This window comes from Psychrobacter sp. CX18, from assembly GCF_057396215.1.
Map to the genome: position 1 here is coordinate 172,184 of NZ_JBXYJH010000003.1, position 115,343 is coordinate 287,526.

At 41.7% G+C, this 115,343-nt stretch carries 83 protein-coding genes, 3 tRNA genes and 1 other RNA gene (1 of these 87 cut by a window edge); 27 read left to right on the forward strand and 60 right to left on the reverse strand.

Annotation, left to right across the window (positions count from 1 at the left end; all coding sequences use genetic code 11):
* Positions 1-2,116 carry the 5' portion of a 1-deoxy-D-xylulose-5-phosphate synthase gene (locus AC2SLT_RS02925; RefSeq protein ID WP_486546032.1) on the reverse strand. 188 nt of this gene lie to the left of the window's left edge, so 2,116 of the gene's 2,304 nt are visible here — the first part of the coding sequence; it begins with the start codon at positions 2,114-2,116; its stop codon lies beyond the left edge, outside the window.
* A 995-nt stretch (positions 2,117-3,111) separates the two neighbouring features.
* Between AC2SLT_RS02925 and ribA the strand changes: the two genes are divergently transcribed.
* From ribA to AC2SLT_RS02940, 3 genes are all read left to right on the forward strand, one after another.
* Positions 3,112-3,846 carry a GTP cyclohydrolase II gene (ribA, locus tag AC2SLT_RS02930; protein ID WP_486546033.1) on the forward strand — a complete coding sequence of 245 codons (735 nt, stop codon included), beginning with the start codon at positions 3,112-3,114 and terminating at the stop codon, positions 3,844-3,846.
* Positions 3,847-3,862: 16 nt separating this feature from the next.
* Positions 3,863-4,822: an oxygen-dependent coproporphyrinogen oxidase gene (gene hemF, locus AC2SLT_RS02935; RefSeq protein WP_486546034.1), complete on the forward strand. Its 960-nt coding sequence runs from the start codon at positions 3,863-3,865 to the stop codon at positions 4,820-4,822.
* Between the two features lie 249 nt (positions 4,823-5,071).
* On the forward strand, positions 5,072-5,530 hold the full coding sequence (locus AC2SLT_RS02940; protein WP_486546036.1) for a c-type cytochrome: 459 nt from the start codon (positions 5,072-5,074) through the stop codon (positions 5,528-5,530).
* 326 nt (positions 5,531-5,856) lie between these two features.
* Here the strand turns inward: AC2SLT_RS02940 and AC2SLT_RS02945 are convergent, their stop codons facing one another.
* The 13 genes from AC2SLT_RS02945 to pilM form a co-directional block, all read right to left on the reverse strand.
* A complete protein-coding gene (locus AC2SLT_RS02945; protein WP_486546038.1) occupies positions 5,857-6,831 on the reverse strand; it encodes a mechanosensitive ion channel family protein in 975 nt (324 codons plus the stop codon).
* 320 nt (positions 6,832-7,151) lie between these two features.
* The gene (gloA, locus tag AC2SLT_RS02950; RefSeq protein ID WP_486546039.1) at positions 7,152-7,697 is read right to left on the reverse strand and encodes a lactoylglutathione lyase; all 546 of its coding nucleotides are present in this window, start codon (positions 7,695-7,697) and stop codon (positions 7,152-7,154) included.
* A gap of 212 nt (positions 7,698-7,909) precedes the next feature.
* On the reverse strand, positions 7,910-8,557 hold the full coding sequence (locus AC2SLT_RS02955; RefSeq protein WP_486546041.1) for a carbonic anhydrase: 648 nt from the start codon (positions 8,555-8,557) through the stop codon (positions 7,910-7,912).
* A gap of 563 nt (positions 8,558-9,120) precedes the next feature.
* Positions 9,121-10,539 carry an FAD-dependent oxidoreductase gene (locus tag AC2SLT_RS02960; protein WP_486546043.1) on the reverse strand — a complete coding sequence of 473 codons (1,419 nt, stop codon included), beginning with the start codon at positions 10,537-10,539 and terminating at the stop codon, positions 9,121-9,123.
* A gap of 375 nt (positions 10,540-10,914) precedes the next feature.
* Complete coding sequence (gene gltB, locus AC2SLT_RS02965; protein ID WP_486546044.1) at positions 10,915-15,438, reverse strand: glutamate synthase large subunit; 4,524 nt, start codon at positions 15,436-15,438, stop codon at positions 10,915-10,917.
* A 946-nt stretch (positions 15,439-16,384) separates the two neighbouring features.
* Positions 16,385-17,470 carry a hypothetical protein gene (locus AC2SLT_RS02970; protein ID WP_486546045.1) on the reverse strand — a complete coding sequence of 362 codons (1,086 nt, stop codon included), beginning with the start codon at positions 17,468-17,470 and terminating at the stop codon, positions 16,385-16,387.
* A gap of 63 nt (positions 17,471-17,533) precedes the next feature.
* Positions 17,534-18,610, reverse strand: a complete 1,077-nt coding sequence (gene aroB, locus AC2SLT_RS02975; protein WP_486546046.1) for a 3-dehydroquinate synthase — start codon at positions 18,608-18,610, stop codon at positions 17,534-17,536.
* 98 nt (positions 18,611-18,708) lie between these two features.
* Complete coding sequence (aroK, locus tag AC2SLT_RS02980) at positions 18,709-19,254, reverse strand: shikimate kinase AroK (protein ID WP_486546047.1); 546 nt, start codon at positions 19,252-19,254, stop codon at positions 18,709-18,711.
* A 189-nt stretch (positions 19,255-19,443) separates the two neighbouring features.
* Positions 19,444-21,579 carry a type IV pilus secretin PilQ gene (locus AC2SLT_RS02985; protein WP_486546049.1) on the reverse strand — a complete coding sequence of 712 codons (2,136 nt, stop codon included), beginning with the start codon at positions 21,577-21,579 and terminating at the stop codon, positions 19,444-19,446.
* Between the two features lie 93 nt (positions 21,580-21,672).
* The gene (locus AC2SLT_RS02990; RefSeq protein WP_486546050.1) at positions 21,673-22,440 is read right to left on the reverse strand and encodes a pilus assembly protein PilP; all 768 of its coding nucleotides are present in this window, start codon (positions 22,438-22,440) and stop codon (positions 21,673-21,675) included.
* A gap of 14 nt (positions 22,441-22,454) precedes the next feature.
* Positions 22,455-23,390, reverse strand: coding sequence for a type IV pilus inner membrane component PilO (locus AC2SLT_RS02995; protein ID WP_486546051.1), 936 nt, complete (start codon positions 23,388-23,390; stop codon positions 22,455-22,457).
* Positions 23,390-24,193 (reverse strand): PilN domain-containing protein, encoded by an 804-nt coding sequence (locus tag AC2SLT_RS03000; protein ID WP_486546053.1) that lies wholly within the window; start codon positions 24,191-24,193, stop codon positions 23,390-23,392. Before AC2SLT_RS03000 ends, AC2SLT_RS02995 begins: the two co-directional genes overlap by 1 nt.
* Positions 24,193-25,518, reverse strand: coding sequence for a type IV pilus assembly protein PilM (gene pilM / locus AC2SLT_RS03005; RefSeq protein ID WP_486546055.1), 1,326 nt, complete (start codon positions 25,516-25,518; stop codon positions 24,193-24,195). Before pilM ends, AC2SLT_RS03000 begins: the two co-directional genes overlap by 1 nt.
* 677 nt (positions 25,519-26,195) lie before the next feature.
* Between pilM and AC2SLT_RS03010 the strand changes: the two genes are divergently transcribed.
* Positions 26,196-28,934 (forward strand): penicillin-binding protein 1A, encoded by a 2,739-nt coding sequence (locus AC2SLT_RS03010; RefSeq protein WP_486546056.1) that lies wholly within the window; start codon positions 26,196-26,198, stop codon positions 28,932-28,934.
* A 192-nt stretch (positions 28,935-29,126) separates the two neighbouring features.
* On the forward strand, positions 29,127-30,146 hold the full coding sequence (trhO, locus tag AC2SLT_RS03015) for an oxygen-dependent tRNA uridine(34) hydroxylase TrhO (RefSeq protein WP_486546057.1): 1,020 nt from the start codon (positions 29,127-29,129) through the stop codon (positions 30,144-30,146).
* A gap of 322 nt (positions 30,147-30,468) precedes the next feature.
* On the opposite strand, the gene topA is transcribed toward trhO, so the two are convergent.
* The 3 genes from topA to AC2SLT_RS03030 form a co-directional block, all read right to left on the reverse strand.
* A complete protein-coding gene (gene topA, locus AC2SLT_RS03020; protein ID WP_486546059.1) occupies positions 30,469-33,123 on the reverse strand; it encodes a type I DNA topoisomerase in 2,655 nt (884 codons plus the stop codon).
* A gap of 202 nt (positions 33,124-33,325) precedes the next feature.
* Complete coding sequence (locus AC2SLT_RS03025) at positions 33,326-34,072, reverse strand: hypothetical protein (RefSeq protein WP_486546061.1); 747 nt, start codon at positions 34,070-34,072, stop codon at positions 33,326-33,328.
* 299 nt (positions 34,073-34,371) lie between these two features.
* Positions 34,372-35,136 carry a ParA family protein gene (locus tag AC2SLT_RS03030; RefSeq protein WP_486546062.1) on the reverse strand — a complete coding sequence of 255 codons (765 nt, stop codon included), beginning with the start codon at positions 35,134-35,136 and terminating at the stop codon, positions 34,372-34,374.
* 191 nt (positions 35,137-35,327) lie between these two features.
* Between AC2SLT_RS03030 and AC2SLT_RS03035 the strand changes: the two genes are divergently transcribed.
* Positions 35,328-35,816, forward strand: a complete 489-nt coding sequence (locus AC2SLT_RS03035) for a DUF2799 domain-containing protein (protein ID WP_486546064.1) — start codon at positions 35,328-35,330, stop codon at positions 35,814-35,816.
* Between the two features lie 203 nt (positions 35,817-36,019).
* Here AC2SLT_RS03035 and AC2SLT_RS03040 read toward each other — a convergent pair whose 3' ends face one another.
* From AC2SLT_RS03040 to AC2SLT_RS03050, 3 genes are all read right to left on the reverse strand, one after another.
* A complete protein-coding gene (locus AC2SLT_RS03040; protein WP_486546066.1) occupies positions 36,020-37,249 on the reverse strand; it encodes a multidrug effflux MFS transporter in 1,230 nt (409 codons plus the stop codon).
* A 234-nt stretch (positions 37,250-37,483) separates the two neighbouring features.
* A complete protein-coding gene (locus AC2SLT_RS03045) occupies positions 37,484-38,299 on the reverse strand; it encodes a crotonase/enoyl-CoA hydratase family protein (RefSeq protein ID WP_486546068.1) in 816 nt (271 codons plus the stop codon).
* A gap of 160 nt (positions 38,300-38,459) precedes the next feature.
* Positions 38,460-42,053, reverse strand: a complete 3,594-nt coding sequence (locus tag AC2SLT_RS03050) for a histidine kinase dimerization/phospho-acceptor domain-containing protein (RefSeq protein WP_486546070.1) — start codon at positions 42,051-42,053, stop codon at positions 38,460-38,462.
* Positions 42,054-42,324: 271 nt separating this feature from the next.
* Here AC2SLT_RS03050 and cysM point away from each other — a divergent pair, with 271 nt between their 5' ends.
* The 5 genes from cysM to mutM all read left to right on the forward strand — a co-directional run bounded on the left by cysM (position 42,325) and on the right by mutM (position 49,764).
* Positions 42,325-43,269: a cysteine synthase CysM gene (gene cysM, locus AC2SLT_RS03055; protein WP_486546071.1), complete on the forward strand. Its 945-nt coding sequence runs from the start codon at positions 42,325-42,327 to the stop codon at positions 43,267-43,269.
* 117 nt (positions 43,270-43,386) lie between these two features.
* Positions 43,387-44,193, forward strand: coding sequence for a 3'-5' exonuclease (locus tag AC2SLT_RS03060; RefSeq protein WP_486546073.1), 807 nt, complete (start codon positions 43,387-43,389; stop codon positions 44,191-44,193).
* A 211-nt stretch (positions 44,194-44,404) separates the two neighbouring features.
* The gene (gene rlmD / locus AC2SLT_RS03065; RefSeq protein ID WP_486546075.1) at positions 44,405-45,979 is read left to right on the forward strand and encodes a 23S rRNA (uracil(1939)-C(5))-methyltransferase RlmD; all 1,575 of its coding nucleotides are present in this window, start codon (positions 44,405-44,407) and stop codon (positions 45,977-45,979) included.
* Positions 45,980-46,243: 264 nt separating this feature from the next.
* Positions 46,244-48,871 (forward strand): RelA/SpoT family protein, encoded by a 2,628-nt coding sequence (locus tag AC2SLT_RS03070; protein WP_486546076.1) that lies wholly within the window; start codon positions 46,244-46,246, stop codon positions 48,869-48,871.
* A gap of 2 nt (positions 48,872-48,873) precedes the next feature.
* Positions 48,874-49,764 (forward strand): bifunctional DNA-formamidopyrimidine glycosylase/DNA-(apurinic or apyrimidinic site) lyase, encoded by an 891-nt coding sequence (gene mutM / locus AC2SLT_RS03075; RefSeq protein WP_486546078.1) that lies wholly within the window; start codon positions 48,874-48,876, stop codon positions 49,762-49,764.
* 287 nt (positions 49,765-50,051) lie between these two features.
* Here the strand turns inward: mutM and mscL are convergent, their stop codons facing one another.
* The 3 genes from mscL to AC2SLT_RS03090 form a co-directional block, all read right to left on the reverse strand.
* Positions 50,052-50,480: a large conductance mechanosensitive channel protein MscL gene (gene mscL, locus AC2SLT_RS03080; protein WP_486546079.1), complete on the reverse strand. Its 429-nt coding sequence runs from the start codon at positions 50,478-50,480 to the stop codon at positions 50,052-50,054.
* Between the two features lie 537 nt (positions 50,481-51,017).
* A complete protein-coding gene (typA, locus tag AC2SLT_RS03085; protein ID WP_486546081.1) occupies positions 51,018-52,865 on the reverse strand; it encodes a translational GTPase TypA in 1,848 nt (615 codons plus the stop codon).
* Between the two features lie 196 nt (positions 52,866-53,061).
* The gene (locus AC2SLT_RS03090; RefSeq protein ID WP_486546083.1) at positions 53,062-54,282 is read right to left on the reverse strand and encodes an OmpA family protein; all 1,221 of its coding nucleotides are present in this window, start codon (positions 54,280-54,282) and stop codon (positions 53,062-53,064) included.
* A 782-nt stretch (positions 54,283-55,064) separates the two neighbouring features.
* On the opposite strand from AC2SLT_RS03090, the gene AC2SLT_RS03095 reads away from it, so the two are divergent.
* Positions 55,065-55,664 (forward strand): pilus assembly FimT family protein, encoded by a 600-nt coding sequence (locus AC2SLT_RS03095; protein WP_486546085.1) that lies wholly within the window; start codon positions 55,065-55,067, stop codon positions 55,662-55,664.
* Between the two features lie 143 nt (positions 55,665-55,807).
* Here the strand turns inward: AC2SLT_RS03095 and AC2SLT_RS03100 are convergent, their stop codons facing one another.
* From AC2SLT_RS03100 to nhaA, 10 genes are all read right to left on the reverse strand, one after another.
* A complete protein-coding gene (locus AC2SLT_RS03100) occupies positions 55,808-56,566 on the reverse strand; it encodes a pyridoxine 5'-phosphate synthase (RefSeq protein WP_486546087.1) in 759 nt (252 codons plus the stop codon).
* Positions 56,567-56,745: 179 nt separating this feature from the next.
* On the reverse strand, positions 56,746-57,516 hold the full coding sequence (recO, locus tag AC2SLT_RS03105; RefSeq protein ID WP_486546326.1) for a DNA repair protein RecO: 771 nt from the start codon (positions 57,514-57,516) through the stop codon (positions 56,746-56,748).
* A 145-nt stretch (positions 57,517-57,661) separates the two neighbouring features.
* Positions 57,662-58,699 carry a GTPase Era gene (gene era, locus AC2SLT_RS03110; protein ID WP_486546088.1) on the reverse strand — a complete coding sequence of 346 codons (1,038 nt, stop codon included), beginning with the start codon at positions 58,697-58,699 and terminating at the stop codon, positions 57,662-57,664.
* A 206-nt stretch (positions 58,700-58,905) separates the two neighbouring features.
* Positions 58,906-59,652 (reverse strand): ribonuclease III, encoded by a 747-nt coding sequence (gene rnc / locus AC2SLT_RS03115; RefSeq protein ID WP_486546327.1) that lies wholly within the window; start codon positions 59,650-59,652, stop codon positions 58,906-58,908.
* A 256-nt stretch (positions 59,653-59,908) separates the two neighbouring features.
* Complete coding sequence (gene lepB, locus AC2SLT_RS03120; protein WP_486546328.1) at positions 59,909-60,730, reverse strand: signal peptidase I; 822 nt, start codon at positions 60,728-60,730, stop codon at positions 59,909-59,911.
* A 463-nt stretch (positions 60,731-61,193) separates the two neighbouring features.
* The gene (gene lepA, locus AC2SLT_RS03125; RefSeq protein ID WP_486546090.1) at positions 61,194-62,996 is read right to left on the reverse strand and encodes a translation elongation factor 4; all 1,803 of its coding nucleotides are present in this window, start codon (positions 62,994-62,996) and stop codon (positions 61,194-61,196) included.
* 457 nt (positions 62,997-63,453) lie between these two features.
* A tRNA-Met gene (locus tag AC2SLT_RS03130) sits at positions 63,454-63,530 on the reverse strand.
* 174 nt (positions 63,531-63,704) lie between these two features.
* Positions 63,705-64,073, reverse strand: an RNA gene (gene rnpB / locus AC2SLT_RS03135) — RNase P RNA component class A.
* A gap of 161 nt (positions 64,074-64,234) precedes the next feature.
* Positions 64,235-64,627 (reverse strand): MliC family protein, encoded by a 393-nt coding sequence (locus AC2SLT_RS03140; RefSeq protein WP_486546092.1) that lies wholly within the window; start codon positions 64,625-64,627, stop codon positions 64,235-64,237.
* A 635-nt stretch (positions 64,628-65,262) separates the two neighbouring features.
* A complete protein-coding gene (gene nhaA, locus AC2SLT_RS03145; protein ID WP_486546093.1) occupies positions 65,263-66,474 on the reverse strand; it encodes a Na+/H+ antiporter NhaA in 1,212 nt (403 codons plus the stop codon).
* Positions 66,475-67,024: 550 nt separating this feature from the next.
* Between nhaA and AC2SLT_RS03150 the strand changes: the two genes are divergently transcribed.
* Both AC2SLT_RS03150 and AC2SLT_RS03155 read left to right on the forward strand, forming a co-directional pair.
* Positions 67,025-67,780 carry a TSUP family transporter gene (locus tag AC2SLT_RS03150; RefSeq protein WP_486546095.1) on the forward strand — a complete coding sequence of 252 codons (756 nt, stop codon included), beginning with the start codon at positions 67,025-67,027 and terminating at the stop codon, positions 67,778-67,780.
* A gap of 304 nt (positions 67,781-68,084) precedes the next feature.
* The gene (locus AC2SLT_RS03155) at positions 68,085-69,071 is read left to right on the forward strand and encodes a LysR family transcriptional regulator (protein ID WP_486546096.1); all 987 of its coding nucleotides are present in this window, start codon (positions 68,085-68,087) and stop codon (positions 69,069-69,071) included.
* Between the two features lie 207 nt (positions 69,072-69,278).
* On the opposite strand, the gene crcB is transcribed toward AC2SLT_RS03155, so the two are convergent.
* From crcB to AC2SLT_RS03175, 4 genes are all read right to left on the reverse strand, one after another.
* Positions 69,279-69,650, reverse strand: coding sequence for a fluoride efflux transporter CrcB (gene crcB / locus AC2SLT_RS03160; protein ID WP_486546098.1), 372 nt, complete (start codon positions 69,648-69,650; stop codon positions 69,279-69,281).
* Between the two features lie 265 nt (positions 69,651-69,915).
* Entirely contained in the window at positions 69,916-70,956 is a 1,041-nt protein-coding gene (tsaD, locus tag AC2SLT_RS03165; protein WP_486546099.1) for a tRNA (adenosine(37)-N6)-threonylcarbamoyltransferase complex transferase subunit TsaD, read from the reverse strand.
* A 279-nt stretch (positions 70,957-71,235) separates the two neighbouring features.
* Positions 71,236-71,823, reverse strand: a complete 588-nt coding sequence (locus tag AC2SLT_RS03170; RefSeq protein WP_486546101.1) for a c-type cytochrome — start codon at positions 71,821-71,823, stop codon at positions 71,236-71,238.
* 99 nt (positions 71,824-71,922) lie between these two features.
* Positions 71,923-72,366 carry a hypothetical protein gene (locus AC2SLT_RS03175; protein WP_486546102.1) on the reverse strand — a complete coding sequence of 148 codons (444 nt, stop codon included), beginning with the start codon at positions 72,364-72,366 and terminating at the stop codon, positions 71,923-71,925.
* A 484-nt stretch (positions 72,367-72,850) separates the two neighbouring features.
* Here AC2SLT_RS03175 and rpsU point away from each other — a divergent pair, with 484 nt between their 5' ends.
* Both rpsU and AC2SLT_RS03185 read left to right on the forward strand, forming a co-directional pair.
* Positions 72,851-73,066, forward strand: a complete 216-nt coding sequence (gene rpsU / locus AC2SLT_RS03180; RefSeq protein ID WP_007394316.1) for a 30S ribosomal protein S21 — start codon at positions 72,851-72,853, stop codon at positions 73,064-73,066.
* 235 nt (positions 73,067-73,301) lie between these two features.
* Complete coding sequence (locus AC2SLT_RS03185; protein WP_486546103.1) at positions 73,302-73,751, forward strand: GatB/YqeY domain-containing protein; 450 nt, start codon at positions 73,302-73,304, stop codon at positions 73,749-73,751.
* 62 nt (positions 73,752-73,813) lie between these two features.
* Here AC2SLT_RS03185 and AC2SLT_RS03190 read toward each other — a convergent pair whose 3' ends face one another.
* A complete protein-coding gene (locus AC2SLT_RS03190; protein WP_486546105.1) occupies positions 73,814-75,487 on the reverse strand; it encodes a M48 family metalloprotease in 1,674 nt (557 codons plus the stop codon).
* Positions 75,488-75,874: 387 nt separating this feature from the next.
* Between AC2SLT_RS03190 and AC2SLT_RS03195 the strand changes: the two genes are divergently transcribed.
* From AC2SLT_RS03195 to thiS, 4 genes are all read left to right on the forward strand, one after another.
* Positions 75,875-76,252: a sulfurtransferase TusA family protein gene (locus tag AC2SLT_RS03195; protein WP_486546106.1), complete on the forward strand. Its 378-nt coding sequence runs from the start codon at positions 75,875-75,877 to the stop codon at positions 76,250-76,252.
* 336 nt (positions 76,253-76,588) lie between these two features.
* Positions 76,589-77,455, forward strand: a complete 867-nt coding sequence (gene rpoH / locus AC2SLT_RS03200) for an RNA polymerase sigma factor RpoH (protein WP_486546329.1) — start codon at positions 76,589-76,591, stop codon at positions 77,453-77,455.
* Between the two features lie 44 nt (positions 77,456-77,499).
* Entirely contained in the window at positions 77,500-77,865 is a 366-nt protein-coding gene (locus AC2SLT_RS03205) for a DUF423 domain-containing protein (RefSeq protein ID WP_486546107.1), read from the forward strand.
* A gap of 141 nt (positions 77,866-78,006) precedes the next feature.
* Positions 78,007-78,207: a sulfur carrier protein ThiS gene (gene thiS / locus AC2SLT_RS03210; protein WP_486546108.1), complete on the forward strand. Its 201-nt coding sequence runs from the start codon at positions 78,007-78,009 to the stop codon at positions 78,205-78,207.
* A 226-nt stretch (positions 78,208-78,433) separates the two neighbouring features.
* On the opposite strand, the gene hpf is transcribed toward thiS, so the two are convergent.
* A complete protein-coding gene (hpf, locus tag AC2SLT_RS03215) occupies positions 78,434-78,820 on the reverse strand; it encodes a ribosome hibernation-promoting factor, HPF/YfiA family (RefSeq protein ID WP_486546110.1) in 387 nt (128 codons plus the stop codon).
* A 419-nt stretch (positions 78,821-79,239) separates the two neighbouring features.
* Complete coding sequence (gene rpoN, locus AC2SLT_RS03220; protein ID WP_486546330.1) at positions 79,240-81,069, reverse strand: RNA polymerase factor sigma-54; 1,830 nt, start codon at positions 81,067-81,069, stop codon at positions 79,240-79,242.
* Positions 81,070-81,537: 468 nt separating this feature from the next.
* On the opposite strand from rpoN, the gene AC2SLT_RS03225 reads away from it, so the two are divergent.
* Positions 81,538-82,449, forward strand: coding sequence for a nitrilase-related carbon-nitrogen hydrolase (locus AC2SLT_RS03225; RefSeq protein WP_486546111.1), 912 nt, complete (start codon positions 81,538-81,540; stop codon positions 82,447-82,449).
* 405 nt (positions 82,450-82,854) lie between these two features.
* Here AC2SLT_RS03225 and AC2SLT_RS03230 read toward each other — a convergent pair whose 3' ends face one another.
* The 4 genes from AC2SLT_RS03230 to lptM all read right to left on the reverse strand — a co-directional run bounded on the left by AC2SLT_RS03230 (position 82,855) and on the right by lptM (position 87,241).
* Positions 82,855-83,940: a tyrosine recombinase XerC gene (locus AC2SLT_RS03230; protein ID WP_486546113.1), complete on the reverse strand. Its 1,086-nt coding sequence runs from the start codon at positions 83,938-83,940 to the stop codon at positions 82,855-82,857.
* 80 nt (positions 83,941-84,020) lie between these two features.
* Positions 84,021-84,905, reverse strand: a complete 885-nt coding sequence (gene dapF, locus AC2SLT_RS03235; protein WP_486546114.1) for a diaminopimelate epimerase — start codon at positions 84,903-84,905, stop codon at positions 84,021-84,023.
* A gap of 416 nt (positions 84,906-85,321) precedes the next feature.
* Positions 85,322-86,662 carry a diaminopimelate decarboxylase gene (gene lysA / locus AC2SLT_RS03240; RefSeq protein WP_486546115.1) on the reverse strand — a complete coding sequence of 447 codons (1,341 nt, stop codon included), beginning with the start codon at positions 86,660-86,662 and terminating at the stop codon, positions 85,322-85,324.
* 216 nt (positions 86,663-86,878) lie between these two features.
* Positions 86,879-87,241: an LPS translocon maturation chaperone LptM gene (gene lptM, locus AC2SLT_RS03245; RefSeq protein WP_486546116.1), complete on the reverse strand. Its 363-nt coding sequence runs from the start codon at positions 87,239-87,241 to the stop codon at positions 86,879-86,881.
* Between the two features lie 466 nt (positions 87,242-87,707).
* Here lptM and AC2SLT_RS03250 point away from each other — a divergent pair, with 466 nt between their 5' ends.
* The 4 genes from AC2SLT_RS03250 (at position 87,708) to rsfS (ending at position 93,454) form a co-directional block, all read left to right on the forward strand.
* The gene (locus AC2SLT_RS03250; RefSeq protein WP_486546117.1) at positions 87,708-88,910 is read left to right on the forward strand and encodes an acetate/propionate family kinase; all 1,203 of its coding nucleotides are present in this window, start codon (positions 87,708-87,710) and stop codon (positions 88,908-88,910) included.
* A gap of 107 nt (positions 88,911-89,017) precedes the next feature.
* Positions 89,018-91,168 carry a phosphate acetyltransferase gene (gene pta, locus AC2SLT_RS03255; protein ID WP_486546118.1) on the forward strand — a complete coding sequence of 717 codons (2,151 nt, stop codon included), beginning with the start codon at positions 89,018-89,020 and terminating at the stop codon, positions 91,166-91,168.
* A 462-nt stretch (positions 91,169-91,630) separates the two neighbouring features.
* Positions 91,631-92,713 (forward strand): nicotinate-nicotinamide nucleotide adenylyltransferase, encoded by a 1,083-nt coding sequence (locus AC2SLT_RS03260; RefSeq protein ID WP_486546119.1) that lies wholly within the window; start codon positions 91,631-91,633, stop codon positions 92,711-92,713.
* A 336-nt stretch (positions 92,714-93,049) separates the two neighbouring features.
* On the forward strand, positions 93,050-93,454 hold the full coding sequence (gene rsfS / locus AC2SLT_RS03265; protein ID WP_486546120.1) for a ribosome silencing factor: 405 nt from the start codon (positions 93,050-93,052) through the stop codon (positions 93,452-93,454).
* 200 nt (positions 93,455-93,654) lie between these two features.
* On the opposite strand, the gene AC2SLT_RS03270 is transcribed toward rsfS, so the two are convergent.
* Positions 93,655-94,062 (reverse strand): tetratricopeptide repeat protein, encoded by a 408-nt coding sequence (locus tag AC2SLT_RS03270; RefSeq protein ID WP_486546121.1) that lies wholly within the window; start codon positions 94,060-94,062, stop codon positions 93,655-93,657.
* Positions 94,063-94,403: 341 nt separating this feature from the next.
* Between AC2SLT_RS03270 and AC2SLT_RS03275 the strand changes: the two genes are divergently transcribed.
* Positions 94,404-95,141, forward strand: a complete 738-nt coding sequence (locus AC2SLT_RS03275; protein WP_486546122.1) for a pantothenate kinase — start codon at positions 94,404-94,406, stop codon at positions 95,139-95,141.
* Positions 95,142-95,349: 208 nt separating this feature from the next.
* Here the strand turns inward: AC2SLT_RS03275 and nemA are convergent, their stop codons facing one another.
* From nemA to AC2SLT_RS03350, 15 genes are all read right to left on the reverse strand, one after another.
* Entirely contained in the window at positions 95,350-96,450 is a 1,101-nt protein-coding gene (gene nemA, locus AC2SLT_RS03280; RefSeq protein WP_486546123.1) for an N-ethylmaleimide reductase, read from the reverse strand.
* Positions 96,451-96,858: 408 nt separating this feature from the next.
* Positions 96,859-97,338 (reverse strand): hemerythrin domain-containing protein, encoded by a 480-nt coding sequence (locus AC2SLT_RS03285; RefSeq protein WP_486546124.1) that lies wholly within the window; start codon positions 97,336-97,338, stop codon positions 96,859-96,861.
* Between the two features lie 328 nt (positions 97,339-97,666).
* Positions 97,667-98,350 (reverse strand): RDD family protein, encoded by a 684-nt coding sequence (locus tag AC2SLT_RS03290; RefSeq protein WP_486546125.1) that lies wholly within the window; start codon positions 98,348-98,350, stop codon positions 97,667-97,669.
* 304 nt (positions 98,351-98,654) lie between these two features.
* A tRNA-Arg gene (locus AC2SLT_RS03295) sits at positions 98,655-98,731 on the reverse strand.
* Positions 98,732-98,941: 210 nt separating this feature from the next.
* Positions 98,942-99,031, reverse strand: a tRNA-Ser gene (locus tag AC2SLT_RS03300).
* 130 nt (positions 99,032-99,161) lie between these two features.
* The gene (locus AC2SLT_RS03305) at positions 99,162-99,731 is read right to left on the reverse strand and encodes a YggT family protein (RefSeq protein ID WP_486546126.1); all 570 of its coding nucleotides are present in this window, start codon (positions 99,729-99,731) and stop codon (positions 99,162-99,164) included.
* Between the two features lie 310 nt (positions 99,732-100,041).
* Positions 100,042-100,890 carry a pyrroline-5-carboxylate reductase gene (gene proC / locus AC2SLT_RS03310; RefSeq protein WP_486546127.1) on the reverse strand — a complete coding sequence of 283 codons (849 nt, stop codon included), beginning with the start codon at positions 100,888-100,890 and terminating at the stop codon, positions 100,042-100,044.
* Between the two features lie 366 nt (positions 100,891-101,256).
* Positions 101,257-103,062 (reverse strand): tRNA lysidine(34) synthetase TilS, encoded by a 1,806-nt coding sequence (gene tilS, locus AC2SLT_RS03315; RefSeq protein ID WP_486546128.1) that lies wholly within the window; start codon positions 103,060-103,062, stop codon positions 101,257-101,259.
* A 193-nt stretch (positions 103,063-103,255) separates the two neighbouring features.
* Positions 103,256-104,362, reverse strand: coding sequence for a formate dehydrogenase accessory sulfurtransferase FdhD (gene fdhD, locus AC2SLT_RS03320; protein WP_486546129.1), 1,107 nt, complete (start codon positions 104,360-104,362; stop codon positions 103,256-103,258).
* 88 nt (positions 104,363-104,450) lie between these two features.
* Positions 104,451-106,796 (reverse strand): FdhF/YdeP family oxidoreductase, encoded by a 2,346-nt coding sequence (locus AC2SLT_RS03325; protein WP_486546130.1) that lies wholly within the window; start codon positions 106,794-106,796, stop codon positions 104,451-104,453.
* Positions 106,797-107,413: 617 nt separating this feature from the next.
* Complete coding sequence (locus tag AC2SLT_RS03330; protein ID WP_486546131.1) at positions 107,414-108,214, reverse strand: acetyl-CoA carboxylase carboxyltransferase subunit alpha; 801 nt, start codon at positions 108,212-108,214, stop codon at positions 107,414-107,416.
* Between the two features lie 88 nt (positions 108,215-108,302).
* A complete protein-coding gene (gene ppx, locus AC2SLT_RS03335; protein WP_486546132.1) occupies positions 108,303-109,817 on the reverse strand; it encodes an exopolyphosphatase in 1,515 nt (504 codons plus the stop codon).
* Positions 109,818-110,335: 518 nt separating this feature from the next.
* Positions 110,336-111,634, reverse strand: a complete 1,299-nt coding sequence (hemL, locus tag AC2SLT_RS03340; RefSeq protein ID WP_486546133.1) for a glutamate-1-semialdehyde 2,1-aminomutase — start codon at positions 111,632-111,634, stop codon at positions 110,336-110,338.
* Positions 111,635-111,925: 291 nt separating this feature from the next.
* Entirely contained in the window at positions 111,926-113,038 is a 1,113-nt protein-coding gene (ppk2, locus tag AC2SLT_RS03345; RefSeq protein WP_486546134.1) for a polyphosphate kinase 2, read from the reverse strand.
* Positions 113,039-113,466: 428 nt separating this feature from the next.
* On the reverse strand, positions 113,467-113,820 hold the full coding sequence (locus tag AC2SLT_RS03350; protein ID WP_486546135.1) for a zinc ribbon domain-containing protein YjdM: 354 nt from the start codon (positions 113,818-113,820) through the stop codon (positions 113,467-113,469).
* Positions 113,821-113,975: 155 nt separating this feature from the next.
* Here AC2SLT_RS03350 and ygfZ point away from each other — a divergent pair, with 155 nt between their 5' ends.
* Complete coding sequence (gene ygfZ / locus AC2SLT_RS03355; RefSeq protein ID WP_486546136.1) at positions 113,976-114,749, forward strand: CAF17-like 4Fe-4S cluster assembly/insertion protein YgfZ; 774 nt, start codon at positions 113,976-113,978, stop codon at positions 114,747-114,749.
* Positions 114,750-115,343: the final 594 nt, after the last annotated feature.

The window sequence follows — 115,343 nt, forward strand, 5'->3', positions numbered from 1 at the left end:
CGGCACCACCCATCACTACATGCTCTTCCAAGGTAACGATATAGTGATAACCTTCAGCAACCAAATTATTTAATAGCTCGCTATCCAGCGGTTTCACCCAGCGCATATTCATCACTGTGATTTCAAGTGAGCTATCGAATTTAGTAGCATTATCAGTGATCTTTTCGACAAGTGCTTTCGCTGCTTTATTTGCAGTAGCGACTATCGGCCCAAAGGCCAGTAACGCTACTTTTCTAGGAGCAACATTTTTAGCCACTGATTTATCATCTACTTCGTTAATATTGAGCTTTGATGATTTATAAACCGCCTCAACGATCGCCTTACCGACCTCATACGTCTCAAAAGGCTTAGTGATTTGAGCCCCTGGTCCTGTTCCTCGTGGATAGCGTACTGCCGTCGTGCCTTTATGTTCATAACAAGTATTTAATAAGTGGTAGCACTCATTTTCATCTTTTGGCGTAGCAATCACTATATTTGGTACGCAGCGCATATATGCCAAATCAAAGACGCCAGCGTGAGTAGCACCATCTTCACCCACTAAGCCTGCCCGATCGATGGCAAACATAACGTCTAAGTCTTGCAAAGCGATATCATGAATAAGCTGATCATAACCGCGCTGAAGAAAGGTGGAATAAATAGCCACAATAGGTTTGACACCAAGGGTTGCCATACCACCCGCTAATGTGACAGCATGCTGCTCAGCGATAGCGACGTCAAAAAAACGTTCAGGAAATAGCTGGGCAAACTCCGTCATGCCTGACCCTTCTTCCATCGCAGGCGTGATTGCCATCAAGTTAGCGTCGGTAGCCGCTTTATCACAAATAAACTCACCAAATACTTGGGAATATTTCTTTTTGTGAATGGGCTCAGCAGATGCCTTATCGGCTTTTTCATATTCTACAGTTGCTTCTGACTGTTTGGGGACTTTACTAATGGCATGGTAGCCAACAGGGTCAGCTTCTGCAGGTACAAAGCCTTTACCTTTGACGGTATGCACATGTACCAGTACCGCGCCTCTCAAGTTTTTGGCGCGCTCCAATACTTGTGTGAGCTTAACCACATCATGCCCATCAAAAGGACCAAAATATTTAAAGCCAATTGCTTTGAATAAGTTGTCTGCAAATAAATCATCTACGATTTTATTAGCAATTTTATCAGGCAGCCCTTCAAGATCGCTTGGGCGTGGTATGGTGCCCTCAGCAAACTGCTTGGCAATTTTCGTAATGATTTTGTTAGGAATGCGCGCTGACCAATCGTTAATAGCACCATTTGCCATATGCACATAATGACGGAAACGCTTGTCTGCACTGTCAATGGTACGCTTAGTTAAAACAGGATTACCTGACTTATCAATATCAATTGCCAGACCGCGCTGCCATAAGACAGCTAGATGCTTCGAGAACCCACCCGTGGCTTGAGAGATTGACATATCATTGTCGTTCAATACGACCATGATATCGGCATCTTGTTGCACCGCATCATTCATGGCTTCAAAGGCCATCCCGCCGGTCATCGCACCATCGCCGATCACACAGGCGACTTTTGCTTGCTTGCCTAAATGACGCAGGGCAAGACTCATGCCCAAGCCGGCTGAAATAGAAGTAGAAGAATGTCCAACACCAAAGGTGTCATATTCTGACTCTTGACGTTCTGGAAAAGCAGTTAATCCATCTTTCGAGCGAATGGTCGATATACGATCACGGCGACCGGTTAACACCTTATGTGCGTAGGCTTGATGTCCCACGTCCCAGACCAGCTTGTCATCGGGTGCATTTAATACATAATGCAGAGCAATGGTCAATTCAACCACACCCAAATTTGCACCAAAATGCCCACCGCTTTGACCGGCTGAATACAGTAAGTACTCACGCAGTTCATCTGCTAATGTCAGCAGTTGTTGTTGATTCAGACCCTTTAAATCAGCGGGAGACTCTATCTTATCCAATGTTGGGGTGGCAGGGCGCGATGTTGGAATTTCAGAAAAGTGACGCATGGCTAGGGGTTTAAAAGTTTTGGTAGTTGCATTAGGCACATCAATACCACTGTCTTCAGTGGATGAATCCACGTGTTGCGTGGGCGCAGGCTTGGGCGTAGTTGAGTTTGAAAATTGCTGCATAGACCTTACAAAACCTACTAATCTTAGTGTATAGATGCTGCTCATCGGGTTGCAAAACCAACTCGATAGTCTGAGGGCTTATTCTTTTTGTAACCCATATATAAAATCTAAAAACCATCCTATCGAAAAGATCATTGCAAAGGCTACTATTAGTAGGATATGCAAGTCTGTCAAAGAAAAGATGTTTTAAGAAAAAGGGTTTACCTAAAACCTTAAACTTAGCATCAATATGAGTGAATATAGATGAAAATAATTTGTCTGTACCTTTAAAACAACCGCTAACTGTCATCATTATTAAATAACTATGTTAAATGACTATAGTAAATGGCTATTTATCTATAAGATATCAGACCTGTGCATCTTCTGCACCAGAATAAAGCATTTTTTGAGTATTTTTAATGTTTGACAGTTATTATAAGACTAACGCAAATAACGGTATTTAAGCTCTTAAAGGCAATTGTCTATTAAGTTTCTGACGCCTTCATTTAGATAGTGCAAATAAATAATGCTCAGTGACTGTTCATTTTAATTCTGCGTCCGTTCTGTAATAGCCCTATGATGACTTAATATACTTGATATTTAACTATTTGCCGTCATTAATCTATCAGTGATAGGGTATACTTATAATGCTATAAAACCTAACTATAACTAATAAAATTTCGATAATGCACGGTCTGACAGTCGGTTGTACCTTTGTCACACACGAATCATGCTCGGTTAATAACGGTGTGATTTTTATCAACTTTATCTCAGGCTAAGCCAACACTGTATCGGTATTAAGAATATGGCATAATAGCATTTTTTTTCATTTAACGCTTTATTCATACTTCACCGTATGTGAATTTTCTATGTTTTTAACTCAATCTAATAATATTTAAGGTCATTTGAACCTGATTAGCTTGGTTGTTATAAATTTTGGTTATTATCGATTAAACATATACCCGCTCTATTTATTTACGTATCTTTATTCACGAATATGACTATTTAGGTCTGCAATGTCTCAACTCACAAATAAAAATACTTCTCAATCGCCATATCGCTTCATCAGTAAAGCAAAACTTCCCACCGCTCATGGCGACTTTGATATCCATGTTTTCGAAAACGATGACGGACAGGAGCATGTGATGCTGACCTGTGGTTTACCAATCGTTGACGACACTAATAGGGTTGCGGAGATAGAAGGCAGAGAAACGGATAACAAACTGACAAAAGCGCCTTTGGTTCGCATTCACTCCGAGTGCCTGACTGGTGATGCTTTTTCATCGCTTAAATGCGACTGCGGACCCCAATTAAACGCCACGATGCAAGCGATACAGGCCGAAGGATGTGGCGCTATTTTATATTTACGTCAAGAAGGACGCGGAATTGGATTGACCAATAAAATTCGCGCCTATGCCCTGCAGGATCAAGGTCATGACACTTTGGATGCAAACCTATTATTAGGCTTGCCTGCCGACGCTCGCACCTATGAGATGTGTAAGCCTATGCTTGAACATGTCGGTATTACGAAGCTGCGATTAATGACCAATAATCCAAACAAGCTCAACTACCTTGAAGAGTTAGGCTTTGACATTGTAGAGCGCATACCTTTAGTGGTTGGTTTAAACCCCTTTAATGCCGATTATCTAGCCACTAAAAGAGAACGAATGGGCCATCATTTGGCGACAGATCTGACGTCCCAAACCTACCTACCAACACATGACTTAGACTATGACAAGCATAAACAGTAATTCAACCGCGAGTGATATGACTCAAACTAGACATCCTGACGTGCAAGACATCCATCGAGTTCGTGAATGGTTATTGCAGTTGCAAGCAAATATATGCCAAGCGCTAGAACAGCAAGAGGCCGACGGTGGTGGCTCTGCAACCTTTACCCCTGATGACTGGAATCGTCCTGAAGGTGGTGGTGGTCGCTCCTGTGTGATGGCTGACGGTGAGGTTATCGAAAAAGCGGGAGTGATGTTTAGTCATATTCATATCAACAACTTACCGGCGACTGCTACCGCCCGCCATCCAGATATTGCAGGTAGAAAAGCACAAGCATTGGGCGTCTCATTGGTGGTTCATCCTCGCAATCCTCATGTGCCAACCAGTCACGCCAATGTCCGATTGTTCGTCGCTGAAAAAGAAGGTGAAGCCCCTATTTGGTGGTTCGGCGGAGGCTTTGATTTGACGCCCTTCTACCCTGTTTTAGAAGACTGTGTCCATTGGCACCAAGTGTGTCATGACTTATGTGCGCCCTTTGGCGATACGGTCTATCCAGATTTCAAAAAATGGTGTGATGATTACTTCTATCTTCGCCACCGTAATGAACAGCGCGGCGTTGGCGGATTATTTTATGATGATGTGAACACCGAAAGTCGAGGCTGGGACTTTGAAACCTGTTTTAAATTTATGCAGGCAGTTGGTCAAGGCTATTTGGAGGGGATAATTCCAATTTTTGAAAAGCGTAAACATACACCAGTCACTGAGCAACAACGCGATTTTCAATTATATCGCCGTGGTCGCTATGTTGAGTATAATTTAGTGTATGACCGAGGTACCTTGTTTGGTTTGCAGAGTAATGGACGTATTGAGTCGATCTTGGTTAGCCTACCGCCATTAACCGGTTGGCAATATCGCTATGAGCCAGAAATAGGTACGCCAGAGTATAAGCTTACGGACTTTTATTTAAAGCCACAAGACTGGCTAAACTTGGGATAAGTCTAAAAAACGTTTAAATTATGCGCTCTTCCTTTTTTGATTACTATTTACCTTTTTGATGACTATTTCCCTTTTTGATGACTATTTGGATACTATTTACAACCTTTTCGATATGTGACATCAAAAAGGATATGCTAGAATTATTTAAGAGTACTACTAGGGCGTGTCCTTATTTTTATCACCATTTACAAAATGAGGACACGCCCTAGACTTTTATAAATCCCCATTAAAATGTAAAAGGAATTAGCCATGCAACTAAAATCATTATTGCTAGCCACTATCTTGCCATTAAGTCTTACTCTTGCTGCCTGTAATGGTGGCACAGCGACTCAAAGCGATGCTGTCAAGGCACGTACTGACTCGATGAAAAACTGGAAAGACGCCACCGGTGTGATGAAGAAAATGGTTGAAGCGCCAGAGACTTTTGATGCTGAAAAATTCAAAGAAGAAGCCAATTTTTTAGCAGAAGATGCTACGAAACCTTGGCAGCATTTTAGTGATGAAAACGATGTTGGTGGTGCAAAACCTGACGTTTGGTCTAATTCAGAAGGGTTTAGAGCGGCGGCTGAAGATTTTGAGCAAGCAACTGCTGAGCTCCAAGCGGCTGCCCAAAATGCAACCTCTGCCGATGACGTGATGCCTGCATTCGCACAGGTCGGTGAAAGCTGTAAGTCTTGTCACAAAGAATTTAAAGCGCCAAATGATTAATACAGTCAGCGAACTACTAAACGGTTACAGTGTTAACCTCGTTAAGCCTACTCCAGTAGCACTTGCACTCGGTTGCCTTGTAACCATTTTAGACTTCTCTGACTTTATTCTTGATAGTTGATGAATTAAGTATTGAATTCATTAATGATTAAATCCATATCCTTGTTTTCACAACATAAAAGCCCTCAACCGATTAAAAATGGTTTAGGGCTTTTTTAAACCTGTCTAATCCGTTCTAATCCGTTTGTTTAGATGACTGATTCATAAACTTGGACGATTTAATCAAAAGATTCTTTAATAAAAATGAGTCTTAAATCAACATCTGGTTAGCTGTTGTTATTTCTTAATGGAGAACTGTCATCCAGAATCTCATCTTTTTTAGCGGTTTGATTTTTCATAATGTGATCGGCAAGTACTTGAGCCGAGCCATCACTAAAGTCGAGCGTGCGTATTGGGAATGGAATATTGATATCAGCTGCGTCAAGATGATCTTTGACCTCAACGATTACTTCGTGAATCGAGGCCACCTTATTTGCTTGAGTCCCGTTGTCAATATACCACCGAACTTTTAAATCAATACTAGAGCTTCCAAATTCAGAAGCCACTACTGAGGGTTCTGCCAGCTTGGATACCGTTTCCGCACTCTTTAATGCTTTGAGTATCGCTTCTTTGGCTCCCCGTATATCATCGTTATACCCTATCCCAACCGTAATCTCTAAGCGGCGACGTTTATAAGCCGTGTTAACGGTCAATGCGCCAGTATAAAGCTGGGAGTTTGGAATAACTACCTGACGACCATCATAAGTACGAATTGTGGTTGCCCGTACCTTAATATCTTCTACCGTGCCTTCATAATCTCCTGAGATAATTTGATCGCCAATACGAAATGGCTCCGACAATAACAACAGAATACCTGACAATAGATTTTGAAAAATATCCTTGAAGGCAAAGCCTATGGCCACAGAGCCTATCCCAAGCGCCCCAACCAATTTTGCGGGCGTAAAACCAGGAATGGCAATAACCATAGCGATCATAAAGCCGACAAATAAGATTAAGGCGCCGCCTATTCGCTCAAACACTCGAACCAAATTGCGATGGGTATGACTCTTGACCAGTACTTTCCCAATAATCCCTTTAAAGACTTTGGACAATAACCAGAAAACCAAAAGCACCACCAGAGCAACGACAAAGTAAGGCACTCTCGCCATAAAGTCTCCAAACATCCCGTTTGCAGACGACGCTATGGTTTGATATTCGACTATCTTCTCGCTTACTTTTTCTGACACATCGACTTCTGGCATTCCCACATCCTTTTAAACTATGTTGGCTAAATTCTAACCTTTAATTTTTATAGTATCAAATTGAGCACCTAATTGTGCTGTTTAAACATCCTCTATAACGATAAATACCCTTTATAAAAAAGCACTTGGTTTGTCCTATTAGAAACCAAGTGCTAAACGCAATCACTGATAATAATGACTGATAGCCAGCTTAACAATGACGTATTAGCAATCACTCAATAACGAACCCATTTAATAAAGACTCAACAAACACTCAAGTAATCACTCAAAAAGACATTTAGGCAGTTGTCATTCAAACACAATCATTAGCTCATCAATCATTAGCTCATAAGGTCGGCTTGTACGATCTCGATCCAGTACCCATCCACATCTTTAATAAAGGCAATATTTTTCATCTTGCCGTCTTCTGGACGTTTTTGGAACTCAACTTTATTGCGATCAAACCAAGCAATCGCCTCTTCTAAGTTTGGCACACTAAAACAAATATGCCCAAAGCCTTGTGGCTCTGAATTGCCATTGTGATAGCTAAAGTCTGCGTTGTCTTCGGTACCATAGTTATGCGTTAGCTCTAAGATACCGCGTTGACGGAAGGTGTAGATAGCCAAATCCTCATCAGCTGGTAAATTTGCCCGTTCTTCATCCGTTAGTTTGGCTAAAAAATAAAGATCAAATGCCATGTCGGGAAATTTTTTGATGGTTAATAGCGTCATGCCTAAGATACCGGTATAAAACGCTAAAGACGCTTTAGGGTCTTTTATGCGTAGCATGGTATGGTTAAAGGTAAAACCAGAAGTGGCGGTAGCGATCGGCTGAACGCCCTCAACTTTTAGTGAGGATTGGGGTTGCTCAATACTATTGATAGACATAATAATTTCCTGTTGGAGTCATTGCTAGAGTCATGGGTAATTTAAAGAGCGACTTCGTTAACCTAACTAAACCTACTAGGGTAGGTCTTGCACTCGGTTACTTTGTCTCTGATTTAGTCTCTCATTAAGTTGCTGATTAGTTGTCAATGATGATACTTTATATTGGTTTACTCAAGTGAAGAGATATCTAGGGCTTATTAGATTTGATATCGTTAATCGGCTAAAAATTCAACCTTACCGGTAGTCAAGTCATATTCTGCCCCGACTATTAAAAGCTCGCCACTACGATGCATGTCTTCTAAAAGTCTTGAACCATGCTTAAGCTGACTGACTGACATACGCACATTGGCACTAATTGAACGATCTATCAGCTCTTGGGCATCAATGTCTGCGCCCGTGGCAGTCGCTAACTCGTGTAAGTTATAAACACTGGGTCGAATCCGATCGACGATAGACTGTAAATTAGGGGTGTAGTTTTGTTCTGGATTGATCAAGGCTTCTACACAAGCAGTCACTGCGCCGCAATGCGAGTGCCCCAATACCACTACCAAACGCGTACCGAACTTCTCTACTGCAAACTCTACTGAACCAATTTGGGACGGCGCTACCACATTGCCTGCGACTCGAATCACGAATAAATCGCCTAACCCTTGATCAAACACAATCTCAACTGGCACGCGGGCATCAGAACAGCCTAAGATAATGGCAAAAGGATCTTGTTCGGCCACCAACTCAGGACGATTTTGCATCATCTGCTCGGTTTCGCTTAGACTTTTGACATACCGAGCGTTTCCTTGCTCTAACAGTTTTAGGGCGTCATCGCCAGTTTTGGGACGGTTTGATTCAGATTTTGAGGTCATAGTTTGGGTCTCATCTTCAAAGGGCATTAACTTTCATGACATTAGCATTAGGGCTATATCTTTAGAACCATATCTTTAAAGTATATAGATATTAAAAGGCTATAGATCTTAAAAATCTATAGCCAGTAGATTTTATCATAACCACATGATGATGGCGCTCGCTATTAAAATTTGACTGACTATCTATAACATAATCACCACAGAGGCTAAGCTCTATACAAAAGAACGGCTGAGAACTAAACCTTTACTTTTCAGGCCTAATAGTGAGCTTTTTAACAATCATGGATTGGGCTTACGTACGGCATTTTAGCCCTGACAGGAGCGGTATACTGCCAGTTTGGGCGGGTTGCGGGGTCTAGGTTTTGAGAGGGTGTCGAGGCAACAGCAACCACTCAAACCGTGTCCCCGCCCCGCCTAGACTGGTAGATATAGCGGATGGCAGGATTGGCTCCTTAAGCTATCTTTATGTTCTGTATTTTATTTTTATCACACTTTTATCTTATAGGACTAACATCAAAAAAGCCCTCACAAAGAGGGCTTAGTCTTGATTCTAATTGAATACGCTACACGTCAAGGAAGTCTAGAATACCTTTGGCGGCTTCACGTCCTTCCCAAATAGCAGTCACCACTAAGTCAGAACCACGCACCATATCGCCACCGGCGAACACTTTAGGATTGCTGGTTTGGAACTTATATGGTTGCTCTTCTGGCGCAAGCACACGGCCAGACTCATCCATGCTAATTTGGCTATCGCCGAACCAGTTTGCCGGACTTGGACGGAAACCAAAAGCCATAATGACCGCATCACAGTCGATAATCTCTTCTGAGTTTGGAATTGGCTCAGGACGCTGGCGACCACGATTATCAGGCTTACCAAGTTGAGTAGTGACTACTTTTACGCCAGTGACTTTGCCATTTAGGCCGATAATTTCGGTAGGTTGACGGTTGAATAAAAACTCAACCCCCTCCTCTTTTGCATTTTTAACTTCGCGTAGTGAGCCGGGCATATTCAATTCATCACGGCGGTACGCACAAACCACGCGCTCTGATCCTTGACGAATGGCCGTACGGTTACAGTCCATGGCGGTATCACCACCACCGAGCACCACGACCTTTTTATCTTTTAAATTAATATACTCATCGGAATCTTGTTCCCAGTCATTACAGCGATTGACATTGGCAATTAAGTAATCAAGGGCATCATAAACTCCGTCAAGCTCTTCGCCCGGATAGCCGCCACGCATATAGGTGTATGTTCCCATTCCCATAAAGATGGCGTCATACTCCTCCATCAACTCATCGATAGTGACGTCAGTACCGACTTCAGTGTTGAGTCGAAATTCAATACCCATGCCTTCAAATACGGTACGGCGGTTACGCATCACTTCTTTTTCCATTTTAAACTCTGGAATACCAAAGGTTAGCAGACCACCAATTTCAGGGCGTTTATCAAAGACAACAGGCTTGACCCCTGCCCGAATTAAGATATCGGCACAACCAAGACCAGCAGGGCCTGCACCAATGATGGCAACTTTTTTATCAGTCCATTGCACATCACTCATATCAGGACGCCACCCTAAAGCAAAGGCGGTGTCGTTAATATACTTTTCGACATTACCAATCGTCACTGCCCCAAAACCATCGTTGAGCGTACACGCACCTTCACATAGTCTATCTTGCGGACATACTCGGCCACAGACTTCCGGTAAAGTGTTGGTACTGTGGCAGAGCTCTGCTGCTTGAAAAATCTGACCTTCTGTGGCTAGTTTGAGCCAATTGGGAATGTAGTTATGTACCGGGCATTTCCATTCGCAATAAGGGTTACCACACTCTAAACACCGGTGCGCCTGATGAGCGGCGTGCTGAGAGTCAAAGGGCTTATAAATTTCAACAAACTCAGTTGACCGAGTGACCATGTCTTTTTTCTCAGGCTCACTACGCGGTACATCTAAAAACTGGAAATTGTTATTGATACGCTTCATTAGGGTTTTGTCTCCTTAAGTTGGTATTACACTTGAACACAGGGCACTTAAATAGGGTTAGCCTGTTGGTTTCTATCAAGTCGTAAAACCTGCCGCAAGAGGGAATATCCCTCAGTTGGACAAAATATTCTGGGTGTTTTATCAAGTCGCTTATCATTAAAGTCAATGAGTATGACTCATTTAATCAGTATCGTTGAGCTTTTTGTTTGATAGCAGTCGTTTACCTTACTCGTTCAACAGTACTTATTTAACCTTACGGGCTTATCTTGGCAAGCTTATGAAAACTGGCTAAAGATAATCGTGCTTGCTTAAGCCTCTATACCAAATTCTATATAAAGTGAGGTATAAGGGCTTAAGTCTATCCTAACGAAAAGCTTACTGTGGATCTGCTGTCGTACTGTGTAGTAGTGACGCCATATTGGCAGCTTTTGGCTTCACTAAGAACACTTTACGGACATAGTGCTCGAAGTCTGCCAAGATTTGAAGCGCCCACGCACTGCCCGTTTTTTCAACGTGATTTTCGATAATTTGTTTTAAGTAAATACGATGCTCTTCGGTTTGCTCGCTAGAAATACGATGCAAGTCAATCAACTCATGGTTACAGCGATCAAAGAAAGTATTGTCTAAGTCCAGTACAAACGCAAATCCTCCTGTCATACCAGCGCCAAAGTTTAGCCCTGTTTTACCCAGTACGGTCACCACACCACCAGTCATATACTCACAGCAGTGATCACCGACACCTTCGACTACCGCATGAGCGCCTGAGTTACGAACCGCAAAGCGCTCGCCTGCGGTACCTGCCGCATAAAGCTTACCACCGGTTGCACCATATAAGCAGGTGTTCCCTATAATGGCGGTTTCTTGTGACGCAAAGGTAGAGCCTTTGGGCGGATAAATCACAACTTCACCTCCTGCCATACCTTTACCAACATAGTCGTTGGCATCGCCTTCCAGCTCAATATTTAAGCCGCCTGCGTTCCAAACGCCTAAGCTTTGACCTGCGGTACCGACCAGATGCAACTTGATAGGACTATCTGACATACCTAAGTTGCCCCACACTTGCGCAATCTCACCTGATAGACGTCCACCAATAGAGCGGTCACAGTTACCCACTTGATAGCTATAGGTGCCGCCCTGACCTTGACGGATGGCAAGTATCATATCTTCTACCATCTTCTCAGCCAGCAAGCCTTTATCAAAGGGCTCATTGCGCTCGACTTGACAGGTCTGCGGCTTACCTTCAGCGGCAGGATGACTGCGTAATAATGGCGATAAATCAAGATTGCGCTGCTTCTCTGTAATGCCCTCTAACAGCTCTAGTAAATCCGTACGACCTACCAGCTCTTCCATGCTGCGTACGCCTAGGAAGGCCAGCCATTCACGGGTTTCAGTCGCGACAAACTTAAAGAAGTTAATCAGCATCTCAGCTTCGCCGATGAAGTGCTCATCACGTAAACGGGCTTGCTGGGTGGCAACGCCAGTCGGACAGTTATTAAGATGACAAATTCTTAAGTACTTACAGCCGACTGCGATCATTGGTGTGGTACCAAAGCCGAAGCTTTCTGCCCCTAGTATGGCTGCTTTTACCACATCAAGTCCTGTTTTTAAGCCGCCATCAGTCTGTACGCGCACTTTGTCACGTAACCCATTCACTCTTAAGGATTGATGCGCTTCTGCCAAGCCAAGCTCCCATGGAGAGCCTGCATGATGGATGGAGGATAAGGGTGACGCCGCTGTACCGCCGTCATATCCTGAAATGGTAATCAAGTCAGCGTAGGCTTTCGCCACACCAGTGGCAATAGTACCAACACCTGGACGAGAGACCAACTTCACAGACACCAAGGCTTCTGGATTCACTTGTTTTAAATCAAAAATCAGCTGTGCTAAATCTTCAATAGAATAAATATCATGATGTGGTGGCGGTGAAATCAAGGTCACGCCCGGTACCGAATACCTTAAACGAGCAATCAGTGAGTTCACTTTACCGCCTGGCAACTGTCCGCCTTCACCAGGTTTTGCGCCTTGCGCCACTTTAATCTGCATCACTTGTGCAGAGCGTAAGTAAGCCGGTGTTACCCCGAAACGGCCTGACGCCACCTGTTTGATTTTTGAGTTACGCATCGTACCGTAACGTACAGGATCTTCACCACCTTCTCCTGAGTTGGAACGACCGCCGATAGTATTCATTGCCATCGCAATGGCTTCATGAGCTTCTGGTGATAATGCGCCTAGTGACATACCTGCTGAATCAAAACGGGGTAAAATGGATTCTATACCTTCTACGTCATCAATGTCGATGCTGTTGCCTTCTTTGAGTTTTAACAAGTCACGCAAGGTTGCCACTGGACGATTATTGACCAATGCAGCATACGCACGGTAGTTTTCATAGTCACCGGTACGCACAGCCGTATGAAGGGTATTGATCACATCAGGGTTGAAGGCATGATACTCTTTATTGAAGACAAATTTGAGCATACCGCCTTGGTCTAATGGCGTGCGACGGCTAAAGGCATTTTTCGCCAACAGTGCTTGGTCTTTGGCTAAGTCAGCAAAGGTCGCCCCTTTAATACGACTTTGGACGCCTTTAAAGCACATCTCCACAATCTCTTCAGACAGACCAACCGCTTCAAATAGCTGAGCACCACGGTAGGACACAATGGTTGAGATACCCATTTTTGATAAGATTTTGAGTAACCCTTTATCCAAGCCTTTACGGAAATTGGCACGGGCATGAAGTGGATCACCTAATAGCTCACCTGACGCCACCAGATCGGCAATAACATCATAGGCCAAATAGGGGTAGACACACGTCGCACCAAATCCGATCAGTACCGCTACTTGGTGCGAATCACGTGCCACACCTGTCTCAATAATGAGATTGGCATCGGTACGTAGACCCTTAGCAATTAAATAGTGATGCACCGCACCTGTTACCAATACGGCATTGGCAGGCAGTTTACCTTTCTCGATCCCTTTATCGGATAAGATAATGAGCGTCTTGTTGTTTAATACCGCACGCTCAACTTCTTCGCATATCTGTTGAATGGCCGTCTGTAAAGGAAGCGTCTCGTCATAGTTGATATCGATGCGCTGACTGTAGAAGGCAGGGTCATCAAGTGCTTCAAGCTGCTCCATTTTACTTGGAGACAACACAGGCGATGACAAAATAATACGATGGGCATCTCGCGGTGTTGGGTTAAATATGTTGGTTTCAGCGCCCAAACAAGTCTGTAATGACATAACAATCGACTCGCGCAATGGGTCGATTGGAGGGTTAGTCACCTGCGCAAACTGTTGACGGAAGAAGTCAGCGACATTGCGTACTTGCTTAGACAGTACGGCGACTGGCGTATCATCCCCCATTGAGCCGACCGGTTCTTGACCGTTTTCAGCATTTGGGCGGATAATTTCTGTACGCTCTTCATTGGTAATATTGAACATTTTTTGTAAGGCTTTTAAAGGCTCTCCACGCACGCCTTGTTCAAGCAATTTTTCTTCAAGTTGCTCACTATCACGCACTCGCGTCGCCTCTTCACGTAACCATTTGCGATAAGGATGCGCTTTTTTGAGACGATTACTAATGACTTGGTCATCTAACACTTCACCATTTAAGGTATCGATCACTAGCATCTGCCCTGGTCCGACACGACCTTTGGCAATCACATCATTAGGATCATAATCCCAAACACCAATCTCAGAGGCCACCGTAATATAGCCATTCTTCGTCGTCACCCAGCGTGAAGGACGTAAGCCATTACGATCTAGCATACACACCGCATAGCGACCGTCCTGAATAACAAGACCGGCAGGACCGTCCCACGGCTCCATGTGCTGTGAGTAAAACTCATAAAACGCCCGCAGATCCATGTCCATACTGTCTACGTTCTGCCACGCCGGTGGTACTAATATTGACATGGCATGAAATAATGACATGCCCCCTGATATAAGGACTTCTAGCATATTGTCTAAGCTTGAAGAGTCTGAACCTGTACGGTTAACAAGCGGATGTAGCTCTGCTATTTCGGGTAATTTATCCGTTTCAAGCTTCGGTGTACGCGCCACTGACCAGTTACGGTTAGCCGTGATCGTATTCAACTCACCGTTATGCGCCAAATAGCGGAATGGCTGCGCCAATGGCCAGCGCGGCAAGGTATTGGTTGAGAAGCGTTGGTGGAATACCACAATATGCGAGTGCAACCGGCTGTCTTGCAAATCACTATAAAAAGCAGGTAAATCGGAAGGCATTACCAGCCCTTTATAAATCACAGTTTGGCAATTTAAAGAGGTGACATAAAACAGAGGATCTTCAGTCAAAGCCAGCTCAGCTTTTTTACGAGCCACATATAGCTTACGGTTGAAGTCTTCTGGATTTAAGTCATCTGCTGCATTAACAAACACTTGCTTAAACTGAGGCAAAGTCTCACGGGCAATCTCACCGACGATTGATAAATCTACTGGGACATCACGCCAGCCAGCAACTGTCAATCCTTGAGCGGCAATCTCTTTGTTTAGAACTTCTTGGCTATGAGCGGCAAGACTGTCGTCTAGGTTTAAAAACACCATACCCACAGCAAAATTTTCGCTCAGCTCAAAGCCTAGCTCTTTGGCAACCGTTTGAAAGAAATCAACAGGTTTTGCCAATAATAACCCACAGCCATCCCCTGTTTTTCCATCGGCAGCGACACCACCGCGGTGCGTCATGCAGCTTAAACTATGTATAGCAGTCTTGACTAATTTATGACTGGGCTTACCCTCAATATGGGCCACAAGACCGAAACCACAGTTATCGGTAAAATCATCAGGTGATGCAAGGTAGGTCAGCTCATCTGTTGGTGAGTTATAGGAGTGGCTATCGCCATAATTTGGTGTACTAGGATTGGCTGTGTAAGTCTGGGTCATGGCATGTCCTTTATTTAAGCGGTGTTAAATACACACCTCTAAATGGGGTTCTATATAAGTACAGTTATAGGGATAGGTGACGCAACTGTATTGTGAAATGAGTCAACATGGAGCGCACACGTAATGCTCACTATTCATTATTGACTATATTTATAGTAGCTTAACTTATAGTTAGTAGCTTGATTTATAGCACCTTAATCTCAAGTAACTAAATTTGTTTCTGATTATATCTTAAGGAATGAATTGCTACTGGCTATCATATATATAGTTATTAACTTACTAAAGTTATTTTACTACGCAATCTTGCGCATTAGACATATAAAATATTTCGAGCATTAGCCTTCTTAAAATACGTTAAAAAAAGTATTTAAGATATATACCCCTAATATTAAAGGTAAAAACAATACAGTGAAACATTAATATAGTCACTATAAATATATTAAATACCTGCAATAACCTTGCTAAACGTCATATAAACCATACTAGAGAATCATAACTATAAAATCCAGTAAAATTTAAAGATACCATAAACTTTGACGTCACATTTTATTACTGTACTGTAAGGATAACCTTTTAATAGCCAATGGCTTTTTAAGCTCTATGATGTTAACAAATATACCTTATATTTATTCGATCCTTCTTGCTGCCTATAGATGTCGATAGCTGATTTAGCGAGTCTAATACCTTCTCTATAAAATAACTTATCTTTGTTAGGCTGCCTAAATTTAATAAATGTAGCGTATGATTTAGTGCATTCGCAATTGCCTTCCTCGACAGGTGAGTGAGTAGATTTAGGATAACAAGAATAAATATAGATGAGTTATAAGATTTAGAACGATATAAAAAGGAGGCACTCTTTTCAAGAGTGCCTCCTTTTTATAACATTGAAACATTGCAACATGACCTGACGTCTGAATACCGTCAATATTTTACGACCGTAATAAAGCTACTGAGTCTTTTCGTTAATCAACTCTTTAATCTTATCGACGTCGCTACCATTGTTCGCAGGTGGCGGTTTGGTCGTACCGCTTGCATTCCTATTGCTCTGAGGTTTAGTCGTCTCAGGCTCGCTTGTCTTAGGTTTAGTACTGGTCTGATTTGAAGAAGCTGCTGAACTAGAAGGTTTATCCCCTCCGTTGTTCTCAGGGGCAACGACCTTACGTTCTTCTGTTACTGATAAGGTATCATTGGTATTGTTTGACCCCTTAATATTAGTATTGGTAGAAGAAGGCGCCACACGTTGCTCCTCAGCGCTTGTCGTTGGGTTCGGACTTGTACTACTTTCATTACCTGTGCTTTGTCTGTCTTGACTAGTATCCTGAGCGGCTTTAGCACGTTGTCTAGCAGCTAACTCACGCTTAGTAGGCTGAAGTTTAACTTGTCTAGTACGATTACTAGATAAGTCTTTGATTGGCGCAGATAGCTCGTAGTTTTCAATAACATCAAGGTAACTGGCAAATTGTTTTGGCGCAACTTCAACATTTGAAGGTAAACCAAATTCCATACTACTGGCAGTGCCTGTCGCTGAAGACTCACTATTCATTGAACCATAAGTCAGTATGTAATGGGGTTGATCACTCTCATCCCGATAGCGAAAATAAGCAAATTTGTTTCTATCTTTACGCGAACTTAAATAATCAGTGATGATTTCATGCTCAGACACATCCATGACTTGCAGCGTCCATTTGCCCTTATTCTTCTTCAAATATCTTGAATCTTTAAATTCAGGCGGATAGTCACGCAAGTCTTTTACTAAGTTATCAAAGGAGATAGGTTGCACATCTTGATCAAGCTCATGCAAATTATCTATTTGCGTAACTTGAGCTATATTGAAGGCGGCCACTTCTGCCGGTTGCTCTTGCTCTTTTTCAGACTCCTCTTCAAATACTGGGGCTGAGCTAAACATCCATATCGCTAAAGCCGCCGCACCCGTTAATAACGCCATAATCAACCAGACGCTGGCAAGGGCGCGACGTTTCTTTTTTTGTGGTTTAATGCTTTTATCAGGAGAAGAGCTTTGTGTGATTGCCATAGAGCAAATCCAGTAAACAGATAAATAATGGAATGGTTAAACAAAATAAAAGGGTAATACTCGTTATTCCGTACCGCGCAACACTGCTTTGAGTAACGCTGGGTCAAACTCAGCAGTAACGACTGCGTGTCCTAACGATTTTAACAAAATCAAACGCACTTGTCCTGACTTAACTTTTTTATCATGCTGCATCATTGCTAAGGCAGTGTCAGCATCAATATTAGGTGGGTCAACAGGCAGATTAGCTGATTGTAATATAGCACGAATACGATCAACCTCTATCTGAGTCAGCCAACCCATTTTTTGTGACAGCCTTGCTGCCTGTACCATCCCAGCGGCTACCGCTTCACCGTGTAACCACTGACCGTAGCCTTGGTGGGTTTCGATAACATGACCAAAGGTATGGCCAAAATTCAGTAATGCCCGCTTGCCCGCCTCTCTTTCATCTTGTGCGACCACATCAGCCTTATATTGACAGCATCTGGCAACCGCTTCTGCCAATACCGCCTTATCCAGCGCCATTAATGCGGTCATATTATCTTCTAACCAATCAAGAAAGTCAGCATCCATAATCAGCGCATATTTAATCACCTCAGCCATACCTGCTGAAAGCTCACGTGGTGGCAGTGTAGTCAACGTATGCATATCTGCTAGTACCATCTGTGGCTGCCAAAAGGCGCCAATCATGTTTTTACCTTTGGGATGATTGATACCTGTTTTACCACCAACACTAGAGTCCACTTGGGATAACAAGGTGGTCGGAATTTGGATAAAATCTACCCCGCGCATAAAAGACGCGGCGGCAAACCCGGTCATATCACCAATCACCCCACCACCTAGTGCCACCAAAGTGACATCACGATTACAATGATTGTCCATGAGCGCATCGTATATCAAGTCAATATGCTTCTGGTTTTTATACTGCTCTCCATCTGGCAATATGACGGACATAACCTTAAACTGAGATTGAAGACCCTTAACAAGAGGCTGTAGATATAATGGCGCTACGGTATCATTGGTCACTATCATCACCTGATTACCCTTAATATAAGGCATTATTTCAGCGGCCATATGACTTTGACTGGTGATCTCTATAGGATAATCATGGCTTTGGGTATGTACGGTTAAACTTGCTTTCATAGGACTCTCAAACTCTACATTAAATCAAACTTTGTCATAGATAGGACACTCTACTTCACCGAACATTAGGGCGTATGGAACACACCCTATCCTCTGACTCATAATACTGCTGCATATTCAGGGTAGTGCTGCTTTAAGGTTTCAATGATTTTTCTAAGCATATACTTAGGATATCCATCACCCGTCTCAACGACAATGTGCGCTACTTCCTTATATAAAGGGTCACGTGCTTCAAATAAAGAGGTTAAAACGGCCCTTGGATTGGGAGTATTTAATAAAGGGCGAGATTTATCTTTAGAGGTGCGTTTTAACTGTATGTCGACACTGGCACGCAAATAAATCGTAATACCACGATTGTTTAAATGGTCGCGGTTTTGTGATTGGGTGACGACACCACCACCTGTTGCTAACACGATATCTGGCAAGGCTGTTAACTCATCAATAGCACGAGCTTCTCGCTCTCTAAAGCCAGCTTCGCCTTCTTTTTCAAAGATCCAGGGTATATCTGCCCCCGTTTGTTCACAGATATAATGATCACTGTCAATAAACTCACGCCCTAAGTGCCTAGCCAATAGCTTACCAACCGTGGTTTTCCCTGCTCCCATAGGGCCAACAATAAATAATGACGGTAATACTGATTGCATTATTTTCTCTCACATAAATTCACTGATTATACAGATATTTGTGTCGTTAGTTCTATAATCGTTGGTGCTGATTCGTGCTTTCTAGTTCTAAAATTACTCACAATATCTATTAGGCATAAACCCTATATTAAACCATAAGCTAAATTTTAAAAACGTTAAAATACACTTAACGAGATTAAACCTACTCAATTATAAGGCTTGATGAATGAGTTTCGGGGTAATAAAAATCAGCAGCTCTTGCTTGTCATTTCTTTGAAAATCTTTTTTAAATAACCTGCCTAGATAAGGTATATCCCCAAAAAAGGGCACCTTCTCCACATTGTTAAATACTTGATTACGATATATCCCGCCCAAAACAATGGTTTGCCCATCATCTATGGTCACATTGGTACTTAAGGTATCAGTATCTATCAGTATCACCCCATTACCAACTGGATTTGGTCTGCCATTCTCAATATGTATTTGCAATGAAATTCTGCCTTCAGGGGTAATATTTGGGGTAACCTCCAAACTTAATACCGCCTCTTCAAACTGTGTGGTTGTCCCGCCCCCTTCAGATTCGCTCTGATAAGGTATCTTAGTACCTGAAGATACTCTGGCCTTTTGCTTGTCCAAGGTTAAAATCTTAGGTGTCGAAATGACTTCACCCCTACCCTCTGCTTGCATGGCAGATAATTCCAGATCTATCATCAAGTCAGACATACTTAGTAGGCTAAATGCGACTCGCCCTGCTGGATTGGCGACCCCCAAGTCTATATTTAAGTTATCCGGACGAGTAACGTTATAGTCTGGGTATTCAACCGACTCACCTTTATAAGTGGTTTTATTGACACTAAATTGCTTTAGATCGGCTAACGTTTGATCACTACCGCCCACCAACAAATCATTATTAGTTGCCACGCCACTAGACAAAATTCCCCACTTCGTTCCAATCTCCTGACTAAAGCTATCACTGGCGCTGACTATTCTGGCCTCAATCATGACCTGCCGTACTGGTATATCAATCTTAGCAATTAATGCTCTAATATTATCAATGCTGGCTGAGGTGTCTTTGATAATAAGGGTGTTAGTCCGAGCATCGGCAGTGATCACACCTCGATGAGACAGCAGTGTTTCATTCTTATGAGGATTATTATGGGGATAATTAAGACGGTAGTCTTGAGAGTTGGTACCATTAGACATGGTATCAGATGACTTTACTGGTGCCATTACGGATGACGCAACTGGTGCCGTCACTGCTTGTGTTACTGGTACTGTACTAGCAGAAGAGAAAGAGCCGCCTCTAGACTGACTGGCCTTGATAATTAAAGATAGGACATCGTTGGCATTGGCGTAGTTTAGGCGTATATACTCATGCTGCAAAGGCATTACAGCAATGGACTCTTGCTGAGATTGCAGTAAGCTTATATTTTGCGCAGCAATGTCACTTAATGGGGCAACTAAGAGAACATTACCTTGTCGCTGCATACCTAGTTTTTTACTACTTAGGATAATATCTAGCGCCTGGTCCCACGGTACATTGACCAGGTTGATCATGACAGTGCCCTTTACATTGTCACTGGCAACAATATTAGTGCCTGTATACTGAGAAAGTAAATGCAGAACACTACGAATCTCGACATTTTGAAAATCAACTGAAATAGGCTGCCCAGTGTAGATTTTATTGGCTACCTCTGCCGGTTTAACCGTTGTCTTTAATGGGCTTATGCTAAGGTTTACTTCTGTTCCTGTGCGGTAACTTTGATAGTCAAAATCTTTACTCATCTCCACAGTCACAATACCATTCATCCCCCTATTATAAGCCGACACTGACTGTATAAGCTGACTACTGCTGAAGTGTTGACCCGTTAAGGTCGCTGGTATCTTAGCTCCTGTCATTAACAAGGTTATTTTATTGCCCTGACGCTGAATATCTAGGGGAGCCGTTTCATTACTCAATGTCAGATCCACCATACCTCCCTCTTGAGCCCAATCTGTCACCTTAAGTTTATTTAGCCCAAAATACGGCGCTGATTGACGATTATCATAATGAGCAGGATTTAATAAAGGCGTATCTTCTGTTAAGCGGGGCGCTATCTGGGTCTGTACTTGTTTGTGTGTTTCGCTCTGTGCCAGACTCAATGATTGTGAATGTGAGTGCGACTGTAATTGAGTCTGGGCCTGAATTGAGAGCGGATTGCTTAATACAATCGAGGGTGGCTCGACATCGGCAGAGGCTTTTACACTGAACAATATGCTGGTAACCATTAAACACAGGGTTAACACCACTAAAAAATAAGGTAAACCCAACCGCACTAGATTTAGGGTTAGGGTATGGAGAGTCATGTTTTATCCCTGTAACAATGATAAGAAGTAGATAAATAGACAGTTAAATAGATACCGACAGTAATTTATCAGTCATAATTTCTGTAAAGACGGCTACCTAGGTGACACTAGAAAAACTGAGGCTTCAACTCGGTTGCCTTGCTGGTCTAGCATCACCTCAACGATATGAAGCTGGTTTGAGGCAACCTCTATGATGCGTCCATTACGACTGCCCACATAGTCACCAACTTCCACGCTAACCACCATCCCATCAGGACGCTGCACTAAACCTTGAGGGTTGTCATGTTCAAAAAACATCCGACCTCGGTAGGTAAGTTGTGAAAGCGGATAGTGCTCTAAAGGCTGCATAGGACGTCCCGTATTTGGTCTGGTCATTAACTCAAATACCGTTTTAGAGCTCGGATTGCCTTGCGTTATATACTCGTTTTGCTGTGATGCTGTTGCTACTTGCTGTTTAATCTGGTGGTGTACCTGCTCTTTTGCTGGCTCTAGTGTTTGCTCTTCTAGCTGTTCCGCGATTTTTTGTTCTACGTCAAGTTGTGTCTTATCCTTGGAAATAGACCGTTGGTTGACAGTAATGAGAGGCATATAAAAAGGAGAAGGTTTATTCGTGGCATCATACTCAATTAAGTGTGCCTGCTCTGCCTGCGCAATAAGCTGTTGAGACAATAAAGGTATATCTTCTGGTAGATTATTCTGAACCAATTCCTCTTGTATTGTCTCTTCTTTTTCTAAAACCTCCTCAAGGGTGCCATCACTGACTGTGTCGATAGAATCTTCGCAGGCTATTAGTAGCTGACCTATACCCACTACTAGGACCATTAAAAGAATGTTTGCCTGACTTTTGTCAATAAAGAGCATAAACAGTATCACTTTTAATAAATTTTCACTTCTGAGGCGGTGGCATTCGTATTCTTATCAAAGTAATCATTATCTAAGTAATTCTTATCTAAGTAATTCTTATCTAAGTGACTCTTATCTAAGTAATTCTTATCTAAGTAATAGTGCTTACCGTGTAAGGTTAGAGATAGCTGAGCTCTTCTATTCGGGTTTCTAGAAAGATCTTTTGACGTTGCAGGATTAAGGCGAGTACGTCTATCATCGACGTAAGCAACCTCAAAATCATGAAGCGTCAAGACATACGGCAAATTTGCGAGACCATTAAGAAAACGTCCAAAGTCATGATAGTCGCCGATTAACACCATACGCATCGGTTGCTCTATAAGATATTCTTCGCTATTTTTTTGTCCTGCTCTTTGACCTGCTTTCTGATTTAAGGTCTGAACAGACTTTTGATTAATTTGTTGACCTAACTCTTGATTAACGTGTTGTCTAAGCCCCTCACCTGTCGATACCTCTTGGAACACTACCCCAGCCGCCAAGCCTATTGTATTTATTGACGCCATTAGTGCCCCCTTCTGATTGGGCTGAGACAATGGTTTAAGTAAGTGATTAAGTGTCTGGTTCGCTTGTTCTATTTGAAGACTGTCTGTCGCTCTAGCAGAGGCTTTCGCACTGAACTCATGCTGAGTTTCAATCAATATGTGCTGCTGAGTTTTTAGCGCTTTAATTTGTTCAAGTTGACTGCTGATAGGTATAAAGTAACTGATAAGCATAATAAGGACTAACAGAGAAACAATAACAGCCCCCTTTATCACCAGTGGCCAACTGCCGTAGTTTTCTCTATCTAAGCTTTGCAGACTGTACCAAAATACTTTTAAACGATGCCCTCTTGTTTGCAATCCAGATGCTGAAGTGGCATGGTTACTGCGGTTAGTGAGTTGGTTGGTAAGCCGTTTAGCCAATCTCATTAGGGAGTACCCCCATCGGGTGACAGGCTTGTGTGAGTTGGCTCACTATCTAAGCTCGATGTAGACAAAGCTCTATCTGATTGATTTATCGAGGTTATATCTTCTCTATCTACCAACTTTGAGGATACCAATTGCTGTAGTTCAATTTGTTGACGGGTAATATCGACCACTTCGGCGATGACCACAAACTCAAAAGGAGTGGCTAGGTCGTTTACTGCCATAGGGGGTTGCTCCGCTACCGTTTGAGCAACTCTCGTATTCTTCTGATAAATGTTCTCCTGATAAACATCCTCCTGATCAATACTTAAATCCCCTATTTTGACCTGCTTAACAGATTGGATTTGAACTTTCTGTATTCCTTGGCTTAACGCTAAACGATTTGCCCAGTCAGAGACCGAGGCGGTACTTTCTGCCCTTCCACGAAAGGTGATTAACTCACCTTGTCTTTTTAATCCTGTCAATCTTAAGGTGTTGGGTAAAGTGTTAGCGATTTCATTCCAAATATGAACCAATAATTTACGATTATTCTTGGACTCATAAATCTTATTTATTTGCACTATTGTAGTGTGACGCTGTTGCTTCGAAGTCTTCGTCTCGACCAGCTTTTTTGCAAGCTCACTATTACGGTGCATGAGATCTGCATTGATTTGTTGTTGGCTACGCTGACTATGATTTAAGTAACCCCAAATAGCACTGACACCTAGTAATCCTAAACTCAAAGTAAGGTAAATAATCTTTAAAAACTGTTTATTCCGCTGCTGTCGTCGTTGCTCACGCCATGGCAGTAGATTAATATAAGCCACTATATTGACTGCCTTAACTGACCGTCTTGGTAGCTGTTACGTCTCAAACTAAGCCCACACGCTGTCATTAAAAGTGGCGCATCCTTATTCAACTGCACCCTGTCAATATCTGGATGGATAGTCATGTCTATAAAAGGATTAGCGATGCAAACATCAAGACCTAATTTAGACTGTAAGCTGTGTTCAATATCGGCTATCAAAGCACCTTCACCGCATAACAAAACTTTTTCTATCTTACGGTTAAAGTAATTAGGATTATTAGGATTATTGGCATTATTATCATCAATTGCGATGTCATCTACCCCCGAATCATCTTGACTGTCTGTATGAGTCTTATCGTCAGGGTTCAAGCTACTTAGAATTGACTCTTCCGTTAATGGTTCCGCATCAAAATAATACTGCAATGCTTGCTTAATATGACCAACAAGGTGTTCAACAAAGGGTTCAAAGTACAGTTTAGTATAGCTATCTGGTGTATCTGATTCGTCGTTACCCCACCTTAATTGAGCTTTGTGTGCCGCCTCAAAATCAAGATCATAACCCGTTTGGATAGCTTCACCTAACTGAGCGCCGCCAAATAATTGCTCATACTGAAAAACAAACTCACCATGTTTAGCAACGTATACTGTGGTGCGGGTATGGCCAATATCGACTAAAGCCACGCCTAATGACGCTATTGTTAGCTCACTTTTAGATAACTGACTTTTGGATGTCAGATATTTGTTTGATGGAGGTATGATTAATGGAGGTATGGATGTCGTAGGTATTGAACGAGGATACATTAACTGAAAAGCACGCTCGATAGCATGCAAATTCACTTCCACAACTTTAGTTTCAATATTTGCAAATGCTAAACTGTCCACCCGCTGTTCAATATGATCATTATGAGACACCACCAATAGCACTTGGACAAAATCACTGTCTAAGGGAGACGGTCCTATTACTTCAAAGTCAAAGCTCACTTCTGCTAAAGGATAAGGAATATACTGATCAGCATCTATTCTAATTTGTGCTTCTATTTCGATATCTATTAATTCAGCAGGCAGTTCAATAAGTTTGCTAATAGCTTGTGCATGAGGAATATCGGTTGCAGCTCGCTTTTTTCCGACGTTGAGTTGTTGAACTAAGCCTGCGATGGTCAGACCCATCTGCTCCGTGTCAACAATAGTATTATCCACCACATCACCTGGGTTTAACTTTTGAATACCATACTGTTTTAGATGATAAATGTCTTGATAATAAGTTAATTCAACGATAGTTAACCGAGTGCTTGTTACGCTGACGCCTAACAACAAAGAGTCCGTCTTGCTCGAAAATAATGTCAAAAAGTAAACCCTTTTATGCTGTGATAAACACGACTACTTTAGGGTCTATTGATAACCACTCTTAGAAACAGACTTTAATAGAGCGCTTATGAATATTAATACTGTAAGGAGTGTCATTTAGAAAATTATTGCCTGTAACCCTATTAATTTACTCGAAGTTTGTCAAGATAAATTTTATTTAAATATTATAAACGATTAATAATATCATGAATGTTTGGTATATAAGATGACTTGAATAACAATTAAGCAGCTTATTAGGATAATTATAAGATTAATTATTGGGTTACGAAGTGATACAATACGTTTAGTTAACTTTTGTCATAGTTATTCAATTTCAATGGCAAACTGACATAATAGTAATTTTGAATTGAGGTTTTGAATAAAGGTTTTGAATAAAGGTTAAGAGATAACTCTGTCCTTAATTATGTATTGATAATATTAACGTTCTAAGATATCACTCCCAAACTTTATAATTTGCTTTATAATTTACTTTGTTATTTACGTTATGTTTTGTTTTATAATTTGATTTTAAGTGCCGACATCAGCGTAATCATGAGTTCACAATCTTTAATAAAGTTAATCGGATTTACGGAAAACCTGTAAAGACCTCAGATTAAATAGGATTATTGTGAAAATAATTACGCATAATACTTCAGTTTCTAAATAATAGAGTCACCATGCCTCAGACTTCCACTGCCTCTCATCTTATCCATCATATTGTGTCTATACTACTGGCAATCATTGCGCTTGCCCTCATTTTGGTACTGGCATTTCCTATTGGGTTTTATGGGATGGCTATGTATATTGAGCCGAATCTACCCAGTATTTCTAAAATCCAAACCTCTACTTTAGAAATGCCGTTACAGATATACAGCAAAGACAATAAACTTATTGGCCAGTATGGCAATCGTATGTCCTTGCCTGTGACCTATGAGGAGATTCCTAAAAACTTCATTAATGCTTTCTTAGCGGCCGAAGACTCCTCTTTTTATGAGCACAGTGGTATCAGTATCAAAGGCTTGGGCCGTGCTGTCACCGAAATTATCACTGATGATGACGGTCAAACGGGTGGCTCAACAATTACCATGCAGGTCGCTAAAAACTACTTTTTAAGCTCAGAGCGCACCTTTAGCCGTAAGCTTACCGAATTATATTTAGCACGTAATATTGAAAATGAGCTGAGTAAACAAGAAATCCTCACCTTGTATGTCAACAAGATTTACATGGGTGAAGGAGCCTATGGTATCCGTGCAGCAGCCAAAAAATACTTTAGCAAATCACTAGATAACCTCACCATTGCTGAAATGGCGACTTTAGCAGGGCTACCTAAAGCGCCGTCTCAAAATAATCCTGTGTCTAATCCAGAAGAGGCGTTAGAGCGACGCAACTGGATTCTTGGACGTATGCTAGAGCTTGGATATATTACCCAAGCTCAATATAATGACGCCGTTGATGACCCTATAAGTGTCCATCTCTATCAAGAACGACTTGATGTGAATATGCCGTATTTGGCCGAAATGACCCGTCGCTCGTTAGTTGATAAGTATGGGGAAGAGATTATTAACTCAGGTTGGCGGGTTAAATTGACAGTAGATAGTGAGCATCAAAGTGCTGCCGATACCGCAGTCAAAAAGGGATTAATTGGCTACGATAGACGCCATGGTTGGCGTGGTGCTGAAGCGCATGGTGAGCCTTTGGATAAATTCATTACTCACTCCAACATGGTGCCTGCGAAAGTAACTGAGGTCAGTTATCGTAGCTTTAAAGCCCAATTAAAAAATGGTGATGTGGTGACAGTACCTTGGTCTGGTATGAGCTGGGCCAAACAATACTTAGATGCCAACAGAATTAAACGCTACCCCAATCAAGCGTCTGATATTGTCAAAAAAGATGACATTGTGCGCTTAATTGCTAACGAAGACCAAACGGCATGGCGACTGACTCAAATACCAAAAGTGCAAGGTAGTCTAGTCGCATTGGACCCAGAGACAGGGGCGGTAGAAGCCCTTATCGGTGGCTTTGACTATAGATACAGTAAATTTAATCGAGCCACACAAGGTTGGCGCCAACCAGGCTCTACCATCAAACCATTAAACTACGCTGCCGCCCTTGAAAAAGGCTATCGCCCTGACAGTATGGTATCTGATGGTCCTTTACGCATTGGTAGCTGGAAGCCTAAAAACTCTGATGGCCGATTTTATGGACTTATGACCTTACGCCGTGGTCTTATTCTCTCACGCAACTTAGTATCTATCCGTCTGTTACAAGCAGTCGGTACTGAAGATGCGCGTCAGTTGCTAGACCAGTTTGGCTTAGACAAAGACAAATTACCCACCACCCTATCCTTAGCGTTAGGCGCAGGTCAAGCGACACCCTTACAGATGGCCACAGCTTATGCCACTTTTGCCAATGGTGGTCATCGAATTCAGCCCTATATTATTGACCAAATATATGATTACCAAAATAATTTACTTTATTTGGCCAATCCTCAACGGGCTTGTGCTACCTGCTTTAATGAAAACTTAGACAAGATTAACGCTAAGGCGATAGAAGACTTTGATAAGCAAACGGAAGATGAGATAGCACAACGTGAAGCGACGCTCAAGGCATTAGAAGAAAATCCTGAGTTATTAACAGCCAATGACAGTGATCCGAAAAGTACGGGGGCAGATGAGGACACTGATGCGAAAAGTATGGCCTCTATTCAGACCTCCTTGGATGACTTACGTTATAACGCCTCCCCTAAATCAGACCGTTTAAAACCTGCTCCTGTGACCTATCGACCAGCAGATCAAGCGCCTCGTATTTTGACGCCTATCGTGGCATATGAAATGGCAAATATGCTACGAGATGTCGTACAACGGGGTACTGCGACTCGAGCGAAAGCCTTAGGACGTAGTGATATTGGGGGTAAAACGGGTACGACTAACGATATGAAAGATGCTTGGTTTGCAGGGTTTCAGCCCACCCAAGTCACCGTTGTATGGTTAGGTTTTGATCAGCCTTCTACTTTGGGTAGAGGCGAATATGGTGGTGTTGCTGCGTTACCTGTTTGGATGGACTATATGCGTTCGGCATTGAAATCAACACCCGTTCGGTGGGTCAAGCTTGATACAAAGGATAAATCAAAGCGGCAGCAACCTAAGGTTGTCACATTGACTAATGATAATACCTCTAATAACAAAAACACCTCTTCTAACCCAAGTAGTAATAGAAATAGCACCCGTAGTGCTACGAGCGCTGAAAGTACGACTAGCAGTGATACCGAAGTTACAACCCCGCCAAGAGCTTCGTTGAGTGAACGTAAGCCGCCTAAGCCTGTAGAGCCACCCGCCGCCGCAAATCCGCCCAAACAGACGACTAATACCACTACTAATAATGAAGCAAACCGGTCCAGTAGTGAGCAGGTGAATTAACTGCGACCTTACCCCACGACTCAACCGCGCACTGGTGAATCGGTAGCTAACTGGATTCTTGATTTTTATTAAGTGTAGAGGTGGTTGTATCCTATGAGTAAAATCGCTATCATTCATAGCGATTTTCTTTTTAGATTTAAGCTTTCCTACAACTCGCACTAGGTTTACGTCCTAGCCAGCTGGAGAATAACGATGAATACCAACACCACCACCGCGGTTGATAACCCACATTCAACGGGGCCTATTGTGGTCACTGCCCTATATAAGTTCACACGTTTTGATGACTTTGAATCTTACCGTGAGCCTTTACGTCAAACCATGCTTGATAATGCTGTCAAAGGCACGTTACTTATTGCCTCAGAAGGGATTAACGGTACCATCTCAGGCGACCGTGCAGGCGTGGATGCCGTATTAAACTATATTCAAAATATTCCAGCCATCGGTCAACTGGAATACAAAGAATCCTATGCCGACACTCAGCCCTTTTTTCGCACCAAAGTAAAACTTAAAAAAGAGATTGTCACCATGGGCGTTGAAGGGATCGACCCTCTTCAGTCCGTGGGACGCTATGTCAAGCCTAAAGAGTGGAATGATCTCATTAGTGATCCAGACGTTCTATTAATCGATACCCGTAACGATTATGAGGTTCAAATCGGTAGCTTTAAAAATGCGGTCAATCCTAAAACGGAAACGTTCCGCGAATTTCCAGACTACGTGAAAAATGAGCTGGATCCCAATAAGCATAAAAAAGTTGCTATGTTTTGTACCGGTGGCATTCGCTGTGAAAAGTCAACCGCCTACTTGCGTGAACAAGGCTTTGATGAAGTCTATCATTTAGAAGGCGGTATCTTAAAATACCTTGAAGAAGTCCCTGCCGAAGAGTCATTGTGGGAAGGTGACTGCTTTGTATTCGATAACCGTGTGGCGGTCAATCACAACCTTGAAAAAAGCAACTATGACCAATGCTATGCCTGTCGAATGCCGATTACTGAACAAGACAAGCAAGACCCTGCCTATGTCAAAGGCGAGTCATGCCCGCACTGTATCGATAAAGCAACAGAGGAGCAACGCGCCCGTTTTCGTGAGCGTCAACGTCAAGTTCAATTGGCAAAGCAGCGCGGTGAAGCTCATATTGGCTCAGAAGTCAAAGAGATCATTAAATCGCGTAAACAACAAAAATTAAAGGCCAAACTGGATAAGAAAAAAGACTAGATTTACCCTTTATTCTTGTTATTTTATTTGGTATTTAATACCGTTCAAGGCAATTACCACGATAAATAGTGGTTATGGTTTGATGTGACCGCTAGCCCCGATTGCAACGGTATCCTGCTGACGACAATGGCGTTGCGGACTGTGGTTAGGTAGAGTATCGAGATAACAGGAACCTATCTAGCCACGATAGTCCGCACGCCATTGACGAAGCAGATACAAGTGGAAAGCGGGAATAGCTCCAGAATATAGTCGTAAGCAAAAAAAGCCCAACCTTAAAAGTTGGGCTTTTTGTTATTATTTGCTAGGGCTATAAGGATGCAGCTTACTGCTCAACCCACTCGCCATTACGCCAGTAGAGCCCCCAACGCGTTGCTTTACCCGTCTTTAAGCTCTCTGAGCCGATGTACTGCTCTTTTTGCTTACGTGACCAGCGTAAAATAGTGGGATTGCCGTCTGGATCTTCGTCTGGACCATTAAACAAATACTGAAATTTGTCATCCATTTTATCTTTTATCTCACGTAATTCGGCAAGCTTTGGCGGTCTCGTTTCACGAACTTTAGGAAACTTCGACGCCGCTAAGAACAGTCCTGCCGCCCCTTCCCTCAAAATAAAATGATCCTCATGCTTGGTTGACTTGAGCTCTGGCATGTCGATGGGATCCATGCGCGGCGGTGCAGGCTCACCATTTTTAAGGACTTTACGGGTATTATCACATTTATTACACGCAAAGTAAGGACCAAATCGACCTGTTTTTAACTCCATTTGACCATCACATTTATTACAGTCAATAGTTGGTGCATCAGAGCCTGGTACTTCAAACTTACCTTCTTCAAGTAAGTAGCCGTCACAATCGGGGTTATTACCACAGATATGCAGCTTTAAGCCGCCATCAACGATATAACCATCCATTGCTGTACTGCATTTAGGACAGCGCTTTTTCTCCATGAGCTCTTTGACTTCAGCACTTTCATCTATCTCGCTGTCATCTAAGTTTGCAAATGCTTCCACGGGCATCAGGTTTTTAGTGCCTTTACAGCGCTCTTTTGGCGGTAAATTATAGCCCGTACATCCTAGAAAGACACCCGTTGAGCCATTGCGAAGTTGCATCGGTCTATCACATAAATCGCAGTGTACATCGGGCACATCGGTCGGATCATTCGGGCGCATGCCGTCTTTATCTTTCGCATGCTCAAGCTTAACTTTAAAATCACCATAGAAGTCATCTAATACCGCTTTCCAATCCTGATCGCCTTGAGCCACATGATCCAATTCACCTTCAAGCCCAGCGGTAAAGGTATAATCCATCAAATCAGGAAAGCTCTCTGTCAATCGATCGGTGACAATATCGCCCATCTTTTCAGCGTAAAGACGTTTGTTTTCTAATCTGACATAGCCTCTATCTTGAATGGTTGAGATAATCGACGCATAGGTTGAAGGGCGACCAATCCCTTTTTTCTCAAGCTCTTTGACCAAGCTTGCCTCTGTAAAGCGGGCGGGTGGCTTAGTAAAGTGTTGACTAGGATCCAGTTTGATCAGATTAAGCTCATCTCCCTTTTTGACATCAGGCAATAAGGTCTCGTCTGTTTTTGCTGGCGGCATTACTTTGGTAAAGCCATCAAAGGTCATGGTGCGACCACGGGCTTTTAGCTCGACATTCCCGGCCTCTACCAGTAGATTAACCGACTTATATTTGGCGGGTAACATCTGACACGCCACAAACTGGCGCCAAATCAGCTCATACAAACGGATGGCGTCACGCTCGACTCCTTTTAGCTGCGTGGACTTTAAGTTGGCATTGGTCGGTCGAATGGCTTCATGCGCCTCTTGCGCATTTTGCTTACTACCGTAAAAATTGGGCTTTTCAGGCAAATATTTCTTACCATAACTGTCTTCAATAAAGCCGCGAACACTGGCCAAAGCGTCCCCTGATAAGAATGTCGAGTCGGTACGCATATAGGTAATATGCCCGGCTTCATACAAGCGCTGAGCCAACATCATTGTCTTTTTGACGGGGAATCCTAAGCGCGTACTGGCTGCTTGTTGCAGGGTTGAGGTGATAAAAGGCGCACCCGGCTTCGATTGGGTTGGTTTTTCTTCCCGTTCTTTCACCACATATTTAGCAGGCTTTAAGACGTCTAATACGGCATCTGTTTGCTCTTTATTTCCAAGCTTTAACACCTTGCCATCTTGCTTCACGGCTTCTAAACGTATCGGGGTGTCCTTGGCAACCTTAGCATTGTCATTGCCCTTCATGGTGGTATCGGCGAAAATTTGCCAATACTCTTCTGGGATAAAGGCACGAATTTCACGTTCACGCTCTACTACCAGACGGGTCGCTACTGACTGCACTCGCCCTGCTGATAGACCGCGTGCTATTTTCTGCCATAATAGTGGAGAGACCATAAAGCCCACCACCCGGTCAAGAAAGCGGCGAGCCTGTTGCGCATTTACCCGATCTATATCAAGCTTACCCGGTTGTTTAAATGCATTTTGAATAGCCGTTTTAGTGATTTCGTTAAACACCACACGTTGATATTTGCTGTCATCACCGCCGATAACTTCACGCAGGTGCCACGCAATGGCCTCCCCTTCTCTATCCAAATCCGTTGCCAGATATATCTTGTCGGCATCTTTTGCTAGAGACTTAAGCTCTTTAATCACTTTGGTTTTACTGGGTAATACCTCATACACCGCTTTCCAGCCGTGCTCAGGGTCAATACCCATTCTACGAACTAGGGCTTGTTGCGCTCTTTCTTCTTTACTTAACGTATCGTCGGCTTTCGTTGCTTTTTTCTTCGCACCACTGCTGGTAGGTAGATCTCGCACATGACCAATACTTGAGCGGACAATAAAGTCATTGCCCAGATATTTATTAATCGTTTTTGCTTTAGCAGGAGATTCCACAATGACCAGTGATTTACCTTTTGCACTGGCAGGAGCTCTGCTTGTTGATTTCTTACTGGTGGTTTTTACCATTGATATTACAGTCCTAATTTAACTTTCTTATAAAATATTTTTTTAATAATATGATTTAAGCTTGATATGGGCTTATTCTGTGCAATTTACAAGACCCTGATATTTGAGTTGTCTTGAACTTACACTGCTTACCGTTGCGCTGTCAACCAAGTTTTTCAAGTTATTGCCTTTACCAACAAGCTAATTTGAAAATTTTACACGCTTAACGGGATGATTTTGTCGCGACTATTTCAGCCCAGTCCGCCATTCTATTTTTTAAAGCCAGCAAGTCAGGTTCTATCTGACGTTGGTCGTAATGTGGATTGGTATTGGGTTTGACATAGCTACTGTCATCCCAAAAGACAACCAAGCTATTGGCCTTTGTGTATACCGCTTTAACAAATGGTGCGATAGTCTCAGGTAGATTAAGGGGCTCACGATCCAAACTAAAATTAACCTTACTGTTTAAGTCAGTATTATCATACGTGTCGTTATTGTATGTAGAGTTATAAATAGTGTTTTGAGTTTTGGGTATATTTAGTTTTTGGGGTTGCCCTTGCTCAAGATAACTTAAGTTTTGAGTATTGCTATTTCCGCTACTATTATTTATACCACTTTTAAGACTCGCGTTATGTACACTGCTATTATCTAAATTGCGGAGGTTTGAATCTCTGACTCCGACATCCTGATTATTGTTAAGAGGTCTTAGTTGACCATCAATAACCTGATATCGCGTTTCCGGCAACTTCATACCGTCTACTATCAAGGCATATTGACCCATCATTCCCTTACCAAATTCATTATTGCGACCACGAATCCAATGAGGACAGGCAATGAGCTTAGGATTAAGTTCTAGACGGCGCGCTGACATACGAAGCTTATCTAAGCGCACATCTATACCACTAGGCTTTAAAGCCGTGATACTGCCCAAAACGAATAGTCCTATCGCAACTGCTACCCAGATACCCATATATATCCCATTCTTAAATACTGAAACGTTAAATTAGAACGGCATAAGTGTAGTCGGTTTTAAGGGCTATTCATAGCCACTTTTTATAGCTACTGTTTGATATAGTCGTCGATCTTATAAAGAGTCACGGCGTTAACCTCGTTAAGCCTACTCCAGTAGTACTTGCACTCGGTTGCCTTGTGACTACTTTAAAGTTCTTTGACTATAGTTACTTATTAACAGCCACTTTTTGATAGTTGCTCTTTACAGCTAATAATTAATTTGAGTGCGTGCTTTCATTTTGAGTGTGTGCTATCTAGTTACTCATACCAAGTTGAGCTATCTTCTGGTGCCTTCTCAGAGCTTGAGTTGGCTAACTTCTCTAAGCTCGCCGGTATAGTCGCATCGGCTAATACCTCCTCGTACTTACTAGCAACCTTTGGCATTAATGCATCCATTATGGGTTGCCACTGAGCTTGTATATCTCGATAGCGTTTTTGACTGTGATCAAAAATACTAAGTCCCTCTTCGGCAAGCTGTGGATATAAGCTTCTTTCACTCAACCAAGCCAAAGGCTGTTGTCCTATGTCTTCAAAAAAAGTTTGTAAGGTTTGATTGTTGCTATTTTGGGGGCGAATGCGATTGGCAATCAAATGAATATCAACTTTGCCTTTACGAATGCGCTTGATATCTTGAATAGAGTTTAAAAACTGTTTGGTGCTATCAGCATCGAATATAGATGGTAATACAGGAATTAAAATCGCTTTGGCCTCACTGATTAAAGATTCAGCACGCTTGGCACTCACCGAGCCGGGTGCATCAATAATTAACCAATCTTTTTTACCTAAGTTTTTTGCTGCTTTTTTTGGCAAATCTCCGATATCATCTTCATCACGCCAGTCGACGGCGTAGATTTTTGCCGCCGAATCAGGCCGAATCTTTAACCAACGCAAACTTGACTTCTGTGGGTCTGCATCGGCTAATGCTACCGTTTGACCTTGATTCGCTAAAGCTGAAGCCAGTGTGATCGCTACTGAACTTTTACCACAGCCCCCTTTTTGATTTGCTATTAATACTGTTTTCATGTCTATCGCCTACAAAGTTGTCATTAAAATCAATAATTTACCAGTTTAGATATCATAACCCAATAAATTTAATATAAATATCTGTCTTATCGTTTTATAAAACATTAAAATAGAGTCTAAACCCTAGTTAAAGCCGCTATTTCACTATTGTACAATCAATACTACCCTGTATTAAATAGTAGGAGCAAGCCATGAGATTGTTACCGTTCACTTTTGCCAGTAGTATCCTATCTGTCAGTATGCTGATGCTCTCAGGGTGTGTCACTACTCCATCATTAACCCCTGAACAATGCAAAGCCGCCAATTGGAAAGATATAGGCTATGCTGATGGCACAGTTGGACGCTCTGGCGCCTACTTTGGTACTCATGTTGATAATTGCGCACCACTTACTGGTAACACGCCAAACCGTGAGCTTTGGGAAGCAGGTCGGCAAGAGGGATTAAAAGAGTTTTGTACTGAGCTCAATGCCTATAAGCTTGGTAGAGAAGGCTTTGCTTGGCAACCCGTCTGCCCCATAGAAGGTGTTGAGAAGCTTGAAGAAGCTTACAATCAAGGGCGCTTTTACTATTTACGTCAACGTGATTTAGACTATCTTAGCACTCCGTATCCTTGGGGATATGGTCACTATGGGTATGGTCCACGATACTGGCACTCCCCTTTTTGGCCGCGCAGATGGTAATACTGTCTGATGGTCTGATGGTCTGAGAGTCAGCTAATATTTAACGCTCAACTTTATTAGCAGCTTGAGCATGTTCAGACTCAACATTTTCAGACTCAACATTTTCAGACTCAACATTTTCAGACTCAACATTTTAAAACTCAGCATTTTCAGACTCAGCCGTTTTGTTAATACCATTGTATTAAATACTAAGTATTAAGCCGTTAGGTGGCATGATCAAGATTTAAATCCTTATCGACTCGATAAACCAACAGTGTACCCAAACACATCAATATCGCCATAGTGGCTCCTAGCTTAAAAACTGGGTTTACAGGAAAAAGATTAAGCAGCACCCCGCCAAATATACCGACGCAAAACATTAATGACCCTTGCAACGCACTCGCCATACCAGCGCGATGCTTTTGAAATGCCAATGCAATCGCAGAAGCATTCGGTTGGGTCAATCCTAATCCTGCAATACAAAAGAAAATGCAAGCAAGCACAAAAGGTAAGTAGGCGTCAGCACCATAAATCACGCCTAACAATAACAAACAAATTGCCGATATAGCTTGCATCGCTGCACCAAAGCGTAATAGGGATATCAGCCGATATCGGTTGGTTAAATACTGGTTTAACTGAGTCAGACCAATAAATCCTGCCGCGTTTGTGCCAAACACAATACTAAATTGACTTTCGCTTAAACCATAACCGTCCATTAATAGCTCAGGAGCAGCACTAATATAAACAAACATTGACCCCATTAATAAGCCTGCTCCTATAGCCGGATAGCCAAAAGAGGGATCTTTTAAAAGGTCTATATATTGGCTGATGATGGTATTAAAGGGTCGGTGACTACGGTTTTCATCGGTCAACGTTTCTTTAAAAAAGAACTTCGTCAATACTAAATTTAGGACAGCGAACCCTGCCAAAAACCAGAAAATAGCGTGCCAGCTAAAAAAATGTAAGAAAGCGGCACCTAAAGACGGCGCTAAGATAGGGGCCAATCCCATGACCAATACCATAATTGAGAAGGCCTTTGCCATTTGTTTGGGCGGCAAGACGTCTCGAATGGCCGCGCGGGTTACCACTGCTCCCACACAAGCGCCTAACGCTTGCAGGGTGCGGGCCGCAAATAAAATATACTCGTTTTGAGTCGTGGCACATATGATTGAAGCAATAACGTAGACGATCATACCAAAATATAAGGGCTTGACACGACCAATCCTATCGCTTAATGGCCCATAGACCAGTTGACCAAATACCAAACCGACAAAATAAGCAGGTACTGAGTTTGACATTGCTGCCGTACTGATACCAAAATCATCTGCCATAGTAGGTATGGCAGGTAAATACATATCAATGGATAGCGGACCGATGGCAACAATCAGACCCAGCATCATAATCCATGCGGTGGGCATTTTAGGAGATGAGTGGTGCATATTATTATTTGACATAAAAATACGTTGACCTAATAAAGTAGGCTAAAAGGCTAAATATAACTAAAGACTCAATTACAGGTTAAATAAAACAAAATACCCAGTTAGATACTACGGATTCTAACATGAGTTTATTTGGGGTTCTGTTTATATAAGGTTCTGTTATTATAAGTTTTCTAGTAATTGGAAGGTGTCCTATTATCTAAACATGTCACCACCTTATTAACTTATCAGCAGGTCTTAATGCTTCCCTTATTTAAACTGCCGTTTTAAGAACTCAACACTGCTGTCTTTCGCTTTTTTAATAGCCTGTTTACGGTTCTTGCCACCTGTCATTAGTTTCAGTTGCCATATTTTTTCAAGATATAACGCACAAGCATTTTGTTGGGTCATACGATTTATCACCCGCTTGCTTGCTAGTACAGCATCTGGCGAACGACTGGCTATTTCCTGCGCCAATGACTGAGCACGCTCATAAGGTTGGTCATCGACATGGCTCACTAACCCTAACTGTTTAGCTTCCTCTGCCTTAACTAACCGTGCCGTCATGGTCAACTCTTTGAGCGTATCCACTGGTATAAGCTGTAAGGCGGATTGGGTTAAGCCCATATCAGGCACCAACCCCCACTTGGTCTCCATAATCGAGAACTGGCAATTAGAATCGGTAATCCGAAAATCACACGCCAGCGCAAGTTGCATACCAGCACCAATGCAATATCCGTGGGTGACAGCAATCACTGGCATGGGCACCTCGCGCCAGATCAAACATACGCGCTGGAATATACTTTGCGTTGGTTTTAACAGTTCAACCACGCCCATAACCGCATTTTTAGGATTATTTAAATCTCCCAAGTCTATACCCGCACAGAACACATCCCCTGCTCCCCTAATAATAACCGCCTGTATTTCTCTGTCTTTTTTGAGATGACTAGCGACCTCTATCAGCTCTCTCATCATCAAAAAGCTCATGGCATTTTTTTTATTAGGACGATTTAGAGTTATTGTTAGAATATTGTTGTGCTCATTTAGTTCAAGCAGTTGATAGGTTTTTGTTAGGACTGCTGACATAAAAGCCTCGCTATATATTATTTTTATAGAGTTTAAAAATGTATTAACATCATTTTAAAACGTGTGAATGACAGTGTTTATAATGACAGTGTTTATAATGATGGTGTTTATAATGGCAGTGTTCATATCGAAAGCATGACTTTACTATCAATAATAGGGACTAAATCATTTTCCAAGTCATATCGTTTTCACTTAGCATACCCTCTTCTAGCGCCTTTTTTTGCTCTGAAATATGCGCGTCTAAATCGAGAGACTCCAGAGATTGTAAGCTTGAAATTAACGCCATATAATGCTCTTCTAACATACTAAATTGGCTCGGTGTCGTGTGTTGAACATTGAGCAAACACTTGTCCTCAAGATTTTGACTGGCTTCACGGATTTGAGGAACACCCGAATAACGACTCGCCCCTAGTACTCGATGAGCGACTTGTGCTAATTGTTCTCGATCTCGTGCTTCCCATGCATGCTCTAGCGCTTTTATTTCATCTGGAACTGAATGCTGCATCATGTGTAGAAGCTGTTTGGCAAGCTCTGGCTTGTTTGCTGAGCGTACAAGGGCATCTCGCCAATCTACTATGGGTATATTGTCCTCTTTAACGTCATTTTCATTATTATTAGCAATATTAGCAATATTAGCAATATTGTCATTATTAGCATTATTAGCATTATCGGAATTCGCGTCGAGCAGTCTCAGACTGGTAGACGACTGGCTTGAGGTGTTAAAGTCCTCTGTCGTAAACTGTTTTTGAGACTCATCATAATCCCTCATTAAGGCAACAGGTGCATCACCCCCACGCCCAAGCCAACGCTGCAAAATCTGCAACAGCTGCGGTCGACTAATAGGTTTTCCAACATAATCATCGATGCCAGCGGCAATGAGCTTATCTTTGCCATCTGCTAGACCATGAGCCGTTAGCGCTATAATAGGTATTTTTTTATAGGCGTCTTGATATTTATTGGCATCTGCTTCTAGCTGACGAATTTTCTTAGCAGCTTCATCGCCGGACATGCGCGGCATTTGTACATCCATAAAGATTAAGTCAATTGTCTCATCTTTGTTGACCTTATTTTTGTCTTTATGCTTAACGTCACTTGTCGATGCAACCACGTTTGTATCAAACGCTACGTTAACTTGTTTGTCAGCCTCGCCCTGTTCATCGACACCTTGTTCATCTACCCATTGCCCATCAACCCCTTCAGTTTCGTCATTATCAGCACTCTGGAGCATTAACTGTTTACTGATAATATCCACAGCATCATAACCACTCCCCGCTGTAATAACTTTAATACCAAGCTCACTTAGTAACGCATCTAACACCAAAAGATTGGGAAGATGATCGTCAACGGCTAATATAGTCACTCCTTGCCAAGTTGGCGGTGCTACCATGGTCGAGACATTGGTCGTTCGGGTATCTAGCATTCGATAAAGCTGGCGTTTATCCAGTGGTTGGTATAAGCCAATGGCTTTATAGCGCTGTAGTAGATTGGTATCTAAAGCAACCTGATAACCATAAACCGCAAGCTTTCCTTGATAGTGTAAGCGTATTTGTTTAAGCAGCGCTACCTTGTCTTCATGCGCATCACTCTCGCCACTATCAATGACCACCCAATCCCACCGATTGCCTTCTTCTTTAAGCTTTTCAAGTGCTCCTGCTAAAGAGCGTACCATAGTGACTGTAATACCTAAGGGCCGGACTGCTGCCTGAAATACCTGCATACTTGCTGCATGGTTTATCCATACCAGCATATCAAAGGGTTTATCATCGTCATCCTGTGACTTTGCAAAAGGACGCAATATTGGCAACTGCATAGGATCATCATTATCCATTGACTCAAAATTGCTACCAAATTCAGTATCAGAGGACGCATCCACTTCAACATGCGATGGTATCGTAAACCAAAAGGTAACCCCTGATCTTACGGATGTTTTATTGACGGTAGGGTTTTGTATTGCTGACTCTGATAAGACAAGCTGACCATTAGAGTTACTATTCTCATTGTCATAAAAGCCAATTTTCCCGCCCATCAATCGAGTGAGTTGTTTACAAATCACAAGCCCCAAACCTGTGCCACCATATTGGCGAGTAATGGACGGATCACCTTGACTAAAGCTTTCAAATAATTGAGTTTTGGCTTTTTCAGATATGCCTTGCCCCGTGTCCTGAATAGCAATATGAATCATATCTATTGATGTGATTTCAGCTCTGTTATTGACATTCTGTTGAGTCACAGGGCTGTCATCAACCTCATCAATGCCCACTCGGACTACTACCTCGCCGACATCGGTGAATTTGATGGCATTTCCGACCAGATTGGTAAGAACTTGTTTGACTCGTAGCGCATCGCCAATGATCGTATCAGGCACATCGTTATAGTACAGTACTGCCATCCGCAGCCCTTTTTCGGCAGCCAAGGGTGACAACATATCCATCACATCGTAGATGGCAGAATACAAGTTAAACTCATGCTTATCCAGCACCAACTTACCGGCTTCAATTTTAGAAAAGTCCAAGACATCATTGACCAATGCCAAAAGATGCGCCGATGATTTACGTATGGTTTGGACGTATAAGTCCTGTTCCGCTGTTAGATCGCCATGACGTGCCAACAAGTTGATAAAGCCATCTATACTGTTTAGCGGTGTCCGCAGCTCATGACTAATATTGGCTAAAAAGGCAGATTTGGCTTGGCTACTAGAAATGGCTTGATCACGGGCCTCTCGAATAAAAATATTTTGCATTTCCATTTCATCGAAGGCATCGCGTAAATCTTCTTCTGTTTGATCAGAATAGTCTTTAAGCTCTTGAAACTCGCTGTATAATCGGCGCAGTGTCTTTACCAAGTCTTGTTGCAGTTGATTAAGCTCTCCACTTGAGTCGGTATTTACAGGCAAATACATATTCTCAGGGTTAATTTGCTGTAAATGCAGTCGCAAATCATAGATTGGCGCAATCCAGCGCTTCGCATAAATATTTAGACTAAGGAGTAGCACGAGTAAGGTAAATAAACCTGTGACACCCAAGCCCAACCATACTTTTAAGCGAGAAATGGTTAAGGGTTCATTATCCATATCGACAAATAGCCAATAATTGATACCTTGATACTCCCCCAGCAAGTGACCATAGGCGGTCCCTTCACTAGTCGGTATTCCCGAGATAAAACCTTGTTCTTCATCCATTTGGTGAATGTTCATCTCTATCCATGGCATAGCCGTCTGCCCCCCAGACGAGGCCAGAACCTTTCCTTGCTCATCCAAGATAGCCACTCGTTGAATATGCTGGCTATTATTCATAGAAGACAAAATATAGCTGATGCGCTTTTGTACATCATCTAAAGACTGTAGTTGCTCTTCAATGATGGGTTTATCCACTAAGACTTCAGTATTGATGAGATTGCCCGTAGTGATCATATCGGCCACATCTTCTACAGAGGCGTCGCGATGTCTTGAGGGGGTTGTGTTTGAAATTATGGGCGTTTTTATAGGCGTTTCTTCGGATGCAGACGTATTTGTGTCTTTACGCTTAGCCTCCAATACAGTTGGATCAGTTAAGATAACCGGCAGTAGCTGCTTTACCATTGGCTCATAGCGTATCAAAGCTGCTGTCGCTAAGGTACGCTGCTCAGACTCGATGGACTTACTGGACTCTTTCTCTACTAAATAGGCGCCCACAGCTGCCAGCAATACGATCGGTAAAAATACCAATAGTATTAATTGCGCATAAGCACTGTTAAAAACGAGTATTCTTTTTCTCATCGTTTATAAACTTCTTTTGAGGTAAATAATCTTAAGTATCGATTCACAAAACTTGGATAAAATGACAAGGTCACGAACTATTAACCTCTCATTCAATTAATGTGTTATTCCATTAATCTACATTGTCATTGAGTGTAACAGGTTTTCAACGTATTGCAGATAACCAGTTGCTGTTCAAAATGTTATAATTCCTAACCTTTATAACTTAACCTTTAGAATCATACAACACACTTTGGCTAAAATTTACCAATAGATGTACTGAGAAACTCCTATGTCAAATTCAACACACTCCGTCAACGTTATTGATCAAGTCACCACGTTATCTGATTGCGTTGGCAATACGCCGCTTGTCTCTTTACAACGCTTGCCTCAGCTTGAAGGCGTTAGTAACCAAGTCCAAGTGCTGGCCAAAATTGAAGGCAATAATCCGGCAAGCTCAGTTAAAGATCGTCCTGCTTTTAATATGGTTTTGCAAGCTGAAAAAAGGGGCGATATTAAACCAGGTGATACCCTAATTGAGGCAACTAGTGGCAATACAGGTATTGCATTGGCGATGGTTGCTGCCATGCGTGACTATAAAATGATTTTGATCATGCCCGCTAAGTCTACTCAAGAACGTAAGGACGCTATGGCAGCCTATGGCGCAACTTTAATTGAGGTTGAAGGAGGTATTGAAGACGCCCGTGATCTTGCTTTACAAATGCAAGCCGAAGGAAAAGGTCTGGTGCTCAACCAATTTTCAAATCCGGACAACTCCGCTGCCCATTACGCCACAACTGGCCCTGAAATATGGCGTCAAACCGGGGGACGTATTACCCACTTTGTCAGCTCAATGGGTACCACGGGTACGATATCAGGGACTGGTAAATATCTAAAAGAGCAAAATCCAGACATTCAAGTCATTGGCTTACAGCCTGATGATGAGTCCTCTATCGCAGGTATCCGCCGCTGGCCTGAAGCATATAGACCAGAAATATACGATGCCAGCGTCATCGACCGAGTGATAGATATTAACCAACATACCGCCGAAGTGTATATGCGTAAACTGGCGCGAACCGAAGGTATATTGGCTGGCGTATCCTCTGGCGCAGCAACTTGGGCAGCCATTCAGATTGCCAAAGAGATCTCTGAGAGCCAATCTGATGCTGTCATCGCCTTTATTGTCTGTGATCGTGGTGACCGTTATTTATCGACGGGTCTGTTTACTGCTGAGTAATCTGGATCACAATGTAACTCATTACCTTAAGTTCAGCACCTTAATATAATGTGCTCAGTATAATGAGCTTAGTATAAAAACTTTAGTATAATTCTTATCAGACTCAGTAGATACGCTATGACCGATTTTTCTAGTACGCCTGTTATGGTTTTTGATATCGAAACCGTGCCCGATATTGAAGGCGGCCGACGGGTGTATCCGCAACTTGCAAAGCTTAACGATGATGACACCCTAACTGCCTTAACCAGCTTGCGGGTACAAGAAGCCGGACATGACTTCATGCGTCTACCCTTACAGCGCATCGTCTGTATCTCAGTATTTTATATCAAGGATGGACAGTTCTCACTTTTTTCATTATCCAACGAAACAATGAGCGAAAAAGAAATAATAGCGACCTTTTTCCGCGCATTTAAAGACTTAGAGCACCTGCCTCAGATCGTCAGTTGGAATGGTTCTGGCTTTGATATCCCTGTGCTTATTTATCGGGCTATGCAATATGATGTAAGCGTTCCTTTACTATTTGAAGAAGGGAGTCGAATTAACAACATGCGTTATAACAATTACGTCAACCGATTCCAAGACCGTCACCTTGATTTGATGGATAGATTTAGTCAATATGGCGCCAGTCGTCGTGAAGCCATGACTATTGTCGCCAGCCTCTATGGACTGCCAGGGAAAATGGATGTTGATGGAAGTGATGTTGCAGATATGGTGGCTCAGAAACAGTGGCAAGATTTAACCCGCTACTGCGAGTCTGATGTCATCAATACGTGGCTTATTTATTTACGCTGGCTACGCTTGACCGGCACATTAACTACTGAAAACTTTGATATGTGGCAAACAGAAACTCGACGTTATTTAATGTCCAAATTTGAAAAAGATGGCAGTGTGCGTCATCAAGAGTTTTTGGAGTATTGGCATTAGAGACTTTAAACACCTGACGCTTATACTGTTATTATTTAAGCATGTCTATCCAATCACATCGTCATGAGAATAAGGCTATCCCCTACTTGCAATTCGAGACAAGGGTTTATGTGTTAAAATCCATACCCAAACTTATCCCTCATGACTTATACCTCATATTTTAGACCTTTCATCAGCCCTTTATTAACTTCTTAAATACATAGGCAGGTTTATGCAGCCCATCGATAACGTTTCACACAATAATAGTAAACCTACGAAAGCCAATGGCAATGACAATCTCAAAAATAATCATGCCTCTTTAGCCACCGCACCAAGTAAAAAACTGTCTAAACCTAGCTCACGTGTGCGCCGCCGCTTAAAAGATGCGCCGCCGATAGCATTTAAGATTGATGGTCTGTCTCATGATGGTCGCGGTGTGGCTGTGTATGGCAATGAGTTTGGCGTTGATGAGGGTCACAATGAGGACAAACATGGTAAAAAAGTCTTTGTTAGCTTTGCACTCCCTAATGAGTCCGTGAATGTCCGTCTAACTAACAGTCGTAAAAGCTTCGAGGAAGGGGACGCCGTTGAGCTTATTGCCAATGCGCATCCGGAGCGTCAAACCCCTCCCTGCCCACATTTCGGAACTTGTGGGGGCTGTAGCTTGCAGCATTGGCAACCTGAAGGTCAAATTGCTTTTAAGCAAACCGTACTTGCAGAGCTGCTAGAGCATCAAGCCAATGTGCAACCTGAGAACTGGCTTGAACCTGTGGTAGCGGATCGCCTAGGATATCGAACCAAAGCCCGAATGGGGGTACGTTATGTTGCCAAAAAAGAAACAGCGTTAGTGGGCTTTCGTGAGCGAAACAGTAACTTCTTAGCCGAACTGAACGAATGTCATATTTTAGATGAGCGTATTGGTTTTGAGCTTGAAAACTTAAAACAATTGATAAGTTCTCTAGAAGCGCGTTCACATATTGCCCAGATTGAGTTGGCTATGGGTGAATTGCTACCTGATTTTGCTGATGGGGATCAACCGGTTGCCTTAATTTTACGCCATCTTGAGCCACTCTCTGACGATGATATTGACAAACTAAAAGAATTTTTTAAAGCGCGTCATTGGCAGCTATATTTACAGTCGAAAGGTCCTGACAGCATTAAGCGTATTGCATTACATGAGGGGGACGATATCAGCGAGCAATTTGGTCGACTGTACTATCAACTGCCAGAATTTGGTTTGACCTATGAGTTTATTCCGACCGACTTTACCCAAGTTAATCTATCTGTTAACCGTAAAATGACTAAATTGGCATGTGATTTGCTAGATTTAAAGGCTGGTGAACGTGTTCTAGATTTGTTCAGTGGTTTAGGCAACTTCAGCCTGCCTTTAGCTCGTCTTGTCGGCGGAGAGGATGGTACGCAAGGTCTGGCTATTGGGGTTGAAGGTTCTGATGCTATGACAGCTCGCGCCGCTGACAATGCCAAGCGTAACGGCATTTACAATACCGAGTTTTATAATCAAGACTTGACGCAAGACTTTAGTGATCAGCCATGGGCACAACAAGGGTTTGATGCAATTTTGATTGACCCCCCACGCTCAGGGGCTTGGGAGGTTATGCAGTATTTACCTCGTTTTGATGCCAAACGCATTGTCTATGTGTCTTGTAATCCTGCCACATTAGCACGTGATACTAAGGCGCTTATTGAGCAAGGTTATCGATTAACAGATGCGGGAGTTATGGATATGTTCTGCCATACAGGTCATGTTGAGTCTATTGCCCGTTTTGAGAAAATTGAAACCATTTAGTGTCACTTGATGATTAAAGTGGTGATTAACGCTATGAGACTTTAAAGCTTGTTTTAAGTATTACCAAAATAATCGACTTCTTAGAATTTTCTATGACAGTATAGGGCTTAAGTGTTAGTTATAGTTTACAACTGTTCACAGACATTATATTGACATAAATTTTATTAAAAAGATAATACTAATAGATAGTTAAGTTATTATAATAACACTGTAACTGATTTTTTAGCGTGTCAACAGATTCATTACGGGTTAAGGGAGGAAAACGTGGTAAAAGTTCGTGAAGGGTTGCCACTTATCGATGGTCAAACAACAACTGAAGATAGTGCCTCCTTAGCAGCGCAGATGATTGCTCAACAGCAACATGGCTACTATAATCCTGCCCGTATCTCTTTTGGAATGCTTAATGCAGATTTAAAAAAACAATTGGCGACCACTAAGCTGACCACAGCAATGGATCGCTCGATACAAGCAGAATTCTTACCTCTTAACGATGTGTCTTTAGTTGAAAAAGTTCAACTCGATACGTTAACTTTTTCTGAAAGTAAGCTGGGATCAGACGGCTTAACCTCGTCTCTTCATCTTAATCATAATGAATCAGATAACAAATACTCATATAATACCGATGAGAACAATACTGCCCTAGCCGATAATACCCTTATCGACCTACCCGCTTGGTTAAAAGCTGTTGCTAATCGAGTTAATCTACCTGACTTACCCGATTTAGCTAAAGCATGTGATCTAATTGGCACTAAGTCAAGCTCGGATGAAGAAGGGAGCCGCTCAAGTGCGTTTATGACCGGTATTGGTATGGCAGATATCTTAACCTATCTCTATCAAGATGAAGACGCCTTAACCGCCGCAATGCTTTACCGTGCTGCTCGAACTAATCTTATTCCTCATGACCGTATTCTTGACGTTTTTGGTGAAGAAGTAGCTACTCTTGTTAAAGACGCTCTAGCAATGGGACAGCTTTCTGAAACGATCGAAAGTAATAAGCGACTCGAAGATCACTTTGTGAATAATCAGCGCGAGCAGCTGTCTAATATCTACAGCATGCTAATCTCTATGACCAACGATGTGCGTGTGGTGCTCATCAAGCTTGCAGAACGTACCTTTGCTATGCGTGAGCTGTCTTATGCCAGCGAGGAGCGTAGGAAACGCGTGGCTCGTGAGGTCATGACGATTTATGCGCCGCTTGCACACCGCTTGGGTATTGCCCAGATAAAATGGGAATTAGAAGATCTGGCATTCCGCTATTTGGCGCCGGATCGTTATAAAGAAATTGCTAAGCTGTTGTCTGAAAAAAGAAGCGAGCGCGAAGAGTATATAGAGCGTGTCCGTGCCCAGCTCGAAGCATGCTTAAAAGAGGCCGGTATTAAAGGCGAGGTATCTGGACGCGTCAAGCATATCTATTCTATTTATCGTAAAATGAAACTCAAAGGCCTGTCTTTTGATCAACTTTATGATATTCGTGCTTTAAGGGTATTGGTCGATACTCAACCAGAATGTTATCACACGTTAGGTCTCGTTCATGGGTTATGGCGACATATTCCTGAACAGTTTGATGATTATATAACCAATCCAAAATCTAACGGCTATCGATCTTTACACACGGCTGTTATTGCAGAAAATAAATCCTTAGAAATTCAAATTCGTACCCATCAAATGCACTTTGAAGCTGAGCTGGGTATGTGTGCCCATGTCAATTACAAAGAAGGTGGTAAGAATAAACAAGATGCTTATTTGAACCAAAAAATCAGCTCTTTACGTCAGTTACTCCTCACAGGTAGCGATACAACGAATAAAAACTTAGTGGCGACTGGATTGGTTGATGGCTTTGATCAAGAGCTTGATGAAGAAGAACAATTGGTCGACTTTGGTGAACTTGAGCACATCTATATTTTCAGCCGTGATGGCGATATCACTGAGTTACCCAAAGGGGCAACGGTTCTTGATTTTGCCTACTACGTTCATACCCAAGTTGGTAATCGCGCGCAAGCAGCAAGGGTCAATCAGCGCTATGTGCCACTTACCTATCAACTTAAAACAGGTGAGCAAGTTGAAATCATTACCAAATCTTCGCGCGAACCCAATCGTGATTGGCTCGTTCCTTCTTTAGGCTATATTCAAACTTCTCGAGCACGCTCTAAATTACGTCAATGGTTCAATAAACAAGATCGCGATAAGAACCTAGAGATTGGGAAGCAGATGCTCGCTAAAGAGTTGACTCGTTTGGCCGTTCATCCCAATAGCATCAGTCTCAAAGACTACGTGAAACACTTTAATGTAAATAGTCCTGATGATATTTTAGTGGGTCTTGTGACGGGTGATATTGGTATTCACCAATTAACTGGACACATCTCTCGTGAGCTTGATCTCGTTACCGATAAAGAAGAGCAAGAGCACGTTCCAATCGTCCATCACAAATCTACAGACAGGGTAGAGGCTCTAAAAGTTCATATTGATGGGCTTGACAACATTGAAACTCGTTTCGCAAACTGTTGTCAGCCCGTCTATGGTGAGCCTATCGCTGGGTTTATTACGCAAAGCAGTGGCGTGTCTATTCACAATCGAGGCTGCGCTGAATATGCCCGATTGATAGAACGTGAACCTGAGCGTCAAATCTCAGCATCTTGGATATCACAGCGCGCCAGTTATCAGCCAGTTGAAATAATAATCGAATCTTATGATAGAAGAGGATTGCTACGCGATTTAACCCAAGTTATAGACAAAGAAGATGTCAATATTCGCGGTGTCGATACCAATAGTGATGATGATAACGTAGCACATCTAAAGTTTCGTTTAGAGGTGACAGGGTTATCTCAGTTATCTAAGCTACTGGCTAAGCTAGAGCAGCAGCCAGGCGTAATACATGCGAGAAGAGCTGTCTAATTATGCCAGAACTACCCGAAGTAGAAACAACCAAGACCAGTCTCAAACCTTTATTAAATCGTCGAGTCCAAAAGGTCAATGTATTTCAGCCGAAATTGCGTTGGCCAGTCCCAGATGACATTAACTCTTTGAAGGGTTACGTCTTAACTGACGTTAAAAGACGGGCTAAATATCTCATATTAACGTTTAGACAGCCTGAAACTGAGGATGTTAAGTCACTCATCATTCATCTTGGTATGTCAGGTAGCCTTCAACAGTTCCCTATTGGAACTTCCAAGCGTAAGCATGATCATTTGATTATTGAGTACTTGTCCGATAAAAATAGCAGTCAATCTATCCAGCTGCACTATCATGACCCACGGCGCTTTGGTGCGATACTTTGGTATGCTGACTATGCAGATAAATTATTTAACCACTTAGGTGAAGAGCCTCTTACCGAGACTTTTTCTGGAGATTACTTGTATCACAAAATACATAGAGTCTCAGAAAATAAGCTTAAAAATAAAAATAACAAACCCGCTCTCAAATCTGTTTCACGTCCTATTAAGTCGGTCATTATGGATCAAGAGTTTGTGGTCGGGGTGGGAAATATTTATGCCACTGAAAGTTTATTTTTATCTGGTATTCATCCGATTACTCCCGCAAATAGTTTAAGTAAAAAACAACTACGTACGTTAGTCGATCATATTAAAGCGATACTTCTACGGGCGATTCAACAGGGCGGCTCTACATTACGTGACTTTACGGTGGCTAGTGGTACGACAGGTTATTTTCAACAAACCCTCTTAGTTTATGGAAAATATAAGGAGCCATGCCCTACATGTGGTACGCAGATTGAGAAAGTTACTATAAACGGCCGGGCAAGTACGTACTGTCCTGCCTGCCAACTTTAAGCGATTCAATAATAATCCCAAACCTAGCTTTACTATAAACTTAAATGTGAATAAAAAAAGAGGCTAACAGTTGTTACCCTCTTTTTTAATGCTTTCAATTAGCTTACTCTTCGTTATATTCCATACTCATCACTATATAGTCAAAGAACTTTAAAGTAGTCACAAGGCAACCGAGTGCAAGTACTACTTGAGTAGGCTTAACGAGGTTAAGGCCGTGACTCTTTATAAGTTCGCCGACTATAGTTGAGGCCGGTAAATATAACTGGCTGTACTCACTAAATAAATAATTACTTACTTAGCTTATTGCTAATCTCACGTAATAATAAAACTTCTTCTGTCGGCTCTTCGACACCTTCTTCAACCTTATTGTTACGACGTAAATTATTCATGCCTTTAACCAGCATGAAGATAATGAAGGCTAAGATTAAGAAGTTGATTAATACAGTAATAAAGCTACCATAGGCTAGAATAGGTACACCAGCCGCTTTTAAAGCATCATAATTTTGTACCACACCTTCAGGAACATCTCCTAAGATAAAGAACATATTCTTGAAATTAATTTCGCCACCGAAAATAGCGGCAACGATTGGCATGATAATATCTTCAACGAGCGAGGTGGTAATGGTAGCAAATGCGCCACCAATGATTACACCAACCGCTAAATCCATCACATTGCCTTTTAAAGCAAACTCTTTAAACTCTGACATCATACTCATGATATCACTCCTATAAAAATGTTATGCCAAATCTATAAATTAACCTATCGAGGAAGGCAAGTCCAAACACAATAATTTAAATGCTAAAAATAGAGGGTTCAGTGAGCCTGACAAAAATAGCTTATTTTAAAGAAAAGGGATTATTTAATATCGAACAGACATCCGTAAATAGATCAACCATAAAACTAATACCAATTTAAAACATAACCTATCAAGCGAGGCGAATACAAACACAATGAATGAATCAATCACTATAAATAGTAGGTTCAATGCGCCTAATAAAGAAGGGTTGTTTTAAAGAAAAGGGATAATTTTACTCATAGCCTTATAAACGAATACTACTGATACCTATTGCTTAAGATTTCATTATACTTAATGAAATAAAAGTACATAATATACACTATTTTTTTATAAAGTCACTCAAAAAAAGGTTAACATGATAATTATATGTTAACCTTTTAAAATGACTATTAACTTTAACGTTAATTTAAACAATAATTTAACGAAACTACATTACAAAAACATTAAACAAGTTAGTTATTTTTCTTTCTTACGGCCATGACGTTTACGTTCGCTTTCTGTCAAATAGCGTTTGCGTAGACGAATCGACTTCGGAGTGACTTCAACCAGTTCATCATCTTCAATGAACTCTAGTGCTTGTTCTAAAGTGAACTTAACAGCAGGCACTAAAGTTAAGGCTTCATCAGTACCGCTGGCACGGACGTTCGTTAATTGTTTGGCAGTTGTTGGGTTGACAACCATGTCATCACTGCGTGAATTAAGACCAACAATCATTCCTTCATACACTTCAAGCTGCGGCTCAGCAAATAACTTACCACGTTTTTGCAGGTTAAATAAGGCGTAGCCAAGACAAACACCGTTTGCCATTGATACTAATACACCATTCGTACGGCCGCCGACTTCACCTATTTTTTGTGGGCCATAATGCGAGAAGCTAGACGTTAAAATACCAGATCCTGATGTTAGTGTTAGAAACTCAGAACGGAAGCCAATAAGTCCACGTGCTGGCATTGTCGCTTCGATACGCATACGACCTTTACCATCAAGCTGCATATCTGTCATCTCACCTTTACGCAAGCCGACTTGTTCCATAATAGAGCCTTGATGTTCTTCTTCCACATCAAAGATAACATTTTCATAAGGCTCTTGGAGTTTGCCATCCACCTCTTTTATGATAACTTCTGGACGAGATACTGCTAACTCAAATCCTTCACGACGCATGTTTTCAATTAATACGGATAGATGGAGCTCACCACGTCCTGAAACTTTAAATTTCTCAGCAGAGTCCGTATCTTCTACGCGTAACGCAACGTTATGAATCAATTCACGCTCTAAACGCTCACGAATATTTCGCGAAGTTACGAACTTGCCTTCACGACCGGCAAAAGGAGAGTTGTTGACTTGGAACGTCATTGACACTGTCGGTTCATCGACAGTCAATGGTGGTAATGCTTCTACGTGATTAGGATCACAAATAGTATCTGAAATATTTAAGGCATCTATACCCGTAATACAAACAATATCACCAGCTTGAGCTTCTTCTACTTCAATACGATCTAATCCATGATAACCCATGATCTTAAGGATACGACCGTTGCGAGTTTTACCTTCTTTATCAATTACAGTAACGGGCGTATTGGTTGAGATACGACCACGCTCAATACGACCAATACCAATAACCCCAACGAAATTATTATAGTCAAGGCTTGAGATTTGCATACGGAAAGGAGCATCAGCATCTACTTGTGGCGGCTCTACTACATCAACAATTGTCTCAAACAACGGCACCATGTTATCTGCTAGATTATCTGCATCCAGTCCAGCAACACCATTTAACGCTGAGGCATATACAACAGGGAAATCAAGCTGCTCATCCGTTGCACCTAAATTATCAAATAAATCAAAAATTTGATCCATTACCCAGTCAGGACGTGAACCAGGACGGTCAATTTTATTAATAACGACAATCGGTTTAAGACCTTGTTCAAACGCCTTTTGAGTAACAAAACGAGTTTGTGGCATTGGTCCATCGACCGCGTCTACCACTAATAATACACAGTCAACCATCGACATCACACGCTCAACTTCACCGCCAAAATCGGCGTGACCTGGGGTGTCTACAATATTAATTCGGTATTCGATATCACGATCAGGGTGCTGCCATTTAATAGCAGTATTTTTTGCAAGAATAGTAATACCACGTTCTTGCTCAATAGCGCCTGAATCCATTGCGCGTTCGGCAATATTTGCACGGTCATCAAACGTACCAGACTGATGTAATAATTTATCAACTAAGGTGGTTTTACCATGATCTACGTGAGCGATGATAGCAATATTACGTAAGTTTTTTATTTCGTTAGACATATTTTAAAGACTCAATTTTATACGGGTAATAATTAGTAACCTAATTTTCTGGACTGCAGTATAGCATTATTATATGACACTATATAAACAGTATTTTAAGTTCGTTAAAGAAAAAAGCAAAGATTACTAGTAATAAATAAAAAAAAGCCACCAATTGGCAGCTTTTTTTGAATAACTACTAAAACATTATTAGATATTAACGTACGTTCATATCTTTAGTTTGATCAACAGTCACTGTTTTGTTACCTGTGATAACCGCATATACGCGACGGTTCATTGCACGACCTTCTTCAGTATCGTTTGGCGCGATTGGACGGTCATAACCATAGCCGATAGTGCTTAGACGATTTGGTGCAATACCGAATTCATTGGTTAATGACGTTTTAACCGCAATTGCACGGGCTTCAGATAGACGTTGGTTGTAACGAGCTGATGGACCAGTCTTAGAGGCGTGACCTTCAATGCTAGCAGTAGAGTTTGGATACTCACGCATTTTTTCAGCTACTTTAGCAATTTCTGGCTTGTACTGAGGTTTGATAACTGACTTATCGTTATCAAAGAATACACGCAATTCCATTTTTAGCTCATCCGTCATTGGAATCTGCTTCTGACAACCTCTAGCATCTACAACAGCGTTAGGTGGAGTATTTGGACATTGGTCAACGCTATCAAGAACGCCATCACCATCGCTATCTTGGTCCGCTTCAACTACGATAACTGGGGTTGGTTCTACAACTGGAGTAGGTTGTACTTGAGGTGGTGCAACTACTGCAGGTGCTAAGTGACCGCCTAGAACGACTTCTAGACCAGCAAGAGCCATACCTTCCCACCAATCGTTATCAAAGTTATGGATCGCACGCGCTTCACCACGTAGGCTTAATGCGTCATTGATACGATACATAGCACCTAGACCTAAGTTACCGATGGTATCTTTAGTCTCAGCTTCTCTTTGGCCATTTTCACTTTCATATTTAAGTTTAGATTGACCAGCACCGATCAAAGCATATGGGCGGAAAGCGCTGTCGCTATAACCACCAAATTGATCAAAACCAACTAGGAAGTTACCAGTGATCATTTCATGTTCCATATCACCGACTTTGTCATCGCCAATTTCAGCATCTGTATCAGAAATACCATATTCAACCTGGAACTGAGTTGACGGTGTTAGTTCGATACCTAGTGCTGCACCAGTGTATAAACCACTTTCTTTAGCAACGCCACCTTTAGTTTCATCTGCGTTTTCATAAACACCAGTGTTACCTTGGTTACCAAATAATTCGCCTTGCTTTTCACGAGTATCATCAGCTTCAGTGTAATGATAACCAAGTAAAAGTGGGCTGACAGTTACACCAGCTGTCGCTGCTATTGGTGCTGCAGTTGCAGCAATGATAGCTAAAGTCATTTTGTTAAGTTTCATAAACTTCCTCCAAGGGATGGTTTGTGTGCAAAAAAACACTTAATATCTTTATTTGTAATACTAAGCTCTTTCTAAATAGGAACGCATTTAAACAGTTTCTTACTTAAATAGAAACAAAGCACTTATACTTTCGCATAATAGCTTATCTATAAATTAAAAAATTTACAACATATTTTTGACATATCGTCATTAACTTCACATCAAGTGACCTATGTTTACTTTAAAGTCACACTTACTATTTAATGACAAAGTTGAACCTTAAAGACTAACTTAAAACCAAATAAAAAAACACTGTTTAAAATAAATCCTTATTAATACACATTTTTTTGTTAACTTAAACATTAATGTGATAAAAGAGCTACTAAAGGTAATTCTAATACATACGATGAAATAGTTCTATCCTTACTCTATCATTTTTCACCAAATGTAACAAAATTTGACAATAGAAAATATTATGGCATCCTTAATTCATTTCAAATCTTGAAATTACGCTATCAAGGAAGACGATTGTTAACGCTAAACCGGTAGCAGGTGATACACAGTAGGATAGGTTCAATGAGTCTAACAAAGATAAGGTATTAAGGTAAAAGGTATTGTTTATATAAAAGATATCATATTCAATGCTGTGGCTGACATTGTAATCTTTGCCTTTAACAAAATGATTAGACTCAGATATTCTCGAAAACCTTAAAACAATAAGTGGTTGGCAACTTCTAGCATTCTAAACGCTTTACTAAGCAAATAATGCTTATCTCTTACTTCATAACTTTGGTCAGCTATTTATGTTTAAAGTAGAACTAGAAACAGAGATAGAACCGCATCGTTTACACTCTATAAATACCATGATGCCTATAACTGAGAAAGGGTTTAGCCTTTTAGAAACTCTGGTCACCATCGTCATACTGACTGTAATTAGCGTTATCGCAATTCCTTCATTTTTGACAGGATTAAAAGCGTGGGAAGCTAAGCAAGTGCGCGGTCATCTTACCAATACCTTTAGAGTGTCGAGAGCTCAGAGCTTTATAAACCATCATAATACGCTCATGTGTCTAACTGATGATGACTATCATTGTCACAAAAATGCATCACGCTATCTTTTAGTATTTAGTGATAAGGATGGTAATCATCAATTTGATCCCGCGATTGATAACTTGGTGCTGAATGAGCCCTTAAATTTAGACTATGGGCGTTTATATCTTAGATTTGGGAATCGACATTATATTAAGTTTTTTGGTGATACTGGGCTACCACGCGGACACTTTGGGCATATTAAATACTGTCCTTATGATCTCAATACCGCTAATACTTATCAAATCTCCCTCAATCCACAAGGCAATCATCGTTTTAAACCCTATCGTTATATAAAAACAGGCTGCCCGTAATAAAAGCTGCCCTTAATAAAATCCAGCAAGCAAGATAAATAAAATGCTAGCCTTATTAAAGTCGTTCATTAGTAGCGTCGCTCATCAATTTATTCAATAACGCTACATTAGATAAAGTTACTCAGATATCGCTATTAGAGTTATTAACGCCCCTGCATTGCCGCTTTCATAGCTTTAACCGCATTTTCGAGTCCCATAAAGAGACTATCAGCAATTAGAGCATGTCCAATGTTCAACTCATAAATCCCAGGTATACTAGCAATAGCATAGACATTGTCCCGTGTTAAACCATGTCCTGCATTGACGATAAGTGTCTCACGCTTCGATATCGCATAGTCTACAGCTTGCTTAATTCTATCCAGCTCTTGTCGTATGGCAGCGTCATCTTGGCTCAACGTCGCCTCGGCGTACTGACCCGTATGTAGCTCAATAGCATCTGCGCCACATGCTACTGACGCATCAATTTGTGTCACTTCTGGATCGATAAATAAGGAGACTTTTATACCTGCATCATGTAGCGCGGTGATATAAGTTGTAAGATTATCGACTTGATCAGTGACGTTTAACCCACCTTCAGTGGTTAACTCCTGACGCTTTTCAGGTACCAAACACACCCATTCTGGCTGAATCTTGATAGCAATTTCCAACATCTCATGAGTCGTCGCCATCTCCAAATTCATTCGCGTTTTTAAGCGTGGCTTCATGCGAGTCACATCCGCATCTTGGATATGCCGTCTATCTTCACGTAAGTGCAATGTGATGCCATCAGCGCCTGCCTGCTCACACAGTAGTGCAGCTTCTACAGGATCAGGATATTCTACCCCGCGGGCTTGACGCAGTGTCGCAACATGATCAATATTAACGCCTAATAAGGGAGTTGACTCTATCGTCTGAGTTGTCATTATCAAAACCTATACTACCTATTTAAGAAACAGTGTTAACGGTGTTTATAGTAACTGAAGTGAGTTATAGCTCTCATTCTTCTATGCCGCTCAGCTGAATTTTCCAACCAGCCTCTTCAATTAAGCTACTCAACTAAGCTCTACAATTAAGACTCTCAACTAAGCCACGAATAATGTCATCACTGATACTGATAAAACTGCTGCCACAAAATACGGCTTTGGAGCGGTTGATAATCAAATAGATGATCAATAAGCTGACGGTGAATAAGAGACCAACTATTTAGTGTGGCTAAGGTAATGCCTTCACGCATCGCAATGATGGTCTCGCCTAATACTGGCGTTGACTGCATTAAAAATGAGGGATTTCGGTTCGACGTGGTTGCCTCATGCTGAGTTTTATTATCAGTACTCAGTGGGGTGTTAGCTATTTCGTGCTCTTTTGTTTCGTATTCCTTTAACCACCCTCTATCTGGCGCAAAACGATAGCTAGCAGACGGCTCTATTAACGCTTGTTCAGAATCTTGTTCTAAATCAATGGCAACACCCAACTCATTAAACAATATTTGTTCATACTGACGTAAAACCAGCTTTAGCTCCTCACGGTTAAGTGGACGTTGAAGCTGCTGCATCGTATGACTATATTGAGCATAGACGGACGGTATGCTGTCCTCTAAAGGCAATAGCTTTAATGTGATTTCGTTGACATATAATGCGGCATATTGCTGTTGACCGATTAAACTTGGTACCACATCTGCAATATTAACTTCCTGTAAAGTCTTAAGAGACTTCTTACCCGTTGCAAAAAGGGTTAAGGGCGCAAACTGTGGAATGCCTTTTCTACCGATACCATGTAGCACACCATACTCTTTAGTTAACAGATAATAAATAGTGCGCTTTTCTTGAAAAGGACGTTGATGCAAGCTATAGGCATGTAGTGGCTCATTTCGCACTGTCAAGATACCCCTTGCAACTATCTAATGACCTTATACCTAACTATGCACTAAAAAATTAGACCAAATCTAGAAACCAACCTATCAATTAAAGCTCATTCAAACGCGACAAATAGTAGAGTCAGTATTGAATGTTCAACAGACCCTAATATCCTAAACTGCTTAATGCACGGGCATCATCGGACCAGCCTTGTTTTACTTTCACCCAAAGGTTCAGCATTATTTTTCGATCAAACAAAGCTTCCATATCTTCACGAGCGGCAATACCCACTTGCTTAATACGAGCCCCTTTATCACCAATAACGATGGCTTTTTGACCATTTCGCTCAACAAATATTGTGGCATCAATAAAGGTAACCGCTTTACGCTTACGTCCTGTTTTAGGGTCAATGTGCGCAGGCTCATCTTTAAACTCATCGATTTGTACTGTTAAATCGTAAGGCACTTCATCGCCGGCCAGGCGCATAATTTTTTCCCGAATAATTTCACTGGCCAAAAAACGCTCGCTACGATCTGTAATTTGCTCAGTATCATAAATAGGACTACCTTCGGGTAGGTGTGAACGAATGACCTGTTGCAAGCGGTCTAAATTTTGATTCTTTAGGGCAGAAACAGGCACGATATCAGAAAAATCGAAGTTCTCGTGATACGTTTCGATTAACGGTAGAATTGAGCCTTTATCTTTAATGGTATCTGCCTTGTTAATCACTAACACAACGGGAGTTTTTGTCTCACCAATCTTCTCTAGGGTTAATAGATCGTCTTCACGCCATTGCTCGCCATCGACCACAAACAATACTAAATCAACATCCACTAAAGCTGAAAATGCCGCCTTATTCATGCGCTCATTTATCAAACGAACTTCATTGTGATGAATACCAGGAGTATCAACGAACACAGCTTGCATATCTTCACTCGATAAAATGCCATGAATGCGGTGACGCGTCGTTTGCGGCTTGCGCGAGGTGATAGAGAGCTTTTGACCCAACATATGGTTCATCAAGGTCGATTTACCCACATTAGGTCTACCCACAATGGCTACATAGCCTGTACGATAGCCTTTAGGCACTTCTGATTTACCCTCTTCGGTAAAAAAACTATCTAGCAGATTATCTGATAAAGTATCAGAATTTGAAGCGGCGTCATTGCTTAAATCAGCTGTGTTTTGTGGTTCGTTTGCCATAAATCTTTATCCGATATATTTGGAAAAACATGCGTAAAAGGTGACTTAATTAAGTAAGTGCATTCATTATGTAAGAGCTTTTATTAAGTAAGAGCTTTTATTAAGTAGGTGCTTGAAATAGCTGCTTTAAAATTGGTTTGACTTAACGTTTCAGTATTTAGTCATTGTATATTCAATATACTATTTAATTGGGTTATTATTTATTTTTAAGTTTTGACTTTTATAACACGATCATTGACCAATTTATTGAGTTGATTGATCATTTTTTCAGCCGTTTTTTGTTCCGCAATACGACGGCTTTCACCAGACTCTACGATAGCGGTACTGTGTGGTACATCGACTGCACAACGAACCACAAATACCTGGTTTGGCGCATTGCCTTGGGTTTCTAATAGATCGTAATTGGGTAAATCAAATTTATGACCTTGAAGCCATTCTTGTAAACGACTTTTGGCGTCTTTTAACACCCGCTGATCGTTCACGTTATCGATAAGCTCTACAAACCAATCAAGAACACATTTTTTTACCATATCGACACTTTGAGAGTCTAAATAGATAGCGCCAATTAATGATTCAACCGTATCAGCCAATATTGATGCACGTTCACGTCCGCCCCCTTTTCGCTCGCCCACACCCAATATCAAATGAGACGATAAGCCAAGCTTTTGAGCCACCTCAACCAATGACTCTTGACGAACAAGTGTCGCACGCATACGGGTCAGGCGACCTTCATTTTGATTGGGATATTGGTAGTATAATGCTTCGCCAATGATCATTCCTAACAACGCGTCCCCTAAAAACTCTAAGCGCTCATAATTTACCTTGCCATCAAATGAACGATGTGTCAAAGCAAGCTTAGCCAAGCTGGCATCATTGAACGTATAGCCTAGTTTAGACTGTAGATTATCCAAGCCTTGCTCAAAACTGGTATATCGCTGAGTTGGCTTTGACATCTTTTTTGAAGTGACACTTTTGATAGAGTTTACATCCTTGCTACTTTTACCATGCTCTGTTCTAAATACTTTTGGCATATTAATTAAACACATTATGACGCTATTATCAGGTCTATCATCTAGGTCCGATATAGGCACGTTTATAAAAGTTAAGGGCTAAAATTGACAGTCATTCTATGACTTAGTTTGGCAGTATTCATTTTGCTTTATCCGAACTAAGCACAAAGCTGATCAACAAAACGAATCAATAGCAAAACTAATCGATAGAACGATTGTATTTAAAGGTAGGTAGATTTAATCCAGGCTTCTTATGCATCCACACATATACTGCTTTTCCTGATAAATTCTTATCTGGAACAAAACCCCAAAACCTGCTGTCTTCACTACGATCTGAGTTATCACCCATTACAAAATAATTACCTTCTGGTACAGTGATACTCCATGGCGAATTATACGACATATTTCCTGAAAGATAGCGACGTAAATAAGTATGGTCGCCTAACTGCTCTTGGAAATACTGTGCTACTTCTTCTTCCTCTCTACCTCTTGAAACAGCTTTCTCAGGGGTCAACCCAGGCTCATTTCCTGCGGTATACAAGCGATCAGTTAGCACAGGATCCGCTACAAAATCCGAAGGTGTCGTTGGGACAGGATTACCATTCACTGACAACTGACCATTATCAAAGCTTAACGTATCACCAGGTAAACCAATCACCCGTTTAATATAATAAATTTTGGGATTTTCTGGATACCGAAAGACGGCCACATCTCCATGTTCAGGACTGCCCGTATCGATGACTTTATTATAGATGAGTGGCAGACGTATCCCGTATGCATATTTATTGACCGCCACAAAATCACCGGTATAAAGCGCTGGCACCATTGAGGACGATGGAATATTAAACGGTTCTACAATAAATGAGCGAACAATAAGCACAATCGCCAACACAGGAAAGTAATCATGAGCCCAGCGAATTAAAAAGTGTGCTTGTGAACCTTTAGGCTTTGTAGTGACCGCTGCGAGATGTAGGTGACGTTTGGCTTCACGATATTCACGCTCAGCAAGTTTAATAGGCATTGGAGCATCATCAACTTTAATGCCCTCTAATATCGCTACATCACCCACCTCTTCCTGACCAATATAGTCATGAGATAACAGCGTGCTTTCATATGCTTGGCGTTTTTTATCAAGATTTGATTGAGCGGCTTGCACCTCTGCACTGGTTGTGACTCCAGCGCCTTTACGTTTATGTTGCTTAAACCACAATTTATCAAGCAGCCATATTACCCCAAGTAACAAGGTTAATGGCACTAAAATCACATTAAAATCAAAGTCCATACTACAGCCTTAACCACTCAATTATTGTTCTTAAGCTTACGTCTTAAAACCTTAAGCCTATATTAATCGTTCCTATATTTGATACTACGTCTTACACTACTCTTTTTGTATTCATAAATTGTTATGCTAAAAACTTGTTATTCTAAAAACTTGTTAAGGTCAAACCATTGTTTAAACGACATAGGTCCAAAAGTAAAGGTTACTACTGGTTGTCGACTTGCAATACTGCAAGGAATGCCTCTTGCGGGATTTCAACACTACCGACCTGTTTCATGCGCTTTTTACCTTCTTTTTGCTTAGATAGTAGTTTTTTCTTACGCGACACATCCCCACCATAACATTTTGCAAGGACATCTTTGCGCATGGCTTTCACGGTACTTCGGGCGATAATTTGACTACCAATCGCCGCCTGAATCGCCACATCAAACATCTGTCTTGGTATTAATTCTTTCATCTTTTCAACCAGCTGATTGCCGCGATAGCGTGCTTGCTCTTGGTGACAAATCATCGCTAAAGCGTCTACTTTATCGCCATTGATTAACACATCAACTTTGACCAGCTTATCAACTTCATAACGATCAAACTCATAATCGAGTGACGCAAAACCTCGTGAAACAGACTTAAGACGATCAAAGAAGTCCATCACCACTTCACCTAATGGAATATCAAATACCAATTGGACCTGTTTACCCATAAAGCGCATATCCACCTGAACACCACGGCGCTCCATACATAAGGTCATCACGTTTCCTAAGTAGTCTTGCGGCACTAATATATGACAACGGGCGATAGGCTCACGAAACTCTTCAACAAACCCAGGATCTGGTAATTTAGAAGGGTTATCAATTAAGGAAACCTCGCCATTTTTGCGTTTAATCTCGTAGATTACAGAAGGTGCGGTGGTGATCAAATCAAGATTATATTCTCGCTCCAAACGCTCCTGTATGATCTCCATATGTAGCATACCTAAGAAGCCACAACGAAAACCAAAACCAAGTGCATCAGATGTATCCGGCTCAAAAAACAGTGCTGAATCATTGATTTGAAGCTTCTGCAATGCCTCACGAAACTTCTCAAAGTCATTTGAGTCTACTGGAAATAGACCCGCATATACCTGAGGGGTTACCTGCTTGAACCCAGGAATAAAATCAACATCAGGGGTACTCGCATGAGTAATGGTATCCCCTACAGGCGCACCGTGGATATCCTTGATACCTGCGATCACAAAACCCACCTCACCCGCTTCAAGCTTGCCTGTCTCTAAGGGTTTAGGCGTAAAGACACCAATAGAGGTGACTAAATGTGCGTCCTTAGTAGATTTAATAAAAATTTTGTCGCCTTTCGTAATGGTACCTTGGCGTACACGTACTAAAGACACAACACCTAAATAGTTATCAAACCACGAGTCGATAATCAAGGCTTGCAGTGGTGCTTCACGGTCGCCCGTGGGTGCAGGAATATGTTCTACCAAAGCCTCCAAAAGCGCATCAACACCGACACCAGACTTTGCTGAAACCCTAGGCGCATCAATCGCCTCAATACCAATGATATCTTCGATTTCTTGAATAACCCGCTCAGGCTCTACCTGTGGCAAGTCAATTTTATTTAGGACTGGTAATACCTCTAGGCCTAAATCAACTGCGGTATAGCAGTTGGCAACAGACTGTGCTTCCACGCCTTGCGCTGCGTCAACGACCAAAAGCGCACCTTCACAAGCGGCTAATGAGCGTGATACTTCATAAGAAAAATCAACGTGACCTGGCGTATCAATGAAGTTCAGCTGATAGCGCTCACCATTGGGATGGTCATAATACAGCGTTACAGACTGTGCTTTGATAGTAATCCCGCGCTCACGCTCAATATCCATCGAATCCAGTACTTGGGCTTGCATTTCACGATCTTGCAGCGCACCACAAGTCTGAATAAAACGGTCAGCCAGAGTGGATTTACCATGGTCAATATGGGCAATGATGGAGAAGTTTCGAATATTTGATAATGCGGTCACGTCTTGCGGCTACCTAGTTGTTGTGTTCAAAATTATGAATGATAAGAATAAAATAATTATTAAGACCAGCTATTCTATCAGCTTTACGCAGGCTTGTAAGTGGTAGAAATGAAATGTTAATGAATAGAGCGGTTAATCTATCTATTAACCTATCATTTTATAGTCAGTATCTTAAAAAATTTTGGACGTTGCGACATTATACCTGCACGATTGAATAATCTATCCTTATTAGACTCGGTCAGACTCATTAAACCTACTATTTTTAGTGTTTGATTTATAGAGTTTGGACTTGCATTTCTCAATAGGTTAATTTCAAGATTTGGTATTATATTACACGACTTTAGATTATCGGAACATTCAGGCATAAAAAAAGCCAACTACTTGGCTTGATATGGCAAAGTAATCGGCTACAATAAGCACTTAAGGCTGAAATAGTGGGGTGCGTTTAAACTAAATATGGTGGCGATGAAGAGACTTGAACTCTTGACCTCACGATTATGAGTCGTGCGCTCTAACCAGCTGAGCTACATCGCCTTTTGAGGGCGGTATTATCCCTAAAACAGGGTATGCCGTCAACCCCTAAAATGAAATTAATTAAAATTAATCTGAAACTTTAAGGTGACGACTACAGTGTCCGTATACTAACAAGGACGTACATGTATACTATAATGTCTCTTTGAGACATTATTGCCTCTTATAGACGCTAATAAGGTTGGTAAACCGATAAGCCGGGTTCTGTCGAGAACGATCATTCATCTAGGCGCACCGTTGCCAGTACGCTCAAGCAACCTACCCGTGTCCCTTGCAGGCGACAAGTAATGGACACCTATTTGGTCTTGCTACGCGTGGAGTTTACCTTGCCATGAACTGTTGCCAGCCATGCGGTGCGCTCTTACCGCACCCTTTCACCCTTACCCCGCTACTTAATTGACAAGCAATTTAGTAGCGGGGCGGTCTTCTCTCTGCTGCACTTGTCGTCGGGTTACCCCGCCCAGCCGTTAGCTGGCACGCTGCCTTATGTAGCCCGGACTTTCCTCCCTTCTGTATAATCAAAACGGCGATCGTCTGGTTTACCAAGCGAAGTATTATAGCAGACCTCAAAAAATAAGATAGCAAAACTTAGGCTTTACTAAACCGAGCTAACCTAATACTAAAACAGCCATTATTCAATGAATAATGGCTGTTTGATATTACTATAACACTTAAAAATGAAAATTCAGATTATCTAACCTATTGACTTATTGGCGTTCACAATTGACGATATACTCATTACCGTTTGCCCATGAAATCCCCATAAGCCCCATATCCGCCTTAGTATGCCATTCATAGGTAACATTAGGGTTATCTGAATTGACATAACGTGCGCCTGAGCCAGAAGGAGCAATATCCATGACCAAAGTTTGGTTGTTCCATTTAGCTTTTGGTAAGCTCGCAGTGACAATAGCTTGTTGACCATCTCGTGAATACTTTGGCATCACAGTAGCATTATCTTCACAAACAAAGCGCTCAGGTGCCATGCGATCATAAGCTTTATTGACTTGTTGTGCTGTAGTTGTATTAGGTTGAGTAGTATTTGAGGCACAGGCAGCGAGCATTACGCTTAAGGGTAACAAAGTAAGTAGTTTTTTCATAATATAACTCCAAGAGTTGAATCAAAAAATGAGTTTTAGATTTATACAAATATGTTATTTATTCCGAAGTTGCAAACCACAAATTATTTTTATTGTCACAACATCATCATCGATGTCATACCATACTATAAGCACAATAAGCTTTAGTTTCCAACAAATAGTATTCAATAAAATGTAGTACTATTATCTCCCTAATTAATTTTTTTAATAATTTTGAAATATATAATCATATTATAGATATCAGAACTAATAAGTCTGTTATCTCTTGTCTTCAGTTTTAATCTGAAGGTCATGTTTTTGATTAATTTATGTAACCAAATAACGTAGTTCGTCTAACTATCACTGTTTGAGCCAGAAAGTTTGATAAATTCATTGACTATTTTAAGGGGATAGTTGAGTTACCCCTTTCTAAACTTATTAAAACTCATTGTAGGCTCGTGCTTTTAGCCCAGCAAATAAAAACCTTTAATCAGAAATGCTGGGCTAAAGCCACAGCCTACGTTAAGAGGAGAATGGGGTTTAAGTGCTTAGTTAAATGGAGTGTTAAATTCGTTAAAACCTCATAGTAAAAAGCCTGAAGGTTAATCTACGAAAGATTAACTTCAGGCTCATTGATTGATTATATATAAGAACTATTAAGATTCGCGAGAGGTCAATTTTGTTAAATCGAGCGTCGAGGTAGATACCTCTTCTTTTAACGTGGCTTTAAGGAGTAGGTATCCCGCTACCCCAGAAATAATCGAACCAAGAATAATTCCCAGACGCGGATCAAAACCTTCAGTACCCTCACTAAATGCCAAACCACTAATAAACAAACTCATTGTAAAGCCAACGCCACATAACAAGGAGACACCATATAAATGTCTAAAACTCGTTCCGTTGGGAAGTTTTGCCAGGCCCACCTTAATGATCGCCCAAGACATCAGCATAATACCAACTTGTTTACCAATAAATAGACCCGCAGCGATGCCGAATGGCACTGAGTGAAATAATTGAGCAAATCCAGCGCCTTGTAGCGAAATGCCTGCGTTTGTAAAAGCGAATAATGGCAAGATAGCAAAGGCGACGGTACTATGAAGGTCATGTTCAAGCTCTTCTAGGGGTGAGTGCTCAGGGTCGTCAACATTAATCATCGGAATAAACAATGCCAATAATACGCCCGCTAAAGTGGCATGAATCCCTGATTTTAGTACAGCAACCCACATGATGATACCGAAGAATAAATACGGGGTAATCGCGGTAACATTACGCTTATTTAAAAAATATAAAAAGGGTAAGCACAGTCCTGCTACCAATAAGGAGGTCAATGACAAGTCACTGGTATAAAACAAGGCGATAATTAAGATCGCACCGATATCATCAAAGATAGCAATAGAGACCAAAAATATTTTAAGTGAGTTCGGCACTCGGCTGCCCAATAGGCTTAAGATGCCAATCGCAAAGGCAATATCGGTTGCAGCAGGAATAGCCCAACCTGCTAAATATTCTGGATTTTTAAAATTGAATGCCACATAAACCAAAGCTGGTACCAACATACCACCGATAGCTGCCGCAGCAGGTAAGATAATTTGTTTAACGTTTGACAGCTCGCCAATTAATACTTCTCGCTTGAGCTCAAGCCCTACCAAAAAGAAAAATATAGCCATTAGGCCATCATTAATCCAGTGATGAGCGTCTTTATCAATGACCAGACTACCCACTTGTACCACAACTGGCGCATGGATAAAAGACTCATACCAATGGTGTAATGGTGAGTTTGCCACTATCATGGCAGCAATGGCAGCTAACGCAAGAACAATGCCTCCAGCAGCTTCATACTCAAAGAGTTTTTTTAAATTTTGTAACACCCTTTACCTCTCTACCTAGCTGGTGGGGCACTCTTATCTCAACAATAGGGTATCCCACCAATGGGGTTTTATAATTTGTTATTGATTATTTGCTTTTATGGTAGCAGAAAAGTCAACATTATCGCGACAAAATTTGCGTAATAATATTTTCTAAAACTCTGTACTCCTTGATCTGTACTTATTGAATTGTCAGGTGGTAATTTACTACTGGTAACAGTAACGGTTCATATTTTTTTGAACTCTGATACCAAGACATCTTTATAGTTAACAGTTAATAAGCATCAAAGGCAGTTCACAATAGCTTCGATAATATCGTTCCATTTTAATTTATAACAATTAGACTGTTTTATTTGGCTTCTAGCTTCTAAACGGTATTATTAATTGCTGTTTTCAATGAGCGTAGTCCTTATTGCTTGTCATAATGAGGTAAGGTATTATTCATTGACCATCAACAAATGTAAACATTTCTTTAAGAACCTGTATTCACACCTTGTCACTGGCGATATCTGCTTTAATATGCTTGTTTATTGTGAAATATGGAACGTCATTTATGGATTTCTCCTTAACTCTTGAAGTCATCTTAATGTTAACCGCAGTTGCTGCTGTCGCAGGATTTATTGATGCCATTGCAGGCGGTGGCGGATTACTGACTATCCCCGCCATGTTATTGGCTAACATCCCACCCGTTCTAACCTTAGGTACCAACAAATTACAAGCGGCCTCGGGGGCTTTGGCTGCGTCTATTACGATGATTAAAAAAGGCGTTGTCAAACCTGCAACAATGAAAATGGCGATCGCTGGCGCCTTTATAGGATCGGTACTGGGTACTATTGCTGTTCAAATGTCGCCCCCCTCTTTACTTGAGAAGCTCATTCCCTTTTTGATTGCTGCGATTGGTATATATACTTTATTTGCGCCAAGCTTAGGAGAAGTCGAGGCAGAACCGAGAATAAAAGAAACCACTTGGCAACGCGTAGTGGCGCCTTTGATTGGATTTTATGATGGTTATGTGGGTCCGGGCACTGGTATGTTTTTTGCTTTGGGCAATGTGGCATTACGTGGTCGTGAAATTATCGCCTCTACGGGTACCGCTAAGATACTCAATTTATCAACCAATATTGCGTCACTCATATTTTTTATATTAGGGGGTAACGTACTTTGGAAGGTCGGTCTTGCTATGATGGTCGGTCAAACTATAGGAGCGTATGCCGGATCCCACATGGTCATTAAAGGCGGGAGTAAAATTATTCGGCCTATGATTGTTATTGTATGTTTGGCTATGGTCACAAAATACGTGCTTGGATAATTTTTATTCAAAACTTTAACTAACTTGTTCTTGGGATACGTAGTATCGTAACTTATTTTTAATCTCTCTTACTCAATCGCTTCCTAATCCTACCTTTACAAAAGGGATGACGCTACCCTTTTACTACTATCAAAAGTAGTATTTTTATCTTACGCTTCACTATTATTCAAACGCATCTTTATCTCTGAATTAGTTTAATTGATATTGAATATCGCTATTCAAAAAGAATAAATCAACAAGATAAACAAGTGAGAGGTAATGCGTTAAAATAGACAAAACCTCAATCAAAAAACGACCTATTCTTATGCTTGAGCTTCGCCACTTACAGACTTTAACTGCCCTACGCGCTCATGGTTCACTAGCAGCAGCTGCCGACGAATTACACGTCACTGCGTCAGCCGTTTCTCATCAGCTAAAAGAGCTTGAAAACTACTATGGTGTCAGACTAGTCAATAGACGGACCCGTCCGCTTAGTTTTACCCCAGCAGGTAATGTGGTACTAAAGTTAGCCGACAGTATCTTACCGCAAGTTATCAGAACAAAAAATAATCTTAAAAGATTGGCGCACGGGCAGGCAGGCAGGTTACGTTTGGCCTCCGAGTGCCACAGCTGCTTTGATTGGCTCATGCCTATTTTAAATCAGTTCCGTCGTGAGTGGTCAGATGTGGAGTTGGACTTTGCCACTGGCTTTGAACCTGAGCCACATCATTTACTTACTGAAAGTGAGATCGATTTATTGATCACTACCAGCGACTTGGACATCGAAGGCATCAGCTATCAACCTTTATTTACCTATGAAAGCCGATTGGTGTTAGCGCCTACCCATCCTTTAGCCAGTAAGACAAGCATCGCTCCTAGAGACTTAGTGGATCAGACACTGATAGCGTATCCCGTGGAATCTAAGAGACTAGATGTCATTGCTAAGTTTATGGCACCAGCTGGGCTTAGCTTTGCAAAAATTCGCACTACAGAGCTTACCGCCATGCTGATCCAATTGGTCGCTAGTGAAAGAGGCATAGCTGCTTTACCAGATTGGGTGGCAGCCGAGTATGAAAAGAAAGGGTGGGTAGTGACGCGCCCCTTAATTGCCGCTGCTGAAGAACGGCATTCTATAGAGGACAAGTCGACTCAAATACCATTAAAACAAACCTCGCAAAAGTCCAATTCTGATTTTCATGCTGATACGGGTGTCTACTGTCAATTGTTTGCAGCGACTCGTCAAAGTAGCTCAGAGCTTGCGTATATGGAAGGGTTTGCCAAGCTATTAGATGAGCTCGTTAAGCCTTATTAGGGGAATGTGCTTTTTTATTAACTGGTTTATTAATACGGATTTATCAGAGCATGCTTATCAGATAAAGGTTATCAGGATTAGTTTTTATTGCTGGTTTCTTATGGCGGAATTAAACGTACTGGCTTGCTTAAAAGTTAGGTACTTTAAGGGACTCATAAAAATGACTACAAAACAACTACTTATAGAAGCAAACGATTATAAGTCAGGCTATAAAGCAAGCTTCGTTAAATAAAAGCCAATGGCAGTAGCCGCAAGGGTCAATCCCACATGTAGCGCAATTAGCCCAAAACCTGCAAACACTTTGCCTGAGTTTAAGAGCCCAAAGACCTCACTACTAAAAGTGCTAAAGGTCGTTAAGCCGCCTAAAAAACCAGTGACCACAAACAATTTCACATTGGGATGCCATGTCTCGCCGGCTTTTAAAAAAACCACCATTGCGATGCCGATCAATAGTCCGCCTAGTATATTGGCCCACAGCGTTCCTAACGGTATCCAATGATGTAGAGGATTGAGTTTGGCAAGCAAAGCACGCAAACATGCCCCTATAGCAGCGCCTAATCCAATCGCTATCCACTGCATAGTAACGCCCCCGTAAGTATAATAAGAAATCAGCACACCTAACTTATGACTGAATTAAAAATGACAAACTAAATATAGTCAAAGAAGTCTAAAATGGTTACAAGGCAACCGAGTGCAAGTGCTACTGGAGTAGGCTTAACGAGGTTAACGCCGTAACCGTTTATAGTTCGCTGACTATAATAAACCAACAACAGCTTACGACTACTGCTAGCAACTAGGGTATCGTTTACAATCCTGAGCGCCTAGTCTCAGTCTAGGCTCCCGACTATGTCAATGCAGGAAGCTCGCTAATATTCCATCTTGGCACACAGCTTACGGACAGATCATCGGACTGACCCGCTTGTAGTCGCTGATATCCTGCATAAGCAATCATCGCACCATTATCTGTACATAAGGCTAATGGGGCGTAGTGAACCGTCGCCTTTATTTTCGCCAACTCTGTCTCTAAGCTTTCACGTAGATGAATATTGGCACTCACACCACCAGCAATAACCAATTGCGACATCCCTGTTTTCTTTAAAGCTTTGACACATTTTTTGACCAACGTATCGACAACCGCATGCTGAAAGCTCGCGGCAATATCGGCTCGAATGCTATCATCAGAATCTGATCCAGCCGTGTCTTTAATTAAATTATGGGCTGCCGTCTTCATACCACTAAACGAAAAGTCCAATCCTTTATGCAACATAGGTCGGGGCAAATCATAAGCATTAGGGTTTCCCTGCTCCGCCAAACGAGCCACATTGGGACCACCGGGGTACGGCAGTCCTAACATTTTAGCAGCTTTATCAAAGCACTCACCAGCGGCATCATCGATACTTTCACCCAATATCTCATACTCACCAATTGCATGAGCAGCGACCAATAAGGTATGACCCCCTGAAACCAATAGTGATACAAAAGGAAATTTGGGAGGATTAGGCCCTAATAGAGGTGACAACAAATGTCCCTCCATATGATGCACACCAATGGCGGGAATGCCTAAACCATATGCCAAACTACGACCAAATAATGCCCCTGTCATCAATGCCCCGATTAACCCAGGACCTTTGGTAAAGGCGACAGCATCTATGTCATCTTTTGTCATGTCGCATTGGGTCAATAACTCGTCTAACAGTGGCACCAACTTTCGAATATGGTCTCGGCTGGCAAGTTCCGGTACTACGCCGCCATATGTGGCATGCAGTTCGATTTGCGAATATAACACCTGTCCAAGTAAGCCATTGTCACCTTGATCGATTCGTTCACTGTCAAAGATGGCTAAGCCTGTTTCATCACAAGATGTCTCTAAACCTAATACTTTCAACGCGCACCTACTTTTATGAATAATTGAGTCATGTTTTTTGAGTGGGGTTCGTATAAAACGCTATTAAGGCATTTACGATTATGGCATGTAGACCTAAATTGTGTTATTTATCACACGCCTAATCAGCGAATTAAAAAACCGCCAGATTGTATACACCATGGCGGTAGTTTATCAGATTATCAAGGGGTGTATCTGTTACTGGCTTCACAAGTTCAACTAAGTACGATAATGTCAGTGCTAAAGCCAAGAAATGCTAAAGCCAAGTACGGTTCGGTTCGATTAACTGGCTTGCTCAACCATATAATCGACAGCAGCATGAACTTGTTCCACCGAGACATCGCCAGTAGCTTGGGATGGCATGGCTTTAAAGCCTTCTGTTGAGTGCTTATATAACACGTCTTTACCTTGTGCAATACGAGGTGCCCATGCCGCTGCATCGCCAAATTTAGGGGACTCTAATAGTCCCTGTTCATGACATACCTTGCACTTACTTTCATAGAGTGCTTTGCCCGCATCAGCGGCCAATGGTGCATCGCTAGTGGATGCCGCTACTTGTTCAGTAACATCATCATCAGCAGAGGCACTCTCAGTCGCTTCAGTAGCCTCAGTACTATCTACAACAGTAGTAGCAGGTTCAATCGCAGCAGGTTCAGTCGCATCAGTTGCGGTGTCTTCTACCACGGCAGGCTCTGGCGTATTGGTGACGGCGGATTCTGCTGCTTTTTTAGCATCATTGACATCTTCCTGTCCGCCACAGGCTGTCAAAGTAGCTGTTAAAGTAATAGCAGCACCAAGCATCATAGAGACTACTTTTAGTATATAACGGTTGGTAGGTTTTTGATGAGTTTGCTGGTTAGTGAATAACATAATTTGCTCCTAAAAAGGACTAATTTCATTCAACACATCTATACCCTCTAGCACTGATAGCACATAAAGTAACTGTTTACTTAACCTTATAGTTTGACCTTACTGCGTCGCGGCTGGCGTATCACTTGCAGGTGTCTCTGTAGATGCTGGAGCTCCTGCCATGTCAGCAGATGCGGCACCTTCAGTTGGCTCAGCTCCTTCAGTCGTCATGGCTCCTTCAGCAGGAGTGGCTCCTTCAGCAGCGGTGGCTTCACCAGTAGTCGCTGCTGCATCAGTTGCCATTCCATCAGTAGCTTCACCTTCAGTTGTCGTGGCTGCAGTCGCTTCGCTAGCGGCTCTTTCATCAATGACAAGGGGCTCAGGCTCAGGCGCGTTTGCTCTAGCAAGCTCAGCGGCCTCTTCTACTTTATCAACCGCTTTCACCTCTTCTTCATGTCCGCCGCAGGCTGTCAAGGTTACTGCGGTACCTAGCATCACAGCAGCTACTTTTAACAGATGACCGTTGGTAGATTTTTGACTATAGTTTTGATTAGTGAATAACATTGTTCGCTCCGACAAGGGTTGATGATTTTAAAGGATGAATGATTTTTAAAGGATTATTAAGTCTTATAAAGGGTATTAAACTAGATATTGTAACGAATGACTTTATAACAGTACTTTATACCCGTCACTTCTTAATGACAACACCCTTTATTGCCATTTTAGTCACCTATTATAGCGTTTATTTTGTATGCATCATCTAACCCTATATTTTTCTATTAATTTCCCATAACACTATCTCATGAGTAGTAAGGCGAATCATCAATATTCGCTATTATCACTCAACAGCGACAAGATAAATACTTGACTATTAACTTCATTTTTGCTATATTCTCGCTCTTATTCTAATATTTCCAATAGAATATTGTAACTTAATCCTAGCAAGAGCTGATGCCACATCACTTTGAGACACTGTGGCTAATACCAATCATACAGCCTTGCTAATGTTTCTTGTCTCTCATTTCCACTACTACATTAAGGAGTCTGCATGCCTTCAGTTAAGGTTAAAGAGAACGAACCTGTTGATATCGCTATCCGTCGCTTCAAGCGTGCCTGCGAAAAAGCGGGTGTTTTATCTGATGTCCGTAAGCGCGAATTCTACGAAAAGCCAACGCAAGAGCGTAAGCGTAAAAAGGCAGCAGCCGTAAAACGTTATAAGAAAAAATTACAACGTGAGTCTATTCGCACCACGCGTATGTATTAATTGGTATTTATCTAGCATTTGATCAAGCCTTAAATAGCTATCTTTTAAAAGGCTAAATCTTGTTAAATATTAAGTGCTAGCTTATAAGTATTGAAAAAAACCACCTACTTTGTCCTCTTCCTAGCTTATTGCTGATGATGACATAATATAGGTGGTTTTTTTATGCTAGAATTTTATTAACGTTAATTTTAAATGCATACACTATAATACGACCATATAATAATAGGAACTTATCATGAGCGCACTAAAAGATACCATTACCGAACAAGTCAAAACGTCAATGAAAGCACGAGAGCTTGAAAAGGTTAAGGTTTTACGTAATATTCAATCAGTTATTAAACAGATTGAAATTGATCGCAAAGTAGAACTTGATGATTCCGGCGTTTTAGAAATATTGCAAAAACAGCTTAAACAGCGCCAAGAGTCTTTATCAATCTTTCAAGAAAATGGTCGTGAAGACTTGGTTCAAAAAGAGCAGTTCGAAATCGACATTATTAATGACTTTATGCCGCAGCAAATGAGTGAATCTGAGCTTGCCGAGTTGATTAACACTGAGATAGCCGTACAAGGCGCCAGCTCAATGCAAGATATGGGAAAAGTAATGGGTGCGTTAAAATCTAAGACTGCTGGACGCGCAGACCCTGCGGTGATGTCGCAGTTGGTCAAACAAGCATTAATGGGGTAGTTGCATTTACCACATTAGTGATAGCACTTGATGGCAACTTAACTGCATATCTACTACGAATGCTAGGGACTAAAGTCTCTAGCTATTTTTACGTCTGCTATATCACTATTAATATTGGCAAGTAAAGGGGCTAAATTATAAGTGTTTGTGTTAGCACTATTAGGCTGCTGAGTCTCAATAAGCGTTTTAGCTTGTTGCAACGAGACTAAGGCATCATTATATCGACCCCGCCATAACTCACCCTTAGCTCGATAGCGTAAGGCATTGACCGCCGAGATATTTGCTAAGGACTGATTAGACTGAGCGATGTTATTTTGGTTGGCGATATTTTGGTTAGCACTATTCGTTGGCATCACGCTTTGACGTGCCATAAGCTCATAAGCCCGCTGCATACGAGATAAAGATTCTAAATCATAAGGTTTACTAGTTACGATAGGTTTGAGCGCGGTGATTACCTCGTTATACTTGCCTAACTGTAACCATGCCTCAGTCAATAATAGCTTTATATCTCTACGCTCTGGGTATAAAGTGCTATACGGTAATAACAGCTGTTCGGCTTGTTGCCACTTGCCTTGCATACCGGCGACTTGTGCTTCGGTAATCGCCAATAGTATATCAAGGGTCACTTGATCGTTATAGTCAGCAGTAGAATACGCTCTAAGTTGAGAGTTTTCTCTGTTTTTTAATTGATTAAAAAGATCAGATGCCTCTTTATAACGGCCCTGAGCACCATACCAATAAGCCAATGCAATGGCAGCCCCCCTATTTGTTTGCGAGGCCGCTAACAACTCACCTTCAGTAACCCGATTTGTCAGCACATTGACGCGCCATTTCAACAAGTCAAACGTTAACGGACTGCGCTGCTCAGTAAGTCCTACTTCAGCATAGCTATTCGCACGACTTTGCGCTTCACTAAGACGCTCAGAGCTTAATGGGTGCGTCATAATAAAGCTGGGCAAATAAGCATTTTGCGTAGTGTTAAGTTGCGTTTTTTGATTTAAAGTACCAAAAAATCTTGGCATAGCTCTCGGGTCATAGCCCGCTTTTGCCATCAGTTGCATGCCAATACGGTCCGCCTCTCGCTCATTACTACGACTAAATGCCATTTGACTGTTTAAAGCGGCTGTCTGACTACCCATCATCACGGCAGTAGCGGCATCCGGATCAGCAGCGGAGGCAGCGATAGCTGCTAATAGACCACCAATTTGCATGAGTAGTACTTTTCGATTCGTCTCATCTCGATGCTCATAGTGACGCTGACTTAAGTGAGCAACCTCATGGGCGACCACGCTGGCAAGCTCATCCATACTATTAGATTCAATAATCGTACCGGTATGGATGCCCATTACGCCACCGGGAATCGCAAAAGCATTAATAGTAGGATTGTTGATGACCAGCAAGGCTAAAGGCGCTTGATTGCGTGCCTGGGCGTTAATCTGCCACGCCATGATTTCGAGTTGTTCTTGTACCCAAGGGTCATTTAGCATCGGCGCATTTCTAGCTAACTGCTGTAATGACCACTCACCTAGCGCTTTGTGCTGGTTGGCCTCAATAAATCGAGTGCCCCCGCTTCCTAATTCTGGCAGCGTAAAGCTAGGCTCCTCATAAGTTGAATTAAACACATACTGCGGCGGCATATCAAAGCTTTGATAGCCAGAACGACTCGAGTTAGAATTGACTACACTCGGTGATTCATTGGCAGCAACGGCCATATTCGTTAATAATATATTTGACAAGAGTACGGCTACTCCCAAACGTAAAACCGGCATTGAGAACAAACGATGATTCCTTATATATTGATGCCTTATATAATGCATTGACTTACCATTCATTTGGTTTAATGTGGTGATTATAGTAAACCATCTCAATATCTATTCCTTGACGTTTGTATGACTTAAAAAACTGTTAACCTTAAGAAGGCTTGATTTTAACGGTATCAGCATTTTAAATAGCTTTCAGATATCGTATCTTACATCTTAACCAATTAACCTTGTACCATCGTCTCTGAGTTGTAATTTTTTTAATCTAAAGCAGATAATTTAGCCGTTACTAGCAACGTAATATAATTTGTCGCACCCTTTTTTAATGCTCCTAATTTAAATTTAATAATATAAGCTGAATTTATGATATCAATTGACTTACCTGATACTAAACAACATACCCTACTCCAGCAATATATTGACTATTTAGACCCAGCCGATAAGCGTACTCTTGAGCAACACGCAAACGCTACAAAAATAACGGCATTGGTGGATGGTCGAGGGCTTGCCTGCCCTATGCCGTTACTAAAAACTAAAGTAGCACTACGCTCTATGCAGGAGGAAGATAGTGTTTATGTACTAGCTACTGACCCCAACTCTCAAGTTGATTTGGCCGCATTTTGTCAGCAATCTGGACTTAAAATGGTGATAAGTACTCAAAGTGGTGTCGGATCTACCGATAGTTTAGAAAAACTCGATACAATCTTTCACGTCATGATTACCAAAACAAATGGTAACTAGTTGGTAGTATCCTTTACAATAGATCTCATTAAAGATATTACTTTTTAAGGTCAAAATATGGCTACTCCTAAAACTGACAAAGCGAAAACGACAAAAAAAGATTCCTCAAAAAAGACATCTTCTGTGAAGGTTGCCGAAGTTGAGCCTATCGATATGGATATAGAAGTGGAAGAACTGCCTCTCGATGAGACGTTGGACGATGACACATTGGATGATGAGACACTCGACGATGTGGATGAGGATTTGCTCGTAGATGGATTGCCAGTGGCAGATCCAGTTGCAGAGGATTGGGTAAGCAACTATCCAACAACCAATACTCGCGACTTGGTGCCTGCGATGCCGATCAACCTATCGGCACCCGGTGTCAATCTTGGCGCTTACATGAACTCAGTGCATCAAATACCTATCTTGACCCCCGAGCAAGAGAAGGAACTGGCGCATCGTTATTATGATGAGGGTGATGTGGAAGCCGCTCGTATCTTGGTCATGTCACATCTACGCTTTGTGATTCATATTGCGCGAAGTTACTCAGGTTATGGTTTGCCTCAAGCTGACTTAATTCAAGAAGGTAACTTGGGACTTATGAAAGCGGTCAAACGCTTTGATCCGAATAAAGGCGTACGCTTGGTATCCTTTGCGGTGCATTGGATTAAAGCGGAGATTCATGAGTTTGTTATTCGTAATTGGCGTATTGTCAAAGTGGCGACTACCAAAGCGCACCGTAAGCTGTTCTTTAACTTACGTAGCCTGAAGAAAACCAATAATCAGCTGACGTTAGAAGAAGCGGATGCGATTGCGGCTGACTTAAATGTGACCCGTAAGCAGGTGCTTGAAATGGAGTCACGTCTGACATCCTATGACGCCTCCTTTGAAGCACAGTCAAGTGACGATGATGATGGTCATTATGCGCCGCAACTGTTTTTAGAAGACGGTATTGATCCTGCTGAAGTGGTAGAAGATGCAGACTGGGAGGAGAACAATACCAATGCGCTAATGGATGCCATGGATACTTTAGACGATCGCTCAAGAGATATCGTTGAACAGCGTTGGTTATCTGAGCAAAAATCAACATTACATGAATTGGCAGCTGTCTATAATATCTCAGCGGAGCGCGTGCGTCAGATTGAAAAAAATGCGATGGATAAGATTCGTGAAGCCATGACCATTGATAGTGTCATCATGCCTAATGAAGATTCGCTATAAGACGTTAAAATAACTATATTGACTACGTGTTGGATGCTATATTTATGAACTGGATAACTGCTGCCGCTTTAAATTTAGCCCTTGCCGTTGCCTTAGGCGCTTTTGGCGCGCATGGTCTTAAGTCTCTGACATCCCCCGAGCAAATGGCATGGTGGCACACAGGGACACAATACTTCTTTTACCATGCGTTAGGTCTGCTAGCGGTTGCTATATTAATAAGACTTGGCTATACCACCAGTACCACAGCATGGTTATTACAGATCGGTATCCTTATATTTTGCGGTACTTTATTTGCAATGACCTTAGGCGCACCAAGATGGTTGGGCGCTATCACTCCAATTGGGGGTACATTGATGATTATTGGATGGGTGTGGCTGGCATATACGGCATTTAAACGAACAAACATTTAGCCATTTTCGCTGGTCCTTGCTGCTCTCATTGCACGAGTTTAATTTTATATTGCTTAATGTTATATGAATGAATAAATTTTTGCTTATCCAAAAATATGATTAAGATGAAAAATAACGAAGATAAAATAATAGGAACAAAGTATGGTTAGCGTGACGATAAATGGACAAAGCATGGATACCGATCATAACACCGTTAAGCCCATGCTTGATGAGTTGCAGCTGACACAAGGCCGATATGCGGTTGAGATTAATGGAGAGCTAGTACCCAAATCAGAATTAGATCTCACTGAACTTAAACAAGGCATGGTCATTGAAGTAGTACAAGCGGTCGGTGGCGGTTAAGGATCTTATATTGCTTGAATGCTTGCTTAGCTTAGCGGTATAAATGAGCCGTTTAACTTAGCGACTTAACTCAAATATTGACGTTAAATATAGCCCAAAACTGAAAAAAGCCCCTACTTTAATGAGTTAAAGTAGGGGCTTACCTTTGGAGAAAATTTAGATTTGGTATTAATTAGAAGTCACTTAACTTTGTATTAAAATATATAGCTCAAGTTATAGCGACTGATTAATAAGCGTATGACTCATCAATAACTGGAGTCGTTTCAGCGATAGGCTCTCTACGTTTTGAGGAACGAGTCTTACGCTCAATACGAGTTTTATACTTACGCACTTGGCGATCTAGTTTATCTGCCATTTCATGGATGGCTTTATACATGTCATCATCATAGCACTGTACGAACATTTCTTGACCAGCCACTCGCATAATTGCTTCTGCTTTATGGTTGTTTTTACCACTATGACTGGCATCCGTTCGATGGTTATCCAGAGATAAAATTACTTTGATACTTTGAATTTGGTCAAAATGGCGCTCTACTTTAGAAAGCTTATCCATTACCATGTCTCTCATAGCATCGGTAATTGTGATGTGATGGCCGCTGATTGAAATGTTCATAGTTCTTACATCCTTTTTATGGTTTGAGCCTTGAAATAAGCTCAGAATAACGTGGTATAAAATGACAAGTCACTGTTATTTATAACACTACATATAGTGCATATGTTAATGACACTTACTTCTGTCTATGTCATTTGATATCTCATTGTTTTTAAACAACATTACATGAATAAAAAAACTGATATATCGGTTAAGTTGTGGTTTTAATATCCTTATTAAAACCTTGATATCCACAACAATGTTTTTGATAAAACTTTTGTTGGGACACCCTTAATTTGACATGAAATTTAATTTTATACAAGGATGTTAATTGTAATATAATGTAAAAAAAACCTACTTTTTAATCTATATCCTTTATAATCTGAAATTTTTTTATTTTTAGAATTACCTTTCTTTCTTGCTTGTGTTCTATTGAATTATTAAAACTTTTGCTTACGCTGGGTAGATGATCCAATATTCATAGCCTCTCGATACTTAGCGACTGTACGCCTTGCTATATCAATCCCCTGATCTTCCAAATGCTGCTTTAAAGCACTGTCTGACAATGGCTTTTGCGGATCTTCATCACGAATGAGCGCCTCTATCATGGCACTAATAGCGGTAGAAGAGATATCACCTTGATCACTTGAAACATGCGATGAAAAGAAATGTTTAAGTGAGAATAGGCCTTGTGGGGTTAGAATGCTCTTATTGGTGGTTAATCTGGAAACCGTTGATTCATGTAAATCCACAGCCTCAGCCACATCTTTTAAAATTAAGGGCTTCATTGCAGTGGGACCTTCTAATAAAAAGTCTTGTTGTAGCTTAACGATACACGTTGCAACCTTCAGAAGATTTTGATTGCGCTCTTCAATACTACGAATGAATAAACGCGCATCAATTAAGTTATCTCTTAAATAAACATTGTCCGGACTGTCATCGCCGCGCTTAACAAGACTGGCGTATTCATTATTGATTCTAAGCTTAGGCAATGTTTCTGGGTTTAGCTCAACTTTCCAAACAGCCTTACCATCAGCTTGATTGGACTTTAATTGAACAATCACATCTGGGATATCATAGACCTCAGGGCTTGAGCCATACTCAGGTTGTGCCTTTGAGAAGGCCAGCCCTGGGGCGGCGTTTAGTGTTCTGATTAAGTCAATACAACCACTTATCTCATCCTTTTTGATGCCGGTTCTTTTAATGAGCTCTTTTATATTATTGCTTACCAGTAGCGGGTGTTCATCCAGTAATCGTATTGCTTTGTCTCGGTACGTTACATTGTCATCCAAGCTTCTAAGCTGGATTTGTAAACTTTCCGCCAAATCCCGCGCCCCGACACCTAGAGGATCACAGGATTGAATAAGGGTGATCACTGTAGAGATCTGCTCACACTCGATTTTTTCCTCCCACTGATAGAAGCTTGCCATCTCATCGAAGTTGTCTTTCAGCTCAGCCACATCGATCTGGATAAACCCATAGTCGTCCATTGCATCTATCAGATAATCCGCAATTAATACCTCAGTCTCAGATAGATGACTGAAGTTAAGTTGCCAACGAATATGATCTTGAAGACTAGTAGAAGTCGCTCCTTGATAGTCGCTCATTCCTTCCGTATCTGGCCTCGCCATTCCCGTGGGACTGTGAGTGTAGATATCGTCCCAATCCGTATCAATTGACAACTCACCTAAAGTATCACTAAGGCTATCGCCAAGCGTAGACTCTAAACCGATATCTTCACTGTGTACGGCTCCATCATTTTCAGAAATAGAGGGCGTACGTTCTTCAGCACTGACGCCACTTTTAGACCCATAGTTCTCATAATCAATAGACTCTGAAAGGCTACCTTCTATATCTCTATCATCATAAGTTAGGTCATCGTTGTTGTCATTCATAAAACCTGTATCAATCACATCATCACCATCATGGCTATGGGTGGAATCGTCCTCTATGCCATAATCATTGACGTCATAGTCGTCTATATGAAAGTCACCTGTATCAAAGTCATCTGAACTGTCTTGGTAAACTTCATATGCCGCATCCTCAGCGCTCAGCTCTAATCGAGTCATCTCTTCAATGCTATTAAAATCTTCTGCATTGATGTCATCATCTTCTATTCGCTCAAGCAAAGGATTGCTATCAAGCTTCATCTGCACCTCCTGCTCAAGCTCAAGGCTTGATAACTGCAATAGCTTAATAGCCTGCTGCATCTGCGGGGTTAGCTTTTGTGCTGTAGTAAGATTAAATCCTAAATTAAACGAATTACTCATCATAAGGTATGTGTGTTTCCCAATTACCCAATTGCTTGGTTATATAGTGATAATTTAGTTGTTAAATTATGGGTTGGTTAGAATATGAGTTAGTTAACATACGGGTCGTTTGAATTATTGGTTTAAAGTACTTGCCTGTTGATAAATGTTGACATCATCTTAGTTCAGCAAACAATGAACTTATATCCTCTGGACTAACCCTGCTGACTTGAATCGCTAAAACAATCCAACAAAGCATCCTTCAATAACAAACCATTAGATTCATCGACTTAGGCGTGATAAGCTAAAATCGTGATAACATAAAGTCGTTAAAAACAATTCTAATTTATAATACAGATTAAAGAAACAAGTTCATAGGCTTTAGAAAGTCTTAATGAAAATTAATCATTGCAAACTTTTTCGATTTATTATGTCACTTTTTAGCATATAACTTAATGAATCTAACTTACTGAGACTAACGAATTAATAATGACCTTACCTACTATTGGATGTGTACAACTCAGCAGTCAATTCGACATCGATGCTAATTTAGCTACGATTGAGAGGGCGATACGACAGGCAAAGCAGCAACAGGTACATTTACTGGTGCTTCCTGAGAATGCGTGCCGTATGGGTGGTCAGCATCAGCTAGCAGAGCGTTTTGATGAGATCTCAAAATGGTATGCTGATCTGGCATTCGAGCATCAGATGTTCATTGTCGCAGGTACTCTACCCTGCCCTTATCGACCGGATGGTCGCCTTGTTCCTAATCAACGTTTAAGGCAAGTGAGTCAACTTTTCGCGCCTGATGGTAAGCGCATTGCTCGCTATGACAAAATTCATTTGTTTAAAGCTGAGGTATCAGATAGTACTGGAAGCTATGATGAAGGGAGAACATTTGAGCCGGGGGATACCACAGTTGTGGCCCAGTGCGATATGGCCAACCTGTTACAACACGCCGAGTCCGAATCCTCCGTCAAGTGTCAAACCCATAAGGGAGTCCTGGCTGTGGGCATGATGGTTTGTTTTGATTTGCGTTTTCCTGCTTTGGCACAACAGCTTCGCACTGGCGGTGCAGATATACTAACCGCCCCCTCTGCCTTTACCTATCAAACGGGCAAAGCTCACTGGCAAATGTTATTACAGGCCCGTGCTTTAGATTCTCAGTGTTTGGTCGTGGGTTCGGCGCAAGGGGGTACCCATCAGACGGCCCACTCTCAACGGGAAACTTGGGGACACAGTGCCATTGCCAATGCCAATGGCGAACTGGTGATAGAGACGGGTGAAACCAACACCAACATAACAGAAGGCTATACGCTCATTACTGCTCCATTTGACCAACAAGCTCAACACAGCTGGCGTCAAAATATGCCCATCCATCATTGTCATAGACTACCCTAGTGATACCAATGTTGAAAAGGCATTAATACCCCATTCTCAACTCTTAACGTAGGCTGCGGCTTTAGCCCAGCATTTTAGATTAAAGGCTTTGATTTGCTGGGCTAAAAGCGCCAGCCTACAATGGGTTTTAATAAGTTGTGAAAGAGGTATTAATACCTAATCTATAAACTAACCTATCTTTGTCAGGCTCGTTAAACTTACTATTTGTACCGTTTACACTCGCCTTCCTCGACAGATTAATTTCTAGATTTGCTATCATTTTTTTTGAAATGAGTTTACAACAGTCCGTTAACTTAGAGAGCCAACGTTAAGAGCTAGTGTATAGAATTGACTTAAACAAAATAGGGTAAACAGATTAAAAGAAAGAAAAGAGAAAGAAAATAGAAAATAAAAGAAGAGAGACTATTATTTTGTAGAATTAGACGACGGATGAGAGGCTCTAGGATGGGCTTTATCATAGACCTGAGTCAGTTTAGCAAAGTCTACATGGGTATAAATCTGGGTAGTACTGATATCACTATGGCCTAACATCTCTTGCACTGCACGCAGATCGCCACTGCCTGATAACATATGAGAGGCAAAACAATGTCGTAGCAAATGCGGATACATGTTTTGGGCAATACCCGCTCGTGTCGCTGCGATTTTCAACCGCTGTTGCACAGCACGAGTAGTCAATCGAGTCCCTAATTTTTCACTAATAAATAAGGCGGTATCCCCTTGCTCCTCCCACAAGTATCGATGCGGTAAATAGGTGTTAATCGCCTTTAACGCTTGACGCCCTACAGGCACTATTCGGGTTTTATTGCCTTTACCCGTGACCCGTACTTCACCACGCTCACCCTGATCATCTATACGCAAATCAGCGACATTTAACCCGACCAGCTCACCCACCCGTAAGCCACTACTGTACAACAACTCAAACATGGCTTTATCGCGTATCCATAGCCTTGCTTGTTCTGGTGTATCGGGCATGGGCTGCTCAAGCAGCTGAGCAATCAAATCACCGTCTGCAATACTGGGCAAAGGTCGTGGCGCCCGCTTTAGCTGGTAACCCGTTGTCGGATTAATACGAGCATGACCATGATCAATCATCCAACTATAAAAGTGGCGGATGGCTGACAACTCTTGTTGCACACTGGCTATAGATAACGCGTCCCTATCCAATCGTTTACCAATAAACTTAGCCAGTTGCCTTTTGTCACAACGTGTCCAGTTCAGCTTGCCGGCTTCTAAAAAAGAGGCAAGCTGATATACACCGGCATAATAGGCATCAATCGTATGCGCTGAGAACTGGCGAACGTTCAGCTCCTCAAGCCACTGCTCAACAGGCAACAATAATGCCTCAAGCTCAGCGGACAGTTGCGCCTCTTGCTCATTATCAGAACGTTGTAGACTATCCTCACTCGCAAATGTTGACTGCTTCCGTTTATTAGACGGATATTGTGTCAAACTTGGTTGTATTGAGTTTGATGCTGCTGACCTTTTTTTCATTGGTCTTTATCTTAATATAGGATAACGAGTTGGTTTAAGGCTGATTGATATACTGGTATTTTATTTTTTATAACAAGGGTTTACGAAGCAGATGGTTTAATGCCCGCTTGAGCCATAATACCATCTGGACTAAACACCCCTTCATACACAAAGGCAGTGGGACCTGTCATCATTACAGAATAACCCGGTGACCAACGAATTAACAAGCTGCCCCCATATAGTTGTGCGCGTATCTCCTCGCCCTCATCAAGCCAGCCTTCACGAATACCTGTGGCCACAGCAGCACACGCACCTGTACCACATGCTTGTGTTTCTCCGACCCCACGCTCATAGACACGCAGACGAATATGACGCTGATTCATCACTTGCACAAAGCCCACATTAACCCGTTCTGGAAACGCAGGGTGTGACTCAATGGCTTTACCCAGTTTTTCTACCTCTGCGGTTAATATGTCATCGACCTTAATAACAGCATGGGGGTTGCCCATATTCGCCACATACAATTGAACCGGGGTGCCATCGACATCCAAATGATAGGCATTTTGGATTTTAGTAATGGCTTTTGGCGTAAAAGGTATCTCAGCAGGCTCAAAGCGAGGCTTGCCCATATCGACTTCTACCCAGCCATAATCGTCGGTTGATAGGGTTAAAATACCAGACTTCGTTTCTACTCGAATACGCTGCTTGAACGACAGCTTACGAGCTTGCACAAATCGCGCAAAACAGCGTGCCCCATTGCCACACTGCTCCACTTCGCTCCCATCTGAGTTAAATATACGGTAACGAAAATCAACATCAGGGCGCATGGGCGGCTCAACCACTAAAAGTTGGTCAAAACCAATTCCTAGATTACGATCTGCAAGTAGTGAAATAAGCTCTGGTGTCAGCTCTAAGCGCTGAGTGACGAGGTCAATGACCATAAAATCATTGCCTAGACCATGCATTTTTGTAAATTCAATTAGCATTATTCTATTCCTTAGATTTTATTTATGCTCTATCTTACCATGCAGAATATGACAATGATAATGCTTAACAACGGTTTACTAACAATAATACTGGGTATATTTTAGTCCAAATCTATAAATTAACCTATCGAGGAAGGCCAGTTAAACATAACAAAGCAGACGTTACAAACAATAGGTTTATTAGCCTGACCGAGTTTAAGTTCTGACCGAGTTTAAGAAATATAGGTTATTTTATAGAAAAAGGTTGATATGCCAATTTGCAACCCCGTCTATACGCCAGTATTTTTCAAATGTCATTAAAAAAGCCTGCAGATTAAATGCAGGCTTGATATCGGTTAATCAATAGCAACGCTTTAAATCACTACTTTTTATTTTATTAATCACACCTTTCAAAGCTATCGGGCTTTATTAAACCGCTATTCTGCCTGAAATATAGATTCTGTTTCGAACAATTGCGCCACAGTTTCACGTTGACGTACCACTTGATGTTTATCACCAGAGACCATGACTTCTGCAGGACGAGGACGCGTATTGTAGTTACTACTCATCACAAAGCCATAAGCACCTGCGCCAGTGATGGCTAAGGTATCACCTACTGCCAATGACAGTAGACGTCTCTTGGCTAAGAAGTCTCCAGTTTCACATACGGCGCCAACAATATCCCAGCTGCGCTCTTCTTTTGTCGAATCTAATATACTGGCGGGAATAACAGCCATATCTGCCTGATACAACGCGGGACGAATCAGGTCATTCATGGCGGCATCGACGATAGCAAAGTTCTTTTCCGCCGTAGGCTTTAGCACTTCTACTGATGTCAGTAGTACACCCGCATTTGCCACAATGCTACGTCCAGGCTCTAAAAATACTTTGAGACCTAACTGTTTCAGCTTAGGCAGTAAGGCTGCGGCAAATTCACTGACTTCGGCGACCTGCTCATCAATATATAGCACCCCTAAACCGCCCCCTAAGTCGATATGCTCAAGCTCAATGCCCTCACTTTTAAGGGTGTCAATCAGCTCACTCACCTTATCTAGCGCTGCCACAAAAGGATCTATTTCTGTAAGCTGAGAGCCAATATGACAGTCAATACCGATGATATTCAGATTTCCTAAACTCTTAGCAAGCTTATAAGCGTCAACAGCGATATCATGACTGATACCAAATTTATTGTCTTTGAGGCCTGTTGAGATATAAGGATGCGTTTTGGCGTCTACATTCGGGTTTACCCGAATTGAAATTGGCGCTTGAACCCCAAGCTCTGCTGCCACTGTATTTAGAGTCTCTAATTCACTTAGCGACTCCACATTAAAGCACCCAATATTCGCTTGAAGGGCTGTTTTAAGCTCTGATTCGGTCTTACCCACACCTGAAAATACAATCTTGCTTGGGTCTGCCCCCACTGCCAATACCCGAGCCAACTCCCCAACGGATACCAAATCAAACCCAGCGCCAGCATTCGCCAATACTTGCAATACCGCTAAATTTGAATTGGCCTTTACGGCATAGCATATCTGATGTGCGATATTGGCAAAACTATCAGTATAGGCGTGATAAGCCTCTAAAATGGCCTGCTTAGAGTAGACATACAAAGGCGTACCATACTGCTTAACCAACGTATCGACACTCACATCTTCAATGAACAAGGTATCCTGATCATAACGTAGACCAGGTAATTTATTAACAAATGACTGAGGGTTGATACGTAATCCAGATTCTAAATTATGTACGACTGTTGACGCGTGAGAGGTATGACTCATAATAATGGGGTATCCAAGTAAAGTTAGCAAATATTAGGACGTGTGCTTATTAGGGGCTGTATAAAAGACGCCTTAAGTGCTATTTATATATCAAATTAATACAGGTTTTAATACAGGTTAGCTATTCGTATTAGTCATTTATGCTAGTAGTGCGTACTAGTTATTACATTAATGGTCTTTTAGGTTGTTTAATTAATGGTCTTTTTGGGTTATTCCTTAATAGTCTTCAGGATCTTCTTCCGCTGCCTTTTCCACATCTCCAGAGGTGTAAGAGCGATTTTCATCTTGGGCTTTATTTTTCTTATATAAAATAAAATCGGTGTTGCTAGGCGCCTCTTCTGGTAAGTATAAAGCGCCACTTTGGCCACAAGCCGTTAGCAAACCTGTCAATAATAATGAACAAAGCCACATACCCGGAACAGAAAAGGTTGAAATTCTAAGGTGTTTCTTACCAGCTAAACGATTGCCCATTGAGCGGTTCTCAGCTTTAGCTAGCTTTTGCTTTAATACATTCTTTTGCTTTAATAGATTAACGTTTAGTAAACGCTTAGTTGAGGTTTGAGGGGGTAAACTTGGCATGGACAGACTTCCTTTGACTAACAAGACACTTCCAGTTCAATATAAACACAACTGACTGGCTATAGTAGCAAACTTATGAATAATTGCCTAAAAGCTTTTCATTTTTTAAACACAATTGCGTTGAAGTTGCTATTAAATTTAAGCACTTATCCGCTGTTTTCGTCATTAATCTAAGATATACTTGAAAAGATTTGATAGATAAGGTGTATTTAAAAGGTAAGCTTGTCATGGTGCATTCACCGCTCTATGCTATTCTTAGCTTTTCACCAACAGCTTTTAACCATTGACCTTGTACATTGCTACTTAAACAGGGCTACTTAAACATTGCTGCTTAAACAGGCTAGTTGAACATTGTAATTTAAAAGCTACTTATTCGTACACGGCTTACACTCAATCTATTCAATCTTATCAAATTTAATCTTCTTTAAATCTATTTCATTTTTTATAGATACAGTAAGGATGTAAGATGAACAATACCATTATTTCTAAACCTACCCTAGTCATTAACTGTGGTTCTTCATCCATTAAATATGCCTTAATTAGTGACGATAATCAGCATCGCATCACTGGCCTTGCAGAAAACTTAGGATTAGATAATGCCCGCATTGTTCATAAGGACCTAGACGGTGAAAAGAGTGAGGTGAGCATTCCGGGCGCTAATCATAAAGCAGCTTTGGTACGCATTATGGACTTGCTTGGCGATCAGTCTCCTATTGCAGTGGGGCATCGTGTGGTGCATGGAGGTCGAGAATTTAGCGCTGCCGTACAAGTCACCCCGCATGTCATAGAAGAAGTAAAACGTTTAAAATCACTGGCTCCACTTCATAATCCTGCCAATGCTGTCGGTATCGAGGCAGTACAATCAATTCACCCTGACCTACCGCAAGTGGTGGTATTTGATACTGCATTTCACCAAACTATGCCACCAAAAGCGTTCCGCTATGCCATTCCAAAAGAGATGTATGAAAAAGACTTCATTCGCCGTTATGGCTTCCACGGCACCTCTCATGCTTATTTATCAGAACGTGCCAGCCAATTAACAGATCAAGAAGGGCCTCATGGGTGGCTTATCGCACATTTAGGCAATGGCAGCTCCGCGACCGCGGTTTATGAAGGTAAAAGCTTAGACACCAGTATGGGATTAACGCCACTTGAAGGCCTGATGATGGGCACCCGATGTGGCGATGTCGATCCCAGCTTACATATTCACTTAAAGCGTACTTTAGGTCTGACCTTAGAACAAATTGATGCCATTTTAAATAAAGAAAGTGGCCTTCTTGGAGTATCTGGGGTGTCTAACGATATGCGTACCGTTGAAGCTATTGCCAATGACGACAGCCATCCTGATCAGCAAGATGCTAAATTGGCCGTTGAGATGTTCTGCTACCGCGCTGGTAAGTACTTGGCGTCTTTGTCCTGTGCTCTGCCCACATTGACCGGCATTGTTTTCTCTGGAGGGATTGGTGAAAATTCGGCGACCATTCGTACCGGCATTCTTGATGTTATGCGTCATTTCAACTTAGTAATAGATCAAAATAAAAATACAGCACTCTATGGCGGCGGCGAAGGCACCTTCCATAGCGAGTCTAGTCAATATGAGCTATGGGTTATCCCGACCGATGAAGAGTACCAAATTGCGCAAGAAACCAGACAAGTATTAGGCCTGTAAACCTTTAGCTGGTTAGTCAATATAACCATAAAATTGCTTTTTAATTGCTTTTTAATTGGGTGTCATAAAAATTAAATAACGATTACTGAACGACTAAGGATAATAAGATGCAAACTATTTTACTGGTCCCTACCGCCCGTGGTATTGGCCTAACCTCTGCTGGACTGGGGCTCATCAAAGCGTTAGATTATATCGGTTTAAAAGCGGGATTTATTAAGCCGTTTTTACAAGATGACTCGCATGACTCACAGCATACGCTAGATAGCTCAAGTGAGCTTGCACGCCAAGCCTTTGGTCTCAACCCACCTGACTCTATTCCTCGTGAGCGCGTTGAGCGCATGATGAATGCAGGCAATGTTGATGACCTAATGGAAGAGGTCGTCTCAAACTACCATCAACTTGAAGGTGACAACTATAGTGTCGTCATCTGTGAGGGACTGGTACCAACAGAAGAGGTCAACTACGCCTCACAAGTGAACTACGCACTTGCTACTGCTTTGGATGCCAAAGTTATTTTTGTTAGTATGGCCGATATTGAAAACCCCAAACAGCTAGCAGATAAGCTCGATGTCCATGCCCGTATATTTGGTGGCTTAACGGGAGAGCGGACGTTAGGCAGTATCCTTATGCGGGCTAGAAATGTACCCAATACCTTCGACAATCAGCCTGTGGCGCCTGGTGAAGCTACGCTTGATCCCGATGAAGCCTTTATCAAAGCCATGCAATCACACTCGCCGGGCTTTGCCACCGAAGCCTTCCACCTTATTGGCGTGGTTCCTTTCAGTAATAGCTTATCCGTTCCTCGTACTTGGGATATTGCACAAGAGTTAAATGCCTCTTGGCTGAGTGAAGGCGAGGCCAAACAACGCCGTGTCCTTTCAACCAGTCTGGTGGCCCGTACTATCTCTCGAGTCGGAGAAATATTTAAGCGAGGTACTTTAATCGTTACGCCGGGCGATCGTGATGATTTGTTACTAGCCACTGCACTGGCAGCCATCAATGAAATCCCGATGGCGGGTATCATTCTTACAGGTGGCATCGTACCGAATGACACCGTCATTAAGCTATGCCAGCCAGCATTAAAAACTGGCTTGCCAATTATGAGTGTGCCAACGAATAGCTTTGAGACTGTTGAGAAACTCTCAAATATCACTAATGAGATTCCAAAAGATGACATCGAACGGGCTGAAACTGTCACCCGCTTTGTCGCCGCTCACCTCGACTTAGACTGGTTAAAAACTTACTTCGAGCGCGACTATGAGCCTCGACTGTCCCCTTCTGCGTTCCGCCATCAGATCGTCAAAAAAGCTCAAAGTAATCTTATGCGTGTGGTCTTACCAGAAGGTGAAGAGCCTCGAACTATTGAAGCAGCCTCGATTTGTCAAAGTCGTGGTATCGCTCAATGCGTGCTACTGGGTAATCCTGAACAGATTAAACAAGTGGCTGAAAATAGGGGCGTCAAGCTGCCGGACACTATCGAAATTATCGATCCTGCCACTATTAAGCTTACCAAATATATAGACGCATTTGTTGAGCGTCGTAAAGGCAAGGCATCGCCAGATCAAGCCGCCGCACAGTTACAGGACAATGTGGTATTGGGAACGACTATGCTTCATTTAGATGAAGTGGACGGCTTGGTGTCAGGGGCCATCCATACCACTGCCAATACGGTACGCCCCGCTTTCCAGTTGATCAAAACTGCCCCACAATATTCACTAGTCTCCTCAGTATTCTTTATGCTACTGCCCGAACAAGTCGTAGTATATGGGGACTGCGCGATTAACCCCGATCCAGATGCTGAACAACTGGCTGAAATTGCCATTCAATCAGCCGCTTCCGCAAAAGCTTTCGGTATTGATCCTAAAGTGGCAATGATCAGTTATTCAACTGGGGTATCGGGCTCTGGTGCAGACGTTGAAAAAGTGAAAAAAGCGACTGACATTGTCCGTGAGCGTGCCCCAGATCTTGTTATCGACGGCCCTTTACAATATGACGCCGCTTCTGTACTCAGTGTCGGTAAACAAAAAGCCCCTAACTCTCCTGTTGCAGGTCAAGCAAACGTCTTTATTTTCCCCGATTTAAATACCGGCAATACCACATATAAAGCGGTTCAGCGCAGTGCCAATGTTGTCAGTGTTGGGCCTATGCTACAAGGGTTAAACAAACCAGTGAATGACTTGTCTCGCGGCGCATTGGTGGATGATATTGTATATACTATTGCCTTAACGGCCATCCAAGCCAGTAGCCCTGATGTCTAATAGGTTTGACTGGGTTTTATTGGGCTCTATGAGAGCCAATTAGGTTAAAAAGCGGTTTGGTGCTTAGCTCATTCACTAGCGATTAATGCCTTAAGGACACCGCCACAAGTAGTTTGCCTTTTCTATCGGTGATAGCCAACAAGGATACTGTTGGCTATTTTTTATTCGCCGCGTTTTTCACCATAAAAATGGCAGTGTTTTGATTCATGGCTTTCAAACCCTGCAAATACATATAGTATATAGCTTTAAGGGGTGTGTCAGCCTGAATTTTGTCCATTACATCTTATCGGGTTGCTTTAGCGCAATAGTCATAAGCTAACGTTAGGAAGTTTTTAGAATATAATGAGACAATACGAGAAACTATTAGGTTAAAACTTAGGCTAAATATTAAAAGCTCGGGTTTAACCGTTATTGGAATTAATCCTAATTGTAAAAAAATAGGCTTATTAATAAGAAACCTCTATGTCGCCAGATCAAACAGCTTCGACCTCTCACCCAGATTTAAATCAATCGCCCCTAGCTATTAACCTTTATCTAGGAGGTTCTTTTGATCCTGTCCATAACGGCCACTTGGCTCTACTTAAGCATGTGTATCGAAGCCTGATAACGTGTCCGCCCACTTGGCAACTGAATTCTTATCTTTCTTATTGTCATTATAATTTTCTTAATCCTTCTATTTATTCGTCTATTTATCCTTCTATTTATGATTATCGGGCTCCTCTTAAGCCCTTATTGCAGAATACGTGTCATTCATCATTTCAGGTTGCCGTTGATGCACACGTTTATGCTTATTTCCTACCAACGTCACGCTCGCCCTTAAAGCAAAATAGCAGCGACCCATCCCATCGTCTCCATATGTTAAAGCTAGCCACAGAAGTATTACAGGCGGAGAGTGGCGTATTTTCAGACTGTCAGTCTTCTATTAGTAATTCTAGTTTAAGCTCCCATTTGAGTTCTACCCATTTGAGTTCTATTAGTCACTCACCTGCATCGATACCCTCTTTATCTTTTACCTCTATTGCATCACCTTCAACTTCAACTGCATCTTCTTCACCTTCTATATCTCCCTCTGTTTCACCACAACCCTCGCCTTCACCTTTTGCTGTTAGTGAATATGAGATCTGGCAAACACCGCCAACCTATACCATTGATACCCTAACGGCACTGCGAGAAGAGAATCCGACGGATAGCATAATATTTATAGTAGGCGCGGATAATATTGACAGCTTACCGAAATGGAGAGAGGGCGATAAACTCACTCAGTTTGCACATTTATGGGTGATTCCTCGCCATAATCTTCAGACAAAAGCGGATATTATGGCTCTTTTACCGGATAGATTAAAAGCTCAGGTGACAGGCTCAATAGCGGACTTGAAAAGTCATTGCAAAGGACTTATTTATATAGATTCACAGCCTGTTCCTGCGTTATCAAGCAGTGACATCCGTCAGGCTATTGCACAGGGTAACTTTAATATTGCAAAAACAGCTTTGCCACACCCTGTATATTCGTATATCATGAAAAATAATTTATACCAAAACCCATAAATAACTAAACCCCTAAATAATCATGACAACATCACCAACCTGTCATTTAACTTTGTTAGCTTTTTAAAACAATAGTTTTGAGCCTTCTTTTTAAAACATATACGCCTTTAAGACTTTTTTTTAACATTTAAAGAAAGTCAGTGAGCTTAAGCTAGAGTTGACTCAGCTAGTAAGTGTACTGCTCCAACAGGACATGATAACTTACCAATTAAGATATTGAGCCATTATTTAACGAGAAGTTTTAGACACTAAATTCCAAATAAACCGCCTTAAACAGCAAAATACGCGTTGCGAAAACGTTATTGAAGATAATACAGACAACCTTATAGGATAACTATGACGATAGACATGAATCAAAAAACCCCAATGACCGATGAAAGACTGCAATATTGTCTTGAAATGTCGCAAGAAGCTCTAAGCGATATGAAAGCGAAAAACATTACCGTGCTCAATGTCTCAGATCTTACTGATGTAATGGATTATATGGTGATTGCCGAGGGCACTTCTAAGCGCCATGTCAATGCCATTGCCGATGAGTTAGGCGCTATTTCTAAAAAAGCGGGCTTTATGCCTCTTGGCCGTGAAGGTGAAAAAGACAGCGACTGGACCTTGGTTGATTTAGGGGCTGTGGTGGTACATATTATGACCAAACAGGCCCGTGAATTTTACGACTTAGAAGGTCTATGGTCCTCACCTGAAGAGCTTAAAAAATTAGTGGCACGTGATCTCAGTGAGCGTTAATGATTTGAGGCGCTCAATAACCCACATATATCCGTTTAGTGGGCCCCAAATGAGACTAAGATGACCCCAAAATGAGACTAAGATGAGCGACAATTGAGCCACAAAATTTAAAATATAAAAAGACGCCCTTTAGCGTCTTTTTTCGTATGTTGCTTTTTTAAAGACCTAGTTTTAAAGACCTGTTTTTAATGGACTTACTCTTAGTAACCTTGACTTTCAAGCTCTGCTAAAGCGGCGCAGCCATCTTCATCTTTTGCCTCACAGGAGAGTTCAAACCAGTTTTTGGCAATCTGATAGCTCTGTTCTACGCCATCTCCACTGTAGTACATTGTCGCGATATTATAGCTTGCCTCGCCGTCACCTTGATCCGCCGCTTTCATATACCACATGAGGGCCTTATTATAATCTTGAGCCACACCCTCCCCTGTATCGTACATTAGTGCCAAGTTATACTGAGCATCTGAATCTCCTGCCATTGCCATTTTCTCAGTCGTTTGGAAATCCAATGCATGAGCTGTAGAGATTGAAAATATTGATAACCCTATTATTAAGCTAAATAGCATGATGTTATGACGGCAAAAGCCACGGGGTAGATTAACGGTGTGCATATCTTTCCTTAAAATAGTGGATCAAAAATAAGATTTATGTCTTATATATCATTAAGTTTACCTTAAATAATAAGTTTTAAAAATAGTAATCAAAAATAAAATTCAAATAAAAGAAAACGTTAAGATAGCCCAAAATTAACTTAGAACGTGCATATTAATTTTGATAGACATTGAAATAACTTTTTAACCGTGCAACCTCCTTGAAACGATATAATCTTAAGCTTACAATACGCCAAATTTTAGCTATCAAGAGTCATCATCAATACTAGACAACCCCTATTACTTATTGCTTTAAATATGATAATGTTTAAGGTCTGTTTTAAAACTTTTGAGGAACACCTATGGCAAAGCTATGGCTTGACTTAGGCAATACACGACTGAAGTACTGGCTAACAGATGACGTTGGCCAAATTATTACCAGTGCTGCCAAACAACACCTGCAAGCGCCAGCAGAGCTATTGATAGGGCTGACAGACCGCTTTGCAAGACTGGCACCAGACTTTATCGGCGTCTCATCTGTACTGGGTGAAGCGGTCAATGCCCAAGTCTCAGAAACCCTCGCTACTTTAGATATCCCTTTTGAGTTTGTGCATGTGGATGCCAGTCATGAGCTACTAAGTAGCGATTATGATCCCGCGCAATTAGGTGTGGACCGCTGGCTACAAATATTGGGCGCTGTTGATCGCAAAAAACGTCAGTGTATCATTGGCTGCGGTACCGCACTTACTATCGATCTGACAGACCACGCTCACCATCTGGGCGGCTATATTTTTCCCAGTATATATTTACAACGCGACGCCTTATTTTCTGGCACCAAACAAATTAGTATTAGCGACGGAGCCTTTAATAGCATTCAACAGGGTACCACCACCTCTGATGCCGTCCACCGTGGTATATTGCTGTCCATCGTTGGCGCCATTAACGAGATTGCTAGACGCCATGCAAACTTTGAATTTATCCTGACAGGCGGCGACGCCTGTATTTTGGCACAGCACCTAACTCATCCGATTCATATTCGTGAAAACTTATTATTAAATGGTTTAATGCGCTACTTTGAGCAACAAACGTTTGAACCATAAAAAACAGCCTTACTGACATATCAGTAAGGCTGTTTTAGTTTATCTGTAAAGAGGTTGTTAAACAGTCTATTGAAAGTAAGGTCTCTTAAATAATAATCTATTCATTGGCAGCTTTAGGGGCTTTATGTCTTAATAGGCTTTTTGCCTCCACTACTGAAGTCTTAGCGAGACTTTATTGATATCATAGACTTCCATCTTTTATATGACTTTAATCCTTCATATAAGGGTAATCAGTATAGCCCTCTGAACTGCCACCATAGAAACTTTCAGGGCGCTGTTCATTTAAAGGCGCGCCTTTTTGGATACGCTCAGCCAGATCTGGATTGGCAATATAATCACGACCAAACGCCACTGCATCAATGACACCTGCCTCGATTAACGATTCTGCTTTATCAGCTGTGTAACCGCCTGCCGCCACTATAGTGTTATCAAAAGCGTGGCGTAGCTTTTGTCTAAATTCGGTTGAATAAGGTTGACCCCCTGCCCAGTCTGGCTCTGATAAATGCAAATACATGAGTCCTCTTTCATTAATCTGCTCAACCAGCCAAATGGCTTCCTCTTCATTATAACCGACGTCAACATTATTAAAGCTACCAAGCGGCGAGATACGAATACCAATATGATCTTTATCCCACGCTTGGACACAGGCATCAATCACCTCAAGCATCAGGCGCGCGCGATTGTCACGACTGCCTCCATAGTTATCCTCACGCTTATTGGTATGCTCCGCCCAAAATTGATGTAGCAAGTAACCATGAGCGCCGTGTATTTCTACCCCATCAAAGCCGGCTTGCTGAGCATACTTAGTCGCTTGCGCAAAGTCTGCAACTACCTGTTTAATTTCATCGAGACTAGCGGGTCTTGGCGGGGTGCTTTCAACACGAATCGGCTTACCAGTGTCATCGCGCAGAGAGGTGCGAACGCCGACATGCACATCGGACGCTGAGATTGGCGCTTTATGCTCCGGCTGCACACTTTCATGCGATACTAATCCAGTATGCCAAAGCTGCACCACCATTTTACCACCCTTAGCATGCACGGCATCAGTAATGACTTTCCACGCTGTCACCTGATCTTGATTATGTAGTCCTGGCGCTCCTGCATAGCCTTTTGCCTGTAAAGATACTTGTGTCGCCTCACTAATAATCAACCCTGATCCAGAGCGTTGGGCATAGTATTCTGCGGCCAATATGGTCGGCATATCACTTGGCTCAATCGAACGCAGGCGTGTCAGCGGTGCCATAAAGATTCTATTTTTTAAGGTTTGGTTACCGACTTTTATAGGGTCAAATAAACGAGCATAAGCCATGTTTCTTTCCTTTAAGATTTAAATGTGTGTTTTTTATTAATAGGGTCTGTTCCACATTTGAATGATCAACAGACCCTGATTGTCAGGTTATTTAATAAAGCGAAAGTTAATAAATAGTTAATAAATAGCTAATAAATAGTTAATAAATAGCTAATAAAATGATATCTAATAAATCCTTATTTTTATATCTTTTAGACTACCCACCATCCTACCTATATCTTTCAACATTACTATCAACATCACTATATTACGCTGTATTATATTTTAGTTTGCGTTCGATTAGACCGGTCGTTACAATTTATTATATTTACACAATAAAAAACCCACTAAGGTTAGTGGGTTGGTTCTGATGTTTATTATTTAGCCTATTTTTAAGCAAAAACCAAATATTGGTTGTGATGTATTAATTTAGTCATTGGCATGCGTTTTCATAAACTCATCGTGCTCAACTTGATACAGTGCCCCTAGACGCTGCTGCAAATCGTTATCAAGTATTTTACGCGCTTGTTTAAAGAACTCATTTTCTTCTTCTTTGAGGTGATGACGCACTTTTTCGATTAAGTCAGAACATGTCGTATCCCAAGTGTCTTGACTAATACGGCCATCGTCAAGCGTTTCCATCAACTCATCCATTTCATGGTGCTCCGTAATCGCATGACGCGACAAGTCTAAACCTTCATCGTGCTGCATCACTGGAATATACAGATGACGCTCTTCAGCCGCGGCATGTGCTTGCAACTCAAGCTTTAGATCAGTATATAGTGTCTTACGCTTTGCGTTATCAGTCGCTTTTTCTAACGACTCACATAGATCGCGCTGTCGTTCATGCTTCGCCTTCAATGCCGCAAAAATATCTTGGTCAAAATCTACTCCAGTAGCTTCCTTCATTATCTTTCTCCAAAGTCTTCAAATAAAATAAATAACAAGTCACACAATTTAATCTCAAAAGTACCGTTTCAAAAGTACCTTTTCAAAAGTACCTTTTTAAGATTACCTTTTTAAGATTACCGTTTTAAGATTACCGTTTTAAAAGCTTAATCTTAATTATAAGCAGATATTGACAAAAATACTGTCTTAATTACCCTTAGTTTTGTGTGAGGATGTGAATAATGCAAGCCATTCCTATTTAGCGCCTCATAAATATCAACCGTTTTAACCGCCTTTAAATTCATATCAAGATTTTGGTCTAATTAAAATACCGCCTCTTACTTAACCGTTATTTGTTAGCACGACGCTTCTTTGATAAGGATTTTATAAGTCCTTCATGATGAATTTTTGGCATCTTTAAAGTGACGGTGTCGGATAGCATGTCATGGACTGCCAAGCCGCGGCTATTAAATAGACAAAAGATATAGTTAAACATTAAGCCAAAAATGGCACTGGCAAGCATTGCAGGGCGCGAGCCATGCAATAGATAACCGATCAAACCACACAAAACTGGTATCAGACACGCTGCTAAAATACGCTTAATGGATTTAGGCCATGAGAGCAATTGACCTTTACTGTCTACCGTTTTCAGTCGCCACGTTTGCATGCCCAGTGTCTGCCCTGCTCTGCGCCAAAATAGTCCGTAGAATCCAATCAAGGTTAAGATAAAGGCTGGGGTTAATACTAGATTTTGATACCAGCGAGGCAATGTCTGCGCCTCATCTGAGGTGACACCCGTCTCCATCGTCATTAATGTACCTATGATGGTGAGTACGGTACCCACTAAAAATAACAACGCTAATATCAACATGCCGTCATAAACAATGGCGATCACGCGAGTGCTCGGCTTAGCGATTTCAGGCTCACCAGACACTTTTACCCCTTCTATACCCGAGGGGCGTAACGGCTCATTGCGACTGCTTGAAAGTGGATTAGGACGGCTCGTAAGCTTAGGTTTACTTCGTTTTGACATAGTTTTAAAGACAACTCGGTGATGACAAAGGTGTAAGCTACCAAAAAGATATTGTAGCTTATTTTTAAAGACCTAGCAGGTATGAAATGAAGATAATATATTTATAGCAAATCTAGAAATTACTATATCGGGGAAGGCGTATACAGATGCGACAAATAGTAGGTTTTATAAGCCAGACAAAGATAAGTTGCATTATAGAATAGGATATTAGATAAGAATGCAAAATTAAATAAACTTAGAATAAAATAACAGGCATAAAAAAAATCGCCTAACAATGGGCGATTAATTTGAAGTGTATGCTAGATGGTGCGCCTGGAGAGATTCGAACTCCCGACCCCTTAGTTCGTAGCCAAGTGCTCTATCCAGCTGAGCTACAGGCGCTTATTTGTCTTTCAACAATTATCTAACGTACTCTACTGTCTAACGTTTGCTAGTATTAACTAGACTTTTATGACGAATACAACAAGTTAACTCATGCTATCAAAAGAAAAAAGACTCTAATGACTTGTTGTTAACAGGATGGCTATTATAGCCATAATTTCTTAGTAGTCAATAATTTTTTTGAATTAATTCAACCAATTCAAAAATAAATGGCGGTGAAGGAGGGATTCGAACCCTCGATACGCGTTAACGTATACACCCTTAGCAGGGGTGCGGTTTCAGCCACTCACCCACTTCACCGAAACTACTAATACACAACTTAAGTGGCCAGTTAAACTGGTCAGTTAAACTGGTCAGTTACCTTACGTTGTGGGCGAGTATTATAGCAAAATAAAACGTCATTGCAAGTAAGTTTTTCAGTTTATTAAAATCAACCTATCATTGGCATTAAATTAGTGGCAATAATTTCAACAAAGATCTCTATCAATAATAATCCAAATATAGCCACAATAGGCGAAAGATCAAGCATACCTAGATTAGGTGTAATTCGACGAAATGGCGCCAGTATAGGGTCTGCCATCTGAATAATTAGCTCAAAGATAGGATGCATCTTCTGGGTAAATACCACAATCCAGCTAATAATAATGGAACCAATAATTAAATAGCGTGCCACACTTAAAAAACTAAGTATAAGCGATAATGACCCTTCAAAAAACAGCCTGATAGGGGTGTAACCATGGCCCACTAAGGCAGCATTACCTGAAATATCGATCAACTTAAGTAAAAATAGCAACACGACAGCCGCTAAACTCACTCGCCCATCGCCTACCGTTGGAAAAATACGTCCAAAGACATCCACGATTCGAGTGGCTTTGTAGGCAGGCTCAACATAAGGATGATTGCGTTCTAGCCCCGAAAACTGAAGCATAAAACGAATAAAAATAAGTAACATGGCAAAGTTGATAACCATATTAAATAGGGCACTCGAAAGACTTGTCATTCAACCTACTCTTACAATTTGACTGATAAACAGGCTATTAACCCTTGGATTTACTTTTATTTTAAGATAATTATTTATATTTAATTGATTAGTATACATAGGTACTTATTATAAGGTGCTTATTATACATACGTGTTTATTATAATAGGTGCTTATAATACATAGGACTTAGGCGGAGTTAAAAATTTGCAAATCTCTTTATAAGCTACTCTCTATACGAAACTCTCTATAAAGTGCTCTCTATAAAGTACTCTCGATAAATTACCCTATACAATTCATCCTATATAAAGCAAAGCATATCAGATAAGCCCTATTTAGACAGCTCTTCACTGATCTCCACACTACGATCATAACAAGCTTGCATGGCAGACTTCATGATTTGAGCCAAATCATCTTTTTGTAAGGATTCTACTGCCGCTTGGGTGGTGCCATTTGGTGACGTGACTTTACGGCGCAGTGCTGCAGGTGTTTCATGACTGGTGATGGCCATTTGAGCCGCCCCTAATGCTGTTTGCATCGCCAATGCAGCCGCTTGCTTTTCGTCTAGCCCCATCTCAACACCAGTCGCAATCATCGACTCTATCATGTAGAAGAAATAGGCAGGCGCTGAGCCCGATATGGCGGTAACAGCATGCAATAGTGCTTCATCTGCCACCCAGCTTACCAAACCAGAGGCTGCCATGACCGAGGCTGCTAACTGTTTGTCCGCTTCACTGATACTGTCAGTGGCATAAAGACCGGTTGCCCCTTTTTGAATCATTGCCGGTGTATTGGGCATGGCGCGTACTATGTTTTGATAGCCCCCTAACATACTGCTTAGAGAATCGGTTGATAAGCCAGCAGCCACTGATATAACCAATTGCTGCTTTAACGCCGGGGCAAACTCTGCGACGACCTTACTCATGACTTGCGGCTTGACTGCCAGTACTATCACATCTGCCGATTTTACGGCCACTAAAGCGTTATCTGTTTCCGTATTTTGCGTTGGATCAACCGTATTAATTCTTTTATCTCTTAAGCTCTGCCTTATATCAGCGGAAGGATCTGCTACTGTAATATCGGAGGGTTTAATACCGCGTCCGATTAGACCACTTATTAAGGCCTGAGCCATGTTGCCGCCACCGATAAAGCTGATTTTTTTCCCAGTTAAGTCTGACATTATTTGCTCCATTACCTCAAATATTTCATTTTTTAGAATTTATTAGTTTTATTATTAATTTTAACAACTGTATTTATCACTGATATTTTACATTGATATTGTCGAGTGACAGTTTATACAGCCCCTAAGATCGATATGCGGGTGTTAGTGTAGCACATCAATTTTTGGATGAAAGCCATCTGCCTAAAAATGCCTTGGTTTAAAAGTATTCTCTAACTAAGCCCAGCACGTCTGAATAATCAGACCAGTGCTACTAAAACCATACATCAAAGGCTTCTTATATCATTAATTAGCTAAACAAGGTTAGTGCTGACAACCCTCAACGGTAATCAAACCATCGTCTAATTATAGTTAAGCGGGATTGACTTAACAATTAGTCTTAATAATTTGGCTCATTAGATACTGCTGCTCAACCAGTTGGATAATCGAGGTCAAAAAAGGACTTTGTAAGACAACAATGCCAGTTACCGTGATCACAAACAAAGGTACGGCATCGTTACCACGACCTTTTACTTTTAATGAACATACCACGACTGATTGACGCTGAAAGCTCGGTTGATCCAGTTCTTGCAATAGTTTTTTTCCAGCCTTACGCCCTACTCGGCCCGCTAAGGTTAGTTTTAAATCTCGCGGTAGAGGTTGCACCATAAGCGTGATAGTATCCGTTTGCGCATCGATATTATTATTCGTGCGCTGCATAATATCTTGATCTTGTATCATCCGCTTTAGGCTAACAAACAGTTGATGTATGCCTTTTAAATGCCACTGAACCCCATAGCGGCACTGCTTAAGTATTACGTTGTCAGGAAGAGAGCAAGGCGTCTCAAATTTAACCGTTAATTGCTGCACTTTAGGGTGTAAATCAAGCCAGTCTAGCCATTGTTGCTGTAGACGATATAGCTTGTGTTGATAGCGACGGATTTGATAACCATACTGACCACTGTCCCAATATAAGCACGTTTGATGATTAGGATCACGACGCTTACTTAAAGCCAAGACGTCATTAACCAGTCTCTGTGACGGGGGCATCTCTGTGTCTAACGGACTTAACCACGCATGAATAAGGGCAGACTGCCGAGCGTCAGATAGCTCATGAAGTTTATTAATATCAATAATGGACTGCCAAGCACTGTCTGTTGTAGGCTCATAAATTGTAGGACTATTAAACGTGTCCTTTTGATAGGTAGTGCTACCAGTGCAGATAGGGTTATCAAGACATGGGTTAGATATGATGATACTCTTTAAGTCATCAGCGACCTGTTCATCAACAATACGACTTGCCGCTTGAATAAGCTGACTACTTCGCGCTATCGCCTGCTTAGCCTGCGGATAGCATTGGATAATATGGGGTAGTAACACACTGCGCAGCCATGCTCTATCATTTATTTCATGGCGTGTCAGATCAAGATCATTCAAAGACGTGTTGAAAGAATGAGGTGAAGGCCTACTTGAAAAGTTGTCGGCAGTCATGCTTAAAGGATAATCCGCTGCATCGGGATAATTATTTAAATCCGCTATAACATTGGTCGGGTCATCAATATAAGCCAGATTGTGCGACTGTGCATAGTCCGTAATTTGAGTACGGCTGACAGTTAACCATGGCCGCCATAATGTTACCTTTTTTTGCAATATGCTGTGTGTATTGAGACGCTCATTATTGTCTTCAGAATCGTCTATCTGATGGTGTCTGACAGGACTGTATTTGACCGACCACTCCTGCATCCCGCCAAGACCATTGACACCCGCACCCTTAAATAAACGCATTAATACGGTCTCGACTTGGTCATCTTGATGATGACCCAATAATAAGACATCGTCACAGTTCATTGCCTTTATCATGGCGTCATAACGGGCAGTGCGAGCTGATAGTTCACTTTTATTTTTTAAATCTAAGGTAATAACCTGACAGGGCATCTGCACCTGATTGGCCCAGTCCATCACTTGCTTTGACCAAGCAGCATTGGCATCTTGTATACCATGATTTACATGCAACAACTGCGGCAAAAAGGGCAGATCGCCATCATCAAATAATTGACGACACAGCATCGCTAGACTTAAAGAGTCTCGTCCACCACTACAGGCTAACCATACTCGCCTGCCGGTTAAAGACAAACGATAACGATCAAGACTGGCCAGTAAGGCTTGCGTTAAAGGTGACTCGGTTAGGCTCATAAATAGGGATGCTTCAATAGGGATGCTTAAATAGAAGGATTTAAATAGAGGCTTAACAATAAAGACTTATTAAAAAAAGGGTCATTAGTTTGTCTATATAAATAGCTCATTAGATTAAGATAATTAGATTAAGCCAATTCAGTATATGTCATCAACTACACAATAATATCAATAAATAATACACGGCCAACGTTTATTTATAATCAGGATTTTCTGGAAAACGCTCAAAACTTGAATAAAAGGTAACACGATCATCGCGCAAAAACCCTGCCAAACCAAGACCATAACGCTCTGCAACACGCACCGCTGTGCTTGTAGGCGCTGACATACCCACTAACCAAGGCAACCGAGCACGAATGGCTTTTTGAACCAGTTCAATAGACAGCCTAGATGTCATTACCACGCAGTTAAGGGTTACATTGTGCCGTTGTTGCCAGCCGATCAACTTATCAAGGGCATTATGACGCCCAACATCTTCAAATATTTTAAGTTGACCCTTATACACAGTGGCCGCAGCATGTACCGCGCCCGTTAACTGATGCGTTTGCTGAGCTGTGGCTATCTGCTCTCGCAGAGCAAGTAATTCTTCTAGTTTAGGTTTAAGGGCCTGATTGCCATGGGCATCAGGATCATTTAAATTCAAGTCTTTATCAAGATAGCCACTTAAATCTGGTAATGCTTGACTCAATCCTGTCATCCCGCACATGCCGCACCCTGTACGACCTGAAAGCTGCCGCCGCTGGGCTTTAATACGCTGATGACTGCGTTGATTCAAAGTCAACTCTACCACATACGCCTCATAATCCTGTAACTGATTGGCGAGTGAAGTCAGTGTCATTGACTCATCAAAACGATGACTGGTAAACGCTTGTAAGTTTGACGAGGGGGTTAGATGCGAAATTTCCCAGTCTAATAGATCTTGGCTATTGTCAATAAGACCTTCACTCATTAAGAAACCCACTGCCAGATACTCAAGGTCGCTTGGGCTTGCCATCAGTACCGCGTAATGAATACCATTAATCACTATGGCGACTGCTGCTTCAATCGCTAAACTTTCTGACCTTTGATCGACGTTAGGCGCTGTTAATGAGTCTTTATTCTGACTACTTGAGTTACTCAAACTACTTAAGCTACCCACACTATTTAAGCTGCTTAATTGATAATAGTGGCGCTGAGTCAGGTGTTGACAGGATAAAGTAGCAGGCTGATCTATATCCCTGAACGTAAACTCATCTTCAAAAGACCCCTCTACTGATGCAGACTCTAGATTATCGTCTGTCGTTATGCTATTGGCTATCATTTACGACCCGTCATCATATGTATCCTTGCTAATGCTGCTAATGTTGCTGATATTATGGCGATACTAGCCTGTAGCGACCTTAAGTCACTTAAGCAACTGACGCTGACTCCGCCACACGCTGTAGCTCAACCGTGACTGACTTATAAGAAGGAATATGCGACTCAGGGGCATGGCTGTCTAAGTCCATTAAGTCATTGCATTCTGGATAATAAGCAGCAACGGCATTTGAGGCTATATCCATTTTAGTCAATATCAAAGGCCCCAATGTGCGACGTTTGCCTTGGCTATCCTGACGAATAACTTCGATTTTATCGCCTTCATGCCAGCCCATACGACTGATTTCATCCGGATGCATAAACAACACATCGCGGCGCTTAGTCTGGCGATAACGGTCTTCATGACCAAAAATCGTGGTATTAAACTGATCATGACCCCGCACACTGGTAAATTGCCAAATGGCCTGCTGAGAATCCTGACTATGATCGGACGAAGCCTCTTTTGTTGAACGTTCGCTATAAGCAGTTGCCTTATTCTGCATATCATTTGCCACATAGGTTATCGGATATTGCGGCACAACAAACTGAGCTTTACCACTGTCCGTATTCCAGACATGGTGACGGGCGGGATGATATAGATGGAAGCCTCGCTTATTTTCGCGAATACGCACATTGAAGTTTTCAAATCCCTTGATAGTTTGCGCGATGTAATCACGTACCAGATCATAGTCCTCACTCAACGCTTTCCAGTCAATGACGCTATTACTGGCCTTGTCATCGAACAAATGCGTCGCAATTCCTGCAATAATCTGTGCTTCAGACTTAAGGGAGGCACTGACAGGTTTAAGCTGCCCTTGAGTGGGCACAATCTGACATATTGAGTCTTCAATCGTGGCTAATTGATTGCCCTTATCGGTCACATAGCGCTCCGTACGACTCAAACAAGGCAGGATAATATTGTTCTCACCAGGATAGAGCATGGTCTCGTTTAGCTTAGTGCCCACAAAGACGTTCAATTGATTGCGCGTGAGCGCCTGCTGAATCGCCTTGCTATCTGGCGCAGCCACTGAGTAATTACCGCCCATAGCCATAAAGGCTTTAAGCTTGCCTTGAGTCATTGCCTGCGCGCCTTTTACCACATCATAACCGGACTCTTGAGGCATCGGTGCCTTAAATACTCGCTCCAAGCTATCTAACAAGGATTGAGCAGGGCGCTCATGAATACCCATGGTGCGGTCACCTTGTACATTGGAGTGCCCACGGACTGGGGACGCCCCTGCACCCTCAACGCCTATCATACCCATCAACAACAATAGATTGGTAATCATAGCGACATTGTCTTCACCCTGCACATGCTGCGTAATACCCATGCCCCACGTACAGATAGTCGCTGAACTATCAGCGACTAAAGTTGCCAAGCCAATGATCTCAGCCTGTTTAATACCACAGCCTCGTTCTATATCCGACCAGCTCTGATCTCCTATCCATTTGCAGAACTCATCGTATCCAGAGGTTTGTTCTTTAATAAAATCTAGACTTATTTTGTCATTTTCTATCAGCCATTTTGCCATACCAGTGAGTAGCGCAGCGTCGCCACCGATCTGGATCTGAATGACTTCATCTACCATGTCATCACTGGACCCTGCTACCATGTGCGTCACTTTTTGCGGATTTCTAAATCGACTTAAGCCTTGCTCACGCATTGGGTTTATCGAGATAATACGGCAGCCTTGATCGTGAGCATGGGCTAACATCTCAAGCATACGTGGATGGTTAGTGGCAGGATTTTGACCAAACATTAAAATAAGTTTTGCCTGTTCAAAATCCTCCAATACCACAGTCGCTTTACCGACGCCAATCTGTTTAGACAACATCACAGAGGTTGGCTCATGACACATGTTTGAGCAGTCAGGTAAGTTATTGGTGCCAAATAGGCGCACGAACAATTGATACAAAAAAGCGGGCTCATTGGTAACTCGGCCAGAGGTATAAAACAAGGCGTCATCAGCTGAGTCAAGATTTTTTAATTGCTGGGCAACACGTGAAAAAGCCTCTTCCCAAGCAATAGCCACGTATTTATCTTGCTCCGCATCATAGATCATCGGCTCTGCCAAACGACCTGCCTGCTCAAGTTGGTAGCCCGTCCACCCTTGTAACTCCGTCACACTGTGCTTCGCAAAGAAAGTCTTATCTGCCAGCGCACTCATTGTCTCACTCGCCAAAACTTTTATGCCTGTCTCACAAACATCAATCGTTTTATGCGTTTTATGATCAGGCCATGCACAGCCCGGACAGTCAAAGCCCCATGTCGGCTGATTACTGCCTAATACACTAACGCTCCCTCGCAAAAAAGCCTTGTAATCCATGAGTACACGAGAGGAATCGACTAAAGCTGACCAACCAGCCGCTGGGTGGTTATAAACGGGTATTTTACGCATGACAGACCTCATTAATTGACCAAAGAGTAAGGGGACTTATACATAGGAGCTACGCGAATAACGGTATTGAAGCACTTAAAGGCGATTTGGGATTGTTTACTAAACGTCTGGCGCTACCTATTCAACAGTAAAAAAATTATCCTAATTGCTGTTAATTAGATGCTGCGTAAGTCCTTTAAATTTATATATCGCAAAGATAGTAATCACAAAAGGGTGTTCGCTATTCACCAATTACCAAATCGCTGCTATGTATATAGAGATTGTGTATAAAGTTATAGAAAAAAGTATAGAACAAATTTGAATGGTATATTTAGTATAGGACAAACGGATATACAGTGTCACCGTTAGTAGCAATTTGCATACAATACAATAAGCTTGCTCTACGCTTCGTCAGCAAATTTGGCCAAGAATTAAAGCTAGGTACTTAAACCAAGTCAAAGAAAATCGCATTTAAACGTTAAAATGAGAAAAAACGTGATATACCTATCTATACTTTGACTAATTAAAAACGTTATAAGATGCGTTTAAAATGAAAGCGCCACAAGATTAAACCCAATAAAAAAAAGGACAAAGCGAAACTCTGTCCTTTTTGACCATAGTTAGATTATCCTATGAGGTTATGCAAGACTCACCGTGGAATCAAAGCTTTTTAGCTTTTGGTAACGCTGTTCGACCAGAGTGTCAGTGTCTATTTTAATCAGCTCCGCTAATTGATCGCTTAATAGCTTTTGCAAATTCTCCATAACTGGCTTGGCATCAATATGCGCCCCAACCCCTTCATCTACGATACTGTCGATCAGTCCTAATTGATACAGGTTGTCCGCATTTAGCTTTAAAGCATCTGAAGCTTCTGGTGCCTTCTCAGCCGTTTTCCATAAAATAGAGGCGCAGCCTTCTGGCGAGATCACTGAATAGATACTGTGTTGTAGCATATTGACTCTATCACCCACCCCTATCGCCAATGCACCTCCTGAACCACCTTCACCAATAATAGTCGCTATGATCGGGGTCTTTAAACTGCTAAAAGTAGCAATGCTTTCAGCAATAGCTTGTGCTTGTCCACGCTCTTCTGCACCCACACCAGGATAAGCCCCTTGCGTGTCGATAAAGGTCATCACCGGTAATTTGAAGCGCTCTGCTAATTTCACCAGTCGAATTGCTTTACGATACCCTTCGGGATAAGCCATACCAAAATTATGAGCAATACGTTCACGCGTACTACGGCCTCTATGCTGACCTATAATTAAGACAGGATGCCCATCAAACCGAGCCAACCCGCCAATGACAGCTCTATCATCTGCAAATGCTCGATCCCCATGCAGCTCATCGAACTCAGTAAATAACTGACCGACGTAATCCAAAAAGAGGGGGCGCTTAGGATGTCTTGCCAAACTAACGCTTTCCCATACTGAGCTCATGATATGTCCTTAAAACTTTAAAATTATTATGGTCTTGAAATCTTAATGAACTTAAGTTTAAAAGAAGTTCTACGACATCAGCCAACGTTTAATCACACACGACACTTAGCTCAACGCCCCATTTACTAAACTGATCAATATCGTCTTGTAGATCGGAGACCAGCAACGCATTTTCATCTAAATCATCTGACTCGACTTTAATTTGCCAGCGATCTTTATCAAGTACATTGAGTCTTAATGCATTGTTATCTCGATCACTTCGACTGCGATGAACCAATACTGCCAGACGCAATAACAAGCATAAATAAACCAGAGACTGGCCTCCAATAAGTTGTGCGTGTTCTAGGCTCTCTGATTTCAGCTTACGTCGGTGATTACGCACTAACTGTGACATACGCAACTGATCAACTTGAGAAAATCCTGGAATGTCGGAGTGCTCTAATAGATAAGCACTATGGTGGTGATATCCACTATGGCTGATTGCCAAACCTATCTCATGCAAATAAGCGGCACGACGTAGCAAATCATTATCTTCACTGCCCAAGCCTAGAGCGTCATGCGCATCGTTAAATAATTGCTCACAGCTCTGCACCACACGTCTCGCTTGTTTTATATCGACTGAATAACGCTCTACAAGAGCCTGTACGCTACGGTCACGAACATCTTCACTGGCAAAACGCCCTAACATGTCATACATTACCCCTTCACGCAGGGCACCATCAGAATAAGTAATAGTATCAATACCCAATACTTTCATGGCGGCACGTAACACTGCCACACCGGCTGGAAAAACCGCTTTACGGTGTTCTTTAACACCGTCTAAGTCAATATCATCCACTTCACCGATCTCAAGCAAGCACGCTTGTAGTTTTTTGACGCCTTGATAGGTAATGCGCTCTTGATCATCCGCCCATCCTTCAGCGACTAAAACATTGCGTACCGCTTTAATCGTACCACTTGAGCCAACCACACTGCTCCATCCTGCTTTTTGATAGGCACCGCTAATCCTCAAAATCTCTTTACGCGCAGCAGCAATGGCATTATTAAAGGACTGCTCATCTATAACCCCTGACTCAAAGAAACGCTGAGTAAAGGCGACACATCCCATTTGCAGACTTTCGGTCAATAAGGGGTCAAACTCTTGACCGATAATAAATTCAGTTGAACCACCACCAATATCAATGACCAATCGTTGATCGCTACTGGCATTGGTATGCGAAACTCCCAGATAAATCAAACGTGCCTCTTCTCGACCTGCAATAATTTCAATGGGTTTTGGTAATATCTCATTGGCACGTTTAATGAAGTCTTCTGCATTTTTTGCCTGACGTAAAGCATTTGTGGCCACAATACGCAGTCTATCTGGAGAGACAGACCCCAATCGCCCCATAAAACGAGCTAAACAATCAAGCCCCCGTTGCTGCGCTTCCTCACTCAGAATTCTATTTTCATCTAATCCGGCAGCTAACTGCACCTTCTCAGACATAGAAGCCACTTTACGGACTTCGCCATGATCTAGACGAGCAATGGCTAGGTGAAAACTGTTCGAACCAATATCAATGGCCGCCATGAGCTCATCATTCGCAAGAAAATTATTGGGCATATGCAATTGTTTAACCTTAATTTAATCAATAATTAGGATCTTTCTAGGGACTACTAAATCATAGAATTTAAACATAATTCTATCAAATTTTCGCTGAAAAAAATTAATTCAATACTTCATTGGTCAAACTATATGCAATCGTTCAAACTATCTTCAATGGGTTAAACTGCCTGTTATGGCATAAACAAGAAAATCGGTACACTTCATACCTCGATCATCATTAAATCACTTATAACAAACAGTGGCAAGTTGACCCTAATTAATAGGATATTTATCATCCAATATCACAAGGATTGCAAAGTCTATTACATTGACAGTCATAACGTTGATATTTGGCTCTATGATTTTGAAGAGTTGGCAATACCCATATAATTCGATTGATCAAAAAGACAGTGGTCCTATCGAAACACTGTCTTTTTTAAATTAACATAGTCTTTATTAGGACATGCCCCTATATGAGGCTTTAGTGAACTAGTTAATTAGCTCTATTTTAAGACAACCTTCTTTAAGACAACCCTTTAACCTACCATCTCAGCAAACACCTCATCGGCGGCTTTAATCGTGGCGTCCAAATCTTGCGTACTATGCTTTGAAGACATAAAACCAACCTCATACGCTGAAGGCGCGAGGTAAATCCCTTTGGCTATCATGCCGTGGAAGAAGGTGTTAAATTTATCCATATCACATGCCGTCACCTCTTCAAAATTCTGCGGCACACCAGTAGAGTCATCTTTGACAAAGAATAGGCCAAACATACCGCCAAGCTTTGTCGAACGCATCTCGATGCCATGTTTATTTGCCGCTGATTGAATGCCCTCTACTAGATAGCTGACCTTATCAGCCAATTCATCATAAAAGCCTTCGACCGTTAGGTCTTCAAACATCGCGATACCAGCACGCATCGCCAATGGATTACCAGATAGAGTACCGGCCTGATAAACACCGCCCATAGGGGCAATACACTCCATAATCTCACGCTTACCCCCGAAGGCACCGACGGGTAGCCCCGCCCCAATAATCTTACCGAAGCACGTTAAGTCCGGCTCAATATTAAAGTGCGCTTGTGCGCCATGTAATCCCACGCGAAACCCTGTCATTACTTCATCAAAGATTAATACCGCCCCACCTTGGGTGCACTCTTCACGCAACGTATTATGAAATTCTTGTGTCGGTATCACCATATTCATATTACCGGCGATAGGCTCAACGATGACACACGCAATCTCATCTTCCCACTTTTCAAAACAGTCTTTCACTGCTTGCGGATCATTATAGGGCAAGGTAATGGTGTGCTTCGCAAAGTCTGCCGGAACACCCTTCGAGGTCGGCTCACCGATATCAAGCATCCCTGAACCCGCTTTTACTAAAAGGCTATCAGAGTGACCATGGTAGCACCCCTCAAACTTGACAATTTTGTCACGGCCAGTATAGCCCCGTGCCAAACGTATTGCACTCATAGTCGCCTCTGTACCTGAGTTGGTCATCCGAATTAATTCCACACTGGGTACCAGCTCACAGATGGTATCGGCAATCGAGGTTTCAAACGTGGTCGGCGTCCCGAAGCTTAAGCCATCTTCAGCCGCTGCTTTAACAGCATCGATAACTTTAGGATGCGCATGACCTAGAATCATCGGACCCCATGAGCCGACGTAATCGATATATTCATTGTCTTGTGTATCATAAATCTTACTGCCCGCTGCTTTGTGCATAAAAATAGGCGTGCCTCCAACACCTGCAAAGGCTCGAACAGGAGAGTTAACCCCTCCTGGTATATGTTTTTTGGCTTGTAAAAATAGTTGTTCGTTTTTAGTACTCATAATATTAACTCGGCTATCAACAGATAATTATTTTAGAAATAGTATTTAAGAAGGTAATAGGAAGAAAAATCAAATTGGATGACCATTCAGACTGGCACCTATTTTAACAAAAAAAAGTGAGCTCTGATGAGCTCACTTTGTCGACTTGTTTATACGTATTTAAACGTAGTTTTATACTACCCTTATATTAAAGGGTTTGGAGTAAATTCAGATCCTTTATCTCTTTTGGCTTAGCGTGATTGGCATTAACATCATGGCTTTAAAGCAACTGCCTAAATCTGAAGTCTAAACTTAAGACACGGCTAAGTCATCTTTTTCACCAACTTCATATAACGCACCAGCACGACCAACGATTAGCGGATCCACATTGCCGACTTGTTTTTTGTCTTTGCCGTCATAAGGCAGTTTATTAAGCACATAGCGCATCGCATTTAATCTTGCCCGTTTTTTACAATCCGATTTAATCACAATCCAAGGAGACTCGGCGGTATCAGTATTGTAGAACATGGCTTCTTTAGCAAGAGTATAGTCATCCCACTTATCAAGCGACGCCATATCAATGGGGGATAGCTTCCACTGTTTTAGAGGGTGTGCTTCCCGTTGGGCAAAGCGACGACGCTGTTCATCACGGCTGACAGAGAACCAAAACTTAATAAGATGAATACCAGAATCAATGAGATGCTTCTCAAACTCTGGAGTCTGTTTCATAAAGATTTGATACTGCTCATCAGTACAAAAGCCCATCACACGCTCAACGCCAGCGCGGTTATACCATGAACGGTCGAAAAATACCATTTCACCTGACGAAGGAAGGTGTTGGATATAACGTTGAAAATACCACTGACCCAATTCACGATCTGTCGGTTTCTCGAGCGCCACAACTCGAGCACTACGTGGATTTAAGTGCTCCATAAAGCGCTTGATCGATCCCCCTTTACCGGCAGCATCACGGCCTTCAAATATAATAACGACTTTCTGTCCTGTCTCACGTACCCATCTTTGTAGCTTTAAAAGCTCAACTTGCAGGTGGTATTTTTGCTTTTCATAAGTCTTACGTGATAATCGGTTTTTATAAGGATAACCCCCTTCACGCCAATTATCAGAGAGCTCGTCATCTTTTTTTATGCCAGTTTTAACTTGATTGGCAAGGGCATGTTTGGCAAATAAATTTTTGAGCTTGACAAGATCATCGGGCGCAGCATCATGAATTAATGCTTGCAGATGATCTGATAGCCCTTCAATGTTACCGTCTGTTAAATCTTTTAACAGCACGTCATCGATGACCTCTTTGGTTCTGACTTGCGCCCCTTCTTTTTTCTTAGTCGTTTCATACTTCTCAATCTTTTTTTCATCGGTGATATAACCATCTTCAATTTTTTCGGCTTTATTGCTCTTTTTTGACATAATCACCTCTGTATATTAAAAATTGTAAAGAAAATTTGAAATCTTATGCCATTATAGCAATTTTTAATGCCATTATTTAGTTAATCCTTCTATTGATGCCTTGTTTTATGACTCAAGCCTCCAATCCCTTAAATAAGTTATGGATTAACATCTTACAACCTATTTAATCCTTTATGGCATGATTTATGCTATTCATGTTGTCTATGTCACTGATGTCGTTAATCTGGTTAGGATATTATAAGTGAAGCATTCTTCTAATCTCATTTTATAACTCTACCTAAAGCAGGTATTACCCTCTATAATTCATCAGTAGCTAAAGTTTTGATTAACTGCCATAACCCATTTCATATTCAAGCGTTATAAACTAGTAAAGCCGCATCCTAAGATACGGCTTTACTTAAAAATCTCTTTGATAATACGTTAAAGACTTAGGCTTTTTTAACCACTGAAGACTTGAGCTTCATCGGCCCAAATCCATCGACTTTGCAGTCGATATCATGATCATCTGGTGCATCGTGTAGCAAACGAATATTTTTAGCTTTGGTACCCACTTTAAGGGGAGTAGAAGAGCCTTTTACCTTCAAGTCTTTAATAACTGTTACCGTATCTCCATCTTGCAATTCATTGCCTACCGCGTCACGAATAACGCTTGATGCTTCTTCAGTGGTAGACTGTTCAGATTCGGCAGCAGTCCACTCATGAGCACACATAGGGCAAATCAGTAAAGCACCATCTTCATAGGTTAAATCAGAATCACAGTTTGGGCAATTTGGTAGGCTCATTTTATCCTCATTTGAAATGTTGAATTTATATCGCATATTATATAGGCATATTGTAGCTTAATTCATACAGAAATGGGGGTATAGGTGATTAGACCCTACCTTTTTTTATATAAGATTTTAGATATTTCATTGTAATTACTATAAGGACGTTAAATGTGACGACAGTAAGTTTTAAACAAATCACCTTAGAGGGTGACGATGCCGGTAAATTTTTACAAAGCCAATTAACGGTGAATATCATCAAGCTTAATCTCAGCTACCAGCCAGCAGCTATTGCTGATTTAAAAGGCCGTATTGCCTTTGGTATTTGGGTAAAAAAACAAGCTGAGAATAAGTTTGATATCGTCATAAGCAGTGACTGTTTGCCGAGTCTACAAGCGCATCTCAAGAAATATGGTGCCTTTTCAAAATTTACCACATCTGAGGCAATCGAGGTATATCCCTGCGTGTTAGACAAGACGGATAACCAATCCACTCATATGAACGATAGTGAAACTGCTGAGGCCTCGTTTAGTCATAGTGCAGATAAAAGCGATCCGGAAGGTTGGATGGCACTAAGTATTGCGACAGGTAACTATTGGATTGTTGAAGCCACTCAAGGTATGTTCCAACCGCAAGAGCTTCGTCTACATCAGCGGGGCGGCGTGGACTATGATAAGGGCTGCTACTTAGGACAAGAAGTTATCGCCCGAATATACTTTAAAGCGGCGCCAAAATCCTTTTTACACCGGGTTAAAGGTCAAGGTAACACCCCTAAAGCTGGCGATAGTCTGGATAAAATTAAAGTAGTCAATGCCGTTCCCAGTAGTGATAACTCAGGATTTGAGGCATTAGTAGTTGCGAGACCAGATGATATCGAAGCCTCTGAGTTAGACGTTTTAGCGCTACCAACTGCATTACAAGGCAGTGTGGGGCGAAATAACAGTTAATCCATTGTCTAATACATACTCGTAAAATTTTACAGACTTTTGAGATTAGCAGAATACAACAAAGCCGCACAACTGACGTTATGCGGCTTTTGTTGTTGTCATCCTGACTGTCTATTATTTCCTACCCCATCCTAGTATAGGCAATAATAGAGAGCATCCTGCTCAACTCATTGCATTACCCTTTATATTAAACATCACATCCTATGAAGCTAATATAAAGTGTTTGTTTCCTTACTCACCTTATGTTCAAGTATCTTACTAGATATCTGTTCATAAGCTCTATACACAGTGACTTAACATGATGAATCACTGTTATAGATATTTATCCATAATACGGAAACTTCTTTTGAAACCTATTAAGTAGTTGCACCTGAAAGGTTCATTTAAAGCACTCAATCCTTTGAGTCATCATCCTTGATGCCGTAGAGTTATAGTGTCAAATTTTAAAGAGTCATGTAAGTCGTTAAAGCGTCTAATGGTGTAAGCATATGCTTACATGCACATTTAGTGGAGAGATTGATGTACCAGATATAGACTAGACACAACAAAGCCACATAACTTTCGTCATGTGGCTGATGCTGTCGTCATCATGTT

Coding starts and splice junctions, on each gene's coding strand:
- AC2SLT_RS03035 (WP_486546064.1), top strand. CDS start 35,328: ATGAGATTGTTACCGTTCACTTTTGCCAGTAGTATCCTATCTGTCAGT.
- AC2SLT_RS03095 (WP_486546085.1), top strand. CDS start 55,065: ATGTTTAAAGTAGAACTAGAAACAGAGATAGAACCGCATCGTTTACAC.
- typA (WP_486546081.1), bottom strand. CDS start 52,865: ATGTCTAACGAAATAAAAAACTTACGTAATATTGCTATCATCGCTCAC.
- AC2SLT_RS03175 (WP_486546102.1), bottom strand. CDS start 72,366: ATGTTATTCACTAATCAAAACTATAGTCAAAAATCTACCAACGGTCAT.
- crcB (WP_486546098.1), bottom strand. CDS start 69,650: ATGCAGTGGATAGCGATTGGATTAGGCGCTGCTATAGGGGCATGTTTG.
- topA (WP_486546059.1), bottom strand. CDS start 33,123: ATGGTAAAAACCACCAGTAAGAAATCAACAAGCAGAGCTCCTGCCAGT.
- AC2SLT_RS03290 (WP_486546125.1), bottom strand. CDS start 98,350: ATGTCAAAACGAAGTAAACCTAAGCTTACGAGCCGTCCTAATCCACTT.
- AC2SLT_RS03350 (WP_486546135.1), bottom strand. CDS start 113,820: ATGAGCCTACCAAATTGCCCAAACTGTGATTCTGATTTAACCTATGAA.
- AC2SLT_RS02970 (WP_486546045.1), bottom strand. CDS start 17,470: ATGGCAATCACACAAAGCTCTTCTCCTGATAAAAGCATTAAACCACAA.
- era (WP_486546088.1), bottom strand. CDS start 58,699: ATGGCAAACGAACCACAAAACACAGCTGATTTAAGCAATGACGCCGCT.
- AC2SLT_RS02995 (WP_486546051.1), bottom strand. CDS start 23,390: ATGAGATTGGCTAAACGGCTTACCAACCAACTCACTAACCGCAGTAAC.
- AC2SLT_RS03285 (WP_486546124.1), bottom strand. CDS start 97,338: ATGAAGGAAGCTACTGGAGTAGATTTTGACCAAGATATTTTTGCGGCA.
- hemF (WP_486546034.1), top strand. CDS start 3,863: ATGACTCAAACTAGACATCCTGACGTGCAAGACATCCATCGAGTTCGT.
- AC2SLT_RS03330 (WP_486546131.1), bottom strand. CDS start 108,214: ATGAGCTCAGTATGGGAAAGCGTTAGTTTGGCAAGACATCCTAAGCGC.
- hemL (WP_486546133.1), bottom strand. CDS start 111,634: ATGAGTACTAAAAACGAACAACTATTTTTACAAGCCAAAAAACATATA.
- AC2SLT_RS03195 (WP_486546106.1), top strand. CDS start 75,875: ATGATATCAATTGACTTACCTGATACTAAACAACATACCCTACTCCAG.
- tilS (WP_486546128.1), bottom strand. CDS start 103,062: ATGAGCCTAACCGAGTCACCTTTAACGCAAGCCTTACTGGCCAGTCTT.
- AC2SLT_RS03270 (WP_486546121.1), bottom strand. CDS start 94,062: ATGCACACCGTTAATCTACCCCGTGGCTTTTGCCGTCATAACATCATG.
- lepB (WP_486546328.1), bottom strand. CDS start 60,730: ATGCCTATTAAACTTGCTGAGCGTGAATATCGTGAAGCCAAACGTCAC.
- AC2SLT_RS03040 (WP_486546066.1), bottom strand. CDS start 37,249: ATGTCAAATAATAATATGCACCACTCATCTCCTAAAATGCCCACCGCA.
- AC2SLT_RS03260 (WP_486546119.1), top strand. CDS start 91,631: ATGTCGCCAGATCAAACAGCTTCGACCTCTCACCCAGATTTAAATCAA.
- ppk2 (WP_486546134.1), bottom strand. CDS start 113,038: ATGTCAAAAAAGAGCAATAAAGCCGAAAAAATTGAAGATGGTTATATC.
- AC2SLT_RS03050 (WP_486546070.1), bottom strand. CDS start 42,053: ATGAGAAAAAGAATACTCGTTTTTAACAGTGCTTATGCGCAATTAATA.
- hpf (WP_486546110.1), bottom strand. CDS start 78,820: ATGAACATTTCAATCAGCGGCCATCACATCACAATTACCGATGCTATG.
- thiS (WP_486546108.1), top strand. CDS start 78,007: ATGGTTAGCGTGACGATAAATGGACAAAGCATGGATACCGATCATAAC.
- AC2SLT_RS03010 (WP_486546056.1), top strand. CDS start 26,196: ATGCCTCAGACTTCCACTGCCTCTCATCTTATCCATCATATTGTGTCT.
- AC2SLT_RS03185 (WP_486546103.1), top strand. CDS start 73,302: ATGAGCGCACTAAAAGATACCATTACCGAACAAGTCAAAACGTCAATG.
- AC2SLT_RS02945 (WP_486546038.1), bottom strand. CDS start 6,831: ATGCCAGAAGTCGATGTGTCAGAAAAAGTAAGCGAGAAGATAGTCGAA.
- AC2SLT_RS03155 (WP_486546096.1), top strand. CDS start 68,085: ATGCTTGAGCTTCGCCACTTACAGACTTTAACTGCCCTACGCGCTCAT.
- AC2SLT_RS03045 (WP_486546068.1), bottom strand. CDS start 38,299: ATGTCAGCAGTCCTAACAAAAACCTATCAACTGCTTGAACTAAATGAG.
- rpsU (WP_007394316.1), top strand. CDS start 72,851: ATGCCTTCAGTTAAGGTTAAAGAGAACGAACCTGTTGATATCGCTATC.
- AC2SLT_RS02990 (WP_486546050.1), bottom strand. CDS start 22,440: ATGCTCTTTATTGACAAAAGTCAGGCAAACATTCTTTTAATGGTCCTA.
- AC2SLT_RS03275 (WP_486546122.1), top strand. CDS start 94,404: ATGGCAAAGCTATGGCTTGACTTAGGCAATACACGACTGAAGTACTGG.
- rsfS (WP_486546120.1), top strand. CDS start 93,050: ATGACGATAGACATGAATCAAAAAACCCCAATGACCGATGAAAGACTG.
- AC2SLT_RS03250 (WP_486546117.1), top strand. CDS start 87,708: ATGAACAATACCATTATTTCTAAACCTACCCTAGTCATTAACTGTGGT.
- mscL (WP_486546079.1), bottom strand. CDS start 50,480: ATGAGTATGATGTCAGAGTTTAAAGAGTTTGCTTTAAAAGGCAATGTG.
- AC2SLT_RS03025 (WP_486546061.1), bottom strand. CDS start 34,072: ATGGGTATCTGGGTAGCAGTTGCGATAGGACTATTCGTTTTGGGCAGT.
- pta (WP_486546118.1), top strand. CDS start 89,018: ATGCAAACTATTTTACTGGTCCCTACCGCCCGTGGTATTGGCCTAACC.
- AC2SLT_RS03205 (WP_486546107.1), top strand. CDS start 77,500: ATGAACTGGATAACTGCTGCCGCTTTAAATTTAGCCCTTGCCGTTGCC.
- rpoH (WP_486546329.1), top strand. CDS start 76,589: ATGCCGATCAACCTATCGGCACCCGGTGTCAATCTTGGCGCTTACATG.
- nemA (WP_486546123.1), bottom strand. CDS start 96,450: ATGGCTTATGCTCGTTTATTTGACCCTATAAAAGTCGGTAACCAAACC.
- ppx (WP_486546132.1), bottom strand. CDS start 109,817: ATGCCCAATAATTTTCTTGCGAATGATGAGCTCATGGCGGCCATTGAT.
- trhO (WP_486546057.1), top strand. CDS start 29,127: ATGAATACCAACACCACCACCGCGGTTGATAACCCACATTCAACGGGG.
- AC2SLT_RS03100 (WP_486546087.1), bottom strand. CDS start 56,566: ATGACAACTCAGACGATAGAGTCAACTCCCTTATTAGGCGTTAATATT.
- AC2SLT_RS02985 (WP_486546049.1), bottom strand. CDS start 21,579: ATGACTCTCCATACCCTAACCCTAAATCTAGTGCGGTTGGGTTTACCT.
- gltB (WP_486546044.1), bottom strand. CDS start 15,438: ATGACCCAGACTTACACAGCCAATCCTAGTACACCAAATTATGGCGAT.
- AC2SLT_RS03060 (WP_486546073.1), top strand. CDS start 43,387: ATGACCGATTTTTCTAGTACGCCTGTTATGGTTTTTGATATCGAAACC.
- fdhD (WP_486546129.1), bottom strand. CDS start 104,362: ATGATAGCCAATAGCATAACGACAGACGATAATCTAGAGTCTGCATCA.
- rpoN (WP_486546330.1), bottom strand. CDS start 81,069: ATGAGTAATTCGTTTAATTTAGGATTTAATCTTACTACAGCACAAAAG.
- rnc (WP_486546327.1), bottom strand. CDS start 59,652: ATGTCAAAGCCAACTCAGCGATATACCAGTTTTGAGCAAGGCTTGGAT.
- AC2SLT_RS03305 (WP_486546126.1), bottom strand. CDS start 99,731: ATGACAAGTCTTTCGAGTGCCCTATTTAATATGGTTATCAACTTTGCC.
- AC2SLT_RS03170 (WP_486546101.1), bottom strand. CDS start 71,823: ATGTTATTCACTAACCAGCAAACTCATCAAAAACCTACCAACCGTTAT.
- dapF (WP_486546114.1), bottom strand. CDS start 84,905: ATGCTAATTGAATTTACAAAAATGCATGGTCTAGGCAATGATTTTATG.
- gloA (WP_486546039.1), bottom strand. CDS start 7,697: ATGTCTATCAATAGTATTGAGCAACCCCAATCCTCACTAAAAGTTGAG.
- AC2SLT_RS03140 (WP_486546092.1), bottom strand. CDS start 64,627: ATGAAAAAACTACTTACTTTGTTACCCTTAAGCGTAATGCTCGCTGCC.
- mutM (WP_486546078.1), top strand. CDS start 48,874: ATGCCAGAACTACCCGAAGTAGAAACAACCAAGACCAGTCTCAAACCT.
- AC2SLT_RS02955 (WP_486546041.1), bottom strand. CDS start 8,557: ATGACCTCAAAATCTGAATCAAACCGTCCCAAAACTGGCGATGACGCC.
- AC2SLT_RS03230 (WP_486546113.1), bottom strand. CDS start 83,940: ATGAAAAAAAGGTCAGCAGCATCAAACTCAATACAACCAAGTTTGACA.
- lysA (WP_486546115.1), bottom strand. CDS start 86,662: ATGAGTCATACCTCTCACGCGTCAACAGTCGTACATAATTTAGAATCT.
- proC (WP_486546127.1), bottom strand. CDS start 100,890: ATGTCAGACTTAACTGGGAAAAAAATCAGCTTTATCGGTGGCGGCAAC.
- aroK (WP_486546047.1), bottom strand. CDS start 19,254: ATGCAATCAGTATTACCGTCATTATTTATTGTTGGCCCTATGGGAGCA.
- AC2SLT_RS02960 (WP_486546043.1), bottom strand. CDS start 10,539: ATGAAGCGTATCAATAACAATTTCCAGTTTTTAGATGTACCGCGTAGT.
- AC2SLT_RS03325 (WP_486546130.1), bottom strand. CDS start 106,796: ATGCGTAAAATACCCGTTTATAACCACCCAGCGGCTGGTTGGTCAGCT.
- AC2SLT_RS02940 (WP_486546036.1), top strand. CDS start 5,072: ATGCAACTAAAATCATTATTGCTAGCCACTATCTTGCCATTAAGTCTT.
- lptM (WP_486546116.1), bottom strand. CDS start 87,241: ATGCCAAGTTTACCCCCTCAAACCTCAACTAAGCGTTTACTAAACGTT.
- AC2SLT_RS03090 (WP_486546083.1), bottom strand. CDS start 54,282: ATGAAACTTAACAAAATGACTTTAGCTATCATTGCTGCAACTGCAGCA.
- aroB (WP_486546046.1), bottom strand. CDS start 18,610: ATGAAAGCAAGTTTAACCGTACATACCCAAAGCCATGATTATCCTATA.
- ribA (WP_486546033.1), top strand. CDS start 3,112: ATGTCTCAACTCACAAATAAAAATACTTCTCAATCGCCATATCGCTTC.
- cysM (WP_486546071.1), top strand. CDS start 42,325: ATGTCAAATTCAACACACTCCGTCAACGTTATTGATCAAGTCACCACG.
- AC2SLT_RS03150 (WP_486546095.1), top strand. CDS start 67,025: ATGGATTTCTCCTTAACTCTTGAAGTCATCTTAATGTTAACCGCAGTT.
- AC2SLT_RS03030 (WP_486546062.1), bottom strand. CDS start 35,136: ATGAAAACAGTATTAATAGCAAATCAAAAAGGGGGCTGTGGTAAAAGT.
- rlmD (WP_486546075.1), top strand. CDS start 44,405: ATGCAGCCCATCGATAACGTTTCACACAATAATAGTAAACCTACGAAA.
- AC2SLT_RS03225 (WP_486546111.1), top strand. CDS start 81,538: ATGACCTTACCTACTATTGGATGTGTACAACTCAGCAGTCAATTCGAC.